Origin of the sequence: Streptomyces sp. NPDC002896 (assembly GCF_040295225.1) — a bacterium.
In the GTDB taxonomy this organism is placed as follows: Bacteria; Actinomycetota; Actinomycetes; order Streptomycetales; family Streptomycetaceae; genus Streptomyces.
On record NZ_JBEOVA010000012.1, the window covers coordinates 57,210 to 168,067 of the forward strand.

General features: G+C 71.4%; 106 protein-coding genes, 1 tRNA gene, 1 other RNA gene and 1 riboswitch (2 of these 109 cut by a window edge). Of the genes, 48 read left to right on the forward strand and 60 right to left on the reverse strand.

The genetic code is table 11. From position 1 onward, the window contains the following. The 4 genes from ABT009_RS23585 to ABT009_RS23600 all read left to right on the forward strand — a co-directional run. On the forward strand, window positions 1-332 hold the final stretch of the coding sequence (locus tag ABT009_RS23585; protein ID WP_351298200.1) for an HpcH/HpaI aldolase/citrate lyase family protein. It extends 862 nt beyond the left edge of the window; the window shows 332 of its 1,194 coding nt (coding positions 863-1,194); its start codon lies beyond the left edge, outside the window; it ends in the stop codon at window positions 330-332. A 25-nt stretch (window positions 333-357) separates the two neighbouring features. Beyond that, window positions 358-2,811 (forward strand): phosphoribosyltransferase, encoded by a 2,454-nt coding sequence (locus ABT009_RS23590; RefSeq protein ID WP_351298751.1) that lies wholly within the window; start codon window positions 358-360, stop codon window positions 2,809-2,811. Next, window positions 2,811-3,659, forward strand: coding sequence for an HAD family hydrolase (locus ABT009_RS23595; protein ID WP_351298203.1), 849 nt, complete (start codon window positions 2,811-2,813; stop codon window positions 3,657-3,659). The genes ABT009_RS23590 and ABT009_RS23595 overlap by 1 nt, the downstream gene beginning before the upstream one ends. Window positions 3,660-3,807: 148 nt before the next feature. After that, entirely contained in the window at window positions 3,808-4,419 is a 612-nt protein-coding gene (locus tag ABT009_RS23600) for an O-methyltransferase (protein WP_351298754.1), read from the forward strand. 66 nt (window positions 4,420-4,485) lie between these two features. Here ABT009_RS23600 and ABT009_RS23605 read toward each other — a convergent pair whose 3' ends face one another. The 3 genes from ABT009_RS23605 to ABT009_RS23615 all read right to left on the reverse strand — a co-directional run bounded on the left by ABT009_RS23605 (window position 4,486) and on the right by ABT009_RS23615 (window position 7,193). Then, the gene (locus ABT009_RS23605) at window positions 4,486-4,713 is read right to left on the reverse strand and encodes an FmdB family zinc ribbon protein (protein ID WP_351298206.1); all 228 of its coding nucleotides are present in this window, start codon (window positions 4,711-4,713) and stop codon (window positions 4,486-4,488) included. Window positions 4,714-4,830: 117 nt separating this feature from the next. Further along, a complete protein-coding gene (locus ABT009_RS23610; protein WP_351298208.1) occupies window positions 4,831-5,451 on the reverse strand; it encodes a DUF4383 domain-containing protein in 621 nt (206 codons plus the stop codon). A 293-nt stretch (window positions 5,452-5,744) separates the two neighbouring features. Then, entirely contained in the window at window positions 5,745-7,193 is a 1,449-nt protein-coding gene (locus tag ABT009_RS23615; protein WP_502989943.1) for a hypothetical protein, read from the reverse strand. A gap of 290 nt (window positions 7,194-7,483) precedes the next feature. Here ABT009_RS23615 and ABT009_RS23620 point away from each other — a divergent pair. Then, a tRNA-Val gene (locus tag ABT009_RS23620) sits at window positions 7,484-7,558 on the forward strand. 68 nt (window positions 7,559-7,626) lie between these two features. Here the strand turns inward: ABT009_RS23620 and ABT009_RS23625 are convergent. The 11 genes from ABT009_RS23625 to ABT009_RS23675 all read right to left on the reverse strand — a co-directional run bounded on the left by ABT009_RS23625 (window position 7,627) and on the right by ABT009_RS23675 (window position 14,050). Continuing rightward, entirely contained in the window at window positions 7,627-8,781 is a 1,155-nt protein-coding gene (locus tag ABT009_RS23625; protein WP_351298211.1) for a tyrosine-type recombinase/integrase, read from the reverse strand. Then, window positions 8,781-8,969, reverse strand: coding sequence for a helix-turn-helix domain-containing protein (locus tag ABT009_RS23630; RefSeq protein ID WP_351298214.1), 189 nt, complete (start codon window positions 8,967-8,969; stop codon window positions 8,781-8,783). The genes ABT009_RS23625 and ABT009_RS23630 overlap by 1 nt, the downstream gene beginning before the upstream one ends. Next, window positions 8,966-10,357, reverse strand: a complete 1,392-nt coding sequence (gene repSA, locus ABT009_RS23635; RefSeq protein WP_351298217.1) for a replication initiator protein RepSA — start codon at window positions 10,355-10,357, stop codon at window positions 8,966-8,968. Before repSA ends, ABT009_RS23630 begins: the two co-directional genes overlap by 4 nt. Then, a complete protein-coding gene (locus tag ABT009_RS23640) occupies window positions 10,354-10,593 on the reverse strand; it encodes a hypothetical protein (RefSeq protein WP_351298219.1) in 240 nt (79 codons plus the stop codon). Before ABT009_RS23640 ends, repSA begins: the two co-directional genes overlap by 4 nt. Then, window positions 10,590-10,778: a hypothetical protein gene (locus ABT009_RS23645; protein ID WP_351298222.1), complete on the reverse strand. Its 189-nt coding sequence runs from the start codon at window positions 10,776-10,778 to the stop codon at window positions 10,590-10,592. Before ABT009_RS23645 ends, ABT009_RS23640 begins: the two co-directional genes overlap by 4 nt. Before the next feature lie 87 nt (window positions 10,779-10,865). Further along, the gene (locus ABT009_RS23650) at window positions 10,866-11,183 is read right to left on the reverse strand and encodes a SpdD-like protein (RefSeq protein ID WP_351298225.1); all 318 of its coding nucleotides are present in this window, start codon (window positions 11,181-11,183) and stop codon (window positions 10,866-10,868) included. Between the two features lie 26 nt (window positions 11,184-11,209). Next, a complete protein-coding gene (locus ABT009_RS23655; RefSeq protein ID WP_351298227.1) occupies window positions 11,210-11,365 on the reverse strand; it encodes a hypothetical protein in 156 nt (51 codons plus the stop codon). A 13-nt stretch (window positions 11,366-11,378) separates the two neighbouring features. Further along, window positions 11,379-11,570, reverse strand: coding sequence for a mobile element transfer protein (locus ABT009_RS23660; RefSeq protein WP_351298230.1), 192 nt, complete (start codon window positions 11,568-11,570; stop codon window positions 11,379-11,381). An 18-nt stretch (window positions 11,571-11,588) separates the two neighbouring features. Then, window positions 11,589-12,257: a DUF2637 domain-containing protein gene (locus ABT009_RS23665; RefSeq protein WP_351298233.1), complete on the reverse strand. Its 669-nt coding sequence runs from the start codon at window positions 12,255-12,257 to the stop codon at window positions 11,589-11,591. 78 nt (window positions 12,258-12,335) lie between these two features. Continuing rightward, window positions 12,336-13,691, reverse strand: coding sequence for an FtsK/SpoIIIE domain-containing protein (locus ABT009_RS23670; protein ID WP_351298236.1), 1,356 nt, complete (start codon window positions 13,689-13,691; stop codon window positions 12,336-12,338). A gap of 2 nt (window positions 13,692-13,693) precedes the next feature. Continuing rightward, on the reverse strand, window positions 13,694-14,050 hold the full coding sequence (locus ABT009_RS23675; protein ID WP_351298239.1) for an SCO3933 family regulatory protein: 357 nt from the start codon (window positions 14,048-14,050) through the stop codon (window positions 13,694-13,696). Between the two features lie 147 nt (window positions 14,051-14,197). Between ABT009_RS23675 and ABT009_RS23680 the strand changes: the two genes are divergently transcribed. From ABT009_RS23680 to ABT009_RS23690, 3 genes are all read left to right on the forward strand, one after another. After that, complete coding sequence (locus tag ABT009_RS23680; protein ID WP_351298242.1) at window positions 14,198-14,566, forward strand: GntR family transcriptional regulator; 369 nt, start codon at window positions 14,198-14,200, stop codon at window positions 14,564-14,566. Window positions 14,567-14,800: 234 nt separating this feature from the next. Continuing rightward, entirely contained in the window at window positions 14,801-16,015 is a 1,215-nt protein-coding gene (locus tag ABT009_RS23685; RefSeq protein WP_351298245.1) for a helix-turn-helix domain-containing protein, read from the forward strand. 19 nt (window positions 16,016-16,034) lie between these two features. Further along, entirely contained in the window at window positions 16,035-16,520 is a 486-nt protein-coding gene (locus ABT009_RS23690; protein WP_351298248.1) for an NUDIX domain-containing protein, read from the forward strand. Window positions 16,521-17,037: 517 nt separating this feature from the next. On the opposite strand, the gene ABT009_RS23695 is transcribed toward ABT009_RS23690, so the two are convergent. After that, complete coding sequence (locus tag ABT009_RS23695) at window positions 17,038-17,682, reverse strand: LysE family translocator (RefSeq protein ID WP_351298251.1); 645 nt, start codon at window positions 17,680-17,682, stop codon at window positions 17,038-17,040. Between the two features lie 1,214 nt (window positions 17,683-18,896). On the opposite strand from ABT009_RS23695, the gene ABT009_RS23700 reads away from it, so the two are divergent. Continuing rightward, window positions 18,897-19,139 (forward strand): DUF6332 family protein, encoded by a 243-nt coding sequence (locus ABT009_RS23700; protein ID WP_351298254.1) that lies wholly within the window; start codon window positions 18,897-18,899, stop codon window positions 19,137-19,139. Between the two features lie 264 nt (window positions 19,140-19,403). Here ABT009_RS23700 and ABT009_RS23705 read toward each other — a convergent pair whose 3' ends face one another. After that, window positions 19,404-19,700, reverse strand: a complete 297-nt coding sequence (locus ABT009_RS23705; protein ID WP_351298257.1) for a GYD domain-containing protein — start codon at window positions 19,698-19,700, stop codon at window positions 19,404-19,406. Between the two features lie 321 nt (window positions 19,701-20,021). Between ABT009_RS23705 and ABT009_RS23710 the strand changes: the two genes are divergently transcribed. After that, a complete protein-coding gene (locus ABT009_RS23710; RefSeq protein ID WP_351298259.1) occupies window positions 20,022-20,252 on the forward strand; it encodes a response regulator transcription factor in 231 nt (76 codons plus the stop codon). A 126-nt stretch (window positions 20,253-20,378) separates the two neighbouring features. Here ABT009_RS23710 and ABT009_RS23715 read toward each other — a convergent pair whose 3' ends face one another. The 3 genes from ABT009_RS23715 to ABT009_RS23725 all read right to left on the reverse strand — a co-directional run bounded on the left by ABT009_RS23715 (window position 20,379) and on the right by ABT009_RS23725 (window position 21,959). Then, window positions 20,379-20,786, reverse strand: a complete 408-nt coding sequence (locus ABT009_RS23715; protein WP_351298261.1) for a hypothetical protein — start codon at window positions 20,784-20,786, stop codon at window positions 20,379-20,381. A 385-nt stretch (window positions 20,787-21,171) separates the two neighbouring features. Further along, a complete protein-coding gene (locus tag ABT009_RS23720) occupies window positions 21,172-21,348 on the reverse strand; it encodes a hypothetical protein (protein WP_351298264.1) in 177 nt (58 codons plus the stop codon). Window positions 21,349-21,614: 266 nt separating this feature from the next. Continuing rightward, a complete protein-coding gene (locus ABT009_RS23725) occupies window positions 21,615-21,959 on the reverse strand; it encodes a DUF8825 domain-containing protein (RefSeq protein WP_351298267.1) in 345 nt (114 codons plus the stop codon). Between the two features lie 325 nt (window positions 21,960-22,284). Between ABT009_RS23725 and ABT009_RS23730 the strand changes: the two genes are divergently transcribed. Both ABT009_RS23730 and ABT009_RS23735 read left to right on the forward strand, forming a co-directional pair. Then, window positions 22,285-22,785, forward strand: a complete 501-nt coding sequence (locus ABT009_RS23730; RefSeq protein ID WP_351298269.1) for an FBP domain-containing protein — start codon at window positions 22,285-22,287, stop codon at window positions 22,783-22,785. A 65-nt stretch (window positions 22,786-22,850) separates the two neighbouring features. Next, entirely contained in the window at window positions 22,851-23,114 is a 264-nt protein-coding gene (locus ABT009_RS23735; RefSeq protein WP_351298272.1) for a DUF2277 domain-containing protein, read from the forward strand. A gap of 37 nt (window positions 23,115-23,151) precedes the next feature. Here the strand turns inward: ABT009_RS23735 and ABT009_RS23740 are convergent, their stop codons facing one another. The 5 genes from ABT009_RS23740 to ABT009_RS23760 form a co-directional block, all read right to left on the reverse strand. Next, window positions 23,152-23,772: a DedA family protein gene (locus tag ABT009_RS23740; protein ID WP_351298274.1), complete on the reverse strand. Its 621-nt coding sequence runs from the start codon at window positions 23,770-23,772 to the stop codon at window positions 23,152-23,154. A 245-nt stretch (window positions 23,773-24,017) separates the two neighbouring features. Continuing rightward, on the reverse strand, window positions 24,018-24,476 hold the full coding sequence (locus ABT009_RS23745) for a DoxX family protein (protein ID WP_351298277.1): 459 nt from the start codon (window positions 24,474-24,476) through the stop codon (window positions 24,018-24,020). Window positions 24,477-24,534: 58 nt separating this feature from the next. Next, a complete protein-coding gene (locus ABT009_RS23750; RefSeq protein WP_351298760.1) occupies window positions 24,535-26,526 on the reverse strand; it encodes an FAD/NAD(P)-binding protein in 1,992 nt (663 codons plus the stop codon). A gap of 280 nt (window positions 26,527-26,806) precedes the next feature. After that, window positions 26,807-28,453 carry an alkaline phosphatase D family protein gene (locus tag ABT009_RS23755; protein ID WP_351298279.1) on the reverse strand — a complete coding sequence of 549 codons (1,647 nt, stop codon included), beginning with the start codon at window positions 28,451-28,453 and terminating at the stop codon, window positions 26,807-26,809. 132 nt (window positions 28,454-28,585) lie between these two features. Next, window positions 28,586-29,230, reverse strand: coding sequence for an HNH endonuclease family protein (locus ABT009_RS23760; RefSeq protein WP_351298282.1), 645 nt, complete (start codon window positions 29,228-29,230; stop codon window positions 28,586-28,588). 409 nt (window positions 29,231-29,639) lie between these two features. Between ABT009_RS23760 and ABT009_RS23765 the strand changes: the two genes are divergently transcribed. Next, a complete protein-coding gene (locus ABT009_RS23765; RefSeq protein WP_351298284.1) occupies window positions 29,640-30,224 on the forward strand; it encodes a TMEM165/GDT1 family protein in 585 nt (194 codons plus the stop codon). Between the two features lie 127 nt (window positions 30,225-30,351). Continuing rightward, window positions 30,352-31,020, forward strand: coding sequence for an HAD family hydrolase (locus ABT009_RS23770; RefSeq protein WP_351298287.1), 669 nt, complete (start codon window positions 30,352-30,354; stop codon window positions 31,018-31,020). Window positions 31,021-31,480: 460 nt separating this feature from the next. Here the strand turns inward: ABT009_RS23770 and ABT009_RS23775 are convergent, their stop codons facing one another. After that, complete coding sequence (locus ABT009_RS23775) at window positions 31,481-32,452, reverse strand: peptidoglycan-binding domain-containing protein (protein ID WP_351298290.1); 972 nt, start codon at window positions 32,450-32,452, stop codon at window positions 31,481-31,483. A gap of 362 nt (window positions 32,453-32,814) precedes the next feature. On the opposite strand from ABT009_RS23775, the gene ABT009_RS23780 reads away from it, so the two are divergent. Beyond that, window positions 32,815-34,884, forward strand: a complete 2,070-nt coding sequence (locus tag ABT009_RS23780) for a DHA2 family efflux MFS transporter permease subunit (protein ID WP_351298293.1) — start codon at window positions 32,815-32,817, stop codon at window positions 34,882-34,884. A 3-nt stretch (window positions 34,885-34,887) separates the two neighbouring features. Here the strand turns inward: ABT009_RS23780 and ABT009_RS23785 are convergent, their stop codons facing one another. After that, on the reverse strand, window positions 34,888-35,454 hold the full coding sequence (locus ABT009_RS23785; RefSeq protein ID WP_351298296.1) for a GNAT family N-acetyltransferase: 567 nt from the start codon (window positions 35,452-35,454) through the stop codon (window positions 34,888-34,890). Window positions 35,455-35,669: 215 nt separating this feature from the next. Here ABT009_RS23785 and ABT009_RS23790 point away from each other — a divergent pair, with 215 nt between their 5' ends. Both ABT009_RS23790 and ABT009_RS23795 read left to right on the forward strand, forming a co-directional pair. Beyond that, entirely contained in the window at window positions 35,670-36,371 is a 702-nt protein-coding gene (locus ABT009_RS23790) for a hypothetical protein (RefSeq protein WP_351298298.1), read from the forward strand. A gap of 5 nt (window positions 36,372-36,376) precedes the next feature. Further along, a complete protein-coding gene (locus ABT009_RS23795; RefSeq protein WP_351298301.1) occupies window positions 36,377-36,679 on the forward strand; it encodes a hypothetical protein in 303 nt (100 codons plus the stop codon). Window positions 36,680-36,858: 179 nt separating this feature from the next. On the opposite strand, the gene ABT009_RS23800 is transcribed toward ABT009_RS23795, so the two are convergent. After that, the gene (locus ABT009_RS23800; RefSeq protein ID WP_351298304.1) at window positions 36,859-37,263 is read right to left on the reverse strand and encodes a DnaJ family domain-containing protein; all 405 of its coding nucleotides are present in this window, start codon (window positions 37,261-37,263) and stop codon (window positions 36,859-36,861) included. Between the two features lie 155 nt (window positions 37,264-37,418). Here ABT009_RS23800 and ABT009_RS23805 point away from each other — a divergent pair, with 155 nt between their 5' ends. After that, window positions 37,419-37,811, forward strand: coding sequence for an FHA domain-containing protein (locus ABT009_RS23805; protein WP_351298307.1), 393 nt, complete (start codon window positions 37,419-37,421; stop codon window positions 37,809-37,811). A 15-nt stretch (window positions 37,812-37,826) separates the two neighbouring features. On the opposite strand, the gene proP is transcribed toward ABT009_RS23805, so the two are convergent. Continuing rightward, complete coding sequence (gene proP, locus ABT009_RS23810) at window positions 37,827-39,251, reverse strand: glycine betaine/L-proline transporter ProP (RefSeq protein WP_351298309.1); 1,425 nt, start codon at window positions 39,249-39,251, stop codon at window positions 37,827-37,829. A 450-nt stretch (window positions 39,252-39,701) separates the two neighbouring features. Between proP and ABT009_RS23815 the strand changes: the two genes are divergently transcribed. Together ABT009_RS23815 and ABT009_RS23820 are read left to right on the forward strand one after the other, a co-directional pair. Next, window positions 39,702-41,762, forward strand: a complete 2,061-nt coding sequence (locus tag ABT009_RS23815) for a bifunctional glycosyltransferase 87/phosphatase PAP2 family protein (RefSeq protein WP_502989944.1) — start codon at window positions 39,702-39,704, stop codon at window positions 41,760-41,762. Between the two features lie 54 nt (window positions 41,763-41,816). Then, window positions 41,817-43,367, forward strand: a complete 1,551-nt coding sequence (locus ABT009_RS23820; RefSeq protein ID WP_351298315.1) for a glycosyltransferase family 39 protein — start codon at window positions 41,817-41,819, stop codon at window positions 43,365-43,367. Window positions 43,368-43,478: 111 nt separating this feature from the next. On the opposite strand, the gene ABT009_RS23825 is transcribed toward ABT009_RS23820, so the two are convergent. Beyond that, the gene (locus ABT009_RS23825) at window positions 43,479-44,723 is read right to left on the reverse strand and encodes a cytochrome P450 (protein ID WP_351298318.1); all 1,245 of its coding nucleotides are present in this window, start codon (window positions 44,721-44,723) and stop codon (window positions 43,479-43,481) included. A gap of 298 nt (window positions 44,724-45,021) precedes the next feature. Between ABT009_RS23825 and ABT009_RS23830 the strand changes: the two genes are divergently transcribed. Then, window positions 45,022-46,191: a steroid 3-ketoacyl-CoA thiolase gene (locus tag ABT009_RS23830; protein WP_351298322.1), complete on the forward strand. Its 1,170-nt coding sequence runs from the start codon at window positions 45,022-45,024 to the stop codon at window positions 46,189-46,191. A 420-nt stretch (window positions 46,192-46,611) separates the two neighbouring features. Beyond that, entirely contained in the window at window positions 46,612-50,466 is a 3,855-nt protein-coding gene (locus tag ABT009_RS23835) for a S8 family peptidase (RefSeq protein ID WP_351298325.1), read from the forward strand. Between the two features lie 104 nt (window positions 50,467-50,570). On the opposite strand, the gene ABT009_RS23840 is transcribed toward ABT009_RS23835, so the two are convergent. The 7 genes from ABT009_RS23840 to ABT009_RS23870 form a co-directional block, all read right to left on the reverse strand. After that, on the reverse strand, window positions 50,571-50,975 hold the full coding sequence (locus ABT009_RS23840) for an aggregation-promoting factor C-terminal-like domain-containing protein (protein WP_351298328.1): 405 nt from the start codon (window positions 50,973-50,975) through the stop codon (window positions 50,571-50,573). Window positions 50,976-51,422: 447 nt separating this feature from the next. Next, a complete protein-coding gene (locus ABT009_RS23845; RefSeq protein ID WP_351298331.1) occupies window positions 51,423-52,247 on the reverse strand; it encodes an ECF transporter S component in 825 nt (274 codons plus the stop codon). Next, window positions 52,244-53,995: an ABC transporter ATP-binding protein gene (locus ABT009_RS23850; RefSeq protein ID WP_351298334.1), complete on the reverse strand. Its 1,752-nt coding sequence runs from the start codon at window positions 53,993-53,995 to the stop codon at window positions 52,244-52,246. The genes ABT009_RS23845 and ABT009_RS23850 overlap by 4 nt, the downstream gene beginning before the upstream one ends. After that, window positions 53,992-55,224, reverse strand: a complete 1,233-nt coding sequence (locus tag ABT009_RS23855; RefSeq protein WP_351298337.1) for an energy-coupling factor transporter transmembrane component T — start codon at window positions 55,222-55,224, stop codon at window positions 53,992-53,994. Before ABT009_RS23855 ends, ABT009_RS23850 begins: the two co-directional genes overlap by 4 nt. Before the next feature lie 19 nt (window positions 55,225-55,243). Next, complete coding sequence (locus ABT009_RS23860; RefSeq protein WP_351298339.1) at window positions 55,244-55,924, reverse strand: SCO2322 family protein; 681 nt, start codon at window positions 55,922-55,924, stop codon at window positions 55,244-55,246. Then, window positions 55,921-57,165 carry an SCO2321 family membrane protein gene (locus ABT009_RS23865; RefSeq protein WP_351298342.1) on the reverse strand — a complete coding sequence of 415 codons (1,245 nt, stop codon included), beginning with the start codon at window positions 57,163-57,165 and terminating at the stop codon, window positions 55,921-55,923. The genes ABT009_RS23860 and ABT009_RS23865 overlap by 4 nt, the downstream gene beginning before the upstream one ends. A 129-nt stretch (window positions 57,166-57,294) precedes the next feature. Beyond that, window positions 57,295-57,420, reverse strand: a riboswitch (cobalamin riboswitch). Between the two features lie 70 nt (window positions 57,421-57,490). Continuing rightward, window positions 57,491-58,528, reverse strand: a complete 1,038-nt coding sequence (locus ABT009_RS23870; RefSeq protein WP_351298345.1) for a Strvi_7410 family MBL fold metallo-hydrolase — start codon at window positions 58,526-58,528, stop codon at window positions 57,491-57,493. Window positions 58,529-58,846: 318 nt separating this feature from the next. Here ABT009_RS23870 and ABT009_RS23875 point away from each other — a divergent pair, with 318 nt between their 5' ends. Continuing rightward, the gene (locus ABT009_RS23875; protein ID WP_351298348.1) at window positions 58,847-60,349 is read left to right on the forward strand and encodes an aldehyde dehydrogenase; all 1,503 of its coding nucleotides are present in this window, start codon (window positions 58,847-58,849) and stop codon (window positions 60,347-60,349) included. After that, complete coding sequence (locus ABT009_RS23880; RefSeq protein WP_351298351.1) at window positions 60,349-60,582, forward strand: ferredoxin; 234 nt, start codon at window positions 60,349-60,351, stop codon at window positions 60,580-60,582. Before ABT009_RS23875 ends, ABT009_RS23880 begins: the two co-directional genes overlap by 1 nt. Window positions 60,583-60,604: 22 nt before the next feature. On the opposite strand, the gene ABT009_RS23885 is transcribed toward ABT009_RS23880, so the two are convergent. Continuing rightward, window positions 60,605-61,219 carry a TetR family transcriptional regulator gene (locus tag ABT009_RS23885; protein ID WP_351298353.1) on the reverse strand — a complete coding sequence of 205 codons (615 nt, stop codon included), beginning with the start codon at window positions 61,217-61,219 and terminating at the stop codon, window positions 60,605-60,607. A 242-nt stretch (window positions 61,220-61,461) separates the two neighbouring features. Between ABT009_RS23885 and ABT009_RS23890 the strand changes: the two genes are divergently transcribed. Genes ABT009_RS23890 through ABT009_RS23900 form a run of 3 tightly spaced genes read left to right on the forward strand, consistent with a single transcriptional unit; the run spans window position 61,462 to window position 64,735 of the window. Further along, window positions 61,462-62,901 carry a glycosyltransferase family 4 protein gene (locus tag ABT009_RS23890; protein WP_351298356.1) on the forward strand — a complete coding sequence of 480 codons (1,440 nt, stop codon included), beginning with the start codon at window positions 61,462-61,464 and terminating at the stop codon, window positions 62,899-62,901. Further along, the gene (locus tag ABT009_RS23895; protein WP_351298359.1) at window positions 62,895-63,665 is read left to right on the forward strand and encodes a class I SAM-dependent methyltransferase; all 771 of its coding nucleotides are present in this window, start codon (window positions 62,895-62,897) and stop codon (window positions 63,663-63,665) included. The genes ABT009_RS23890 and ABT009_RS23895 overlap by 7 nt, the downstream gene beginning before the upstream one ends. Further along, window positions 63,662-64,735 (forward strand): prenyltransferase/squalene oxidase repeat-containing protein, encoded by a 1,074-nt coding sequence (locus ABT009_RS23900; RefSeq protein WP_351298362.1) that lies wholly within the window; start codon window positions 63,662-63,664, stop codon window positions 64,733-64,735. The genes ABT009_RS23895 and ABT009_RS23900 overlap by 4 nt, the downstream gene beginning before the upstream one ends. 75 nt (window positions 64,736-64,810) lie before the next feature. On the opposite strand, the gene ABT009_RS23905 is transcribed toward ABT009_RS23900, so the two are convergent. From ABT009_RS23905 to ABT009_RS23925, 5 genes are all read right to left on the reverse strand, one after another. Continuing rightward, window positions 64,811-65,104 carry a hypothetical protein gene (locus tag ABT009_RS23905; protein ID WP_351298365.1) on the reverse strand — a complete coding sequence of 98 codons (294 nt, stop codon included), beginning with the start codon at window positions 65,102-65,104 and terminating at the stop codon, window positions 64,811-64,813. Window positions 65,105-65,157: 53 nt separating this feature from the next. Beyond that, window positions 65,158-66,168 carry an LLM class F420-dependent oxidoreductase gene (locus tag ABT009_RS23910; protein ID WP_351298368.1) on the reverse strand — a complete coding sequence of 337 codons (1,011 nt, stop codon included), beginning with the start codon at window positions 66,166-66,168 and terminating at the stop codon, window positions 65,158-65,160. A gap of 134 nt (window positions 66,169-66,302) precedes the next feature. Then, window positions 66,303-67,196, reverse strand: a complete 894-nt coding sequence (locus ABT009_RS23915; protein WP_351298371.1) for a hypothetical protein — start codon at window positions 67,194-67,196, stop codon at window positions 66,303-66,305. A 185-nt stretch (window positions 67,197-67,381) separates the two neighbouring features. Beyond that, window positions 67,382-68,389, reverse strand: a complete 1,008-nt coding sequence (locus ABT009_RS23920; protein ID WP_351298374.1) for an N-acetylmuramoyl-L-alanine amidase — start codon at window positions 68,387-68,389, stop codon at window positions 67,382-67,384. 21 nt (window positions 68,390-68,410) lie between these two features. Next, on the reverse strand, window positions 68,411-69,094 hold the full coding sequence (locus ABT009_RS23925) for a class I SAM-dependent methyltransferase (protein ID WP_351298377.1): 684 nt from the start codon (window positions 69,092-69,094) through the stop codon (window positions 68,411-68,413). Between the two features lie 201 nt (window positions 69,095-69,295). Here ABT009_RS23925 and ABT009_RS23930 point away from each other — a divergent pair, with 201 nt between their 5' ends. Then, the gene (locus tag ABT009_RS23930; RefSeq protein WP_351298380.1) at window positions 69,296-71,497 is read left to right on the forward strand and encodes an acyl-CoA dehydrogenase family protein; all 2,202 of its coding nucleotides are present in this window, start codon (window positions 69,296-69,298) and stop codon (window positions 71,495-71,497) included. Between the two features lie 88 nt (window positions 71,498-71,585). Further along, window positions 71,586-73,064, forward strand: coding sequence for an MFS transporter (locus ABT009_RS23935; RefSeq protein WP_502989945.1), 1,479 nt, complete (start codon window positions 71,586-71,588; stop codon window positions 73,062-73,064). Window positions 73,065-73,119: 55 nt separating this feature from the next. Here the strand turns inward: ABT009_RS23935 and ABT009_RS23940 are convergent, their stop codons facing one another. After that, the gene (locus ABT009_RS23940; RefSeq protein WP_351298386.1) at window positions 73,120-73,761 is read right to left on the reverse strand and encodes a response regulator; all 642 of its coding nucleotides are present in this window, start codon (window positions 73,759-73,761) and stop codon (window positions 73,120-73,122) included. A 325-nt stretch (window positions 73,762-74,086) separates the two neighbouring features. Between ABT009_RS23940 and ABT009_RS23945 the strand changes: the two genes are divergently transcribed. Then, entirely contained in the window at window positions 74,087-74,824 is a 738-nt protein-coding gene (locus ABT009_RS23945; protein ID WP_351298389.1) for a class I SAM-dependent methyltransferase, read from the forward strand. Between the two features lie 28 nt (window positions 74,825-74,852). Here ABT009_RS23945 and ABT009_RS23950 read toward each other — a convergent pair whose 3' ends face one another. The 3 genes from ABT009_RS23950 to ABT009_RS23960 are packed head-to-tail and all read right to left on the reverse strand — an operon-like array spanning window position 74,853 to window position 77,845. Next, window positions 74,853-76,130: a sensor histidine kinase gene (locus ABT009_RS23950; protein ID WP_351298763.1), complete on the reverse strand. Its 1,278-nt coding sequence runs from the start codon at window positions 76,128-76,130 to the stop codon at window positions 74,853-74,855. A gap of 24 nt (window positions 76,131-76,154) precedes the next feature. After that, window positions 76,155-76,871 carry an ABC transporter permease gene (locus tag ABT009_RS23955; RefSeq protein ID WP_351298392.1) on the reverse strand — a complete coding sequence of 239 codons (717 nt, stop codon included), beginning with the start codon at window positions 76,869-76,871 and terminating at the stop codon, window positions 76,155-76,157. Then, window positions 76,871-77,845: an ABC transporter ATP-binding protein gene (locus ABT009_RS23960; protein ID WP_351298395.1), complete on the reverse strand. Its 975-nt coding sequence runs from the start codon at window positions 77,843-77,845 to the stop codon at window positions 76,871-76,873. Before ABT009_RS23960 ends, ABT009_RS23955 begins: the two co-directional genes overlap by 1 nt. Window positions 77,846-78,158: 313 nt before the next feature. Between ABT009_RS23960 and chsH3 the strand changes: the two genes are divergently transcribed. The 3 genes from chsH3 (at window position 78,159) to ABT009_RS23975 (ending at window position 81,226) form a co-directional block, all read left to right on the forward strand. Beyond that, complete coding sequence (chsH3, locus tag ABT009_RS23965) at window positions 78,159-79,031, forward strand: enoyl-CoA hydratase ChsH3 (protein ID WP_351298398.1); 873 nt, start codon at window positions 78,159-78,161, stop codon at window positions 79,029-79,031. 55 nt (window positions 79,032-79,086) lie between these two features. Continuing rightward, window positions 79,087-80,163: a Zn-dependent alcohol dehydrogenase gene (locus ABT009_RS23970; protein WP_351298401.1), complete on the forward strand. Its 1,077-nt coding sequence runs from the start codon at window positions 79,087-79,089 to the stop codon at window positions 80,161-80,163. A 64-nt stretch (window positions 80,164-80,227) separates the two neighbouring features. Further along, window positions 80,228-81,226, forward strand: coding sequence for a 3-oxoacyl-ACP reductase (locus tag ABT009_RS23975; protein WP_351298404.1), 999 nt, complete (start codon window positions 80,228-80,230; stop codon window positions 81,224-81,226). A gap of 132 nt (window positions 81,227-81,358) precedes the next feature. Here ABT009_RS23975 and ABT009_RS23980 read toward each other — a convergent pair whose 3' ends face one another. Further along, a complete protein-coding gene (locus ABT009_RS23980; protein ID WP_351298407.1) occupies window positions 81,359-81,529 on the reverse strand; it encodes a hypothetical protein in 171 nt (56 codons plus the stop codon). 46 nt (window positions 81,530-81,575) lie between these two features. Beyond that, window positions 81,576-82,790 (reverse strand): hypothetical protein, encoded by a 1,215-nt coding sequence (locus ABT009_RS23985; protein ID WP_351298410.1) that lies wholly within the window; start codon window positions 82,788-82,790, stop codon window positions 81,576-81,578. Window positions 82,791-83,045: 255 nt separating this feature from the next. Here ABT009_RS23985 and ABT009_RS23990 point away from each other — a divergent pair, with 255 nt between their 5' ends. The 3 genes from ABT009_RS23990 to ABT009_RS24000 are packed head-to-tail and all read left to right on the forward strand — an operon-like array spanning window position 83,046 to window position 86,031. Beyond that, complete coding sequence (locus ABT009_RS23990) at window positions 83,046-83,900, forward strand: Nif3-like dinuclear metal center hexameric protein (RefSeq protein ID WP_351298413.1); 855 nt, start codon at window positions 83,046-83,048, stop codon at window positions 83,898-83,900. Next, a complete protein-coding gene (locus ABT009_RS23995; RefSeq protein WP_351298766.1) occupies window positions 83,897-84,640 on the forward strand; it encodes a zinc ribbon domain-containing protein in 744 nt (247 codons plus the stop codon). Before ABT009_RS23990 ends, ABT009_RS23995 begins: the two co-directional genes overlap by 4 nt. A 38-nt stretch (window positions 84,641-84,678) precedes the next feature. Continuing rightward, the gene (locus ABT009_RS24000) at window positions 84,679-86,031 is read left to right on the forward strand and encodes a bifunctional RNase H/acid phosphatase (RefSeq protein WP_351298415.1); all 1,353 of its coding nucleotides are present in this window, start codon (window positions 84,679-84,681) and stop codon (window positions 86,029-86,031) included. Window positions 86,032-86,151: 120 nt separating this feature from the next. On the opposite strand, the gene eda is transcribed toward ABT009_RS24000, so the two are convergent. Continuing rightward, window positions 86,152-86,781, reverse strand: a complete 630-nt coding sequence (eda, locus tag ABT009_RS24005) for a bifunctional 4-hydroxy-2-oxoglutarate aldolase/2-dehydro-3-deoxy-phosphogluconate aldolase (protein WP_351298418.1) — start codon at window positions 86,779-86,781, stop codon at window positions 86,152-86,154. Between the two features lie 75 nt (window positions 86,782-86,856). Beyond that, window positions 86,857-87,666, reverse strand: a complete 810-nt coding sequence (yaaA, locus tag ABT009_RS24010; protein ID WP_351298421.1) for a peroxide stress protein YaaA — start codon at window positions 87,664-87,666, stop codon at window positions 86,857-86,859. A 190-nt stretch (window positions 87,667-87,856) separates the two neighbouring features. On the opposite strand from yaaA, the gene ABT009_RS24015 reads away from it, so the two are divergent. Further along, window positions 87,857-89,317, forward strand: a complete 1,461-nt coding sequence (locus ABT009_RS24015; RefSeq protein ID WP_351298424.1) for an RNB domain-containing ribonuclease — start codon at window positions 87,857-87,859, stop codon at window positions 89,315-89,317. On the opposite strand, the gene ABT009_RS24020 is transcribed toward ABT009_RS24015, so the two are convergent. Continuing rightward, entirely contained in the window at window positions 89,304-89,933 is a 630-nt protein-coding gene (locus ABT009_RS24020; RefSeq protein ID WP_351298768.1) for a hypothetical protein, read from the reverse strand. The two genes, ABT009_RS24015 and ABT009_RS24020, sit on opposite strands and share 14 nt — an antisense overlap. Window positions 89,934-90,388: 455 nt before the next feature. On the opposite strand from ABT009_RS24020, the gene rnpB reads away from it, so the two are divergent. The 4 genes from rnpB to ABT009_RS24040 all read left to right on the forward strand — a co-directional run bounded on the left by rnpB (window position 90,389) and on the right by ABT009_RS24040 (window position 94,889). Continuing rightward, window positions 90,389-90,796: RNase P RNA component class A (gene rnpB / locus ABT009_RS24025), an RNA gene on the forward strand. A 260-nt stretch (window positions 90,797-91,056) separates the two neighbouring features. After that, on the forward strand, window positions 91,057-91,647 hold the full coding sequence (locus ABT009_RS24030; protein ID WP_351298427.1) for a DoxX family membrane protein: 591 nt from the start codon (window positions 91,057-91,059) through the stop codon (window positions 91,645-91,647). A gap of 72 nt (window positions 91,648-91,719) precedes the next feature. After that, the gene (locus ABT009_RS24035) at window positions 91,720-92,814 is read left to right on the forward strand and encodes an aldo/keto reductase (RefSeq protein ID WP_351298430.1); all 1,095 of its coding nucleotides are present in this window, start codon (window positions 91,720-91,722) and stop codon (window positions 92,812-92,814) included. Between the two features lie 428 nt (window positions 92,815-93,242). Further along, the gene (locus ABT009_RS24040) at window positions 93,243-94,889 is read left to right on the forward strand and encodes an alkaline phosphatase D family protein (protein WP_351298433.1); all 1,647 of its coding nucleotides are present in this window, start codon (window positions 93,243-93,245) and stop codon (window positions 94,887-94,889) included. A gap of 56 nt (window positions 94,890-94,945) precedes the next feature. Here the strand turns inward: ABT009_RS24040 and ABT009_RS24045 are convergent, their stop codons facing one another. After that, complete coding sequence (locus ABT009_RS24045) at window positions 94,946-95,968, reverse strand: Gfo/Idh/MocA family protein (RefSeq protein WP_351298436.1); 1,023 nt, start codon at window positions 95,966-95,968, stop codon at window positions 94,946-94,948. 90 nt (window positions 95,969-96,058) lie between these two features. On the opposite strand from ABT009_RS24045, the gene ABT009_RS24050 reads away from it, so the two are divergent. From ABT009_RS24050 to ABT009_RS24060, 3 genes are read left to right on the forward strand one after another with little or no spacing between them, the layout of a single operon-like run. Continuing rightward, window positions 96,059-97,480, forward strand: a complete 1,422-nt coding sequence (locus ABT009_RS24050; RefSeq protein WP_502989946.1) for a multidrug effflux MFS transporter — start codon at window positions 96,059-96,061, stop codon at window positions 97,478-97,480. Between the two features lie 56 nt (window positions 97,481-97,536). Beyond that, the gene (locus ABT009_RS24055; RefSeq protein ID WP_351298439.1) at window positions 97,537-98,691 is read left to right on the forward strand and encodes a serine hydrolase domain-containing protein; all 1,155 of its coding nucleotides are present in this window, start codon (window positions 97,537-97,539) and stop codon (window positions 98,689-98,691) included. A 9-nt stretch (window positions 98,692-98,700) separates the two neighbouring features. Further along, the gene (locus ABT009_RS24060; protein WP_351298442.1) at window positions 98,701-99,711 is read left to right on the forward strand and encodes a small ribosomal subunit Rsm22 family protein; all 1,011 of its coding nucleotides are present in this window, start codon (window positions 98,701-98,703) and stop codon (window positions 99,709-99,711) included. 5 nt (window positions 99,712-99,716) lie between these two features. Here ABT009_RS24060 and ABT009_RS24065 read toward each other — a convergent pair whose 3' ends face one another. Then, the gene (locus ABT009_RS24065; protein WP_351298445.1) at window positions 99,717-100,547 is read right to left on the reverse strand and encodes a glycerophosphodiester phosphodiesterase; all 831 of its coding nucleotides are present in this window, start codon (window positions 100,545-100,547) and stop codon (window positions 99,717-99,719) included. Between the two features lie 150 nt (window positions 100,548-100,697). Here ABT009_RS24065 and ABT009_RS24070 point away from each other — a divergent pair, with 150 nt between their 5' ends. After that, complete coding sequence (locus ABT009_RS24070; RefSeq protein WP_351298448.1) at window positions 100,698-101,426, forward strand: bifunctional DNA primase/polymerase; 729 nt, start codon at window positions 100,698-100,700, stop codon at window positions 101,424-101,426. A gap of 124 nt (window positions 101,427-101,550) precedes the next feature. On the opposite strand, the gene ABT009_RS24075 is transcribed toward ABT009_RS24070, so the two are convergent. Genes ABT009_RS24075 through efeO form a run of 4 tightly spaced genes read right to left on the reverse strand, consistent with a single transcriptional unit; the run spans window position 101,551 to window position 105,849 of the window. Then, a complete protein-coding gene (locus ABT009_RS24075) occupies window positions 101,551-102,465 on the reverse strand; it encodes an SCO2278 family lipoprotein (protein ID WP_502989947.1) in 915 nt (304 codons plus the stop codon). Then, window positions 102,416-103,378, reverse strand: coding sequence for an iron uptake transporter permease EfeU (gene efeU, locus ABT009_RS24080; RefSeq protein ID WP_351298454.1), 963 nt, complete (start codon window positions 103,376-103,378; stop codon window positions 102,416-102,418). Before efeU ends, ABT009_RS24075 begins: the two co-directional genes overlap by 50 nt. A gap of 2 nt (window positions 103,379-103,380) precedes the next feature. Then, window positions 103,381-104,652: an iron uptake transporter deferrochelatase/peroxidase subunit gene (gene efeB / locus ABT009_RS24085; RefSeq protein ID WP_351298457.1), complete on the reverse strand. Its 1,272-nt coding sequence runs from the start codon at window positions 104,650-104,652 to the stop codon at window positions 103,381-103,383. Window positions 104,653-104,694: 42 nt separating this feature from the next. After that, on the reverse strand, window positions 104,695-105,849 hold the full coding sequence (efeO, locus tag ABT009_RS24090) for an iron uptake system protein EfeO (protein WP_351298459.1): 1,155 nt from the start codon (window positions 105,847-105,849) through the stop codon (window positions 104,695-104,697). A 255-nt stretch (window positions 105,850-106,104) separates the two neighbouring features. On the opposite strand from efeO, the gene ABT009_RS24095 reads away from it, so the two are divergent. Continuing rightward, a complete protein-coding gene (locus ABT009_RS24095; RefSeq protein WP_351298462.1) occupies window positions 106,105-106,752 on the forward strand; it encodes a PhzF family phenazine biosynthesis protein in 648 nt (215 codons plus the stop codon). A gap of 126 nt (window positions 106,753-106,878) precedes the next feature. Here the strand turns inward: ABT009_RS24095 and ABT009_RS24100 are convergent, their stop codons facing one another. Both ABT009_RS24100 and map read right to left on the reverse strand, forming a co-directional pair. Then, window positions 106,879-107,529: a biliverdin-producing heme oxygenase gene (locus ABT009_RS24100; protein WP_351298465.1), complete on the reverse strand. Its 651-nt coding sequence runs from the start codon at window positions 107,527-107,529 to the stop codon at window positions 106,879-106,881. A gap of 232 nt (window positions 107,530-107,761) precedes the next feature. Further along, window positions 107,762-108,619 carry a type I methionyl aminopeptidase gene (gene map / locus ABT009_RS24105; protein ID WP_351298467.1) on the reverse strand — a complete coding sequence of 286 codons (858 nt, stop codon included), beginning with the start codon at window positions 108,617-108,619 and terminating at the stop codon, window positions 107,762-107,764. An 86-nt stretch (window positions 108,620-108,705) separates the two neighbouring features. Here map and ABT009_RS24110 point away from each other — a divergent pair, with 86 nt between their 5' ends. Continuing rightward, complete coding sequence (locus tag ABT009_RS24110) at window positions 108,706-108,936, forward strand: hypothetical protein (protein WP_351298470.1); 231 nt, start codon at window positions 108,706-108,708, stop codon at window positions 108,934-108,936. A gap of 113 nt (window positions 108,937-109,049) precedes the next feature. Here ABT009_RS24110 and ABT009_RS24115 read toward each other — a convergent pair whose 3' ends face one another. Then, a complete protein-coding gene (locus ABT009_RS24115; RefSeq protein ID WP_351298473.1) occupies window positions 109,050-109,652 on the reverse strand; it encodes a hypothetical protein in 603 nt (200 codons plus the stop codon). Between the two features lie 168 nt (window positions 109,653-109,820). On the opposite strand from ABT009_RS24115, the gene ABT009_RS24120 reads away from it, so the two are divergent. After that, window positions 109,821-110,858, forward strand: partial view of a sialidase family protein gene (locus ABT009_RS24120; RefSeq protein WP_351298476.1) — the 5' portion only. Its footprint extends 48 nt past the window's final position; the window shows 1,038 of its 1,086 coding nt (coding positions 1-1,038); the start codon lies at window positions 109,821-109,823; the stop codon falls past the right edge of the window.

Consider the following 110,858-nt stretch of genomic DNA (forward strand, 5'->3'; position numbering starts at 1 on the left):
TCATCGAGCACGACATGGACGGGCTGCTCCGCGAGATCGCCCTCGACCACGCCAACGGCCTGCTCGGCAAGACCTGCATCCACCCGTCGCACGTGGTGCCCGTGCACGCGCTCTCGGTCGTCAGCCACGAGGAGTACAGCGACGCCCAGGACATCCTGCGGCCCGAGCGGTGCGGCGGAGGCGTCCTGCGGTCGGCGTACACGAACAAGATGAACGAGGTGAAGCCGCACCGCGCCTGGGCGGAGCGCACCCTGATGCGTGCCGAGGTCTTCGGCGTCGCCCGGGAGGACGTCGGCTTCGTCGATCTGCTCACCGCAGGTCTGGCCGGCTGAGGAATTGCAGGGAACTGTGAACGACATGGTGTGGTCCGGGACGTGGGTCGCCCAGCGGCTCGGTGTCGAGCTCGAGGGCGACGAGAAGCTGCACAGCCTGCTGGGCCTCGCGCTGCGGCGCAACCCCAAGCGGGCGCATCTGCTCGTCTCGAACGTCTTGGGCAAGCATGTGCCGCAGTCGCCGGCCGTGGTGTACGGCCACGGGGTCGCGCTCGGCGAGCGGGTGCGGCAGCTGCTCGGAGACGACGAGGCCCGCCGTGCCGTGGTCCTCGGGTACGCCGAGACGGCCACCGGCCTCGGCCACTCCGTCGCGGACGGCGTGGGGCTCGCCCCGTATCTGCACTCGACGCGGCGCTCCGTGCCGGGAATGGCGCAGGCCGGCGGGTTCGAGGAGTCGCACTCGCACGCCACCTCGCATCTGCTGCTGCCCGAGGACCCCGGGCTCCTCGCGGGTGACGGCCCGCTGGTGCTGGTGGACGACGAGTTCTCCACCGGCAACACGGTCCTCAACACCATCCGCGCCCTCCACGGCCGCTACCCGCGCGAGCGGTACGTGATCGTGGCCCTGGTCGACATGCGCTCGGCCGCCGACCAGGGACGCCTCGACGAGTTCGCCCGCGAGATCGACGCGCGCGTGGACCTGGTGACGGCGGCGAGCGGGACGGTACGGCTCCCGGACGGGGTCCTGCAGAAGGGCCAGGAACTGGTCGCCGCGTACGAGCAGGGACAGCAGAGGAGCGGCCCGGCCACGAAAGCCGGGGCGGCGGCCACCCGCGTCGATCTGCACTGGCCGCAGGACGTGCCCGACGGCGGCCGCCACGGCTTCACGCCCGCGCACCGCGAGCGCCTGGAGCGCGCCCTGCCCGGCATGGCGGAACGTATTGCCGCCGCCCTGCCCGGCGACGCCCGCCGCGTCCTCGTCCTCGGCTTCGAGGAGCTGATGTACGCACCGCTCAGGCTGGCCGGGGAGCTGGAGCGCACGCTGGAGGCCGACGTCCGGTACTCCACGACCACCCGCTCACCCGTCTTGGCGGTCGACGATCCCGGCTATGCGATACGCAGCCGCATCGTCTTCCCCGCCCACGACGACCCGGACGACGGCCCCGGCGAGCGCTACGCCTACAACGTCGCCGGCGCGGGCTTCGACGCCGTCGTCGCCGTCGTCGACTCCTCAGCGCACACCCCCGAACTGAACGCCCCCGACGGCCTGCTGGCGCAGCTCGCCGCGCACACCCCGCACGTCGTCCTGGCCGTCGTCCCGTCCCACGTCCCGTCGTACGCGGCCGCGTACGACCCGTCGAGCGCCCCCGAAAGGCCCTACATGCTGCCAGAGCCCCTCCGTGGCCCCGCCTTCTCCTCGTACGCACCCGACGAGGTCGGCTGGCTGCTCCAGGATCTCTCGGACGCCCGGCTCGAGGCGCCGACGGAGGAGCGCGAGGAGGCGATCCAGAGCGGCGGCGCGCACTACGCCGAGTCGCTGCCCGTCGAGTACCAGCCGAGCCCCGAGTACCAGGAGCTCTTCCATACAGCGCTCGAGGAGTCAGCCGCCCGTATCGCACAGGCGGTCGGCGTCGTGACAGAGACCGTGCTCGCCGAGCGGTCGCCCCGCCCCGTGCTGGTCTCGCTCGCCCGCGCGGGCACGCCCGTCGGCGTGCTGATGCGCCGCTGGGCCCAGCACCGCCACGGCCTCGATCTGCACCACTACGCCGTGTCCATCGTGCGCGGCCGCGGTATCGACGCCAACGCGCTGCGCTGGCTGGCCGCCCACCACGACCCGGCCGACGTCGTCTTCGTGGACGGCTGGACCGGCAAGGGCGCCATCACGCGGGAACTCGCCCAGGCGCTGGTGGAGTTCGAGAAGGCGGAGGGGGTCAGCGGGTTCGACCCGGAGATCGCCGTGCTCGCCGACCCCGGCTCATGCGTGCGCACCTACGGCACCCGCGAGGACTTCCTCATCCCCTCCGCCTGCCTCAACTCCACCGTCTCCGGCCTGATATCGCGCACCGTGCTCCGCGCCGACCTGGTCGGCCCGGACGACTACCACGGCGCGAAGTTCTACCGGGAGCTCGCGGACGCGGACGTCTCGGGCGCCTTCCTGGACGCCGTCGCGGCCCGCTTCGACGAGGTCGCCGACGCCGTCGACACCAAGGTCAAGGAGCTGCTCTCCGCGGACCGGACCCCCACCTGGGAGGGCTGGGCCGCCGTCGAGCGGATCAGCGAGGAGTACGGCATCCACGACGTGAACCTCGTCAAGCCCGGGGTCGGCGAGGCGACCCGCGTGCTCCTGCGCCGCGTCCCGTGGAAGATCCTCGCCCACAGCGGTGCGGGCTCGGACCTGGACCACGTCAGGCTGCTGGCCGAACAACGCGGCGTACCCGTCGAGGAAGTAGCCGAACTCCCATACAGCTGCGTGGGGTTGATCCACCCCAAGTACACACGGGGTGCCACGGGCGCCGACGGCAAGGCGGTGAGCAACTGATGACGGTACTCGTCGCCAGCGACCTCGACCGCACGCTCATCTACTCCACCGCGGCGCTCGCCCTCGGCATGCCCGACGCCGAGGCACCGCGGCTGCTCTGCGTCGAGGTGCACGAGAGCAAGCCCCTGTCGTACATGACGGAGACGGCCGCCGGGCTCCTCGCCGAGCTGGGCCGCACCGCCGTCTTCGTCCCGACCACCACCCGCACCCGCAAGCAGTACCACCGCATCAGCCTCCCCGGCCCGCAGCCGAAATTCGCGATCTGCGCCAACGGCGGCCATCTGCTCGTCGACGGCGACTCCGACCGCGACTGGCGGCGCCAGGTCGCCGCCCGGCTCGATCACGAGTGCGCCTCGCTCGACGAGGTACGCGGCCACATGCTGGCCACCGCCGACCCGTCCTGGCTGCGCAAGGAGCGCGTCGCCGAGGATCTCTTCGCCTATCTCGTCGTCGAGCGCGACCTGCTCCCCGAGGGCTGGGTCAAGGAGCTCGCCGACTGGGCCGAAGGCAAGGGCTGGACCGTCTCCCTCCAGGGCCGCAAGATCTACGCCGTGCCGAAGCCGCTCACCAAGAGCGCGGCCGTACGCGAGATCGCCCGCCGCACGGACGCCGAACTCACCCTCGCGGCCGGCGACTCCCTGCTGGACGCCGACCTCCTCCTCGCCGTCGACCGGGCCTGGCGCCCCGGCCACGGCGAACTCGCGGACGCCGGCTGGACGGCGCCCGGGATCACCGCTCTCGCGGAGCGGGGTGTGGCCGCGGGCGAGGAGATTCTGCGGCGGTTCGCGGCGGCTGCGGGTGCGGCCGGGGCCGCGGGCGCGGCCGGGGGCGCAGGGGCCGAGGTCTGAGCAAGGCCCTCTCCGAGAGGCGGGGGAGGGCTACTCTCGCAGAAAACGGCGGTACTCCAGCCATCCGAACCCGTCCCAGGACCGGAACGAGGAGATCCACGTGGCCACGAGCAAGAGCACCCCGCTGACCGAGGAACTGTACGCGTACATGCTCGGGCACAACCCCCCGCTCGACCCGGTGCAGCGCATGCTCGTCGACGTCACCCACACGCAGTTCCCCCTGGTGGCGGGCAAACAGGTCGCTCAGGAGCAGGGGCCGCTGCTGGCGTTCCTCGTACGGCTGACGGGGGCCCGGCGGATCGTGGAGGTCGGTACCTTCACGGGGCTGTCGGCCCTCTCCATGGCACAGGCGCTGCCGCCCGACGGCACCCTGCTGACCTGCGACATCTCGGAGGAGTGGACGCAGCATGCGCGCGAGGCCTGGGCGAAGGCCGGTGTCGAGGACAAGATCGAACTGCGGATCGCACCCGCGCTGGAGACCCTGGCCGCGCTGCCGGCGGAGCCGAGCATCGACATGGCGTTCATCGACGCGGACAAGGAGAACTACATCGGGTACTGGGAGGCCCTGGTGCCGAGGATGCGCCAGGGTGGGCTGCTCGTCGTGGACAACGTATTCCTGCACGGTGGCGTGACCGATCCCGGGGCCACCGGGCCGGCGGCGGCGATCAAGGAGTTCAACGAGCGGGTGAAGGCCGACGGGCGGGTGGAGAGCGTGATGCTCGCGGTGGCGGACGGGCTGACGCTGGCCCGGAAGGTGTGAGTCCTACAGGTGAGCCGACGCCGCTGCCGGCGGCGTCGGCCCACACGTCGGAGGCAGGCGCTGCGGTCAGCCGCAGCAGCCTCCGCCGCAGCAACCGCCACCGCCGCCGCCGGGGCTGGTGCGGCCCGAGGCGGCCGAGGCTGACGCCGTACCGCCGACCGACACCGTCGAGAGCAGCTTGACGGTGTCGTCGTGCCCGGCGGGGCAGGCCGCGGGGTCGGACGACTCGGCCATCGGACGGCTCAGTTCAAAGGTGTCGCCGCAGGTCCGGCAGCGGTACTCGTAGCGAGGCATGCCGACAGATTATCGGTCGGGTGCGGAGATGGCACGGACTACCGCGGACGGTTGTGGAGCGCGCGCTGTGGTACCGCCTTGGTCACCGCGTCGCCTCGGCGTCGCCTCTGCGCTGGGTCACCGCTCCGGTGGCCTCCCTGGTGCGACGCCGCCGGTGCTGCTCGCGCTGTCGGCGCTGGGATCCAGCCTCAGGTGGCCGCGCCGGGGCAGCGACCGCTGGCGCTCCTCCTCGGCCGCCTGTTCCGGATGGCGCTGCCGCCAGTACGGGTTGTCGTGGGGTAGGGCCGATCCGACCCGGCCGTACATGCCGAAGAACATCAGCATCACGCCGACCACAAAGCTGAACAGCACGTTCTGGATGCGGAAGGCGAGGAAGTTGAAGCTGGTGTCCAGCAGGGCGAGGTTGACGAAGCCGCTGAGGATGAAGGCCACGCCGACGATCATGTTGACCGTCGAGGCGAAGTTCCCGCCGATCACCATTCCGACGAACAGCAGCAGCCCGATGCAGATCGACAGCACGCTCAGCGCGCCATTCGTGTTCAGCGCGGCGACCGTGTCGCCGCGGGTGTCGAAGAAGCCGACCTTGCCGATGAGCCCGAAGATCCCGAAAGCGACCAGTACCAGCCCCATCAGACCTGCGCCGACGCGGTAGAACTTGCTCAGGCGGTGGTCGACGGGCAGATGCTCGTCGAGGCTGAAGTGCCGCTTGGTCTCCGGGTGAAGTATGTGCGTTGCCATGTCCGCCCTCCTAGACGCTCGCGGAGGCCGCGTACGGGCTGTATCGCGGGGCGCCGCGCCGCGTACGTAACACAAGGATCCGCCTGCGCCCCGGACATCGCCAATGCTCGTGGCACCGGCCGGGGCGGATCCGGCACGGGCCGGGGCCTGGGGCGGCCTCACGGCCTTCGCCGTCCCCGGGATGGGGCCGTCCCGGGATAGGGCTGGTCCTGGGATGGGGCCGTCTGCGGAACGGGGCCGTCCGTGGGATGGGGCCGTCCCCGGAACGGGGCCGTCCGCGGAACGTACGGGCCTCAGGCCCCTGCGGTTCCCCGCTCCTCCCGGATCTGGCCGACCACCCGCGCCACCGTGCGCCGGACAGCCTCCGTCTCCGTCAGGAAGTGCCAGTAGTCGGGGTGGCGCCCCTCCAGCGTCACGATGGCGCGTTCGAGACGGGACACCGAATCGTCCAGCGGCCGCGCATGCCGGGGATCGGGCGTGTGGCGGCCCGCCATCGCCAGTCGCTGGGCGTCGCGGATCGCGAACCGGGTGCGCTCGATCTCCTGCTGCGGGTCCTTGGCCACCGCGTTGAGCCGCTGCAGCCGGTCCCCGGCGGCCGACACCGCCTCGTCCGTCGCGTTCAGCAGCGCCCGTACCGTGGAGAGGAGCGAGGTCGCGTCCGGCCAGCGCTGTGCGTCGCGCGCCTGCTGCGCCTCCCTCAGCTTCAGCTCGGCCTGCCGGACGTTCTCCTCGGCCTGCTCCGGCACCCGCTGCAGGTCCTGCCAGCACGCGGCCGTGAACCGGCGCCGCAGCTCGCTCAGCACCGGGTCGACCTGCCCTGCGCGGGTCGTCAGGGCCTGCGCGCGCGTCCGCAGCGAGACGAGCCGGCGGTCGATCTCGGCGGCCCGTTCCGGCAGCCGCTCGGCCTCGGCCCGCACGGCCTCCGCGTCGCGCGCCACTCGCTCGGCCCGCTGCAGGGTCTCCGGTACGCCGTGCCGCCCGGCGCCCTGGTTGAGTTTGGTCAGCTCCGGTCCGAGGACGGCCAGCCGGGCGGCGAGATCGTCGGCCGTCAGCCCCGATCCGCGTACCGCGTCGAGGGCGTTGCTGGCGGCGAGCAGTGACTGCCGCGCCCGCTCGACGGCCGGGGCGAGGCGCGCCAGCTGCGTCTCCGCCTTGTCGAGCAGCGGCCCGAGCCCCTCCGAGAAACGGTCGAGATCCTTCTTGACCTTGCCCAGCTCGTCCCTGGCCCGGGTCAGTTCGGTCCGGGCACGGGCCGCCACCGACGCCTCGAGATCGTCGCGGTCCAGGTCATGGGCGTCGACCGCGGTGATGTACTGCAGGCTGGCCTCGTCGATACGGCGGCCCAGCGCCTCGAAGTCGGACACCGCGCGCCGCGCCGCAGGCGAGTCGTCCACCGCGGTGATCGTCTCTATCGAGATCCGCAGATCGCGCTGGGCCGTGTCCAGCTCGTAGAACGCGGCCGCGGCGGCGTCCTTCGCGGCCTGCGCCTCGGCCCGCTGACTCTCCCCGCGCCCGCCGAACCACCGCCGCGTACCGCCACCGGCGAACGCGGTGGGGAGCACGGCCGCGAGCAGAGGGAGGGGCAGGAGGAGCAGGGTGGCCATGTCGCGGGCGGCGGCGCCGGGGCGAAGCGCCAAGCCCGGGCGGAGACGGAGATCGGGGCGGCGGAGACGCACGCGCGGAGTGCGCGGCACTGGTGTATACGGCTGTGGTGTGTACGGCTGCGAAGGTGTCGCCGTCACGTCCCTCTCCCGTGCTGTCATCCCGCCCTGCCCCGTGTCATTCTCCCACCCGTTAAGGACGAACACACGGGCCGGTTAGTTCGCGCTGCGCACGGTGACTTTGCCGTCCTCGGCGCGCGCGGACGCCACATTGAGCGCCCGAGCCTCGATACGGGCTCGAGCCTTGATACGGGTTTGAGCGTGGATACGGGTTTGAGCGTGGATACGGGTTTGAGCATGGATACGGGTTTGAGCGTGGATACGGGTTTGCAGGGCAGGGGCGCAGGCAAGGTAGGCTGTCGACTCGTCCCGGGCGCGTAGCTCAGCGGTAGAGCGCTGCCCTTACAAGGCAGATGTCGGCGGTTCGAAACCGTCCGCGCCCACCAGCGCAAAGACCCCCAGCCGATCAAGGCTGGGGGTCTTTGACATCCGGATCTGACATCAACGGCAACGGTCAGGAGCGGTTGAGCCGCCTCCTGAGCAGCCGATCCATGTGGCTGACTGCCTCACGCTGGGTGTCCTGGACGACGTGCGTGTAGATGTTCATGGTCACGGCAATCTGGCTGTGACCAAGGATCTCCATGACGACGCGGGGCGCGACACCGGCCGCGGTGAGCAGGGTCGCTGTGCCGTGCCGGGCGTCATGCAGCCGGATGACGCGAAGCCCGGCGTTGCTGGCGACTCGGGTGAACGAGCGGTAGACGTTGCGCGGCTCGATCGGCCGACCGGTGCGGGTGGTGAAGACGTAGTCCGTCTCCGTCCAGTGCTCCCCGGCACGCTCCCGCATGGCGGCCTGGCGCATTCGCTGCCAGCGGAGAGGGGCGATGCAAATGGCCGGCAGAGGCAGAGCCTGCTTACGGCGGCGTCCCTTCGGGTCGTCGTCGTAAGCCTCACCGCCGACGCGCTGCCGCTGCTTCCGAACCCGGATCACGCGCTTGTCCAGGTCCACGTCCTGCCAGCGAAGGCCGACGATCTCACCTCGGCGGAAGCCGAGCGCGATGGCGAGCATGAAGGCCGCGTACAGCGGGTCCTTCCGGGCTGCCGAGAGAAAGTCGAGCGTCTCGTCCAGGGACCAGGGCGAGAGGTCCCGCGACTCCACCTGAGGCGGCTCGACGAGCGTCACGACGTTGCGGGTGATCAGCTCTTCCCGGCAGGCGGCGGACAGGGCCGTACGCAGGACCTTGTGCGACTCCTTGGCGGTCGCGGCTGTGGTCTGGCGTTCAAGCCGGGCGAGGAAGCGGCGTACGTCGGCGACGCTTAGGGCCTCCAGCCGCTTACTGCCGAGCATCGGGATCAGGTAGCGCCGGACGTGCACCTCGTACTTCGCGTAGGTGGTCCGCTTCCGCCGGGGCTTGATCACGTTGTCCAACCAGTACGACAGCCACTCGGAGAGCCTTGCCGACCGGGTGGGCACCGGGACGCCGGAGGCGACCTTGTCGAGGAGTTCGCGCCGCTTGGCGTCGCACTCTTCCCAAGTCTTGCCGTAGGCGAACTTGCGGGCGCGGGTGCCGTCCGGCTGGAGCACGTAGACGGCGGCTTGGTAGCGGCCGTCCTTGCGCTTGGTGATGGTGCCTGCGCCGTTGGGGTTGCGCTTGCGCTGAGTGGCCATCAGGCGGCCTCCTCGATCTGGTCGAGGATGAAGTCCCGGACGGCGTCGGCGGGGATGCGGCGGGCACCATCGATCTTGATGGAGATCAGGCGGTGCGAGCGGATCAGGTCGTAGACCTTCGAGCGTCCGAGCTTGAGCCGCGCCATGACTTCCGGCACGGTCAGCAGCTCAGCGGTGGCGGTGGTCATGCTGCGGCTCCTTCCAGGGCGAGTTGGTCGCGTAGGGCTTCGCGGGCGGTTTCGCGGTTGAGCTGGATGTCGCGGGCGATGGTGGCGGCGAGGGCGGATTCGCCGGGGGTGTGGCCGTGTCCGGCGTACTGCCAGTCGGCGAGGACGAGGACGGTGTCCGGCTCGCGTTCGTCGAGGCCGAGGGCTTCGCGTTCTTGGGCTGCGCGGTAGTCGGCGCGGGCCTGGCGGAGTTCGCCGAGGGTGGTCGAGTAGCGGCGGGACTTGGAGCTGAAGTGGCCGCGGAAGCCGAGCATGTGAGCCCAGGCCCAGATACGCCGTTCCGGGTAGAGCGGGTCGAGCGTCTTGCATGCCTCGATGAGGCGCCGGGCGTGGTCGGGGACGCCGTGGCGGTCGAGTTCGGCGAGTTCGCCGATGCGACGGTCGAGGGTGCCGGTGTTCTCGGCTGCTTTGGTGGCGTACTTGGCGACGTAGGAGGCAACGGCCTGTTCGGTGATGTCGGAGCCGTCGCCGAAGGCTTTGACCGGGCGTACGTCGAGCTGGGTGCCCCAGCGGAAGGTGCGGGCGGGTTGGTCGTCGGCGGCCGGGACGGACACCGAGGTGTACGCGTGGCGAGCGGCGGCGCGGATGGCGTCGGTCAGCAGGTCGATGGTGGCCCAGGACGGGGGCGGGGTGTCGGGGCCGTCCGGGCCGTCGAGGCGGATGACGGCGTGGAAGTGGATCGCGCCGCGCTTTTGGAACTCGGCGACCTTGCCGTAGGAGAGGCGCAGGGCCTCTGCGAGGGCGCGTTGGGAAAGGCCGGCGCGGGCGGCAATCTCGCGGCGGAGCCGGTTGGTGAAGCGCTGCCAGAGCTGTCCGGCGTGGTTGTTGAACAGCACGGCCCCGGCGTAGTCGTACGTCGCCGGGTCGAGTGCCGTGCCGAGCGCCGGATCGTCCGGGGCGTGTCGGGCGCCGCAGCGGCAAGTGCCGCGGTCGGGCCGGTTGTGGACCGGGCCGAACGACGGGGCGGTGAGGGTGGCGAAGACCCGGGCGTGATCGCGGACTCTGGCCGGGATGTCGCGGCGGTCGTCTCCGGCCAGTCCGGCGCGGATCAGGTGGTACGTGTCGCCCGCGTAGGTCCAGGCGCAGGCCGGGCAGCGGGAGGCCCGGCGGTTGCCGCAGGCGACGCGGAGGCGTCCGCCTGGTTCGCCCTCGGTGCTGTAGTGGTGCAGGGGCTCGCCGGTCGTCTTGTCCTTGGCGAGCGTCCAGCCGGTGAGGTGAATGGGGTCGGCGCAACCGCCGGTGCGGCGGATCTGGTCTTGCCAGCGGTCGAAGCCCGGGGACCCGGCCACCCGGAGGAGGTCCCCCAGGGTGGTCGAGTCCAGGCCCGCGAAGGTCGCGGTGTCGGTCATGCGCTCACCTCGGCGGTCATGCCATCCAGTTCGCGGGCCGCTTCACCGGCAGCGACGGCGAGGGCGCGCAGCACGTCGGCAGAGCCCGGGGTGGCGATGAGCGCGATGTCGACGGGGCCGCCGCCGATCCGCAGGCTTACGAAGCAGCCTCCGCGGTCGGCGTTGGTGTCCGGGAAGGTGACGACGCGGGTGCGAGTGTCGGCGTTCAGGTGGGCAGTGATGGTGAGGTCGTTCATGCCCGGCCCCCGGTGAGAAAGACGACGCGGGCGGGCACGGTGCCGGTGCCGTGGCAGGCCGGGCAGCGCACGGTGATCGTCCGCAGGTGGCCGCGGTGGTCGCGGCCGCCGAGGGTGATCGCGGCGGTGGCGAAGCCGTCGCAGGCCGTGCAGATGCGGGACGTGGGGCGGGTGCGGTCGGCCATGATGGTGCTTCCTTCCGGATCTGTGGTTCGGACAGGGACGGCGCCCGGGCGGCGGAAACCTGGCAGTGGAGGCCGCCCGGGGGCCGGTCAGCGGCGCTTGGCCTCGGAGGCGAGCAGTGAGCGGACGACGAGCGCACACACGGCCACGGATGCGGCGGTGACGGCGACCGCGAGGAGCATGGAGACCAGAACGGCGCCGACGACCAGGACCACGGCCGTACCGCCGCCGACGACCGCGACCAGGGCGCCAGGGGTGAGCTGGACCGTGGGCCGGGACGGCGCAGGAGCGACCGGAACAGGCGCCGAGGCCGGGGTCTGCTGGACGACGGCAGTCGGCTTGACCAAGGTGGGCGGCGTGACCAGGCCGGTCGGCGTGGGGTTGGTCGGGATCTTCGGGCGGAGCATGGCGGTTCTCCCTTCCCGGGGGTGGGCTACTTGACGGCGGTGTCGATGACGGGGGCCAAGAGGCTGTCGGCGAGGAGGTAGCCGCCGAGGAGCAGCACCATCACGAGCCACCAGGGCGGGCGGATGAGCTTGACGCCGAGCCAGCCGACGACGATCAGGGCGAGCCAGAGCGGTACCTGCATGGCGGTGGCCTCCTCAGCGGACCTTGCAGCGGTGGGTGCGGGCGGCGAGCTGGGCGGCGGAGGACCTGGAGAAGTCGGCGGACCAGCCGCAGCGGTCAGCGGTGCAGACGGCGGCGTGTTTGGTCTGGCCGTGGCGGTTGCGGTGGGTGCCTATTTGCACGGGGCCGATCTGCATCACGGAGTGGAAGAAGTCGCGGGCGGGCATGGGCTGTTCTCCTCTCAGTCAGGTGAGCTGGGTGGCGATCTGTGCGGCCATGGGCGCCGGGACGCCGAGGCGGGCGCGCAAGGTGTCGGTGTCGATCGGGCTGCCGGTACGGCTCTCGTGGTCGGCGGCGACCTTGCGGGCGTGGTCGACCAGGGCGGCCGGGACCGGAACCATGGGAGTCGGGTCCGGGTCAGGCGCGGTCAGGGCCGGGGCCTCCTCGGCGGCGGGGACCGAGGTGGTCTCCCGTTCCGAGTCGGGGATGGACACAGGCTCGATGTCGGGTGCGGGGGCCGGGGCTGCAGGTGCCGGCGGAACCGGCACCCGGTCCCCTGCGGAGTGGGCGAGCAGCGTGCCGCCGAGGAAGGCAAGGGCGGGCCATCCGGCGACGCCGAACCGCAGCCAGGCCGGAGGGTGAGCGAGGTCGAGGAATCCGGCGGTGGCGACGTTGGCGCCGAGCGAGGCCACCAGGGCGATCAGGAACCAGCACCAGGCCAGCCGGGACGGGCCGTCGTTGCGCAGTCGTCGCCAGGCGGCGACCAACAGCAGGTCGACGCTGATCGGGTAAGCCCATGCCTTCCACCCGTCCTGTCCCGCGGCGGCGGCGAGATCGTGCAGGTGAGCGAAGGACAGAGCACCAGCGATGACGGCCTGGACGAGCACGGCGTCCACGCGGAGCGAGCGGGTCATGGCCATCTCCTGTTTTCGGCATGGAGCGGGTAGGGACCTGGCGCGAGACGGTCGCGCCGACCGGTGGAGCGAGGAGGGTCAGGCCGTGGCGGGCTCGGCCTTGGACAGCGGCGCGGGGGCCGGGATGACGCCTGCGATCGCGGGGCGGAAGGGCGCGAGTTCGGGCAGGTCCGGGGTGCGGTCGGCGTGCCGGTTGCAGATGTTCACGGCCTGCCGGAGCGTGGTGTGCGGGGCGCGGATACGGGCCCATCCGCCGGTGGAGTCACCGGCGACGGCGACGCCGCGAGCGTCGGCGGGGATCTGGATGGCGGCGAGGACGGCGTCCGGGGAGATGTCGCCGAAGGCCATGTTGGCTGAGGTTTCGTCGTTGACTCGGTGGGTGGTGCGGCCGGTGAGCTGGGCCCGCAGCATGGTGATGCCCTTGCCGAGTTCGGAGCCGAAGCGCTGTCCGCAGATCTCCAAGTAGATCCCGGCGGCGCGGCCGAGCTGGGCGAGGCGGACGAGGGCGGTGATGATCCGGTCGCGGCGCTTCTCCTCGTCCTTGGTGGCGAAGAGGGCGAGTTCGGCGACCTCGTCGACCAGGACGACGATCGGGGTCGGGCGGATGTCGTCGGGCAGGTCCCAGATGTCGGCGGCGATCTCCGCGTCCGGGACGCCCACGGTGATGCGCTGGTGGGCGCGGATGAGTTGGTAGACGTTCTCCATGTGCGCGACGAGCCCATCGAGGAGTTCGGCGGCGGTGTCGGGGTTGTCGGCCAGCGCGGAGAACCGGCGGGCCAACGGGAAGAGTTCAACGCCCTGCTTGCAGTCGATACCGACGAGGGCGACATCCATCGGGGCGAGCCCCGCGACCAGGTTCCGCTGGTAGACGGACTTGCCCGACTCGGTGGCGCCAAGCGTGAGCCCGTGCGGTATCGCCCGGTAATCGCGGTAGTGGACCGAGCCGTCCTCGCGCAGGGCGACCGGGACCCGCATCGAGGCGCGGTCGGTGTTGGCGGGCATCTGCACCCGCTTGAGCACGTCGTAGCCGGTCATGCGCAACTCGACGACGCCGGAGCGCAGTTCGCGGGAGGTGACGCCGTACATCCCGAACGAGTGGCGCAGTCGGTCAGTGGCGGCAGCGACGTCGAAGGCGTCCTGGCCGGGGCGGAGCTTGAGCCGTAAGACCAGGCCGGTACGAGTCGGGCGCATCCGCAGGATGCGAGGCGGGCGCGACTCGGGCGCCGGGCGGTTGGTCATCCGGGCGAGCGAGAGACGCCAGCGGGAGGGCGGGACCGTCAGCCCGCAGGCGTCCATGACCGAGGCGTACCGAACCAGGACCCGCAGCGCGGCGAAGGTGACCCCGAAGGTCATCCAGTACCAGGCGGGGCGCCGCCACCGCAGGATTCCCGCGGTGACGACGACCAGCAGCAGCGCGACCGTGGACCAGGTCATGGTCAGGCCGCCTTGGGCTTCGTGGCACCGGCGACGAGCGAGGTGACCGCGACGGCGCGGAAGGCGATGCCGTGCCGCTTCTGACCGTTGAACTCGTTCTCCCACGGCCGGGCGATCAGCCCGGTGATCGCGACCGGCGTGCCCATCGTCAGTTCGCCGGAGATGCCGGGCTCCGGGACGGTGACGGTCAGGATTTCGACCTCGCCGTTGGCCGCGAACATCACGTCCACGGTCGACAGCGGGGCGCCGGTCTCGGCGTCCATCGCGCGCTCGCCGGAGCGGCGGTCCTTGACCTTGGGCTGCGGGGGCTGGGCCACCATCACGGAGGCGGCGGAGGTGTCGACGGGGATCTGACGCATGAGTGCGCTCCTTGATTCGATCAACTTGACGTACTTAGTGCATCGACCTCTTCGAGGGTGCACTTGAAGTACTTAGTACGTCAAGTGCTTCTCGACTCTTGTCGTTCCGATGTGCTGCACTTAGTGCGACAACCACTGAGAGGGGCCATGGCCGATTTCACCGGGCGTGCGAAGTACTTGGAGATCGCCGACGACTTCAAGCGGCGAATCCGTGACGGGGAACTGCCCCCCGGTGAGAAGCTGCCGTCCGAGACGGAGCTGATGGCGGCGCACGGGGTCTCGCGAACCGTTGCCCGGCAGGCGATCTCACGACTCCGTGAGGACGGCTACGTGATCTCTCACCAGGGCAAGGGAAGCTTCGTCACTCTTCCCGGCGGGGACCGCCCGGTGAAGCACAGCCCGGAGTTCGAGCAGATCGCCGAGTACCTGTCGGAGGTTCGTCGGGACGTGCGTCGTCTCGCGGAGCGGATGGACCAGCTTGAACAACTGGTCCGGCAGCAGCCGCAAGATCGGTGACCATCATCTCGGCGCGGCTGGCAAGGTCGGCCAACTCATCGCCAAGCGCCTTGACTTCACTGAGCAGTTCCTTCACTTCGGCCGGGGTCAGCGCCATCGTGGCCCCTTCGTCGCGTGTTCGATCTGACAGTCCCTCGGGTTGTCAGCAACGCTAGGACCGGACCGCCGCAGTACCCCGGAAAATCCCTCCGGGGTCGCATGTAGAGACGGGGGGACGCTCTTCCCATGCGAGGAATGACGACGAACCTGACGATCGGCGAACGAGTCGCTTGGTACCGCCGCAGGCGTGGGATGTCCCAAGAGGTCCTGGCCGGACTCGTCGGCCGCACGGTCGACTGGCTGAGCAAAGCCGAGAACAACCGGCTGGAGCTGGACAGGCTCTCGGTCATTAAGTCTCTGGCTGACGCCCTGGACGTGACTCTTGGCGACCTGCTCGCCGAACCGACTCTCCTGGAGTGGACCGCCGACAGCGGTACCCGAACTGTGCCGGCGCTTCGCTCGGCCCTGATGAACTACCGACAGCTCACCCCGCTGTTGGGAGTCACCACCGAGGGCGAGCCGACCCCGCTGGGCGAGCTCCGCGGAAGCGTCGCCGAAGTCTGGGATGCCTATCAGGACTCGCGATACGGATTCGCGACCCGGCGTCTGCCGCTCCTGCTCGCGGATGCACTCATTGCCGCCCAGGCCTACGAAGGCCGGGAACGCGAGCAAGCCCACGAACTCATGGCGATGACCTACCAGGGCGCCGCAATGGTGCTGACCAAGCTTGGCGAAACCGACCTTGCTTGGATCGCCGCCGATCGGGGTTTGGCGGCAGCCCAGCAGTCCGGCGATCCTGTCGTGACCGGATCGCTCTTCCGGTCCGTGGCTCACTGCCTGCTGTCCAATGGCCGATTCGACGCCGCCGTGCAGCTCGTCGGCGACGCGGGAGAGTACCTCCGCCCTGGGCTAGACGACGCCAATCCCGAGTTCCTGTCGATCTATGGAACGCTGTTCCTCGCAGGATCTATGGCAGCGGCCCGAGCGGAGGACCGTTCCACGACTCAGACTTTCCTCGGAGAGGCCGACCGGGCAGCACGGCGACTCGGCATCGATGCCAACCACGTATGGACGGCCTTCGGTCCGACGAATGTCGCGATCCACCGGGTTGCCACCGCCGCCGAGCTGGGAGACATGCAAGTCGCCGTTGACCTCGGCCCGCAGATCGACACCAGCGGGCTCCCGACCGAGCGCCGGACACGACACAACCTCGAAGTCGCCCGAGCTCTCAGCGCCCACAACCGGATGGATGACGCGCTAGCGAAGATCCTCGAAGCGGAGAGCTGGGCCCCCGAGCAGGTGCGGAGCCACTACCTCGCGCGCGAGCTGGTGCTCACCTGGGTCCGGAACCAGCGCGGCCGACCGAGCCGCACTCTGGCGGACCTGGCCGACCGGCTGCGTGTCGTCTGAGCTGGGTACGCTCGGCTGCATGGCAGTGAACGCACAGGAAGCGAAGATGGCGCATCCGCGTATGGCCGCGGGTGCGCTTTTCGTTGATGCCGCCGGACGGGTCCTAATGGTGGAGCCCACCTACAAGAGCTACTGGGAGATCCCCGGCGGATACGTCGAGACCGGGGAGTCACCGCTGCACGCTGCCATCCGCGAGGTTCACGAGGAGCTAGGGATCACGCCGCCCCTTGGGCGCCTGCTGGCCGTCGACTGGGCCCCGAACGAGGCCGAGGGCGACAAGGTGCTGTACCTCTTCGACGGCGGCCAGCTCAGCCAGGATGACCTGGAAATGATCAGCTTGCAGCCTGACGAGCTGAGGAGCTTCGCCTTCCTCACGCCGGAGGAGATCACCGAGCGCACCATCCCACGGCTGGCCCGGCGCATCCTTGCGGCGGCAGAGGCCCGGAATGAGGCCGCCCCGGTGTACCTCGAGCACGGGCAAAAGCCTGGGAGCCGGGCTGCCTGATCGCAATGAGTACGAGCTGATCGCAGTGCGGTAAGACTTTCCCTACTTCATCAAGGCCCGCGCACGGCGCGGGCGCGCGCCGCCTCTGCGGCGCGGCCTGCCTCCTGTCTGCGCCCCGGCTGGCCGCGCCCGGCGGCGCGCTGCGTGCATGCGGGCGGAAGCGAGAACGTCATCCGCGGACCAAAGACATGCCTCCGGCGGGGGCGCTCAGACTCTGGGATGGGAGGGGCGCCGTGCGCGAGTGCCGGCCGGTTCGGGGCGAGCGTTGTGGGCTCCCATCCCGTCCGCCATCGACCCAGGCAGAGCCGAGCAGACGCGGCCCATGGCGTCCAGGTCGTTCGTACAGTGGCGCGCTCCACCTGGACGCCATGAACCACGCCCGCTCCACGGTGTGTGGGTCGACGGCGGACGGGATGGGAGCTGGGGTGAGTGGCGGGCTGGGCAGGGGTGAGTTCTCTGGCATCCACGGGCGCCATCAACCTCCCCGCATCAGCGCTCACAGGCACGCGGACCCTGCTCAGGTGGAGACAGGAGTGCGGGACAGGGCGGTACGCAGCGCGAAGGCGCCGAGCAGGCCGCCTGCCGTGAACCGCTGGGCGGTCATAGCGCGGGGCCGGGCGGCCAGAAATCCCGACACCCGTGCTGCGCCCAGCATGATCAGAGCGTTCACGGAGATCCCCACGATGATCTGCACACCACCGAGCTGGAGCAGTTGCCCCCAGGCCGGACCTGCCTGCGGGTCCAGGAACTGGGGCAGCAGGGCGGCATACATAAGAGCGATCTTGGGGTTGAGCAGGTTGGTCAGCAGCCCCATCGAGAACAGGCGGGCGTCGGAGACCGGAGGCAGGTCGTCAGCCGGGGCGAAGGGCGAGCGGCCGCCGGGCTTGAGCATGCCCCAGGCGAGGTAGGCCAGGTAAACGGCCCCGGCAAGCTTGACCACCGTGAACGCCACCGGCACAGCGGCGAACAACGCGGACAGGCCCGCAGCCGCAGCCAACAGGTAGCACACGAATCCCACGGCGGTCCCACTGAGACTGACCAGGCCCGCCCGGCGGCCTTGGGTGATCGCGCGGGAGGCGAGGTGGATCATGTTCGGTCCTGGAGTCAGGGCCATGCCCAGTTCGACCAGGGCCACCCCTCCGACTGCGGTCAGGGTGATCACCGGTCAACCTCCTGGTCGCTCATCGGGCACCTGATACGGAACGGGTAGCCCGGTTGCAACGGACGGCTACGACGCATCAGCCGCGCCTGTCTCGCCTGCTGCACTCTACGGCCCTGCCGCTCAGCATCTTCATGCACCCCGGCCCAGTTCCTGGCCCGCCGACGACATCAAGTGCTGAGCCCGCACCTGAAGCGACGCCGGTAGCCTGGACGCTGACAACGCAGTCTGAGGCGGTCGAACCGAGCCGCAACGCCCGAGGGGCCAACCCCCGCCGGAGAGCGCGGCAGGCGGGCGTCCGTGTCCCCTGCGTGCCCGATGGAGCGGCACGGAGCGGGGAACCACGGGGAGTCTCGGTGAGCGTCCCGAGAACACGCAGGTCAGCGTCTTGCCTGGTCAGGGCGGGTGCGCGTACGCGATCTTCCAAGCTGGTGCTCTACGACGCCGCCAGGCCACTGCCCAAAGCCGTTCCGCCCGTGCAGTAGCCTTCCCGCGGAGGGGTGCCATGTCCGCGTGGATCATGTTGGGTTCCGGCTGCTTTTTCGTAGTGCTGGGCGTGTTGACCTTGAACGGCCGGGGAACTGCGGCGTATGCGCGGTCACCTAGGGCCGGTTGGGGTTGGATGGCGGTAGGTGGCGGCTTCGTCTTGGACGGAGGACCCAAACTCCTCGGCTTCTCTTCCGGTGCGGCGATGGTTCTTTCCACGCTGGCTCTGGGGCTCGTCGTGCTTGGTGCGGTGCTTCAGGTCCGGGGTGGAGCGTTCGCTAAGGCCCGTCGCGTTGGCGACGGCGACTAGACGGTGGTCAGCGACCGTGCGGTACAGCACAGAAGTACAGCAACCGTGGCGACCGCAGGCGACCTGTCCGAGCCGCTACCACCTCTGTGACCAGCCCGGCAGACCTCAGCAACCGCCCCGCCTGTAGTTCGCATCGAGGGGCGCACGCCACAGCACCCCCGCTCGGGCCGTCTCTGGGCCGTGCGGGGGTGCTCAACGGCGACCAACGCTGACAACCGTTGACGGCTCAGCCACAGGTCACAGCGTTGATCGGTTAGGCGACCGCAGGTCAGAGACCCGGTGCGTCACTTCTTCGGCTACTGATCAGACTTCAGCGGGGCTTGACCTGCCCATTGAGTGGTTGATTTTCGAATCAGACTCCGCCGACCTCGCGCGTCGATCAGCCATACACTCAAGCGGCAGGCCAGGAGCAAGGGGGACCATGGCGACGCGCAGTCAAGCTGAGCGAGACGCGACCACGGTGGAGATCGTCTATGCCATCGTCTCTGCGGTGTTCCGTGCTTGTGTGACGGGACTTCTCTTGGCAAGTCCGATCCTCTTTCTCGGCCTCCGTGGCCCCGCCATGAAGATCGTTGGCGGCATCGCCGTCGTCCTCGCTATCGGCGTGCTGCTGTGGCGACTGATCAGCGTCCTGTGGCGCTTCGACAATCAGCGACGTCACTGAGGGCAACGCCGGGGCGATGCGTCTCTTGACATCACCGGCTGACATCAACAGCGGCGAACACCAGCCAACCAGCGCAGCTCGCGGGAGACCTCGCAGTCAGCCGACATGCTTAGTCTGGGCTGGCTGCGACACCGGCTGATCGAACTTACAAGGCAGATGTCGGCGGTTCGAAACCGTCCGCGCCCACCAGCCTCTCGGCATGGAAAAGGCCCAGGTCATCCGGTACGAATCCGGAAGCCTGGGCCTTGATCATTAGGCCTGTTCTCAGCCGGCGGCCTTGGCGATGATGCGATCCATCTCCTCTCGGCCAAAGGCCCGCAGGGTCGTGGTACGGACGTTGCCCACCCCGCCGAGCTGCAGGAGCGCAGCGGTGGCGGTTTCGTCGTCAGGGGCCTCGACAACGGCCATGAGGTCGTACGGACCGACGGTCCAGTAGATGGTCAGGAGCTTCGCCCCGAGCTTCTGTACCGCTGAGGAGAAGGCCTCGGCACGCTTTGCGGTGTCCTTGTAGTTTCGGATCCCTTGATCGGTCCAGTTCAGCAACGTGACATACGTCGGCATGATCTTTCACCTTCATGAGGGAACACATCACCAGGGCTAATTCTGGGCGTAATGCCTGAAACGTGCACAAGATGCGGGTCAGCGTGAAGGCCCCCCAGCCGATCAAGGCTGGGGGCCTTTCGCCGTCCAGTCCGGTCGTGCTGTGGCGTGGCTGCGGTCGGGCCCTGTGACGCGCCTGTGACAGTCGGCGGACAGCGTCGTGAAGTCGCCCGGTCAAGCTTTTGGAAACGGGACAAAAAGAAGTATTCGGACATATGTCTCCTGTTTCCGAGGGTGTGAGCAGTGATGGCAGGTCCGATCCGATCCGTCGGAGGAAATCCCATGGGCCTCACCCTCACCATGCCGAATGCCGAAGCCTCCGCACCTGCGCTGGCGCCGCGTGAGCGGGAGACGCTGCGACACATCGCCGCAGGGCGCACCTATCTGCAGACGGCCCGCCACATGGGGCTCTCCAAGCACACGGTCGACGCCTACCTCCGCCGTATCCGGGCCAAGCTCAACATCAACAGCACGGCCGAACTCACCCGGCTGGCCATCTCCCTGGGACTGTGACGGCCGGCCACGGCCTTGGTCTTTCGTGCTCGTGACGGGTGCCGTATCGCATGTGTGGCCCGGATGGTGGTGGACCATCCGGGCCGCCGGCTTCGGTTTTCAGAAAGGGACTGTCGCCGATTCGATTCACTCGGGCTCGGGGTATACCTCCTCGGGGCCGAAGGCGTCGCCGCCGTAACCGTCGTGGACGCTGTCATTGGTGGCGTCGCCAGGGTCGACGTGGTCTGGGCCGTAGAGGCTGTCGTCGTCGACACCGTCGTGGATGCTGTCATCGGTGTAGCCGCCGCCGTCCTGGCCGCAGCCGGAGCCGCAGCTGCCGGCGTCTCCGCCGGGGCCGAATTCGCCCTCGCCGCCCTCGCCGCCGCCGTCGTCGGTGACGGCGGTCGGCGCTGCCGTGGAGTGGCTCAGGGCCGGCGTCGCGGCGGATGCCGGGAGGATGACGCCTCCGGAGATCATCGCGGTCGCGGCGACGATCATCGCGATGTGGGAGGTCCGCCGCCTGGGCTTGGTATGCGTGTGGATGTTGTGGGTCATGGCTTTTTCCTTGGTCCTCTTCTGCCTGCTTAGCTGGTGTCGGGCGATGCCGGTGGATCCGGTGAGGCCCGCAGGACATCCAGTGGGCCTGCGAGGGCACAGCTGTGTCACGTTCCGAGAATTCGGGGCTTGACGAAGGGCTGACGCTCTTTGCCGGCAGGCGTGTCGCCGGCGTGGGCAGTCGCCGCGTACTCGGCCGCGTTTTCGGCCTCAGACGTCAATGCGGGCTCACGCAGTAAGCGTGAGCCCGCATCGGTGGTGTAGCCCTTCGGCGGTTCCGGTTGCCAGGGTCACCAGGGGCCAGGGACCAAGTACCGGTGGCGGCAGTTCCGTTGATTACGAGGCAGGACGCCGCGCTCCGGTCTGTGCAGTGTCGGCAGGGGTGTTAGTCCAGGTCCCGCTCGATCTGCTGCTCTCGGACCTGCTCCTGGCGCTGGGTCTCGAGGTTCTCCACGGTGTAGCGCGCCTGCTGCCCGCTGCCCTGGACGTCCTGGATCACGCCCGTCTGCTTCTGGTTCATCTCGTCCCGGTATTCCACCCGGTCTCCCTGGCGGTGCGGCATGCTTGCCTCCCAGTGTGATGTAGGTCGGAGAAGGCTGGCCCGGCTCGTCACGGCGGGCCACCCCCGTCCGTGCGCCTGCGGCTCCGAGGCGCCTTGACCAGCACACCTCCGCCCAGGGGGCGCGGCAACCGCTGTAGGCCGAACAGGGGAAATCCCGGGCGCGCCCCGCAATGCCTCGATGGCGCCGCCTCCGGGGGTCCTTGTGAGCCGCGCCGATCGCTGTCCGTCGTCTCCGCCAGTCGTCCCGCCCGTCACCTGACAGGCCATCAATTCCCGTCGGGCTGTGGCTCCTCGTGTGCATGCTTCAGCTCCATGCGTGCCTCCACCGCATCCGGGCCCGAGACTTCCGACCAGAAGCGGTGGCACGTCACGAACACCGCGAGTTCCCGCTCGCGTTGGCGGAGCTTCTCCACCTCGGCCTGTTCGTCCGCTGTCCAGCCGGGGGAGGCCGGACGCTCCACCTTGCGCCAGCCGGTGTCGTCGCTGAATCCGTCCAGGGGCTCGACCGACCAGGGCAGCCGCTTCAGCAGGGCCAGGAGTTCTGCCCGGACCTGATGTAGCTCCTCCTGACCGGCTAGGAGGTCGCTCGGAAAGTCATAGGTCGCAGCCACGCCGCAATGCTACGCCTGTTCGATTTTTGGATGCGAGTTCCTTGTGGGACTTCATGCGAACGTGTCGATCCGGACGTAAGCCGTACGCATACCGGGCGTAAGCCGTACGTACAGGAGAGGAGGTCATCCGGCCACGGAGCTCATCAAACGGCGACTCATCGAGGAGGACCGTCATGCCCCACTACCTGCTCAGCATCTACCAGCCCGGCGGGGAGCCGCCGCCTGAGGTCCTGGAGCCGTCGGTCCTTGCTCCGACGGAACAGCGGGAGAGCCGACGGAAAATCGGGAGACTTGTTCCGTCGTCCGCTGCTAGTTTTCCCTGATCATGGAACCGATCGACGAGAAGGCCATACGCGCATCCTTCGCCAATTGCTCGAAGGGCGAGGCGAAACGCATCAGCCTTCCTCGGGAGCTGCCGGAACTGCCCTGGGCGGACATGGACTTCCTCGGCTGGCGCGATCCGGGTGCGCCGGACCGCGGATATCTCGTCGCGGTACGCGACGACCGGCTCGTCGGTGTCACGCTCCGTGCGCCGCAGGGCATCCGGCGTGGCTTCACCAAGACGACCGTGTGCTCGCTGTGCCTGACCGGGCATCCCGGCACCGGGGTGTGCCTGCTGGTCGCGCCGCGGGCGGGGGCCGCCGGACGGCAGGGGAACACCGTCGGGGCGTACGTGTGCGCCGACCTGGCCTGCTCGCTCTATCTGCGGGGCAAGAAGCAGACGGGGCTGAGGGTGCCGTACGAGGAGACGCTGCCGCTCGAGGACAAGATCGAGCGGACTCTCGCCAACCTTGATGCCTTCCTCGACAAGGTTCTCGCCGGCTGACCCGGCGGCGGTCTGCTCTCCCGGGCGCCGGGCCGATTGTCAGTGGCCGGGGTGACACTGGACACATGTGCCGCAGCATCAAGACGCTCCGTCCGCCCGTACTCCCCGAAGAGGCCACCGAGGAGGAGATGCGGGCCGCCGCGCTTCAGTACGTGCGGAAGGTCTCCGGGTTCCGTGCCCCCGCCGCCCACAATCGGGAGGTGTTCGACCGCGCCGTCGACGTGATCGCCGAGGCGACGGCGGAGCTGCTTGCCGGGCTGGAGGTGCGGGGGCGGCGGGCCGACGGGACGGCCACGACGGCGGCTGCGGCCGTGGGCGAGACGGCCTGACGTATCCCTCAGCCGGCGAGGCCGGCCCGTCGCGGCCTCAGCTCGGCGCCGGCTCGCTCGGCTCAGTCGGCCGTCGCATCACATAGGCCGCCACCGCCCCTGCCCCGACCAGGGCGGCGAACGAGAGTGCCGTGGCGAGCCATGTGGTGCCGAGCCACTGGGCGCCGAGGTAGCCGAGGCCGACGCTGTAGGCGGCCCAGGCGATGCCGGCCAGGGCCGACCAGGGGAGGAACTCGCGGACCTTGCGGTGGGCCGCGCCCGCGCCCAGGGAGACGACCGAGCGGCCCGCAGGGGCGAAGCGGGCGAGGACGACCAGGGCGCCGCCGCCCCGGGAGAGGGCCGAGCCGAGTCGTTCCTGCGCGGTGGTGAGGCGGCGGGAGCGGGCGATGGCGCGCTCCAGGCGGTCGCCGGCGCGCCAGGCCAGCCGGTACGCGACCAGGTCACCGAGGACCGAGGCGGTCGCCGCGGACAGGATGAGGGCCAGGATGTCGGGGACCTGCCCCGTCGCGGCGCCGGAGCCGGCCGCGGCAGCGGTGCCGGCGGTGACCACCAGGACGCCGCTCGGCAGAACGGGGAGGAACACGTCGAAGAGGATGAACAGGGCCACCACGGCATAGATCCATGGACTGCCGGTCAGCGACCCCACACTCTCGAGCACCGAAACTCCCCGGTCGACGGAACAGCGCCGCGGCGTCGCGGGGGAGCGGCAGGGGCGGCATGACAACAGCTGTACAGCGTACGCCTGGCGGTGGGCCCCCGAGCCACCAGGGCTCAGTTGTCGCACTCGAACGGCGCTCGCTCCCGCGTACGTCTGCGGGAGCGAGCGCCGCGTGAGGCGATCAAGCCGTGCCGGAAGGCCGTTACGTCAGACCGTTACGTCAGACCGCTGCGCCGGGTCGTTCGTCACGCCGTGACCGGCGCGCGCTCCTCCGGGGCCTTCGCCGTGTCCCGCGTGCCCGCGTCGCGGGACGAGAAGAGGCGGTCGAGACCGAGCGCGCCCGAGCCGGTGAAGACGAGCAGGAACATCGTCCAGCAGTACAGCGCAGCCAGCTCGCCGCTGTTCTGCAGAGGCCACAGCGCCTCCGGCTGGTGGACCTTGAAGTACGCGTAGGCCATAGCGCCCGACGAGGCGAACGCCGCCGCGCGGGTGCCGAGGCCGATCGCCACCAGGGCACCGCCGACGAGTTCGATCACGGCCGCGTACCAGCCGGGCCAGGTGCCCGTCGGGACGGTGCCGCCGCCCATCGCGCCGCCGAGGACGCCGAAGAGCGACGCGGCGCCGTGGCAGGCGAAGAGCAGACCGACGACGAACCGGAACAGGCCGAGAGCGTAGGGCTGGGCGCTGTTGAGACGTCCAGTCATGGTTGGGGGACTCCTTCGGTTGGGGACGTAACCGAGCGAGCCCACAGGTTAGGCATGCCTAATCTATGCTTGCAAGTTCAACATCTGGCGACTGACCCGCCTCGGAGGCCACATCTGCCTCTCCTTCCGCTCCCGTGCCCCGGTCTCCTCCCGCTTCCGTGCCGTAGCGTCCGCCGACCGCCATACGCAGCACCTCGCGGGCCACGGCGTCGGCGTCCGACAGGGTGACCGAGTCGACTCCCGGCCTGGCCCCGGCAGCGGTCACCCAGTGCACCCCCTCCGTGGGGACCCCGTAGGCGAGCCGCCTGTGGTGGGGGCGGCCCTGGCGGTCGACCAGGCGGTACGGGCGCGGCGTCACGTCCAGCCCCCCGGTCTCGTAACCGCCGACGGAATGCGGCCGGCACTGGCCGGTCTTCAGCAGGCGCGCGAGCAACTCGTCGGCCGTCCGCCGCAGGTCCGGTTCCGGCAGCCGCGCCTCGACGAGCGTCGTGACGCGGGCGGCGGAGCCGGGCACATCGGGCGAGTGCGCGGCGAAGGCGCCTTCCACCGGGCGCACCTCCAGGCGCGGGCCCAGCACCGCGAGTACGCCCGCCTCGATCAGCGCGGTCATCTCCTCGATACGCCGGCGGGGTGGACCGATCGACAGGAAGGCGTTGAGCGGGGTGTACCAGCGGTCGAGGTGGTCGCGGCGCGAGGTGCCGGCCAGCCCCCCGTGGTCGACGATCTGACGCAGCTCGTTGCGCAGGTCGCGCAGCACGTCCAGGGCCGCCTTCAGTGGGCCGGCGACATTGCCGAGCGCGGCCTGCGCCGCGTCCTCGCGCAGATACGCCAGCAGCCAGTCGCGGAAGTCGCCGGGGCCCGAGAAGGAACGGTCGCGGTACGGGCGCGAAACCCGGTCCCACGACCAGCGGTCGGCCGCCGCGATACCGAACTCGCCGAGGACGAGCGCCTCTTGGGGGCTGCGGTGCGCCGTGGTGAGAAAACGATCCCGGAAGCCTCCCGGCGCCGCGACGGAACAGCCTCCCGGCGCAAGCAGCGCTTCGTAGTAGACGGTCTCCACTTCCTTGGCGACCAGGGGCCATATCTCCGTCAGGAAGTCCGGCGGATCGCCGGAGTCCGCGCGCTTGCGGAAGCCCGCTATCGCCTCGGGCGTCAGGACGGCCGGCTGGTGCCGCCCGTAGGGGCCTTTGGCGTTGTCGCCGCGGGCCTGGTACGGGATGCCGCGCCGCGATCCCGCGTACAGGCGGGGCTCGCGGCCGGACGGAAGATACCGCAGCCCGCGGTCGCCGGGCACGTAACGGCCGCCGCGCCCCTCGGTCAACAGGGCCATGTGGTCGAAGAAGTTGAGGCCCAGGCCGCGTAGCAGCACCGGCTCGCCCGGGGCTACGGCCGACAGGTCCACGTCGGCGGGGTTGGCGGGCGGGAAGTGGCGCAGGCCGTGCCGCCGCGCGTGCTCCGCGAGCCGCTCCTGCGCCGGATCGTCGACGACCGGCAGGTGTCCCTGGGCGAGCACCACGGCCGTGAGGTCGCGCAGCTCGACGCCGCTGTCCAGTACGAGGTACTGGAGGCCGTCCGGTTCATCGTCGAGCTTGACCGCCCGGGCCGTGTGCACCTCGACCCGTACCGCGGGCGGCGCGCCGCGCACCACCTCGTCGAAGACCCACTCCAGATAGCGCCCGTAGCAGGCTCGGGTCGGATAGTCGTCCGGCCCGAGCCCGTATGCCGGGCCCCTGCCGCCGACATCGCCGCCCCCGCCCCGAGCGTCGCGTTCGGCGGCCCACTCGTACAGGCTCGGACCCGGTCGTATCGGTCCTGAGCAGTCCACGCTGTCGTCGGTGAAGAGCGTCACCTGCGAGGCGACCGTGTTCATCAGCAGTTCGGGCGGCTGTGCTGTCCGCCAGACGCGGCCCGCGCCGGGCGGTGAGGGGTCGACGACGTGGACCGTCAGCCGGCTCCCGGGCGGGAGCAGTTCGGGTGCGGAGGCGCAGAGGCGCTCCAGCACGCTGGTGCCGCGCGGTCCCGCCCCGACGAGGGCGACGGCTGCGCGGATCCCTCGGGGACCGGGGCCGTCGGACGGTCCTGAGGGGTGGGGGGTCGCGGCAGTCAAAAGCGTGGCTCCCGGAGCATGTGCGGCCGCTCGTGTTGTGGCCGTGCTGCTTGTGTTGCGGTGGCTGCTGTCGGACAAGACGCCCGCTGGAAGCGGACGGTCCGGCTCATCATGCCGTCGGAACCGCGGACAGCCCTACCGATTGGCGGATGACCGGCCCCAGGTGTGGGCCGTGTCACGGGCAACACACAGCATCACAGGCATCACACCATCAACCCGGGCATCACGGGGTGAGTACGGACTCCTCCACCTCTTCCAGTCGTGGCCCGCCGCCCTGCCGCCCAGCACGGGCCTGCTCCAGTCGCAGCGCCGCCGAACGGCCGCGCATGGTCAAGGTCATCAACTGGTTTCCGAACCAAGGACCGCCTGTTTTCCGCCAGTTGACCGCTGGTTCTCCATTACGCCCGTGCAGGGCGAAGCGCCGCCCCAGAGCCTGGCCCATCCGGCTCCAGCCGAACCGGAAACCGATCCTGATCGACGCAGGGATGGAGTTGTGCACGGGCGAGCAGGTCAGCTGCAGCACCCGGGCATCCGGATCACGCCCCTCCGGCCAGGACGGCTCCGCGACATACGCATGGTGGACGTCCCCGGACAGTACACAGACCGTGGCCGGCGCTTCCGGACCCGTGCCCGCCTCGGCGATCAGCGCGGTCAGCGCATCGAAAGACGCGGGAAAGGCCGCCCAGTGCTCCAAGTCGGCGCGTCTGCGCAGGTCTTCGGCCATACGGGCCCAGCGCGCGCCTCGTTCGCCGCGGCAGAGCGCGGCGTTCCACGCCTCGGCGTCATGGACGAGCGGAGGCAGCAGCCATGGCAGCGACGTGCCGATCAGCAGGTGGTCGAAGGACCCGCGGTCGTCCAGAGCCTGTTCGCGCAGCCAGCGCGCCTCGTCCGGGTCGAGCATCGCCCGGTTGTCCTCGTCCAGGACGCGCGCCGCGCGTGTGTCGACCATCAGCAGGCGTACGCGGCCGAAGTCGCGGCGGTAGCTCCAGCGGACCGAGGAGGGATCGGCGTCGGCGCGGGCCGCGAAGGACCGCAGCGCCTCTGTGCCGTCGGGCGTCGCGCGGACCGCCGTATACAACTCGTCCCTCTCCAGCTCGTCCGGCGGGAGATTGCCGAGGTGCTGATGGACCCAGTACGACATGAGGCCGCTCAGCAGACGCTCGCGCCACCAGGGTGTGGCCCGCATCGCGGCGAGCCAGGACTCGCTGGTGTTCCAGTCGTCGATCACGTCGTGGTCGTCGAAGATCATGCAGCTGGGGACGGTGGAGAGCAGCCAGCGCATCTCGGGGTCGAGCCACGACTCGTAATAGAGGTGCGTGTACTCCTCGTAGTCCGCGACCTCGGCGCCCGGCGGTTCGCGCAGATCGCGGCGGGTGGCCAGCCAGCGGCGGGTGGCCTGGGACGTCTCGTCCGCGTACACCTGGTCGCCCAGGAGCAGCAGCACGTCGGGCCGCTCGGCGGCGGGGTGCGCGGCGAGACGGGCGGCCAGGGTGTCCAGTGCGTCCGGCCCCACCGGGTCCTTCTCGTCGGGAGGCGCGGCGGCCCACCGGCACGAGCCGAAGGCGACGCGGACCTGCGGGTTTTGCGCGTCGGGCGTACGGATCGTGCTCGGCGGGAACGGCGAGTCCGGCAGCGGCCACACTGGCGTGCCGTCCAGCGCCACCTCGTATGCCGTCTCGGTGCCGGGTGTGAGACCGGTCACCGGGACGAGTGCGTAGTGGTGCCCGGCGATCTGGAACGTGCGCGCCCGGCCCGACGACCCGTCGGCGCAGCGCACCTCGGCCGTGCACGGACGGCTCGCCTCGACCCACACGGTCGCCGACGAGCCGTCGACATATCTCAGCAGCGGTCCCAGGCGCAGCCGTGCCATGGCGATCACCCTCCTCCGTCGCCCCGTACGGTACGGAACGACGGAGGCCGGCGGGGAGGTTCCGGTGAACGGCGGCCGACGATCGGCGGCCGCTCAGGGTGATCGATTCAGCAGATGCTGAGAACGATCGATTCAGCAGCCGTTCAGGATGCTCGACAGCGCGCTTTTCTCTGCGGAGTCCACCGAGAGGTCGTAGTAGTACTTCACCTGCACCCAGGCGCGGGCGTAGGTGCAGCGGTACGCGGTGCGGGACGGCAGCCAGGTGGCCGGGTCCTGGTCGCCCTTCGCCTGGTTCACGTTGTCCGTGACGGCGATGAGCTGAGGGCGGGTCAGGTCGTTGGCGAAGGCCTGGCGCCGGGAGGTGGTCCAGCTGTCGGCGCCGGAGTCCCAGGCCTCGGCGAGCGGGACGAGGTGGTCGATGTCCAGGTCGGATGCGGCGGTCCAGGTCGCGCCGTCGTAGACGGAGTACCAACTGCCGCTGGTGGCGGCGCAGCTGGAGTCCTGCACGACGTTCGTGCCGTCGCGCTTGAGGACGACCTCACGGGTGTTGCAGGTCCCCGACTGGGTGATCCAGTGCGGGAACAGGTCCCGGTCGTAGCCGGTGCGGTCCTCGGTCGCGACGGTCAGCGAGGCGAGGTAGGTGCGGGCTGTGGCGGCGCTCACAGGGGTGGGCAGGGCGGCCTGGGCTGCCGGACCGTTGAAAAGTCCGGTCATGGCTATCAGCCCGGTGAGGCCGGCGAGTATGCTGAGTCGTCGACGCGCGTAGATCTTGGGCATACGAACTCCCTTGTGGTGGGGGGTAGTTGACCGTGCAGGCGCGTTCAGAGTGGCGGCACCGGGTTTCGAACGGGTGCGCGCCAGGTTAGAAGTTAATGACGCGAACATGACACAACAAGGGGTGTGACGGCCCCGGCTGTCGCCGTCTCGGGACCAATGGCCTGTACACGCGATGCGTCGGCGTCCCGTACGATGGATGGCGCAGAAGGGGAGTAGCCCGATGCCGGACCGTCGACATACTGCTCAGCTCGTCTGAGCCGGCGCCCGGAGGCAGGCCTTGTGGCCGGCCGGCGAGACCTTCGGCAAGCAGTGCCCGTGCACACGTCCGTGTGCGTCCGTGCGCGCTGCCATGCCGAGGTTTCGCATGTGAGCAAACTCTCGGCGGGCAGCCCCGACCGATTGAGAAACCTTGATCAGTATCAGCGTGATGGCGCTCGTCTTCGGCGTCGTCTTCCTCGCCGAACTGCCGGACAAGACCGCGCTGGCCGGGCTCGTGCTCGGCACGCGCTACCGCGCCTCATACGTCTTCGCCGGTGTCGCCGCCGCCTTCGCCGTCCATGTCGCGCTGGCCGTCGCGGCCGGCAGCGTCCTGACCCTGCTGCCGGACCAGATCCTCCACGCCCTCACCGGTGTGCTGTTCCTGGGCGGCGCCGCCATGCTGCTGATGCAGAAGGGCGGGGACGAGGACGAGGAGATCCGCAAGCCGGAGAACCAGGGCTTCTGGAAGGTCTCAGGTGCGGGCTTCATGCTCATCCTGATCGCGGAGTTCGGCGATCTCACGCAGATCATGACGGCCAACCTCGCCGCCCGCTATGACGACCCGCTCTCCGTCGGACTCGGTGCCGTGCTGGCGCTGTGGGCCGTGGCCGGCCTCGGCATTCTCGGCGGCAAGGCGCTCATGAAGCGGGTGCCGCTGGCGCTCATCACCAAGATCGCGGCGCTGCTGATGCTGGCGCTCGGCGTGTGGAGTTTGTACGAGGCGGTGGCGGGCTGACGGCATCGTTTTGTATCGTGAAGGAACAAAGTGGCTCCCGCCCGTTTTCCCTGACCGGCGGGCGGGGCCGCTTGACCTCCCGGAATACCTGGTCCGGAACCTCTCTCCCGCGCTTTGGAGCATGCCGATGACGGCACACGACCCCGCCACCGTTCTGACCGCCCGTGCCCTTCTCCTCGACATGGACGGGACCCTCGTCAACTCGGACGCGGTGGTCGAGCGGTGCTGGCGGCGCTGGGCGGACGGGCACGGGCTGGACTTCGACGAGGTCATCAAGGTCGTCCACGGGCGGCAGGGGTACGCGTCCATGGCGCTGCTGCTGCCGGACCGGCCCATGGAGGAGAACTACGCGGACAACGCCCGCGTGCTGGCCGAGGAGACCGCCGACGTCGAGGGCATCGTCGAGATCCCCGGCGCCGCCGCGTTCCTCGCGTCCCTTGCCGGGCTGCCGCATGCGCTCGTCACGTCGGCGGATGTGGCCCTCTCCACCGCGCGGATGGCTGCGGCCGGGCTGCCGCTGCCTCCCGTCCGGATCACCGCCGAGTCCGTCGGGGCGAGCAAGCCGGATCCCGAAGGGTTTCTGAAGGGCGCCGCCGAGCTGGGGATCGATCCGGCCGACTGCCTCGTCTTCGAGGACTCCGAGGCGGGGATACTGGCGGGGCGCTCCGCGGGGATGCGGGTTGTGGGGGTCGGGGCTCGGGCGGGCCAGTACGGGCCGACGGTTCATGTTCCCGACCTGTCCCGGGTGCGGGTTGAGTCCGGGGCGGACGGGGGGATCCGGGTGTACGTGGGCTGACGGCGGGGCTTACCGGGGCGTTGCCTCGGGTGCCCCGGGGGCGGCCCCCTCGTGGGGGCACAGGTATCACCGCACGTTGGCGTACGTCGTGGGTTGTGCCCACCCTCCCCCAAGCTCTCGGCTTCTCCCCCAGTGCCTTAAGGGCCTGGGGGGTACCCCCAGAGCAGGGGGGACCCCCATCGCCCTGCGGAACGCCTGCCCACAACGGGCGGGGCGCGCCTGCCCACCGGGACCGCCCGCAGGCGGCCCCGGACGACGAAGTCGTGCCGGGCGGGCGCGGCCCGAGGCGGGGGAGAGGCGAGCTCGAGGCTGGCGGGTGAGGCCCGAGACGCGTGGGTGCAGCCCGAGGTGGGGGAACCTTCCGAGGTGGGGAGGCTCTCGTGGGGACGGGAGCCCGGGACGGGCAGGGTGCTCCTCGTCAGAGGTGAGGGGCTTTGGGGGGCGAGCCCGGTGGGGTCCGTTACGGGGCCGTCGTCTCGCTTTCCAGGCTGCGCCGCGTCTGCGGCCCATACGTCCCGTTCTCACGGATCCCCCGAGCCCGCTGGTAGCGGCTCACCGCGTCCTCGACCGACCGGTCGTACACCCCGTCCGCATCCCCCGTGAACAGGCCCAACTGCTGCAGCCGCTGCTGCAGTTCGACGACCTCCGGCCCTTCGTCGCCCCGCCGCAACACCTGCGAACCGCCGCCCCGGTCCTCGGGTGCCGAGCTGACCGCGCCCGTCGCCAGGGTCGACGAGGGCGCCGGAGCCGACGAGCCCGCCGCCGACCGGGACGACGACGGCGACGCTGTCGACGTACTTCCGCTCTTCGACGCAGACGGCGACGAGTCCGCTGAGGCCGACCGGTCCGGCGACGGGCCCGCCGACGTGGACGAGGACCCGGACGCGCCCCGCGACGTCGGCGCGGGGCCGACCAGGTCGGGCACGCTGATGCGGGTGTCGTCAGGGAGTGCACTGCCCCGGTCCGGCTTCTCGTAGGAGAACAGGCCACTCGCGATGGCGCCGACGGCCAGTACGGCGACGACCGACCCCACCGCGCCGGCCAGAGCGAGCCGCCGACGCATCGGGGACGCGCCGATCCGTTCGTCGTACGGCTCATACGGCCCGGGAGCGGCGCCCGGCGGCTCTGCAGTCGGGCCGTCGGCCGGATCGTCCGCGAAGGCCGCGGCTGCCGAGAACAGGTGAACGTCCGCCGGTCTGGGCGCGGCAGCCGTTGCTCCGGGCGGGACCATTGCTCCCGGCGGGACCTGTGCTCCCGCCTCGACCAGCGCCCCCGCCCCGACCGCCGGCCCCGCATCCGGCCCCGTGCCCGATGAGTCCCCTTGCCCCGAGCCCGGCGGGGCGTCGTGCCCGGAGAGCGAGACGTAGGGCCGGATACGCAGTGGATGGAAATCCTCCGCCGCGGCCACGTCGGCGGACCTGGCGTCACGCACGGCTTCCGCCGATCTCTCGGCACATGTGCAGGCGGCCGCCCCTTCCGCGTCTCGTGCCATGCCGCATTCAGGACACTGCTGTCCGCTCGCGCTCACCCTTCGGACCCCTCCCTATGAGCTCCAGCGATTATGCAGATCCGGCATCGGACGGCGCACGCGCTTCGGAGTGCTCAACAGGACATCGGCGCGCTCAACAGGCCATCGACGTACTCACCAGGCCATCGTCGAACCAACGGAACCAACGGAACCAACGGGCCTTTGGAGGACTCGACAGGCCATAACGGGTGATACCTACCAGGATGGAGAGGAACAGGCCCCAGGCCGCCATTGCGGAACAGGCCCCCGGCCACCAGGAGGTGTCCATGTCCCAGGACGTGAGCGACATACACCCCGCCAGGCCCGGCACAGCCCGGGACGACCACGTCAAGGGCGGGGTGCTCGTCTCGATCGGCGCACTGCTGCTCGGCATGCTGCTCGCCGCGCTCGACCAGACCATCGTCTCGACGGCGCTGCCGACCATCGTCAGTGAACTCGGCGGGCTGGAGCACCTGTCGTGGGTCGTCACCGCCTATCTGCTCGCCTCGACGGCCGCGACCCCGCTCTGGGGCAAGCTCGGCGACCAGTACGGCCGCAAGAAGCTGTTCCAGGTCGCCATCGTGATCTTCCTGATCGGCTCGGCGCTGTGCGGCATGGCGCAGAACATGCCGCAGCTCATCGCGTTCCGCGCGCTCCAGGGCCTGGGCGGCGGCGGGCTGATGGTGCTGTCGATGGCGATCGTCGGCGACATCGTCCCGCCGCGCGACCGAGGCCGCTACCAGGGGCTGTTCGGCGCGGTCTTCGGCGCGACGAGCGTACTGGGACCGCTGCTCGGCGGGCTGTTCACGCAGCATCTGAGCTGGCGCTGGGTGTTCTACGTGAACCTGCCGGTCGGTGTCGTGGCGCTCATCGTGATCGCGACCGTGCTGCACATCCCGCGGCGCGCCACACCGCACACCATCGACTACCTGGGCACGTTCCTCATCGCCTCCGTCGCCACGTGCCTCGTCCTTGTCGCCTCGCTCGGCGGCACCACGTGGGCGTGGGACTCGGGCCAGATCATCGGTCTTGCGGTACTGGGCGTGCTGCTGGCCGTCGCGTTCGTGGCCGTGGAGCGCAGGGCCGCCGAGCCGGTGCTGCCGCTGAAGCTGTTCCGGATCAGGACGTTCACGCTCTCCGCGGTGATCAGCTTCGTCGTCGGGTTCGCGATGTTCGGCGCGATGACCTATCTGCCGACGTTCCTGCAGATCGTGCACGGCATCTCGCCGACCTTGTCGGGCGTGCACATGCTGCCCATGGTGTTCGGCCTGCTGCTGGCCTCCACGGCGTCCGGCCAGATCGTCAGCCGCACCGGCCGCTGGAAGGTCTTCCCGGTCGCCGGCACGGGCATCACGACGCTCGGGCTGCTTCTGCTGCACCAGCTCGACGAGAACAGCAGCACGGGTCTGATCAGCGTCTACTTCTTCGTGTTCGGCTGTGGACTCGGCCTGGTCATGCAGGTGCTGGTGCTGATCGTGCAGAACGCGGTGTCGTACGAGGACCTGGGCGTCGCCACCTCCGGAGCCACCTTCTTCCGCTCCATCGGCGCCGCGTTCGGTGTCGCCATCTTCGGCACGATCTTCGCGAGCCGGCTCGGCGACAAGTTGGCGAGTGCGTTCGCCGGTCTCCAACTGCCGCCCGGCATCACCCCGGAGACACTCGCCAGCGACCCCCGCGGCATCGCGCGGCTCCCCGCAGCCCTCCAGCCCGCCGCCATGCACGCGTATTCGTCGTCGATCACGGACGTCTTCCTCTACGCGGCGCCGGTGGCCCTGGTCGCCTTCGCACTGTCCTGGTTCCTGCACGAGGACAAGCTGCGCGGCTCGGTGACGGCGCCCGACGCGACCGAGACGCTCGCCAGCAACCCCGTCGAACGGTCGTCGTACGACGAGGTGGCACGGGCCCTGTCCGTGCTCGGCACCCGCGAGGGGCGCCGTGAGATCTACGAGAGGATCACGGCGAAGGCCGGCTACGACCTGCTGCCCGCGGCGAGTTGGCTGCTCCTGCGCATCAACCGCTACGGCTCCGCCGAGCCGGGCGTGCTCGCCGAGCGCAGCGCCGTACCGCTGAGCATCATCACGGCCGCGGCCCGCCAGGTCGAGGAGCGGCACCTCGCCGTACGCGAGGGCCTGACGCTCCACCTGACGGAACAGGGACGCCGGGTCGCCGAGAAACTGTCCAAGGCCCGTGAGGAGTCCCTCGCCGAGCTGCTCGGCGACTGGTGGACCCGCGACCGTCCCACTGATCTCGCCGATCTCGTCCGGGAGCTCAACGTGGAGCTGTGCGGCAGCGACGCGGAACGGCCGCACGACGGGCCGCCGCAGAAGCGGCCGCACGGCGTCGAGGCGGGCGTCTGAGTCTCAGCCCGCGGGCGCGAGGCTCTTGCTGAACCAGTGCTCGGCGTACTCGTTGCTGTTGTACGCCTCGATCTCCTCGTAGCCGTGACGGGCGTACAGCGCGCGGGCCTCCACCAGGTCGTGCCGGGTGTCCAGGACCATGCGGCCTGCGCCGAGCGCGCGCGCCGCGTCCTCGCCCGCCGCCAGCAGGAGGGCCGCACCGCCCCTGCCGCGCATCTCCTTGCGTACGAAGAACCGCTTGAGCTCGCCCGTCGAGGCGTCGAGCAGCCGCACACCGGCCATGCCCGCCGGCTCCCCGCCGTACCGCGCGACCATCAGCACCCCGCCGGGCGGGGTGAAATCCGCTCCCGGCTCCGCCGCGATCTCCCGCTCCAGCTCGTCGGGCGGTGTCGACCGCCCCTCGTGGAGCTCGTACCAGCGGTCGCTGACCTCCATGTAGTACGCACGCCAGAGGGCGGCCGCCACGGGAGAGCCGAAGGCCTCAGGGGCGACGGTCCACGTGCCCTGTGCGGTACCGGTCGTGCCGGTCGTACCGGAGGTGTGAGCCGTTGTGCCCGTCGCGTCGGTCATGGCGCTCATTCTCGGGGCGGGACGGGTGGTGGGCACAAGCGGATAACGGGCCGGGGTGGCCCGGAGCAGGGCGGGCGCCGTTTGAGCGCGGGGATCCGGGCAACCCGCCGCAGGGACAGGAGCTGCGAAAGCCCCAAGCGACAGACGTACGCAAGCGACAGACGTACCCAAGGGACAGACGCACCCGAGCGACAGACCCAGGAGGGCAGCCGGCCATGTCAGGCCTGACCATCACGCTGATCGTGATCGCGGTCGTGATCGTGTTCGCCGCCATCGGAGCCTTCGTCGCCAGCGCCGTGCTCGGAAGCTCGCGCGGGCTGAAGCGGCGCTTCGGACCGGAGTACGAACGGACGGTCGCCCGGCACGACGGCGACACCAAAGCAGCGGAACGCGACCTCTCGGACCGCGTGAAGCGGCACGGCTCACTCCGTACGCGCCCCCTGGAGCCCGCTGCGCGGGACGGGTACGTGGCCCGCTGGACCTATGCGCAGGAGCGTTTCGTCGACTCGCCGGGCGATGCGGTGGCAGAGGCGGACCGGCTGCTCGCGGAGGTGGCGGCGGCGCGCGGGTTCCCGGACGGCGTGCAGTACGAGGAGCAGGTGTCCGCCCTGTCCGTGCACCACGGCCCGCACGTCAACGGCTACCGCCGCGTGCACCGGGTGGCGCAGGCCGGGACCGGCGCACTGCAGGGCACCGGGGCCGGTACGGAGGAGATGCGCGCCGCCCTGCTCGACGCACGCGCACTCTTCGACGACCTGGTGGCGGAACACGGCACCCGCGCGGGCCGTTCCGAGAACCGTCACCGCGCCGGCCGCGGCGGCGCCGTGGACGGCGCGAGCCGTCCAAGCGAGGGCCACGGGGCCGGGCGCCTCCATGCCCTGTGGGCCTTCAACCGGCACCACCCCAAGAGGAGTTGAGCGGCATGACCGAGTACGAGGGCGTGGGCGGGCTGCTGCCGCCCGATGAACGCGAGAAGCTGACCGTGCGTCTGCAGCACGCCGTCAACGTGTTCGTCGACAGCCCCAGGGGCGCGGTCGAGGAGGCCGACGAGGTCCTGCACGAGACAGTCAACCGCGTGACGAAGACCCTCGCCCACCGCCGCCGTACGATCCGCACCGCCTGGCAGTCCATGGGCGAGGGCGAGGAGCGCACGGCGGACACCGAGCGACTGCGCCTGGCGCTGCGGGACTACCGGGAGACGGCGGAGCGGCTGCTGCGCCTGTGACGGGCGGGCGGCCCGCACCGAGCGGCTCGCGACGCTGGCCCGGCAGTCATCGGGACAGGTCCGCCGGTCGGTGGCGGCGGCCGGCGGACCGCCTGTGAGCGGCCTCTGCGTTCTGGCAGGGGCCGCTTTGCCGTACACCGTCATACAGGTCGTACGGGCGGCTCACGCCTGGGCCGAGCTCACCGCTGTCGGCCCTCGTGCCACTCGCTCACCACGGCCTCGACGTCGAACGGCGTCAGACCCAGCGGAGGGCCGGGCGGCGGCCTGCGCAGGGCCTCGCTGATCTTGTCGTTGATGTCGGCGATGATCTGCCGCACCACGCGCTCCGACGGGGCCGCGGCTGCCGCGGCGCGGGCGTCCTCCGCCTCCTTGCGCAGGGCGAGCGTGGGCGGAAGGTGCGAGAGGCCCTCGCGCGCCATCTTCCGCTTGATCCACCAGAGCTCGTCGTACGTGTTCTCCATGTCGCGCGGCAGCGGCTTGCCGGCGCCCTCGAGGCGGGCGAAGTCGCCGCGCTCCTCCGCCTCGCGGATCTGCTTGTCGATCCAGGACTCGAAGCTGACGCCGGGTGGCTTGCGCTCGGTCATGTGTTCATTGTCCCCAGAGGCGCGGCATTGTCCCAGAGGAGCGGCGAGGGCTGTGTCCTGTGTCACCCTCGAGGGTACGGGTGCTCGCCCGCGCCCTATCATGCGGCCCCGGCGCGGCAACCGCGTCCGGACTTCGGCGAATTGAAGGAGCGCACGTGCTCGAGCTCACCATGGCCTCGGTGTCGGAGGCGGACGCAGGTGTGACCGCGGGCATGACCATGGCCGAAGCGCCGAGCGCCCCGGGCGCCGTCCTGCGCGTGGGGCGGGACAAGAGCGTGTGCCGGCTCGTGACGCCCGACGACTGGCTGTTCGTCTCGCGCGTACACCTGGAGTTCGTCTGCGGACCGGACGGGACCTGGACGGTCACTTGGCTGCGGGGTTCGCACCCGGACCCCTCGTCCGAGGTCCGGCTGGTGACGGGCGGGGCGGTACAGCCCGTCGGGTACGGCGCGACGGTGCCGCTGCCGCGCGGCGGCTCCGGCGAGCTGGTCATCGCCGACCGGAGCCGGCCGCGCAGCGTGAACGTGGGCTTCTACCACGAGGGCTGAGGCATCGCGGTGGCGTTACGCCACCGCCTCCCGCAGCGTCCGCGCCTCCGCCTGGGTCTCCACGGCGGGAGGGGACCCCGGCAGCGGGCGGCCCGCCGACTCCGCCATGAACCACACCGCGGCGCCGCCGATGACCGCCGCGGCCATCATGTAGTACGCGGGCATCATGACGTTGCCCGTCGCGCCGATGAGAGCGGTGACCACCAGCGGGGTCGTGCCGCCGAAGAGCGAGACGGAGACGTTGAAGCCGATGGACAGCGAGCCGTAGCGGACGCGGGTGGGGAAGAGGGCGGGGAGTGCCGACGGCATGGCCGCCGTGAAGCAGACCAGGAGGAGGCCCAGCGCGCCCATGCCCAGGGCGATCGCGAGCAGGCTGCCCTCGCGGATCAGCAGCAGCGCGGGAACCGACAGGAACAGGAAGCCCGCGCAGCCCGCGGCGATCACCGGGCGGCGTCCGATGCGGTCCGTCAGCGCGCCCGCGAAGGGCTGCACGATCATCATCAGCACCATCACGCCGAGCACCACCAGCAGACCGTGGGTCTCGTCGTACTTGAGCTCACTGGTCAGATAGCTCGGCATGTACGACAACAGCATGTAGTCCGTGACGTTGTAGATCAGGACGAGGGCCATGCACAGCAGCATCGCCTTCCACTGGCGCGTGACCATGTCGCGCAGCGGCACCTTCGGCCGCTCACGCTCCTGCTGCGAGGCCTTCTCCAGCTCGGCGGCGAACGCCGGGGTCTCCTCCAGCTTCATCCGCAGATAGAGGCCGATGACGCCCATCGGGCCCGCGATGAGGAACGGGATGCGCCAGCCCCAGGACACCAGGTCATCGGAGGACAGGAACGCGGTCATCAAGGTGACCAGGCCCGCGCCGCCGACGTAGCCGACGAGCGTGCCGAACTCCAGCCAGCTGCTGAAGAAGCCGCGCCTCTTGTCGGGGGCGTACTCGGCGATGAACGTCGTCGCGCCCGCGTACTCACCGCCCGTCGAGAAGCCCTGCACCATCCGGGCCGCGAGCAGCAGGATCGGCGCACCGACGCCGATCGTCGCGTACGAGGGGATGAGTCCGATCGCGAAGGTGCCCGCCGCCATCATGATCATGGTGAGGGCGAGGACCTTCTGGCGGCCGATGCGGTCGCCGAGCGGGCCGAAGACCATGCCGCCGAGCGGACGGACGAGGAAGGCCGCGGCGAAGGCGCCGAAGGTGGACAGCAGCTGGGCGGTGGGGTTCCCGGAGGGGAAGAAGACCTTGCCCAGTGTCACGGCGATGTAGCTGTAGACACCGAAGTCGAACCACTCCATCGCGTTGCCGAGTGCGGCCGCCTTCACTGCACGCTTGACCAGCGCCGGGTCCGTGACGGTGACGTCTGCCGGTGCGCCCCCGGATGCGGTGGGCGCCTGACTTCGGGTGGGTGCGGTGGATGTGGCGGTCGGCAAGGTTCCGCTCGCCTGCCTTTCGGTCGACTGCAAGGACGAAGGCCGCCCATAACGGACGGCCCGGTTGTCGACGATAGGCAAGCCCTGGCTGCTACGGAGCGCGAAGGAGCGGCAGCGTTGTGCAGCAAAGGGACCTTTGTTCAGGCATAACGGACCAATTTCTCGCCGCTGGGGAGTCGCGGGTTTGTGACGCATGTCGCGGGTCTTGGGCGGAACCGCCTCCGCCGCGCATCATCGACATCCGGTCAAATGTCCGGAGGCAGCCAGGTGAATCGGGGGTGGCATGCGTCTCACCGAAAAGGTGATGCGAGGCTCCTCGGGGGCTGTGAGGCTCTCAGGGGCCGGACAGGTCCGGGACAGGGACCGGGCGCGGGGAGCGCCGGATCCCTGCGGCACGGCACGAGTGAACCGGGCACGAGTTGACGGACGGGGCGGGAGGGCCGACGCGGCGTGGCGAACGTGGAGCACGGTGGACCGGGGAATGCTTTGGGGGCGGGAGCGCCGGGCATGGCGGGTGCGCCCGGGGTGGCGACGGCGCGACTGGGAGTGGCCCGCGCCGCCCTGTGGGTGATCGCCGCGGTCCTGGCGATACGCCAGGTCGCTGCGGTTCTGCGGCTGCCTCCCGGGCAGCGGCTGACCGACCTGGAGACCTGGACCGGGCCGGGCGGCGTCCTTCATGTGGAGGGCTCGCTGTACGACACGGACCAGTTCACCGGCAGCCCCTTCGCCGGCCTCGCCCTCAAACCGCTCACCCGCGCCGCCGAGGAGGCGCTCGGCTGGGGCTGGACCTTCGGCACCCTGCTGCTCGTCGTGGTGCTCGGCCTGGTCGCGGCCCGCGCCCTGCCGCAGCCGGTGTCCCGGCGCACGTCGCTGCTGGCCGCGCCCGTGGCGATCTGCCTGCTGATGATCTCGCTGCCGGTACGCAACACGCTGTACCTGGGGCAGACGAGCATCCTGCCGGTCCTGCTGGTGCTGCTCGGCTGCTTCGCCGTCCGCGGTGAGCGCCTCAGCGGGGGCCTCATCGGCGTCGCGGCGGCCCTGCAGCCGACCGTGCTGCTGTTCGCGCCGCTGCTGTGGTTCACCGGACGCAGACGCGCCGCCGTCTCCACCGGCGTCACGTTCGCTGCCTGCACCGTGCTCGCCTGGGTCGCCCTTCCGCACGACTCCCGGACTTACTGGGTGCACCATCTCGCCGGCGCGGGCCTCGGCGAGCGCCCCGACAGCCTCGGCAACCAGTCCCTGCACGGCGCGCTGCTGCGGCTCGGCCTCCAGGGGCCGCTCGAAACCGGACTGTTCCTCGCGCTGGGCGCGGCCGTCGCCGTCGTCGGCCTGCGGCGCGCCGTGCGGTACGCGCGCGACGGGCAACTGCTGCTCGCGGTCGCGCTGACCGGCTGTGTCGCGGCCGCGGTGTCGCCGACGACCTGGCAGCACCAGCTGCTGTGGGTGCTGCTCGCCGTGGTCGGCCGCGTCGGCAGGCGCGCCTCGGACCGCTACGTCTGGCCGGTCGCCGTCGTCCTGGTGATGACGCTGCCCGCGAAGATGATGCTGCCGAACATGGCGGCGCTCGAGCCGCTGCGCGACAACGTGGTGCTGATCGCCGCGCTGGCCGCCGCCTGCGCCGTGCCGTTCCTGTCCCGCGCATCGCCGTACTACCGGACACCGATCCCCACGGACTACGCCGAACCCGTCCCGTCGCGGTGGACCCGCGTGCCGCTGCTGCCCTTCTGGCGCCGGGTCCTCAGCCGCCCGAACCTGCTGCTCGAACTGCTGCTGATACGCGTCGCCTACTCCGCGTACTCGCACGTCCGCCTCGCCGCGACCGGCGGCCGGGCCGCGGCCGAGGAGCACGGCGAGCAGATACACGCGATCGAGAAGGCCCTCTTCATCGACATCGAGCACTGGGCCAACCACACAGTCGTGAAGGTGCCCTGGCTCGAGAGCTTCCTCAGCTTCTACTACTCCTCGTTCCACTTCGTCGTACCGCTGACGATCCTCGGCGTCCTCTACGCCCGCCGCCCCGCCGACTACCGCTGGGCGCGCTCTGCGCTCGGCTTCGCCACGCTCCTCGCCCTGCTCGGCTTCTGGCTCTACCCGCTCGCGCCGCCGCGCCTCATGCCGGACCTGGGCTTCATCGACACGGTGCACGGCGTCCAGGACTTCTCGAAGCCGGACTACGGCGCGCTGACCGCGCTGACGAACCAGTACGCGGCCATGCCCTCGCTGCATTTCGGCTGGTCGCTGTGGTGCGGCATCGTCATCGCCGTCCTGGCGCCGAAGTGGTGGATGAAGGCGCTGGGGCTGCTGCACCCGCTGTTCACGGTCTCCGCGATCGTCGCGACCGCCAACCACTGGGTGCTGGACGCGGTGGGCGGCGCCGCCGTGGTCGGGGCGGGCTTCGGACTCGTCTACGCCCTGTCCGGCCCACGAGCCGTCAAAGCCGCCGCCGAGACACCCGCTGCACCCGGCACGGCCGGCAGTACACCGGCCACCACGGACAGTGCGAGGGCCTGAACGCCTGCGGGCCGCCCTGCCAGCAGTTCTCAGGAGGAGATCATCAGCCGGCACGTGGACCAACCGCAGACGTTCCCCGACCTCGCGGACGGGCCCGCTGTCCGGCCGACGGCGCGTACGGCAGGGCCGGCGGGTGGGAGGGGCCGGGCGGCGCCCTTGGCCGTTCCGGCGGCGGCCGCGCTGGCCCTGGGGCTCTGGGGGATCGACCGGCAGGGCAGCATGTGGCGCGACGAGTCGGTCACGTACCAGGTGGCCCATCGCTCCCTGGGCGAACTGTGGGCGCTGCTGGGTCACATCGACGCCGTGCACGGCCTGTACTACCTCCTCATGCACGCTGTCTTCGCCATCTGGGACGGCGGTCTCGTCGCCCTCCGCCTTCCTTCGGTGGCAGCGACCGCGGTGGCGGCCGCCGGGGTCGGGGCGATCGGGGCCCGGCTGTGCGGGAGACGTGCCGGTGTCCTGTCGGGACTCGTCTTCGCGGTTCTCCCCCTGGTGCAGCAGTACGCACAGGAAGGCCGCTCCTACGCGCTGGTCTGCGCGGCCGTCACCTGGGCGACGTACTTCCTCCTGCGCGCGACACGAGAGTCCCGCGGGCGGTGGTGGACGGCGTACGCCCTGGCGTTCGGACTCGCGTGCTGGCTGCACGAGTTCGCCGCGCTGGCCCTGGTCGCGCACGGTCTGACCCTGTGGCGGCTGCGCGTGTCACGCGGGGTGTGGCGGCGGTGGGGTACGGCCTCGGCCGGTGCGGTCGTGAGCGTGGCGCCCCTGGCCGTGGTGAGCGCGGGGCAGTCGGAGCAGCAACTGGGATGGCTCGGGCACCCGAGCCTGAGCGCGTGGCTGCAGTTCCTGGCGGTCTCGGCGGCCGGCGTGCTGCTCTGCCGGTTACGCCCGCGCGGGCCCGCGGGGGAGGACTCCCCGGAAGGCGCGACCCCGGCTTCCGGGAGCAGGGCTCTGGCCGCCATCGCCTTACCGCTCCTGATCACCCCGGCGGGTCTGCTGATGACGCTCTCCCTCATCAAGCCGTGGTACGTCGAGCGGTACGTCCTGTACGGCATGACAGGGCTGGCATTAGCGGCCGGGGCCGCCCTGGACCGGGCGATCCGGCACCGGCACAGGCTCGCACCCGCCGCGCGGACGCCGACCGCCTGCCTGCTGGCCGCGGCGGCGGTCGCGGTCCTCCTGCCGTGGTCGCTCCTGGTGCGGTCACCGCAGAGCAGGAAGGACGACGTGGTCGCGGTCGCCCACGCCGTCGAGAAGTACGCGCGTCCGGGGGACGGAGTCCTGTTCATGCCGGCCCGGCGCCGCGAGTGGCTGCTGTCGTACCCCTCCGTCTACGGGAAGCTGGACGATCTGGCGCTCGCCGAATCCCCTGCGGCGTCGCACACCCTGCAGGGCACCGAACTCCCCGCCGACACGATCCGCCGGCGCATCCTGGCCGCGGACCGGATCATCGCCCTGACCGATCCGCCCGATCAGCCGCTCGACCCCTTCGAGCAGGAGAGGGCCAAACGGCAGACGCTGAAGGCCCACTTCCAGGTCTGCGAACGCACCCGGGTGCGAGGCGCTCAGATCGTCGTGTACGCCCGGCCCGGCCACTGCACGTAGAGCCTTGCGGACGGGGGCGTACGGGGGCCACCGGAGGAGGCAGGGGCGGGGCGTAGGGGGATGGGCCCCTGCCTCCCTGGAGGCAGGTCAACAGGCCGGCCTTGAAACCGGTCAGGCCGCGCTGACCTGAAGCTCCTTGACGCCGTTGAGCCAGGCCGAGCGCAGTCGCCGCGGGTCGCCGGTCAGGCGCAGGTCCGGCATGGCGTCCGCGACGGCGTTGAAGATGAGGTCGATCTCGAGCGTGGCGAGGGACTTGCCGAGGCAGTAGTGCGGGCCGCCGCCCCCGAATCCGAGGTGCGGGTTCGGGTCGCGGGTGATGTCGAAGACGCCGGGGTCGGTGAAGACCTCGGGGTCGTGGTTCGCGGACGAGTAGAAGATCCCGACCCGGTCGCCCTTCTTGATCTGCCGCCCGCCGAGCTCGGTGTCCTGCGTGGCGGTGCGCTGGAAGGAGACCACGGGCGTGGCCCAGCGGACGATCTCCTCGGCGGTCGTCGCCGGACGCTCGTGCTTGTACAGCTCCCACTGGTCGGGGTGGGTCAGGAGGGCGTGCATGCCGTGGCTGATGGCGTTGCGGGTCGTCTCGTTGCCCGCGACCGCGAGCATCAGCACGAAGAAGCCGAACTCGTCGGAGGCGAGATTGCCCTGGTCCTCCGCGGCCACGAGCTGGCTGACGATGTCCTTGGCCGGGCACTCCTTGCGTGCGGCGGCCATGTTCATGGCGTACCCGATGAGCTCGGTGGCGGCCTCGGCGGCCACGTCCTCGGTGATGGCGAACTCGGGGTCGTCGTAGGCCACCATCTGGTTGGACCAGTCGAAGATCTTGGTTCGTTCCTCCTGGGGAATGCCGATGAGCTCGGCTATGGCCTGCAGGGGAAGCTCGCAGGCGACGTTGGTGACGAAGTCGAAGGAGCCGTCCGGGCCAGCGCTCGCCAGGGCCGTCTCGACGATCGAGCGGGCTCGGGAACGCAGGGCGTCCTCCAGCGAGCGGATGGCGCGCGGTGTGAAGCCGCGCTGCACGATCTGGCGGACCCGGGTGTGCTCGGGCGGGTCCATGTTGAGCATGATCAGCCGCTGGACCTCGATCTGGTCGCGGTTGATGTGCTCGTTGAACCGGATGATCGCGGTGTTGAGGTTCGAGGAGAAGAGGTCGGGGTGAGTGGAGACGTACTTGACGTCCGCGTGCCGGGTGACGGCCCAGTAGCCCTCGTCCTGGAAGCCGGCGATGCCGGGCTGCTGGGCGATCCAGCGCACCGGTTCGGTCTTACGCAGCTCGGCGAACTCCGGGAGGGGTACGCGGTGGTGGAGCAGATCGGGATCGGTGAAGTCGAACCCTTCGGGCAGCGCTGGACAGGGCATCGGCAACTCCAGGTTTCCTGTTCTGAAGGCTCTGACGGCCCAACCGTCCCCGGGTCTGACGGTCCATCAGAATATGAAGGTGTCGGCAAGGTAGTAACGGGTTCTATAAGTCGCAAGGGCCACGGCGGGGCGAATTGCGTGCAGGAGGGGTGCAAGGTGCGTGCACGACCCTTGCGGCCCGGGGGTTCGGCTCAGCAGACTGCAGGAAGAACTAGTACGCGTTCTAGTTCGGCGTCCGCCGGTGGGCCGGGACTCCTCTGTGCGGATGTGCGGATGTGCGAGGAGAGGACGAGCCCCCATGGCTGCGGAACCCGTCATCGTCGAAGCCGTACGCACCCCCATCGGCAAGCGCGGCGGCGCGCTCGCCAATCTCCACCCCGCCTATCTGCTGGGCGAGACCTACCGCGAACTCCTCGCCCGTACGGGCATCCAGGCCGACTGCGTCGAGCAGATCGTCGGCGGCACCGTCACGCACGCCGGCGAGCAGTCCATGAACCCGGCACGCACCGCATGGCTCACCGCGGGCCTGCCGTACGAGACCGCGGCCACCACCGTCGACTGCCAGTGCGGCTCCTCGCAGCAGGCCTCGCACATGACCGCCAACATGATCGCGGCGGGTGTCATCGACGTCGGCATCAGCTGCGGCGTCGAGGCGATGTCCCGGGTGCCGCTCGGGTCCGGCTCCAAGCACGGTCCTGGCAAGCCCTTCCCCGACGAGTGGAACGTCGACCTGCCCAACCAGTTCGAGGCGGCCGAGCGCATCGCCCGGCACCGCGGGCTGACCCGCGAGAACGTCGACTCGCTCGGTCTCATCTCGCAGGAACGGGCCGCGATCGCCTGGTCCGAGGAGCGCTTCAAGCGCGAGACCTTCGCCGTCCAGGTGCCGACGACCGAGGAGGAGCAGGCCGGGGGCCAGGGCATGTGGCGGCTCGTCGATCGCGACGAGGGGCTGCGCGACACCTCGATGGAGGCCCTGGGGCGGCTCAAGCCGATCATGCCGACGGCCGTGCACACCGCGGGCAACTCCTCGCAGATCTCCGACGGCGCCGCCGCGATCATGTGGGCGTCCAAGAGGATGGCGCGGGCGCTCAAGCTCAGGCCGCGCGCCCGCATCGTCGCCCAGGCCCTCGTGGGCGCCGACCCGCACTTCCACCTCGACGGCCCCATCGACGCCACACGGGCCGTGCTCGGCAAGGCCGGGATGTCCCTCAAGGACATCGACATCGTCGAGATCAACGAGGCCTTCGCGTCGGTGGTGCTGAGCTGGGCGCAGGTCTTCGAGCAGGACCTCGAGAAGGTCAACGTCAACGGCGGGGCGATCGCTCTGGGCCACCCGGTCGGGGCGACCGGGGCGCGCCTGATCACCACGGCACTGCATGAACTGGAGCGGCGGGACAAGGAGTTCGCGCTGATCGCGATGTGCGCGGGCGGGGCACTGGCCACGGGGACGATCATTCAGCGGCTTTAGGCGGTTGTCCGGCGCCTGGGGGCGGGCGGGACTTGGGGTCGGAGGCCGCGTTGTGGGCAGGCGTTCCGATGGGCGATGGGGGTCCCCCTGCTCTGGGGGTGCCTCCCAGGCCCTTAAGGCATTGGGGGAGAAGCCGAGAGCTAGGGGGAGGGTGGGCAGCAACCTCACGACGGCGGGCAACCCTCATCGCGGCCCAGCAGTGCACCTGCGGTGTGACCAGTCGTCATGTTCCGTGCGGTGGGGGCCTCGTGGCGGATCTGTGCCAGGGCACGATCCCGCCACCGGCACCCGTGGTCCCCGCCGGCGGCCCCGTGGAAGAGTCCCGATGATCTCCCACAGCGCCAACGTCCCGTCCGGGCGCCCCCGAACCCGGCCGCCTCTGGGAGATCCGCCGGGAGGCGGCCCCCGGGAGGACCGTTCATGCCCCACGTTCGCCGCAGACCCGTCCGGCCGCCTGGCCGCCGCCTGCTCGCCGCCGCACTGAGCGCCACCGTCATCGCCGCCGCGTCACCCGCTCTGGCCGACCCCGGCGACTCCACCTCCGCCGGCTCCGGTGCCACACCGACGGCCACGACTGCAGCGGCCACCACTCCGGGCTCCTCGACCGTCACGCTCGTGACCGGCGACCGCGTCGCCTTCACCGGTCGTGGCGCGGACCTCCAGGTCACGGGCGTCACCCCGGCGCCCGACCGGGAACGGATCGGTTTCACCCGCTACCGCCTGAACGGGCACGAGTACGTGCTGCCCACCGACGCCGAGGAACTCATCGGCGACGGCACGGTGGACGAAGCGCTGTTCGATGTCACGGGCCTCGTGTCACTCGGCTACGACGACGAACACCGCGACACCGTCCCGGTCCTCGCCACGGGGACCGCCGGCGAGCACGACGGCCTCGGGGGCAAGCCCCTGGCATCGGCGCCGACGGGAACCGAGCTCACCCGCTCGCTGCCCCGGCTCGGCGTCACCGCGCTGAAGGTCGACAAGGACCGTGCCGCGACCGCCTGGACCCGGCTCACCGGCCGCGGCACCGGAAAGGCCCGTAGCGAGAGCGCCGCCGCCGAACGCCTCTGGCTCAACGGCAAGGTCAAGGCGACCCTCGATGTCAGCGTCCCGCAGATCGGCGCGACCGCGGCGTGGAAGTCCGGCCTGACCGGCAAGGGCGTCAAGGTCGCGGTGCTGGACACCGGTTACGACACCGGGCATCCGGACCTGGCCGGCCGGGTCGTCGCGGAGAAGAACTTCGTCGCGTACGCGGACGGCGTCCAGGACGGCAACGGCCACGGCACCCATGTGTCGTCGACCATCGCCGGCTCCGGCGCCGCATCCGACGGCCGCCTGAAGGGCGTCGCCCCCGACGTCGAGCTGATCGAGGGCAAGGTCCTGGACGACAGCGGCCTCGGCGACTACGCCGAGATCCTGGCCGGCATGGAATGGGCCGTCGCCCAGGGGGCCGATGTCGTCAACATGAGCCTCGGCGGCGATGCGACCGACGGCACCGACGTCCTGTCGGCCGCCGTGAACCGCCTCTCGGCGGACTCCGACAGCCTGTTCGTGGTCGCCGCGGGCAACTCCGGCACCGCGTACACGGTGGGCGCGCCCGGCGCCGCCGACGCGGCCCTGACCGTCGGATCCGTCACCAAGAAGTCAGCCGTGTCCTCGTTCTCCTCGCGCGGGCCCAGGGTCGGCGACGACGCGGTCAAGCCCGAGATCGCCGCCCCCGGCTCCGGCATCGTCGCCGCCCGGGCGAAGGGGACACTCGCGGAGGAGGCCGTGGACAGCTCCTACGCCCGGCTGTCCGGTACGTCGATGGCCACTCCGCATGTCGCGGGTGCCGTCGCCCTCGTCAAGCAGGCGCATCCCGACTGGTCGGGGGAGCAGCTGAAGGCAGCCCTCGTGGGGGCAGCGGGTGAGGTCGAGCAGGCGGACGTCTTCGACGTCGGAGCGGGCATCGTCGACGTACCCGCCGCAGCCGACGCCCCGGTCACCGCGGAACCGGTCGTGCTGAGCACCGTCCAGGCCGCCCAGCCGGTCGCGGACAGCGAACCCGCGGTGCGCCGGATCACCTACACCAACACCTCGGACCGCACCCTGCGACTGGCGGTCGGGGCCGAGACCACCGGCCCCGACGGCTCCGCCGCGCCGGCCGCACTCGCCGCCCTCGACACCGACCACATAGCCGTCCCGGCGCACGGCAGCGCCACCGTGGAGCTGATGCTGGCCCCGGCCGCCGCCGCGAAGGCCGGTGCCTACAGCGGCATCGTCACGGCCTCCGCCAACGGACAGAGCATCCGCACGCCGTACGCCCTCACGGTCCGGCAGACCAGCCACACGCTCACCCTGGTCGGCGCCGCCAACCGCCCCGGCGTGGACAACAGCTACACGAACGCGGTGATCCAGAACACGGCGACCGGCGAAGCCGTACGGACGTCCGTCGCCGCGGGGAAGACCAAGAAGCTGGTCCTGGAAGAGGGCGCCTACCGTGTCTTCGGCCATGTCTGGGAGCAGCGGCTCAGCGGCACCACCGAGGTCGCCTCGGGCGCCGTGCACTACGCGCAGCAGGTTGCGCTGGACGGCGACCGCGAGCTGACCGTCGACATCGCCGACGCCAAGCCGGTGACCCTCGACATCGACCGCGACGACGCCGTCTCCTCCACGCACGCCGGCACCGGCCTGGTCTCCAGCGTCGGCAGCGCCCAGGACTCGTCAGGGACCACCGGCCTGATCGCCCCGCTGAACGCGTACGCCCACTCCGTCTATGCGGTCGCGAGCACCGGCCCCGAGATGCCCGGCCTGACCTTCTTCGGCGCGGGCAGCTTCCAGCAGCCCTGGATCACCGCCCGGGACACCTCCAGCGGCAAGCCGATCGACGTCGAGATCACGCCCTACTACTTCGCCGGCTGGTACGGCGACGTCACCGGCGCCGTCGTCGACGTGGGCAACGGAGCCGACATCAGCGGCCTAGACCTGGCCGGCAAGATCGTCCTGTTCGAGCCGGGCTACACGGCCCCCGCCGCCCAGCGCACCGCCCGCTACAAAGCCATCAAGAGCGCCGGTGCCGGGCTGATCCTCCTCAGCGGCTACATCAGCGGAACGGAGCCCACGGACCCGGTCCTGAGCATCAACGCCACCAACACCAAGCGGCTGCGCGCACTGCTCACCGCAGGGCCGCTGGAGCTGCGGGTCACCGGGACGAGGGCCAGCGAGTACCACTACCTGACCTTCCATCAGGTGGAGGGACGGGTCCCGGGCGGTATCCGATGGACGGACCGGGCCGCGGACCTCGCCAAGGTCCGTACCTCCGCCTGGGCGCCGGGGTATCCGAACGACGTGAAGGGGCTGTACGGCTGGATCAAGCACGACGGCCTGATCTGGGTGCAGCAGTACACCGTGCTGCGCTCGCCCTTCACCACAGACCTGTACGTGTCCGCGGACGTGCCGTGGACCACGGCGACGTTCCACATCCTGGATGCCGAGGACACGGTGGTGGGCGCGCAGTACACCGACGCCACCGAGTACGAGGCCGGGCGCACCTACTCCGACGAGTGGCTGAAGGCGCCGTTCAACCCGTCGCTCTCGGTGCGCGGTGGGGACGGTGAGCCCCAAGTGGCGCGTTCCGGCGACGACCTGTCGATCCAGCTGCCGATGTTCTCGGATGCCGCCGGGCACCTCTCCGAGTGGCTGCCGGGCAAGGACACCGGGAGCACCGTCCTGACCCGGGACGACGGCACCCTCGTCGCGGACAACGACGTACCGGGCAGGGGCGCGTTCAAGCTCCCGCAGAACGCGGCCTGGTACCGGCTGAAGGTGTCCGCGCACCGCGACGGCGGCCCGACCGAGGAGGGCAGCGACTGGCCGGTGTCCGACTCGGTCACCGACGAGTGGCGCTTCCGCTCCGGGCATGTGTCCGGCAGCAGGTCGCAGGCCGCGGAGCTGCTGGACATCCGCTACGACCTGCCGCTCAACGGGCGGGAGGAGATCGAGGCCGGGGAGCCGGCCGCCTTCCATGTCTCGGTCGCCCGGCAGACCGGCTCGACCGGCGACGCACCGGTGAAGGAGGTCGGTGTGGAGTACTCCGTGGACGGCGGCACGACCTGGACCGAGGCCCCGGTCCGGGCCGACGGTGACCGCTGGGCGGTGTCGCTCCCGGCCCTCGACCAGGGCAGGGTGGCCCTGCGTACCCATGCGGTCGCCGCCGACGGCAGCGAGGTGACGGAGACCGTCCTCAGGGCGTTCGAGGTCGGCTGCGTCGAGTGGTGGTGCGGGCTCGTCGGCTGACGGGCTCCGCCGAGCCGGGTACGGCGAAGGCGGCACCCCCGGAGAGGGGGTGCCGCCTTCGTGCTGAGTGGCGGGAGCGGTCCGCGACTCAGTATGTCCGCGGCTCAGTACCAGCCGTGCGACTGCCAGAAGTTCCACGCGCCGACCGGGCTGCCGTAACGCGAGTTCATGTAGTCGAGACCCCACTCGATCTGGGTCTCGGGGTTGGTCTTCCAGTCCGAGCCCGCGGAGGCCATCTTCGAGCCCGGCAGCGCCTGGACGAGACCGTAGGCACCGGAGGACGCGTTCGTCGCCTTGACGTTCCAGCCGCTCTCGTGCTCCACGATCTTGCTGAAGGCCTGGTACTGCGCCGCGTTCGGGATCATCTTGTGCGCGATCGACTGGGCCTTGGCGGCGGACGCCGACGCCGGGGCGGCCTGGGCGGGAGCGGCGGCGAACAGCATGCCGGTGGTGGCGGCGGCCACGGCGGCACCGGTGAGGGCCTTCTTCGGGGAAACGCGGCGGAACATGGAGACGATCACAGGGGGGAACCTCTTCGTCGGGAGCGGGACAGTCGCACGCAGGCCACGACCACACACGGGAGCCGTGCGGAAGGCGGGGGGAATGCGTCGGCGCCGCGGCCCGTGGTGGGCACGTCGGCGCCGTGCGACTCATCCAGAGAAACAGGCCTGTCAGGCCGCGGCAAGTACCCCTTTTACTAGTGGGAGTCGCATTTGAGAAGAAAGTCCTTTGTGTGACCCGGCTCTCAATCCGCAGGTCAGGGACTGGAATGCTGCGTTCATGTCATGGGATTGGCCTACGAATCTGCCTAGTAAGTGACCAAGGCCACGTGTCCCGCCTCACTGCCTCGGGACCTCTTGTGTGACGGATCGCGCGCGAAGTTGAACGCTCCGCATGTGGCGAATCAGGCGAAATGTGACAGACGACCCAAGTCGTATGTGACGCAGTTCCCATGGCTACGAGTGGCGAGGCGCCTCGAATGTGACCGACGCCTCGAAAGCGGCCCGCCGCGTGGCGCGGCGGAGCGCCTTGAGCAGGGCGGGGCCGAGGGTCAGGGTGAGCACCACGGTCACCGCGGCCCGGCCCAGGTCCCAGCCGAGCGACGTGGCCAGGCAATACGCGAGGAAGCGCGCCAGATTCCCGGCGAGTGTGCCGTCCGGGTCGAACGCGACGCTCGACGTGAGCGAGTCCATGAACGGCCAGCCCGCCAGATTCATGATCGTCCCGTAGCCGAAGGACGCCACGAACCCGTACGCGGCGAGCATCAGCAATTCGCCGCGCCCGCGCAGCCGGTCCGGGCCCGGCAGCAGACCGGCCCCCATCGTGAACCAGGCCATCGACAGCATCTGGAACGGCATCCACGGGCCGACGCCACCCGTCAGCAGGGCCGAGGCGAACATCGTCACGGCGCCCAGTACGAACCCGAAACCGGGCCCGAGCACCCGGCCGCTGAGCACCATGAGGAAGAACATGGGCTCGATCCCGGCCGTCCCCGCGCCGATCGGCCGCAGCGCCGCGCCGGTGGCGGCCAGTACACCCAGCATGGCCACCGCCTTCGGGCCGAGACCCGACTCCGAGACGGTCGCCGCGACGACCCCCACGAGCAGCACGAGCAGCGCCGCGAACAGCCAGGGTGCGTCCTGTGCGTGCGCGCTGAGGCCCGAGCCGGCCTCGGCGAACAGGGGCCATCCGAAGGCGGCGATGCCGACGGCACTGACGAGCGTGAGAGCGCCCACGGAACGGGGTCCCAGGCGGACGGCCCGGACCCGGCGCCCGGTCATGCCAGCACCTCCCTGACCTGGGACACCGTCAGCCACTGCTGCGGCGCGAGCACCTTGGTGACCTGGGGTGCGAAGGAAGGTGACGACACGACGACTTCGGCAGTCGGGCCGTCCGCCACGATCTCCCCGTCTGCCAGGATGACGACCCGGTCGGCCAGTTCGGCCGCGAGTTCCACATCGTGCGTGGCCAGCACGATGGCGTGGCCCTCGGCGGCCAGCCCCCGCAGGACGGAGACCAGCCGGGCCTTCGCCGCGTAGTCGAGACCGCGGGTCGGCTCGTCGAGGAGCAGCAGCGGCGGCCGGGCCGTGAGCACCACGGCCAGGGCGAGTGCGAGCCGCTGCCCCTCCGAGAGGTCCCGCGGATGCGTGTCGTCCGCGATGCCCGGCAGCAGCTCGGACACCAGTGCCCGGCACGTACCGGCCGCCGCGCCCGCGTCGCCGTCGGCGGCCGCGCACTCGGCGGCCACGGTGTCGGCGTACAGCAGATCGCGCGGCTCCTGCGGTACGAGACCGACGCGCCGGACCAGCTCACGCGGCCCCGCACGGTGCGGTACCAGGCCGCCGACCCGCACCGAGCCCGACGTGGGGGCGACCAGGCCGACGAGCGTGGACAGAAGGGTGGACTTCCCGGCGCCGTTGCGGCCCATCAGCGCCACCGTCTCACCGGGGACGGTGGAGAAGTCCACGCGGCGCAACGCCTCGATCCTGCCGCGCCGCACGCCGAGCCCCTCGACGACGGCGACGGGCTCGACGACGGCGAGGGGCTCGGCGCCCGGCATCGCGGGCACCTCCGGTACGTCGCGCTTGCCGTTCCGGCGCCGCCACAACGCGAGCCGTGGGCGAGCTCGGCGCGTCTCCGAGGCGGGCCGGGACGGCAGCGTGGGGTCGGGGTGGGCCCGGTCCGTACGGTCGCGGGACGGCGCCGGCGCGAGCCCCGACAGCCGTTCCCGCAGCGCCCCGGCCCGCCGCCGGGCGTCCCGCACCGTGAGCGGCAGGGGCGACCAGCCGGCGAGCCGCCCGAGGTCCACCACCGGCGGGTACACGGGCGAGACGGCCATCATCTCGGCGGGCGCACCGAGCACGGGCGCCGCACCCGGTTCGGCGAGCAGCAGGACCTGGTCCGCGTACTGCACGACCCGTTCCAGCCGGTGCTCGGCCATGAGCACGGTCGTACCGAGGTCGTGGACGAGCCGTTGCAGCACGGAGAGGACCTCCTCCGCCGCCGCGGGGTCGAGGGCGGACGTCGGCTCGTCGAGGACCAGCACCCGCGGATGCGGGGTGAGGACGGAGCCGATGGCCACGCGCTGCTGCTGCCCGCCGGACAGCGTGGCGATGGGCCGGTCGCGCAGATCGGCGAGGCCGAGCAGATCGAGCGTCTCCTCGACGCGCCGGCGCATCACGTCCGGCGACAGGCCCAGCGACTCCATGCCGTACGCGAGTTCGTCCTCGACCGTGTCCGTCACGAAGTGGGAGAGCGGGTCCTGGCCCACGGTCCCGACGACGTCGGCGAGTTCACGGGGCTTGTGGGTACGGGTGTCCCGGCCGGCCACGGTGACGCGGCCGCGCAGCGTGCCGCCCGTGAAGTGCGGCACCAGCCCGCTGACGGTCCCGAGCAACGTCGACTTCCCGACCCCGGACGGCCCGACGACCAGCACCAACTCGCCCTCGGGAACGGTGAGTTCGACCCCGCGTACGGTGGGCGCGGAGGCGCCTTCGTACGTCACGGAGACATCCTCGAAACGGATCATGAGGGTTCCTTGGAGAGGGCTGGCCGGGGTGCGGGGGAGGCTTCCGAAAGGGCCGAGGCGCGCGGCGCGGGCGCGGGTGCCACGAGCGCCGGAAGCAGCCCCAGCAGCACCGCCGCCGCGGGCAGCAGCGGCAGCGTGGGCGCGGACAGCGGTACGACGCCGGGACGGAGGGCCGCGGGGTCGTACGAGGCGGAGACGATCAGCACCGCCGCGACCGCCATCCCCGAAGCGGCGACCAGCCAGGCCCTGACACCCCAGGCGTCCGGCCGGTACCGGGTGCGCACGGACCGCCGGCCGCCCAGCCACAGTCCGGCCAGCGCGGCCACGAGCCCGGCGAACAGCACGGGCAGGCCGTAGGACGTGCCCTCCGCGGTGAGCAGTCCGTACGTTCCGGCGCACACCCCGATGAGTCCGCCCAGGGTGAGCACGGCGGTGGTGCGCCGGACGGCGTCCGGTACCTGGGCGGTCCGCCCGTACCCGCGCGCGTCCATCGCGGCCGCCAGCGCCACCGAGCGCTCCAACGCGCCCTCCAGAACCGGCAGTCCGACCTGCAACAGGCCCCGCAGGCCGCGGTCCGGCCGCCCGCGCAGCCGCCGCGCGGCCCGCAACCGCTGCACATCCGCGATGAGATGCGGCGCGAAGGTGAGCGCGACGACGACGGCGACGCCCGCCTCGTACAGGGCACCGGGCAGCGACTTGAGCAGCCGCGCCGGATTGGCGAGAGCGTTGGCGGCGCCCACGCAGATCAGCAGCGTGGCGAGCTTCAATCCGTCGTACAGCGCGAAGACCAGGGACTCGGCGGTCACTCGGCCGCCGATGCGTATGCCCTGCGCCCAGTCGGGAAGCGGGATTTCGGGCAGGCTGACGACGGTGTGCGTGCCGGGAATCGGCGATCCGAGGAACACGGCGAACACCAGCCGGATCCCGACCACCACCAGCCCGAGCCTGACGAACGCCCCGTAGGAGCGCGCCCAGGGCGCCTCCGTCCGCCGCGCCGCGACGACGTACCCCGCAACTCCGATGAGGAGTGCGAGCAGCAACGGGTTCGTGGTGCGCGACGCCGCGGTGCCGAGCCCGAGCGCCCAGATCCACCAGGCGCCGGGATGCAGGGCGTTGCCGCGGTTCGCCTGAGGGGCGAGCCCGCGGCGGGGCGCGGCCGCCTGCTGTGCCGTCGGCCGCCGCGGGTCGGGTGCTCCGCCGCCGCGTGGCGTGCGCTCGCCGGTGGTCATCGTCGTGGCCGCCCCGGTTTCAGCCGCGGCGACGGCGCGCCTGCCAGACGGCGGCGGCGCCGAGCAGGACGACGGCGGCGAGGCCGCCGACAAGGCCCACCGAGGGACCGCCGTCACCCTCCCCACCGTCCGAAGCGGACGTGGACGTGGAATCCGCTGCCGGAGAGGAGGCGGGACGCTCGCCGGAACCGGACGACACCTGCTCGCCGCACCCCGTCTCCGGGTAGCCCGCGATGGCGCACATCAGCGCGTTGCTGTCGTACCGCAGTGGCCGAGCGACGGCGGCGAGCGCGTCGGCGGTGGTCGCGTCCTCGGCGACCCGCGCACAGGCGGTACGCGGCTTCGGCGGCGTCTCGCCGTCGGGCGCGTCCTCGGCCGTGCCGAAGTCGAGGACGAGCGCGACCCGCTTGGTGCCGTCCTTCGCCGGGGTGTCCGCGCAGATCGCGGCGAACCCGGCGTCCACGCGCGGCTTCGAGGAGTCCTGCGAGTCCTCGCTCACCGCGAACCGGAAGCCCTGCACGGCCCCGTCCTCAGGCCGCACGAACGACGGCCCCTGCGTGGCGTACGCCCATGCGCCGCCGTCCCGCTCCCAGAACGACCAGTAGCGGTAACCGACGGCCTGCGCCTGCCCCGCACCGAGCAGGACGCTCAGCACGGTAAGCAGGCCGAGAGCCGGGGCGGCGAGCCGGCGCCGTGTCACAGCTGCTGCTTCTTGTTACGGCCGCTGAGCAGGAAGCCGATGCCGATACCGGCGACGAGCCCGACGCCGATGATCCACCAGACACCGAGACCGCTGTCGCCGTCGTCCTTCTTCTCGCCCTCGGTGGCCTTGTCCGCCTTGCCGCTGCTGTCAGTCGCCTGCGGGGCGGGTCCTGTGGCGTTCAGCTGCCGCACCAGGTCCTGCCCGCCGAACTCGCTCGGGTCCGCGCCGGCCGCGTGGGCCGCGAAGATCAGCTGGGCGTACGCCGCCGGCCCGCTCTGCGCGGCCCAGTCGGCGGAGTTCTTCTCCAGCCAGGCGAGCGGCTTCCTGGTGTCGGCGGTGCGGCCCGCGGCGGCGAGCGCGACGACCGCGTCGGCGGTGTTGGAGTAGTCGGGCTGGTCCTCGGCGCCGGCGAGGGACGACTTCAGGTAGCTGCCGTCGGTGAGGGCGCCGACGAGGTACGCGGCGCCGTTGCCGGCGGCCTGCCCGGCCGTGAGGGTGCCGCTGTCGCTGCAGTCGTCGCCGTCCTGCGTCTTTCCGGCCGTCGTTACGAGCCCCTTGCCGAGCCCGCCCAGCACACCCGCGGCCGTGGCGTCCGCATTGGCCGCCAGCTTGCCCTTCTTGTCGGGCTGGTACGCGAAGGCGCCGCCGCCCTTGTCGTCGCACGGGACGGCCAGCTTCACGAGCGCGTCGTACGGGGACTTGCCGCCCTTCGACGACGTGACCTCCGCCGGCTTCTCACCCGCGGCGGCCAGCGCGCCGACGACGATGCCCGTGGAGTTGGTGTCGCTCGCGCCGCCGGCCGCGTAGCCCCAGCCGCCGTCCTCGTTCTGCACGGACTTCAGCCACGTCACGGCCTTGCCGACCTGCCCATCGTGCCCACCGAGCGCGACGAGCGCCTGGACGGCGGCCGCGGTGGAGTTGCTGTCGAGCATCGTCTTGGCGTCGCAGGCCTTGTCGGCGTCGGCCCGGTACGCAGCGAAGCCGCCCTCCGTGCACTGCTGCCCCACAAGCCAGTCGACGGTTTTCGTGGCGGGCTTCACGCCCACGGTGTCCTGCGCGAGCAGCGCGAGCGACTGCCGCCACACGCCGTCGTACGTCGGGTCGGACGTGCCGTAGAGCCCGGAGGGGAGCGCGACGGACGGCGACGGGGACGCCTCGTCCGCGAGGGCGGCCGGAGCCGCTGCCGTGCTGATCACGGCGACGGCTGCCAGTACCGCGGCGCTGCGGCGAACGTTCATGATCGGCGGGTGCCTCTCTGCTGATTCTCGGTTCCCTGCGGGGAGCCGGGCAGCACGGCACACGCGGGCACCGGCGGCTCCGGCTCCGTATGCCTCGACGGTGCCGGTCACCGGCTGCGCCGGCGACAGGAGCCATGCACGTCGCACAGGGCATTCCGGCTCGCCACCCCGAAGGGGAGGCTTACGGCTGCGGGTCAGCGCCGGATTCCCACCGGCTTCCCCCTGTACGAGCATGATGACGACGGGCTACTTTACCGGCCCGCTCAGCCCCGCTTACCGGCTGGTAGGAATCTGGACCCTGCCCACCGAAGGCGGGCAGTGCCGCTCACACCGCCACATAAGCCACCGGATCACTCCCCGCCACAGCCTCCGCCCGCCCCAGCTTCACCAGGCGGCGCAGATGGGCCTCCGCCTCCGAGACCGCGATGTTCCGGGAGCCGTGGGGGATCTGGTCCCAGGGGCGGTTCCACTCCATGCGCTCGGCCAGCTGCCAGGGCGTGAGGGGCTGGGTGAGGTGGGTCAGGAGGTCGGTGAGGCGGGCCTCGTGGTGGGCCAGCAGCTCGCGTACGCGGGATGCGGCTCCCGTGAAGGCGTGCTGGTGGGCGGGGAGGATCTCTGCCGCACCCAGGCGACCGATCCGTTCCAGGGAGTCCAGGTAATCGCCCAGGGGGTCGGTGACTGTGGCGTCGTCCGGGTCCTCGTACAGGCCGATGTGCGGGGTGATCTCGGGGAGCAGGTGGTCGCCGGAGAAGAGGCGGCCGCGGCCGGGGAGGCCCGCCGGGTGGTTCTCCTCCAGGTGCAGGCAGACGTGGCCGGGGGTGTGGCCCGGGGTCCAGATCGCGCGGAGGCGGCGGCCGGGCAGGTCGAGGAGCTCGCCGGGGGTGATGTCGCGGTCGGGGACGGCCGCGTCGAAGCCCGGCAGGGCGGGCATCCGGCCGGAGGCGCGGACGGCGAGCAGCGGTGCCACATGCTCCTCGGGGGCGCCGGCGGCGATGAGTTTGCCGGTCATGTAGGCATACCAGCGGTCGGCGGGGTTCTCGCGGGTGCGGCGTACGACGGAGGCGTCCGCCGCGTGCATGGCGATCCAGGCGCCGGAGGCCTCGCGGACCCTGGCGGACAGGCCGTGGTGGTCGGGGTGGTGGTGGGTGATGACGACCCCGTGGATCTCCGCGGCCGAGGTGCCGCATGCCGTCAGGCCGCCCGCGAGGGTGTCCCAGGAGGCCGGGTCGTCCCAGCCGGTGTCGATCAGCACCGGTCCCCGGTCGGTGTCGATGAGGTACACCAGGGTGTGGCCGAGAGGGTTGTCCGGAATGGGGACCTGGATGGACTGCACGCCGGCGCCGTGGTCGGTCACCCTTGTCATCGGATCCCCTTACGCATCGTCAATTCCTCGTCGGCCGGGCTGCGTTGCCATGGACCATGTGTCATCTCGCTCTCACTGTAGTAGAACCCGTTCCATTGGTGGCCGCAGTTCCCGCCGGGTGCGGCTCCGGCGACGTCCGCCCGATGCCGGTGGATCCCATGGACTCCTCCCACTAGAACTGGTATCAGTTCTGAAACAGCGTCAGGAGATGTGATCGTCGACCGGGATCACCGGGAGAACCCGCGATCAACCGCGATCAGCCGGGACCAGCCGAGATCACCCAGGATCGTCGCCCAGCCCCCCAGGAGGCAGTCGGCCATGACCGAGCTCGTGGAACACGGACAGCTGTTCATCGGCGGGGAGTTGACCGACCCCCTCGGCAAGGACGTCATCGAGGTGGTCTCGCCGCACACCGAAGAGGTCATCGGCCGCGTGCCGCATGCCGCGCCCGCGGATGTCGACCGCGCGGTCGCCGCCGCGCGCAGGGCGTTCGACGAGGGGCCCTGGCCGAGGATGACGCTCGACGAGCGGATCGAGGTCGTCACCCGGATCAAGGACGCCGTGGCGGTACGCCACGAGGAGATCGCCCGCATCATCTCCTCCGAGAACGGCTCCCCGTACTCCTGGAGCGTCCTCGGGCAGGCGCTCGGCGCGATGATGGTGTGGGACGCCGCGATCACGGTCGCGCGCTCCTTCACATACGAGGAGGAGCGGGACGGCGTCCTCGGGAAGATCCTCGTCCGGCGGGAGCCCGTCGGCGTCGTGGCGGCCGTGGTGCCGTGGAACGTCCCGCAGTTCACGGCCGCCGCCAAGCTGGCGCCGGCGCTGCTCGCCGGCTGCACCGCGGTCCTGAAGCCGTCGCCCGAGTCGCCCCTCGACGCGTATGTCCTCGGTGAGATCGTCAAGGAGGCCGGGCTGCCGGATGGCGTCCTGTCGATCCTTCCGGCGGACCGCGAGGTGAGCGAGTACCTGGTCGGACACCCCGGTGTCGACAAGGTGTCCTTCACCGGGTCCGTCGGCGGCGGTAAACGCGTCATGGAGGTCGCATCGCGCAACCTCACGCGCGTGACGCTGGAGCTGGGCGGCAAGTCGGCAGCGGTGATCCTGCCGGACGCCGACCTGGAGGCGACCGTGCAGGGCATCGTCTCGGCCGCCTGGATGAACAACGGCCAGGCCTGCGTAGCCCAGACCCGCATCCTCGTGCCGCGCTCCCGCTACGACGAGTTCGCCGACGCCTTCGCCGCCGCGGCGAGCGCTCTCGTGGTCGGCGACCCGCTCGACCCGGCCACCCAGGTCGGCCCGCTCGTCGCCCGGCGGCAGCAGCAGCGCAACCTCGACTACATCCGCATCGGGCAGGAAGAGGGCGCCAAAGTCCTCACGGGAGGCGGGCGTCCGGCAGGCCTGGAGCGCGGTTGGTACGTCGAACCGACGCTCTTCGGCGATGTCGACAACTCCATGCGGATCGCCCGCGAGGAGATCTTCGGGCCGGTCGTCTGCCTCCTCCCGTACGGCGACGAGACCGAGGCCGTGAAGATCGCCAACGACTCCGACTACGGGCTGAGCGGCAGCGTCTGGACGGCCGACGTGGCCCACGGCATCGACATCGCCCGCCGGGTCCGCACGGGCACCTACTCCGTCAACACCTTCAGCCTCGACATGCTCGGCCCGTTCGGCGGCTACAAGAACTCCGGGCTCGGGCGGGAGTTCGGGCCCGAGGGGTACGGCGAGTACCTGGAGCACAAGATGATCCACTTGCCCGCCGGGTACGAGTCGCCTGCCACTGGCACTGCCGTCGCTGCGGACGAGGGAGCGGAGGCCTGATGGGCGACCGCTGGCACGTGGAGGTCGACCGTTCCCTCTGCATCGGCGCCGCGATGTGCCTGAACCACGCCCCGGACGGCTTCCGCCTCGACTCCGCCCGCCAGTCCCACCCCGTGGACCCGGACACGGACGCGAACGAGCGGGTGCTCGCGGCGGCGGAGGGCTGCCCGGTGGAGGCGATCACGATCACGCTCCTCGGGTCGGGGGAGCCGGTCTTCCCGCCCGAGGAGTAGCCCCGGTCACCCGGTCACTGGGTCACTTCGGTGGCGAGGTGATGTCGATCAGCCGGCACACCGTCTCGATGTCGATCTTGACCTGGGCGATCGAGGCGCGGCCGGAGAGCCAGGTGATGAGCGCCGAGTGCCAGGTATGGCCGATGACCCGGACCGCGGAGAGCTGCTCGGCGGTCGGGTCGTCGATGCCCATGGCGTCGAGGATGATCGCCGTCGTCTGGCGGGAGACCTGGTCGACCTCGGGGCTGACGCTGCGGTCGGCGAACGTCAGGGCGCGCACCATGGCGTCCGCGAGGTGCGGCTCGCGCTGGAGCGCGCGGAAGGCGCGCATCAGAGTCTCGGCGACCCGCTCGGCGGGCGACTGGCCGGACGGCGGGCGCTTGCGCAGCGTCGTGTGCATGTGCTGCAGCTGGTCCTGCATGGTGGCGACCAGCAGATGGATCTTCGACGGGAAGTAGCGGTAGAGCGTGCCCAGCGCGACCTGCGAGGACTCGGCCACCTCGCGCATCTGCACCGCGTCGAAGCCGCCCCTGCTCGCCAGTTGCGCGCTGGCATGCAGGATCCGGCGGCGGCGCGCCTCCTGACGTTCGGTGAGCGGAGGGGTCGCCGTTTGCGCGATCTTGACTTCCGCAGGCATAGGTCCCGTTCCATGACGTTCAGCTGCAAGAGCGAGGAAGAACACGGAAAAGCGATGACACAGCATGGCAGGGCGCGAGCACGGTGCGTTCGGGCCGTGGTGCGAATCACCTGATCCGCCGCTCACAGCGACGCTACCTGCCGGTAGATTCAGTGGTCCTTGAGCGATCAAGTCTGAAACTTGTTCTAGATTACCGCCCACGCGTAGTCTCGCGTGAAAGTGTCGTGAGAAGGGGGCCCGGAGTGACCGCTGAGGCCATGGGGGCAGGCTCTCGTGCGGGCTCCGCCGCCGACCTCGCCAGTGACCGGCCGCTGCGCATCGCACTTCTCACCTACAAGGGGAATCCGTTCTGCGGGGGCCAGGGCGTCTACGTTCGCCACCTCTCGCGCGAACTCGTCCGGCTCGGCCACCAGGTCGAGGTGATCGGCGCCCAGCCGTACCCCGTGCTCGACGAGGGAGAGGGGCTCGAGGGCCTCACGCTCACCGAGCTGCCCAGCCTCGACCTGTACCGGCAGCCGGACCCCTTCCGCACGCCGAAGCGCGACGAGTACCGCGACTGGATCGACGCCCTCGAGGTCGGCACGATGTGGACCGGCGGGTTCCCCGAGCCGCTGACCTTCTCGCTGCGCGCCCGGCGCCATCTGCGCGCGCGGCGCGGCGAGTTCGACGTCGTCCACGACAACCAGACGCTCGGATACGGGCTGTTGGGCGGCGTGTCGGCGCTGGGTGCGCCGCTCGTCACCACCATCCACCACCCCATCACCGTTGACCGGCAGCTGGAGCTGGACGCCGCCGAGGACTGGAAGCGGCGGGCGTCCGTCCGCCGCTGGTACGCGTTCACGCGCATGCAGAAGCGCGTCGCCCGGCGCCTGCCGTCGGTGCTCACCGTCTCCGGGACGTCGCGTCAGGAGATCGTCGACCACCTCGGCGTACGCGGGGACCGCATCCACGTCGTGCACATCGGCGCCGACACCGACCTGTTCTCGCCCGACCCCTCCGTGGCCGAGGTGCCGGGACGCATCGTGACGACCTCCAGCGCGGACGTACCGCTCAAGGGGCTCGTGTACCTGATCGAGGCGCTGGCGAAGCTGCGGACCGAGAACCCCGCGGCGCACCTCGTCGTCGTCGGCAAGCGCGCCGAGGACGGGCCGGTGGCCCAGGCCATCGAGCGGTACGGGCTCGAAGGCGCCGTCGAGTTCGTCAAGGGCATCTCCGACGCCGAGCTCGTCGACCTCGTGCGGTCCGCCCAGGTCGCCTGCGTTCCTTCCCTGTACGAGGGGTTCTCGCTGCCCGCCGCTGAGGCCATGGCGACGGGGACGCCCCTCGTTGCGACGACGGGCGGAGCCATCCCGGAGGTCGCCGGGGCCGACGGCGAGACGTGCCTCGCGGTGCCGCCCGGCGACGCGGGGGCGCTGGCCGCCGGGCTCAGCCGGCTCCTGGGCGACCCCGAGCTTCGGGTGCGGCTCGGCTCCGCCGGGCGGGAGCGGGTGCTGCGGCACTTCACTTGGGCGCGGGCGGCGGCGGGTACCGCGGAGCGGTACCGGGAGGCGATCGGCAGCTCCGCGACCGCCCCGGTCACCGGCCGCGCCGCGGCCACGGGCCTCGGCCGCTCCGCGACCCTCATGGACACCCACCCCACTCCGACCCCCACCCCCGACCGCGAAAGCAGGGCCACGTGCTGACCGTCGACTTCTCCCGGTTCCCGCTCGCCCCGGGTGACCGTGTGCTGGACCTCGGATGCGGTGCCGGACGGCACGCCTTCGAGTGCTACCGGCGCGGCGCGCAGGTCGTGGCGCTCGACCAGAACGGTGAGGAGATCCGCGAGGTCGCCAAGTGGTTCGCGGCGATGAAGGAGGCGGGGGAGGCCCCGGCGGGCGCGACGGCCACCGCGATGGAGGGGGACGCCCTCGCGCTGCCCTTCCCCGACGAGTCCTTCGATGTCGTGATCATCTCCGAGGTCATGGAGCACATCCCCGACGACAAGGGCGTGCTCGCCGAGATGGTGCGCGTACTCAAGCCCGGCGGGCGGATCGCCGTCACCGTCCCGCGCTACGGCCCCGAGAAGGTGTGCTGGGCCCTCAGCGACGCCTACCACGAGGTCGAGGGCGGCCACATCCGCATCTACAAGGCGGACGAGCTGCTGGCGAAGATGCGCGAGGCCGGGCTCAAGCCCTATGGCACCCACCACGCACACGCCCTCCACTCGCCGTACTGGTGGCTGAAGTGCGCGTTCGGTGTCGACAACGACAAGGCGCTGCCCGTGCGCGCGTACCACAAGCTGCTGGTCTGGGACATCATGAAGAAGCCGCTGGCCACCCGGCTCGCCGAGCAGCTGCTGAACCCGGTCGTCGGCAAGAGCTTCGTCGCGTACGCCACCAAGCCGCACCTCCCGAAGGCCGCGGCGGCCGAGGGCACCAGCGTGGCGGCCGGGGCGGCCCAGGCGTGACAAGCCCCGAGAGGACCGAACACCTCGTCCTGCCCGGCGTCCTCACTGCCCAGCAGGCCGCCGCCACCGTCCGGGCCCTTCTGGCGGTCCAGCGCGAGGACGGGGCCATTCCGTGGTTCCGCGGGCACCACCTCGACCCGTGGGACCACACCGAGGCGGCGATGGCGCTGGATGCCGCCGGTGAACACGAGGCGGCCGCCCGCGCGTACGAGTGGCTGGCGCGGCACCAGAACCCGGACGGCTCCTGGTACGCCGCCTACGCCGACGGCGACCCGCACAACGTCACGGACCGCGGCAGCGAGTCCAACTTCTGCGCATACGTGGCCGTGGGCGTCTGGCACCACTACCTCGCCACCGGCGACGACACCTTCCTCGACCGCATGTGGCCCACGGTCCTCGCGGCCGTCGAGTTCGTGCTGCAGCTGCAGCAGCCGGGCGGCCAGATCGGCTGGAAGCGGGAGGCCGACGGGGCGCCCGTAACGGACGCGCTGCTCACCGGCTCCTCCTCCGTACACCACGCGCTGCGCTGCGCGCTCGCCATCGCCGAGCAGCGCGAAGAGCCGCAACCCGACTGGGAGTTGGCCGTCGGGGCGCTCCGCCATGCGATACGCCGCCACCCGGAGCGGTTCCTCGACAAGGACCGCTACTCGATGGACTGGTACTACCCGGTCCTCGGCGGCGCGCTGACGGGCGCCGAGGCCAAGTCCCGTATCGAGGAGGGCTGGGAGCGCTTCGTCGTCCCCGGGCTCGGCGTACGCTGCGTCGTCCCCAACCCCTGGGTGACCGGCGGCGAGTCGGCCGAACTCGCCCTCGCGCTCTGGGCGACGGGCGAGTCCGACCGGGCCCTGGAGATCCTGCAGTCCATCCAGCATCTGCGCGACCCGGAGTCGGGCCTGTACTGGACCGGCTACGTCTTCGAGGACGGGGCGATCTGGCCCCAGGAGCTGACGACCTGGACGGCCGGTTCCGTGCTGCTCGCCGTCGCGGCCCTGGGCGGGGACGAGGCGACCTGCGCGGTGTTCGGCGGGGAGCGCCTGCCGGCCGGCCTGGACCCGGACTGCTGCGGCTAGGGTCTGCTGCTGCGGCTAGGGCCCGTCCGGCGTATCAGGCCGGACAGGCCCTTGTACGGCTGACGACCGCGGCCGTCAGTGTCGGTGTATCCGGTTGGCGATCGCGTGCCCGGCGAAGAGGTACACGACGGCCGCGAGGCCGTAGCCCGCGACGACCCGTGCCCAGGCCGCGTCGAAGGTGAACAGGTCGTGCGACCAGCCGGCCAGCCAGCGGGCCGCGTCATGGATGAACTGCACCAGGTCGTTGGCACGGTTCGCGTCCAGCAGGTACATCAGGATCCACAGGCCGAGGATGACGGCCATGATGTCCGCGACGATCGCGATGACCGTCCCCGCCTGATTGGCGCTGTTGCGATATCGAGGGGACATGCCCCACGGGTAGCCCGCCGAAGCCGGGCGAAACCCGACTGGGCGCAGGCTGGCTAGGAGTTGAGTTCCGCCAGCACCCGCAGCGTGTGCGGGTCCGGCGCGAGGACCAGGAGGTCCGTGACCGGGCCCTTGCGCCACAACTCCAGCCGCTCCGCGATGCGTTCACGCGGTCCGACCAGGGAGATCTCGTCCGCGAACGCGTCGGGCACGGCGAGTACGGCCTCCTCGCGACGCCCCGCGAGGAACAGTTCCTGGATGTGCCGCGCCTCCTCCGCGTATCCCATACGGGCCATCAGATCGGCGTGAAAGTTGCGCGATGCGTGCCCCATGCCGCCGATGTAGAAGCCGAGCATCGCCTTGACGGGCAGCAGGCCTTCGGCGACGTCGTCGCAGACCTTCACGCGGGCCATCGGCGCGATGATGAAGTCCTCGCGCAGGCCGGTCAGCGACGCCTCGTACACGTCCGTCCGCGTCGGCGACCAGTACAGCGGCAGCCAGCCGTCAGCGATCCGCGTCGTCTGCGCGATGTTCTTCGGGCCCTCGGCGCCGAGGAGGATCGGCAGATCGGCGCGCAGGGGGTGCGTGATCGGCTTGAGCGGCTTGCCGATCCCGGTGCCGTCGCCGCCGCGGTACGGGTGGGCGTGGAACCGTCCCTCGACTTCGACGGGTGCCTCGCGGCGGAGCACCTGGCGGATCACGTCCACGTACTCGCGGGTCGCGGTCAGCGGCGACTTCGGGAACGGGCGCCCGTACCACCCCTCCACGACCTGCGGCCCCGACAGGCCGAGGCCCAGCAGCATCCGGCCGCCCGAGAGATGATCGAGCGTGAGCGCGTGCATCGCCGTGGCGGTGGGGGAGCGGGCGGCCATCTGTGCGACGGCGGTGCCGAGCCGGATACGGGACGTGTGGGCCGCGATCCAGGTCAGCGGGGTGAAGGCGTCGGAGCCCCACGACTCGGCGGTCCACACCGAGTCGTAGCCGAGTCGTTCCGCCTCGCGGGCGAGTTCGAGGTGGCGGGGGTCCGGGCCGCGGCCCCAGTAGCCGAGTGCGAGTCCGAGGCGCATGCCGGGCCCCTTCCGGTCGCCGTTGCTCTTAACTGACGGCACGTCAGATAGTGTCGTTCGGCCGGTGACTGTACGGCAACGGCCCCCCGCCCGGAAGGGCGAGGGGCCGAGGAGCAGGGCTCGGCGGTACGGCGTCAGCCGCGCTGGATGCCCGTGGTGTCCTGCAGTACGCCGCGGCGGCCGTCCTGCGTCTGGGCCACCAGGGCCGGGCCGCGCTGGTCGACGGCCAGGTACCAGGTGCCGGGGGCGAGCTCGGCGATCGGCGTCTGCGAGCCGTCCTCCGCGAACAGCGGACGCGGCACCGGCACGGCGAACCAGAACGGCGAGAACTCCGCCGCCGGCTGCGCCTGCGCCTGCGGGGCCTGGGTCTGCTGCGGCTGACCCGGCTGCGCACCGTACGGCTGACCGGGCTGACCGGGCTGACCGGGCTGACCGGGCTGACCGGGCTGGCCGGGCTGACCGGGCTGGCCGGGCTGACCGGGCTGACCCTGACCGGGCTGACCTGGCTGGCCCGGCTGGGCGCCGTAGGGCTGCTGCTGGGCGCCCGGGTAGCCGTAGCCGGCCGGCTGCTGCGCGCCGTAGGGGCTCGGGGCCGCCGGGCGCGGGGCGGGGAGCAGGGCGCCCTTCAGGGCGGGCACGAGCGGGCTCGCGATCGCGCCGCCCGCGAGCGCCAGCGACGCGATGAGACCGAGGATGAGGCCGGGGCCGGCGTCGCCTGAGTCGACGATCCACCAGAACGTGCTCCATGCGGCGACGATGGTCAGCGCCACTCCGAGCTGCCCGAGCTCCAGACCCGCCACCTTGCGTTGCTGCGGCAGCCCGCGGGCGACCACGATGAGCGCGGCACCGATCACACCCGTCATGTACGTACCGAGCGAGAGCCCGAGGAAGTCCCAGGAGGTGGTGCTCGGGACCGAGTCACAGATGCTGCCGCTGCAGCCGGCTACGTCGAGGAACGAGGCGACGAAGAGCAACACCGCTGCTCCGATCACCACGCCGTCGCCTCTAGTGAGGGAGCGGATATTCACTTCAGATCCTTCGTCGTCGTCTCATCGGTCGTCGGTGGGCGTCGCTGTCGCCGTACCGGCGCGCTGTCGGCCGCCGTTGGCCGCGATGCTCGCGGTGCGAAGCGCGGGGATGGCCCCCCAGATCGTACGGACGACATTATCGTCCGGGTGCTCGGGGTGTCTGCCTGGACAGTGACTATCCGTGCCTACCCGCGCAGGAAACTCACGATTCCCTCAGAGATCCCCTGCGCCGCTTTCTGCCGCCATGCGCCGCTTGTCAGCAGGGCCGCGTCCTTGCTGTCGCGCATGTTGCCGCACTCGATGAAGACCTTGGGAACGGTGGAGAGGTTGAGCCCGCCCAGGTCCCGGCGGACGACGAGGCCCGTGCCGCCGCCGATGTAGTTGGAGGGGGCGCTGCCTGTGGCGCGTACGAAGTTGCCCGCGAGGCGTTCGCCCAGCTCGCGCGAGGGGCCGACGATCGCGCGGGTGTCGGCGATGCCCGCCTTCACGGACCCGGGAAGGATCACATGGAAACCGCGGTTGCCGGCCGCGGAGCCGTCGGCGTGCACGGAGACGACGGCATCGGCGTGCGCCTTGTTGCCGATACGGGCGCGCTCGTCGACGCACGGACCCCAGGAGCGGTCGCCGTCCTGCGTGAACTTCACGGTCGCGCCCTGCTTCTCGAGCAGCGCCTGCAGCCGGCGGGAGACGTCGAGGGTGAACCGGGCCTCCGTGTAGCCGCTGTTCGTGGACGTGCCGGTCGTATCGCACTCCTTGCGGTTGGTGCCGATGTCCACGAGGCGGCTGATCTCGGCCGTGTGCCGGAAGTTCCCCGGGTTGTGGCCCGGGTCGATCACGACGACCTTGCCCTTGAGGGGGCCGGTGGCGGCGGGGGCGGCGGACGGGCTCCCGGCGCCCTTGCCCTCGTCGTTCTTGTTCTCGTCGTTCTTGTTCTCGTCCGCGCTGCCCTCGGGCTTGCCCCGGCCCGAGGAGGTGGGTGAGGCGGACGCACCCGCGCCCGCCGCGGCGGACGACCGCTGCTGCGACGACGGCGCGGCGCCCGGACTCCTGCTGTCGCCGGAGTCGGCCACCGCCTGCCAGACGAGCCACCCCGCGAGTGCCGCCGCCACAGGGGCGACGATCGCCACGGTGAGCGGCCCGCGACGGGGCCGGCGCGGCGGAGGGGGATTGCTGTCCGGGAATGCGTACGACACGGGGCGACTCTAACCGCGAGGTCAGCTGCCGGGGCCGGTTCGGCGCAGGACGCGCAGCGAGTCGCTCACCGAGACCTCACTGAACGCACCCGACTCCAGTGCCCTGAGGTAGACGTGGTACGGGGCCTGGCCGGTGAACTCGTCGGCCGGATCGGGGAACACGTCGTGGATCACCAGCAGGCCGCCTTCGGCAACGTGCGGCGCCCAGCCCTCGTAGTCGCCGGTCGCGTGCTCGTCCGTATGGCCGCCGTCGATGAACACCAGCCCGAGCGGGCTGTTCCAGAGCCGCGCGACCTGCGGCGAGCGGCCCACGAGCGCGATGACGTGGTCCTCCAGGCCCGCCTTGTGGAGGGTCCGGCGGAAGAGGGGCAGCGTGTCCATCCGGCCGACCTCGGGGTCGACGGTCTCGGGGTCGTGGTACTCCCAGCCCGGCTGCTGCTCCTCGCTGCCGCGGTGGTGGTCGACCGTGACCGCGGTGACACCGGCCGCGCGGGCGGCGTCGGCGAGCAGGATGGTGGAGCGGCCGCAGTACGTGCCGACCTCGAGCAGCGGAAGCCCGAGCCGCCCCGCCTCGACCGCCGCCGCGTACAGCGCGAGCCCTTCGGACACCGGCATGAAGCCCTTGGCGGCCTCGAACGCGGCGAGGATGTCCGGCTTGGGCGCCGGTGCCTGGGCCGGGACCTGGGGGGTGGGCTCGGCTGCCATGCGGGTTCCTCCGGGTTCGGGCGGCAGGTACGTCTCGTACGTGCGTGTGGGTGCCCCCATGCTGCCGCACACCACCGTCACCTGGGACGACGGGGTCGAACTCGATGCCTGACCTTCCGTCAGATTGAAACGTGTTCTACCCTGTCGCCGGCTCGTTGTGAACAGTACGCAGTGGCCCGCGACCGGTGAGCGAGGATGCGCATGGGGATCGGAATCACGCAGGAGCAGCGGGAACTGGCCGGGGCCGTGCGCGGCTGGATCGCGCGCACCGTGCCGCCGGAGGAGGTGCGCAAGCTTCTCGACGCACCGCCGGGCGCCGGGGGCCGCCCGGCGTACTGGGACGCGCTGGCCGGGCAGGGGCTGCTCGGCGTGCACCTTCCCACGGAGTACGGCGGCGGGGGCGGCGATCTCGTCGATCTCGCCGTCGTCCTGGAGGAGGCCGCGCGTGCCGCGCTTCCGGGGCCGTATCTGTCCGGTGTGCTGGCGTCGGCCGTGCTGCACCAGGCTGGGGCCTCCGTGGGAGAGCTGGTGCGCGCGCTGGGGTGCGGGGAGCGCATCGGGGCCGTGGCGCTCGGTGCCGGCACGATGACGGCTGTCGGCGCCGAGTGCGGTTACGTGCTCGACGGCACCGCGCCGCCCGTGCTGTCCGGCGCCGATGCCGAGCTGCTCGTGCTGGCTGCCGGATCGGCGCAGGGCACCGTGTGGCTCGCCGTCGATGCCGCGGACCTCGTGGTGCGGCCCCACGACAGCGCCGACCCGACGCGGCCCACCGCCGAGGTCACGGCGGTGGGTGCACGGGTGCCCGCGGACCGGGTGCTCGCCGTGGACTCCGCGCTCGTACGCGACCTCGCGGACCTCGTCCTAGCCGCAGACGCCTGCGGCACGGCCGCATGGGCGCTGGACACGGCCGCGCAGTACGCCAAGGTCCGTGAGCAGTTCGGGCAGCCGATCGGGCGGTTCCAGGGCGTCAAGCACCTGTGCGCGGACATGCTGGTGCGGGTCGAGCAGGCACGGGCGCTGGTGTGGGACGCGGCACGGGCGGTGGAGGAGCAGGCGCCCGGCGGGGGAGACCTCACCGGCGGGCGCGAATCCCGCGGTCTGGTGGCCGCGCTCGCCGCCGGTGCCGCGCTGGACGCAGCGTGCTCCTGCGCCAAGGACTGCATCCAGATCCTCGGCGGCATCGGGTTCACCTGGGAGCACGACGCGCATCTGTATCTGCGCCGAGCGCTGGTCGCGCGGCAGCTCGCGGGGAACGGGGACGCGCACCGGCTGCGGGCCGTCCGGCTGGCCGAGGGCGGGGCGCGCCGGGAGCTGCGGCTGGAGCTTCCCGAGGAGGCGGAGCCGTACCGGGCGCGCGCCCGGGAGGTCATCGAGGGCGCACGCGGCCTGGACCCGGCCGCCGCCCGCCGCGCTCTCGCACTCACCGGCTACGCCGCGCCGCATCTGCCCGAGCCGTACGGTCTCGGCGCCGGACCCGTCGAGCAGCTCGCCGTACAGGCCGAGCTGAAGGCGGCCGGGGTGCGCCTGAGCGACCTGTCCATCGCCACGTGGGTCGTGCCCTCACTCGTCGCGTACGGGACGCAGGAGCAGAAGGAGCGCTATCTGCTGCCGACGCTGCGCGGCGACCTGCGCTGGTGCCAGCTGTTCTCCGAGCCCGGCGCGGGTTCCGACCTCGCCTCGCTGCGGACCAGCGCCGAGCGGACCGCGGACGGACGGTGGCGGATCAACGGGCAGAAGGTGTGGACGTCCGCGGCCCACCGCGCCGACCACGGCATCCTCCTCGCGCGTACGAACCCCGAGGCGCCCAAGCACAAGGGGCTCACCTACTTCGTCGTCGACATGAAGCACACCGACGGCGTCGACATCCGGCCGCTGAAGGAGATCACCGGCGAATCGATGTTCAACGAGGTCTGGTTCGACGACGTGCTGCTGCCCGCGGACGCCGTCGTCGGAGCGATCGACGAGGGCTGGAAGGTCGCCCGCAACACGCTCGGCAACGAACGCGTCCACATGGCCGACCAGTTGACGTTCGACACGGGTCTCGAGGCGCTCATCGCGCGCGCCGACGGCCTCGACGGAGCCGGCAGGGCCCGTATCGGCGCGCTCATGGCCGAGGCGCACGCACTGGCCTGCATCGGGCTGCGCACGACCCTCCAGCAGGTGTCGGGAGTGGAGCCGGGCGCGGGCGCGTCCGTGCGCAAGCTCGTCCAGACCGCCCACCAGCAGAAGGTGGCGGAACTGGCCCTGGAACTCCTCGGCCCGGCGGGCGCGGTACACGAGGGCGCGGGCGAGCGGGCCGTCCACGGCTTCCTGCTGTCACGCTGCCTGACCATCGCGGGCGGTACGACGCAGGTACAGCTGAACGTGGTCGCCGAACGGATTCTCGGCCTGCCGCGGGATTGACGCTCGGCAGTGAGGCGAGTCCTAGTCCCTGTGGCCTAGGTGGCGTGCAGCGAAATCCCGATGTACGGAGCGCCGGTCAGTTGAGAGCATGACACCCATGTCCCGAGCCGCCACAGACATCTCCCCGGCCGTCCGCCGTAGCGCCCCGCCGACCTGGCTGGTGGTCTCCGCTGCCTGCGCCGGACAGTTCCTCGTCGTCCTCGACGTGTCCGTCGTCAATGTGGCACTGCCGTCGATGCGGGCCGATCTGGGGTTGAGCGCCCCGGGGCTGCAGTGGGTCGTCAACGCGTACTCGATCGCCTTCGCCGGATTCATGCTGCTGGGTGGCCGGGCCGGGGACCTGTACGGACGCAAGCGCATGTTCCTGATAGGGCTCGGCCTGTTCACGCTCGCCTCGCTCGCGGGCGGACTCGCGCAGGCCGACTGGCAGCTGCTCGCCGCACGCGCCGCACAGGGCCTCGGCGCGGCCGTGCTCGCGCCGTCGACTCTGACGATCCTCACCTCGGCCGTACCGGAAGGAGCAGCACGCGCGCGTGCCATCGCGACATGGACCGCCGTGGGAGCGGGCGGCGGGGCGGCCGGCGGCCTCGTCGGCGGCGTCCTGGTGGACACGCTGTCCTGGCGGTGGGTGCTGCTGATCAATGTGCCTGTCGGTGCCCTCGTGCTGGCCGGGGCCGCGCTCTGGATCACCGAGAGCCGGGGCGGGGACGGACGGCGGCTCGATCTGCCGGGTGCCCTGCTGGTGACGGCCGGGCTCGCCACTCTCTCGTACGGCATCGTGCAGACGGAGGCCGAGGGCTGGGCGGCGGCCGCGACGCTGGTGCCGCTGTGCGCGGGGCTTGTACTGCTGGGCCTCTTCCTGCTGACAGAGGCGCGCAGCCGGACGCCTCTGATGCCGCTGAAGCTGTTCCGCCTGCGGTCGGTGTCGTCGGCGAACGCGGCGATCTTCCTCTCCGGCTCCGCCATGTTCTGCATGTGGTTCTTCATGACCCTGTACGCGCAGAACGTGCTGGGTTACACGCCGCTCGGTGCGGGGCTCGCGCTGGTTCCGAGCTCGCTCGCCGTCGTCCTCGGCTCGAAGCTCGCGCCGCGCTTCATGCGGCTCGTCGGCGCCCGGTACGTCGCGGTCGCCGGGACCCTGGTGGCCGCCGCCGGATTCGGCTGGCAGTCGACGATGGGCGCCCACGGCGCGTATCTCACCGCGATCATGCTGCCGGGCATCCTGATGATGGCCGGCGCGGGCCTCGCGGCGACCCCGCTCGCCTCCCTCGCCACGTCGGGGGCGCCCTCCGGTGACGCCGGGCTGGTCTCGGGCCTGGTCAACACCTCGCGCGTCATGGGCGGCTCGCTCGGTCTGGCCGTGATGTCGACACTCGCGGCGTCGCGTACCGCCGACGGCACGTCCGCGGAGGCGCTGGCCTCGGGCTATGCACTGGCGTTCCGGACGAGCGCGCTGGTCCTGCTCGGTGGCGCGGTGCTGATGCTGCTGTGGCTGCCGCGGGCCTCCGGCGGGGGGCGCCGCGCGGACGCGGCCTCGGCCGGTGGCCGCGTGCCGACGGCCCGTTGACCGCCCGGCGGCCACGCCGAGCAGGCCACCGCCCTGGGCCTTGTCGTCAAAGTGCCTAGAGCCACCCCTGCTGCCGCGCCTCCCGGACCGCCTCCATGCGGTTGCGCGTCCCCGTCTTCCCGATCGCCGATGACAGGTAGTTCCGCACGGTCGACTCCGACAGATGCAGCTTCGCGGCGATGTCGGCGACCGTCGCGCCGTCCACCGACGCTTTCAGTACGTCGCCTTCGCGGGAGGTCAGCGGATTCGGGCCCGCGCTCAGGGCGGCCGCGGCCAGCGCCGGGTCGATGACCGTCTCACCGGCCAGCACCCGGCGGATGGCCGCCGCGAGCTCCTCCACCGGGCCGTCCTTGACCAGGAAGCCCGCGGCCCCGGCCTCCATGGCACGGCGCAGGTAGCCGGGGCGGCCGAAGGTGGTGAGGATCAGCACCCGGCAGCCGGGGCACTGCTCGCGGAGGTCGGCCGCGGCGTCCAGACCGCTGCGGCCGGGCAGTTCGATGTCGAGCAGCGCCACATCCGGGCGGGACCCCAGCGCCGCGGGCACGATCGCGTCGCCCGCCGACACCTGCGCGACGACCTCGATGTCCTCCTCCATCCCGAGCAGGAGCGCCAGGGCGCCGCGCATCATCCCCTGGTCCTCGGCGAGCAGGACCCTCACGGACTTCGCCGGCCGGTGGTCACTCGGCGTCTCTTCCACGGGCCAAGGGTATGGCGCAGGCGCCAAGTGCGAGTTCTCCGCGGCACATTGAGCGTTGCGGCTGTGGCGTGAGGCGCCCGTCCGGCGAGTCACCCGGAAACTCCGGCGGATCCATCCAGAAACCCGGCCCGGCGCGACTCGGATCGGCCCCGTGACAGCCCCCCCGCGGGGGCGCGCGCGGCATGCGCCACCACCCGCGGACGGACGGCTCCCGCGCCCTCGGCCGGGCCCCTCACGCGGACGCTCACGGCATTCGCCAACACCCTCTGATCTGGGCTTTTATGCAGGTCAGTCCTACGATCGCCGTATCGCGAAAGGGGATCTCGTGGACAGGCACATACGCACGGTCGACGACGTACTCAGGCTCCTGGACGGCCTGTTCGCCCAGGAAGCCGATCGCTGGACGACCGGCGGGGCCTCCTGGTGGGACGGCTTCTACGCGGACCGCTCCAAGCCGGTTCCGTTCTTCGTGGCGAAGCCGGACGAGAACCTCGTCTCGTACGTCGACCGGGGCCTGATCACCGGGGGCCGTGCCCTCGATCTGGGGTGCGGTCCGGGACGCAACGCCGTCCACCTCGCCTCGCTGGGCTTCGAAGTGGACGCCGTCGACCTCTCGCCCGAGGCCATCGCGTGGGCCGAGGACCGCGCCTGCGAGTCGAGGGCCGCGGTCCGGTTCCACTGCGGGGACGCCTTCGCCCTGGCCGGCACCGAACTCACCGGTCCCTACGACCTGATCTACGACTCCGGCTGCTTCCACCATCTGCCGCCGCACCGCCGTATCAGCTATCTCGCACTCCTGGAGCGGCTCCTCGCGCCCGGCGGTCTGCTCGGCCTCACCTGCTTCGCGGCGGGCGCGATGGGGTCCGAACTCCCCGACGCCGACTTCTACCGCGATTCCCGCCTCCACGGCGGTCTGGCCTACACCCCGGAGTCCCTGCGCTGGATCTTCTCCGACCTCACCGAGGTCGAACTGCGCCGCATGCACGACGAACCGCCCGAGTCCCCGTTCTTTGGTGAACCGTTCCTCTGGACGGCCCTGTTCCGCCGCGACGCCCAGCCGTAGCCATCCCGAGGCCTCTCAGCTTCTCCGCCTACGCTGCCGTCTCCGGCAGGGGCGGGGCCGACTCGTGCATCAACTCACTTGTTTCTATGGGGAGTTCGGCGGTCACCAGGAAGCCCCCGCGCGGGCCAGGGCCCGAACCCAGCGAGCCGCCCGCGGCTGCAAGACGTTCGCCGAGGCCCTTCAGACCGGTCCCGCCGACGGAGTCGGGGGACGGTGACGGCTCGGCGGACACCCCGCGCCCGTCATCGGCGACCGTCAGCCGTACGCGTTCGCCGGTTCCCGTCACGGTGATCTCACACCTCCGGGCGCCGCTGTGGCGTATGGCGTTGGTGACGGCTTCCCGGACGACCCAGCCGAGAAGTGCCGCGGTCTGTGCGGCCAGGGGCGGGCCCGACTGGCGTACGACGGTTTCGATGCCCGCGGCCTCCAGGGCCGAGCGGGCGCGGTCGAGTTCCGTCGCGAGGCTGCCCTCGCGGTAGCCGGTGACCGCCTCGCGGATCTCGGTGAGCGCCTGGCGGCCGACGGACTCGATGTCGGAGACCTGGGTGAGCGCCGCATCGAGATCGCGGTGCGCGAGACGGCGGGCCGCCTCCGACTTCACCACGATCACCGAGAGCGTGTGGCCGAGCAGGTCGTGCAGATCGCGGGAGAAGCGGAGACGTTCCTTCTCGACCGCCTGGCGGGCCAGCTCCTCGCGGGCGGCGCGCAGTTCCCGTACCGCCTCCGACAGGGACAGGATCGCCGCCGTCACCATCGTCGACAGGAAGGTGCCGTACGCGATGTTGATGGCGTCCCAGCCGTCGCGGACGGCGGAGACGACCCCCGCGAGCGCGGTCAGGGCCAGTCCGGTCTTGCCGAGCCACGGGCCCCTCACCGTCGCCCCGGTCGCCAGCCCGAGCAGCGGGAAGAACAGCAGCCAGCTGCCGCCGTAGCCGATGGCGAGCGCGCAGGTCACCGCGGCCATCAGTACGAGCGCCAGCCGCGTGGAGGCCGCCTCGCGCTTCTCCTTCACGAAGGCGCGGAACACCACGTAGATGTACAGGGAGTTGAAGGTGAGCAGGCCCAAGCCGCCGATCAGCGGGTTCGGCGTCTCGCCCTGAAAGATGTTGGAGAACGCGCCCATGCCCATGAGCAGCCACGGCAGCAGGGCGAAGCCGGTGGGCGGCGGACCCGGGTTCTCCGGCACCTTCCCGGCCTTCCGGGCGGCAGCCTGGTCGGACTTGAACCGCGCCATGTCCTCCTTCCACTGCACCCGCGCCAACCGCCACGCGTCGAGCCGGCACGAGGCCTTTCGCATCCATCGCATCCCGGACATGTCCCTGCTCCCCGTTCAGAGGGTCCGCGCGGCACGGCGGTACGAGACGACAGCGTACGAACCGAACACCACCAGCCAGACCGTGATCACCACAAGTGCGGTGAGCGACGGGGCGTGGCCGTCGGCGACCGCCGTGCCGAGCTGGGCGAAGCGGTTCGTGGGCGTGTACGCGGAGAGGGAGCGCAGCCACTCGGGGAAGAGCGCGATGGGGAACCACAGTCCGCCCACCACCGAAAGGCCCAAGTTGCACACCATGTTCACCACGCCCGTGGCCTGCGCCGTCAGCCGGTAGCCGTTGCCGAGGCCCAGCAGCGTGAAGGGTATCGAGCCGAGCCACAGCAGCAGTGCGATCACCGCCCACTGCCAGGCGTCCAGCCGTACGCCGTTGACCAGCCCGCCCGCGACGAGCACGGCGATGATCGCGGGCAGCACCGTCACGGAGCCGGTCAGGGCCCGGCCGAGCACCACGTCGCGCGGCGCCATCGGCGTGATCCGCAGCTGCCGCAGCCAGCCGATCGTCTTGTCCTCGGCGACCCCGCCGCCGGTGTTCAGGGCCGAGCCCACCGCGCCGTACGCGGCCATGCCGACCATCGAGGCCGTCTTCCAGCTGCCGTCGTTCTCGCCGAGGTTGGTGAACAGCAGGTACATCATCACCGGCATGCCGATCCCGAAGATCACGAAGCCGGTGTCGCGGAGCGTCCGGCGCACTTCGAGCTTCAGATAGGCGAGCATCACGCTGTCTCCAGGGTCGAGTTGTCGGGACCGGTCGGGCCGGCGGGGTCGGTGAGATCGGCGGGCCCGGTCAGGTCGGTGGGCCCGGTCAGGGCGAGGAACGCGTCGTCGAGGGAGGCCGGAGCGACCTCCAGGTTGCGGATCGCGCCGAGTTCGGCGAGGGCGATCACGGTCGCGTCGGAGTCGTCCGTACGCAGCCGGGCCCGGTCCCCGCGCACCTCGACGGAGACCACACCGGGCAGCAGCGACAGACCCTCCGCGCCCCGGCCCGCCAGGTCGACGGAGACGAGGCTGCCGCCCGCGGCCCGCCTGAGCTGCTCGCCCGTGCCGTCGGCGACGATCCGGCCGCGGTCGATGACGACGAACCGGTCGGCGTTGTCGTCGGCCTCCTCCAGGTAGTGGGTGGAGAAGAGGACCGTGTGGCCGCGTCGTGCGTAGGCACGCATCGAGGCCCAGAATGCGTGCCGGGCCTCCACGTCCAGCGCGGCGGTCGGCTCGTCCAGCACGATCAGCGCGGGGTTCCCGGCCAGCGCCACCGCGAACCGCACCCGCTGCGCCTGGCCACCGGACAGCCTGTCCACGCGCCGGTCGGCGAGTTCGGCGATGCCCGCGAGCTCCAGCGCCTCGGCGACGGACATGGCCGCCGGATAGGTGCCGGCCACGAAGCCGACCAGTTCCCGGACGGTGACGCGCGGCACGGCGCGGCCCTCCTGGAGCATCGCGCCGACCATTCCGGCGCCCACGGCCCGCGCCGGGGTACCGCCGAACAGGCGCACCTCGCCCGCGTCCGGTTCGTTCAGGCCGAGCAGCAGCGACAGCGTGGTGGACTTGCCCGCGCCGTTGCGCCCCAGCAGCGCGACCGTCTCGCCGCGCCGTATCTCCAGGTCGATGCCGTCGACGGCGCGCACGTCGCCGAAGGCCTTGACCGCCCCCGTGAAGGACACGGCCCGGTCCGTGTCAGGTGTCTTCGTCATGGCTATGACGCTACGAATACGCGGTGGGGCGGGGGCAGATGCGCTTGTACGGACTCGGGCAGGACAAATGTCACGGTCGGCGGAACGCCGCCACGCGAAGGGGCGGCGCGCCTTCGTACGCATGCGGCGAAGAGCATCTGACATGACGTCAGGAGCCTTCACAAGTAGTGGCGGCTGGGCTATACATGGGCCTGCCGGACTGGAACGCGTTCTAGAACGGGCGGGTTCCACGGCCGGCCCAGTGACGACCTCGGTGCGACCGACGGTGCGGACGGCCGCACCGAGGTCTTTCCCCGCGAGGAGCAGGAGTTCCATGCCCATCGACGCCGCCAAGGCCATCGCGGCCGAGCCCCGGTCCGCCCGGATCGCCTGGGACCACAAGGACGTCCAGCTCTACCACCTCGGTGTCGGCGCGGGCGCGAACCCCGACCGTGACAACCCCGCCACCGACCCCGACGAGCTGCGCTACACCCTCGAGTCCAGGCTGCACGTCCTGCCCAGCTTCGCGACCGTCGCGGGCGCCGGCATGGGCGTGGTGGGCGGCCTCTCCACACCCGGCATCGACGTGAACCTCGCGAACGTCCTGCACGGCGGGCAGACCATCGAGCTGCACCGCCCGATCCCGGTCAAGGGCACGGCGGTGTCCACCTCGCGGGTCGCGGCCGTCTACGACAAGGGCAAGGCGGCCGTCCTCGTACTCCGTACCGAAGCGGCCGACGACGACGGGCCGCTGTGGACCAGCGACGCCCAGCTGTTCGTACGCGGAGAGGGCGGCTGGGGCGGGGACCGCGGCCCGTCCGCGCGCCTCGAACCGCCCTCGCGCGAGCCCGACCGGACCGTCGAGCGGGCCGTCCGTGCGGACCAGGCCCTGCTCTACCGGCTCTCCGGCGACTGGAACCCGCTGCACGCCGACCCCGAGTTCGCCAAACTCGCCGGCTTCGACCGGCCGATCCTGCACGGCCTTTGCACCTACGGCATCACGCTCAAGGCGGTTGTCGACACGGTCCTGGGCGGGGACGTGGCGCGCGTCCGCTCGTACGCCACGCGCTTCGCCGGGGTCGTCTTCCCGGGCGAGACCCTGCGCATCCGGATGTGGGAGCACGACGGCAGGGTGCAGGTGTCGGTCACCGCGGTCGAGCGGGACGGCGCTCCCGTGCTCGCGGACACCGTCGTCGAACACTCGTAATCGCCGAAACAATCGCCGAAACCTGATCGTCGGACCTCCTGAGGGGAGCCGCACCATGCGCGCAGCCGTACTGCACGAGATCGGCCAGGACAAGCTCGAGGTGCTCGACGACGTCGAGGCGGTGGGCTTCGGCCCCGGCAGGGTCAGGATCCGGGTCCGGGCCTGCGGGCTGTGCCACTCGGACCTCTCAGCGATGAACGGCGTGCTGCCGCAGCCCGCGCCGTTCGTCCCGGGGCACGAGGGTGCGGGCGAGATCGTGGAGGTCGGCGAGGGCGTCACGCACCTCAAGCCCGGTGACCGCGTGGTGGTGTGCTGGCTGCCCGCGTGCGGCCAGTGCCCCTCCTGTAGGCGCGGGCAGACCGAGCTGTGCCTCGCCGGGTTCATGAACGCGGGCACCCCCAACTTCAAACGCCCCGGCGGGGACGTCTTCGGCTTCGCGGGCACCGGCACCTTCGCCGAGGAGGTCGTCGTCGACGCCGCGTGCGCCGTGCCCGTCCCGGACGACGTGCCCTTCGACATCGCGGCGCTCATCGGCTGCGGTGTGACCACGGGGCTCGGCGCCGCGTTCAACACGGCGGACGTGGAAGCCGGTTCGTCGGTGGCCGTGATCGGCTGCGGCGGCGTCGGCATCTCCGCGATCCAGGGCGCGCGGCTCAAGGGCGCCGCCGAGATCGTGGCCGTCGACCCCGTGGCGTCGCGGCGCGAGGCCGCACTGAGGTTCGGCGCCACGCGGGCCGCCGCACCGGAGGAACTCGCCGACGCCAAGCAGGAGATCACCGGCGGTCAGGGCTTCGACTACGTCTTCGAGGTCGTCGGGAAGTCCGCGACCGCCCGTACCGCGTATGAGACGACCCGGCGCGGCGGCACGCTGGTCATCGTCGGCGCGGGCGCCATGGACGACTTCCTGCAGCTCAACATGTTCGAGCTGTTCTTCGACGAGAAGCGGATCCTGCCCTCCCTGTACGGCGGCGGCGACGTGCTGCGCTCGTACGAACGCGCCATCGCGCTCTGGCGCGCGGGCCGGATCGACCTGTCCGGGCTCATCACGCACCGCGTGCAGCTCGGCGAGATCAACGAGGCGCTGGACCAGATGCGCACGGGGGCGGCGCTGCGTACGTGCATCGAGATGTGACCTTTCCTGAGATCGAGATCTGACCGCTCCTGAACCCCCGACGTCCGTGATCGAAGGGACCGTGATGTCACTGCCACTCGAGGGCCTGTCCGCGATCGTGACGGGAGCGGGCCGCGGCCTGGGGCGGGCCGAGGCGCTGGAACTCGCCCGGCTCGGCGCGAGCGTCGTCGTCAACGACTACGGGCAGCCGGGCCGATGGGGGTCCCCCCTGCTCGAGCGAAGCCGAGAGCTTGGGGGAGGATCAGGGGCGGCGTCGGCCGGGCCCGCCGAGGACGTCGCCGCCGAGATCCGCGCGGCGGGCGGCGCGGCGGTCGCCCACCTCGGCGACGTCGCCGACTTCGACCAGGCAGGTACGCTGGTCGACCTCGCGATCGGCACGTTCGGCAAGCTGGACATCCTGGTCAACAACGCGGGCATCCTGCGCGACCGGATGATCTTCTCGATGACCGAGAGCGAGTGGGACTCGGTGATCAGGGTGCATCTCAAGGGCCACTTCAACACCACCCACTTCGCGTCCGTCCACTGGCGCGAGCGGTCCAAGGCGGCGGGCGGCCCGGTCCACGGGCGCATCATCAACACCTCGTCCGAGGCGTTCGTCGCCGGGTCCGCGGGACAGCCCAACTACGCGGCGGCCAAGGGCGGCATCGTCGGGCTGACGACGTCGACGGCGCTGGCGCTCGGCAAGTACGGCGTGACGGCCAACGTCATCTGCCCGCGAGCCCGGACCCGTATGACGCAGGACGTCTTCGCGGCCATTCCACCTGATTCAGGCAGCGGCCGGCCCGACGACGACCGGCTGGACCCGCTGGCGCCCGAGCACGTGGCCCCGCTCGTGGGCTATCTGGCCTCGCCTGCGGCGGCCAGGGTCAACGGCCAGCTGCTCGTCGTCCACGGCGGCATGGTCGCCATCGTCGAACGCCCCAAGGTGGCCGCCAAGTTCGACACAGCCAAGGAGCTCTTCTCCTACGAGGAGCTCGACGAGCTGCTGTCCCCGTACTACGAGGGGCGTCCGGTGAACGAGACCTTCGCGGCTGCTGAGGTGCTGGGCCTCAAGCGCGGGTAATTGACGGTGGTTACGGTCGCGGTCCCGGACGGACGCCGGCCCGGACGGCTCCTGTCGCCAGTACGAGATGTGCGAGGGGCCCGGCACCTGTGCGGCAGGTGCCGGGCCCCTCGCTTCTCCGTCTACGCGGACTCAGTCCTCGTCGGACGGCTTGCGGTGCCGGCCGCGCGGGCCCGGCGTCTCCGCCACCCCGTGCTCCTGGGCGGACACCGGCCCCCGGTGCCTGCCGTGGCCGTCGGGCTGCTGGGCGCCAGCCCACGGGTCGTTGGTCGTCGTGTCCGTACTGGTGCTGGTTTCCGACATCGGTAGGTCACCCCGTAACAAGATCTTTCGGTGCAGGCGGGCGAGTCTAACCGGCGGCCTCACGCCCGTTGAGAGGTGCCTGCTGCAAGGGGACAGGGCGTGGTCCCGACGCCGCGGCGGGGTTCGTCTCCACCCGCTCCCACCGCGGCTTCCGCACCCTCGCTCCGGACCCGTGGGGCGATCCCGCGGCCGGTCCCGAGCCGGTTTCCCCGTCGGCGGCCGGGGCGGCGGGCCGGGCCGACTCCGTCGGCGCGGGCACCATCGCAACCCCGCACGGCACGGCCCTCGTCGCATACGGCAGCCGGAGCACCCCGTCCCGCGTCCACAGCCCCGCCCCGGCCAACCAGCCGTCGGGCGCCTGGAGTTGGTGCACCCGCTTCGCGGCGGGCCGCCACACGCCGAGCCAGCTGCCCGCCGCGCCGTCGATCCGCAGCGCCACCGCGCTGCTCTCCGGCATCAGCGCCTGCCCCGGCTGGATCGCGAACGGCGTCACCGCACAGTCGGTCAGCCGCAGACACTCGGGGAAGCGGACCGGCAGCGTGCTCCCCAGCACCCCCCAGCCCAGCCGGTCGTGGCCCGCAGACGGGGCGTCGGAGCGGATCAGCAGCAGACCGCTGTCGGCGTCCGCGAGCAGCAGCCGGTCGTTGCTCTCCTCCGTGATCTGCAGGAGCGGCGACACCTCGCCGCCGCGCTCCAGGTCGACCGCGACCGTCTTGGTGCGCCCGTCCAGCTGCCGGTCCAGGGCGAGTATCCGTCCCGTACGGTCGAGCCAGACGCCGCCCGAGCAGCGGCCGGGGATCTCGGCGACATGCTCGGGCCCGAACGTGCCGCCCGCGACCAGCCAGATCGCCGTCGACCGCTCGCCCGCCGCGAGCGCGTACGCGCGCAGGCCCCCGGGCGCGGGCGGCAGGAGGCTCAACTCGCCGCACTGCACGGATCCGAGAGGCAGCTCGCCGGTCTCCGGACCCGTCGGATAGAGCAGCGAGAAGGTGTGTCGTCCGGTCGTGACGCGGTGGATCAGCACGCGCCCGTCGGCCAGGGGGAGCACCTCGGTGCCGGGCTCCTCCGGCTGGTGCGCGGGCAGTGGCACCGCGTAGGGCTCGGGCCCGTCCAGCGTCCACCGCTCGGGGAACCAGGACCGACCGTCGTACGCCAGCCGCGCGGCGTAGGAGCCGTCCGCGGCGATCGTGCATGCCGTCCGCCGCATGCTGAACGCTTTCTGCTCGTTCTCCGCAGCTGACTCGATGGCAAGGGCCGTCATCGTGGGTCACCTCCGGCGCCGAAGCTAGTTTTCGTACGCGTTCGCGTGGCACCAGCGGACACCCGCTTCACACCAAAGGGTGGCGATGTCCCGATTCGCCTGAGGAAGTGGGGGTGCTTGTGCTGCGCCGGGACGGGGGCCCTCGCCAGTGATCGGCCGGCGATCGGCCGGTGGTCGGCCGATGATCAGCCGTGAACAGCCGGGACCACGGGAGCGGCGGCGGCTCGGCCGCGAAGAGGAGCTAGCCTGTCACTCGTGCCCCGTCTGTCTGAAGTCACCGCCGCGCTCGACGCACTCTGGCCTCCCGAGCGGGCCGAGGGATGGGACGCGGTCGGCACCGTGTGCGGCGAACCGGACGCGCAGGTCACACGGGTGCTGTTCGCCGTCGACCCCGTCCAGGAGATCGCCCACGAGGCGGTGCAGCTCGGCGCCGACCTGCTGGTCACCCACCATCCGCTGTATCTGCGCGGTACGACGACGGTCGCGGCCTCCCACTTCAAGGGCCGCGTCGTGCACACCCTGATCAAGAACGACGTCGCGCTGCACGTCGCGCACACCAACGCTGACCGCGCCGACCCCGGCGTCTCGGACGCCCTCGCGGGCGCGCTGGACCTCCGGGTCGTGGGGCCCCTCGTGCCCGACCCGACGGATCCCGCGGGCCGCAGCGGCCTCGGCCGGGTCTGCGAGCTGGACCACCCGCTGACCGTGCGCGAGCTCGCCGAGCTCGCCGCCAAGCGGCTGCCCGCCACGGCGCAGGGCATCCGCGTCGCGGGCGATCCCGACATGCTGGTGCGCACCGTCGCGGTCAGCGGCGGCTCCGGCGACAGCCTCTTCGACGACGTGCGCGCCGCCGGCGTCGACGCCTTCCTCACCGCGGACCTGCGCCACCACCCGGTGTCCGAGGCCCGCGAACACAGTCCTCTCGCGCTGCTCGACGCGGCGCACTGGGCCACCGAGTGGCCCTGGTGCGAGCTGGCCGCAGCCCAGCTCGACGAGATCTCCGACCGGCACGGATGGGGACTTCGCGTCCACGTCTCGAAGACGGTCACCGACCCCTGGACCGCCCACGCGGCCTCGTCCGCGCCCACCCCTTCTGGAGCCCCCAACTGAACGCCGCGCCCGCCGACCAGATCCGACTCCTCGACGTCCAGACCCTCGACGTACGCCTGCAGCAGCTCGCGCACAAGCGGAAGTCGCTGGCCGAGCACGCCGAGATCGAGTCGCTGAACAAGGACCTGACGCAGCTGCGCGACCTGCTCGTCGCCGCGCAGACCGAGGAGAGCGACTGCGCCCGCGAGCAGGACAAGGCCGAGAAGGACGTCGACCAGGTCCGCCAGCGCGCCACCCGCGACCAGCAGCGCCTGGACTCGGGCGCCATCACCTCGCCGAAGGACCTGGAGAACCTCCAGCACGAGATCGCCTCGCTCGCCCGGCGCCAGGGCGACCTCGAGGACATCGTGCTCGAGGTCATGGAGCGCCGGGAGTCCGCGCAGGAGCGGGTCGCCGAGCTGACCGAGCGGGTCGCCTCCGTCCAGTCGAAGATCGACGACGCGACGGGCCGGCGCGGTGCCGCGTACGAGGAGATCGACGGCGAGACCGCGTCGGTCACCAAGGAGCGCGAGGTCGTGTCCGCCTCCGTGCCCGCGGACCTGCTGAAGCTCTACGACAAGCTGCGGGAGCAGCAGGGCGGCATCGGCGCCGCCCGGCTCTACCAGCGGCGCTGCGAGGGCTGCCGCCTGGAGCTCAACATCACCGAGCTGAACGAGGTGCGGGCCGCGGCGCCGGACGCCGTGGTGCGCTGCGAGAACTGCCGGCGCATCCTGGTCCGTACGTCCGAGTCCGGCCTGTAGAGCTCCTGGATTCCTGATTCCGGCAGGGGCTGCCGCGCATGCGTGAGTTCATCGTCGAGGCCGACGGCGGCTCCCGGGGCAACCCGGGGCCCGCGGGCTACGGCGCCGTCGTGAAGGACGCGGTCACAGGGGAGGCCCTGGCGGAGGTCGCCGAGTACATCGGGACCGCCACGAACAACGTGGCCGAGTACCGGGGCCTGCTCGCCGGCCTCAGGGCCGCGCACAAACTGGATCCGGCGGCGCGGGTGCGCGTACGGATGGACTCCAAGCTGGTCGTGGAGCAGATGTCCGGCCGCTGGCAGATCAAGCACCCGGGCATGAAGCCGCTCGCGGCCGAGGCGAAGACGGTGTTCCCGCCGTCGCAGATCACCTTCGAGTGGATCCCGCGAGAGCAGAACAAGCACGCGGACCGGCTGGCCAACGAGGCGATGGACGCGGGGCGGCGGGGGGAGCAGTGGGCTCCGGCCGGGCCTGCGGCGTCTGGTCCGGCTGCGGGTCCCACTGTGGGCCCCGCTGCGGGGCCCGCTGGGCTCGCGCCGTCGGGGCCGCCAGGGGACGCGGCCGCGGGAGCGGCGAGGGCGCGGGCGGCGATGGGGGGTTCGCGGGCCCGCACCGGCGTTGTGGAGGAGGTCGCGGCCGGCGCTGTCGCCGACGTCCACGGGGGCGCCGAGGCCGATGCGCGGGCGAAGGCCGGTGCGGATGTGCGGGCGGCGCGGAGCGTCGCTGTGGGTACGCCGCCCGTGGGCTGGGCCGCGCCGCCCGATCTCGGGGCGCCCGCCACCTTCGTACTGCTGCGGCACGGCGAGACCCCGCTGACCCCCGAGAAGCGGTTCTCCGGCAGCGGTGGCAGCGACCCGGCGCTGTCCGACGTGGGCCGCGCCCAGGCCGAGCGCGTCGCCGCGGCGCTAGCCGCCCGCGGCACGATCCAGGCCGTCGTCTCCTCACCGCTCCGGCGGTGCCGCGAGACGGCGGACATCGTCGCAACCCGGCTCGGACTCGACGTGAGCATCGAGGAGGGCCTGCGCGAGACGGACTTCGGCGCGTGGGAGGGCCTGACGTTCGCGGAGGTACGGGACCGCTACCCCGACGACCAGAACGCCTGGCTCGCCTCGGCCAAGGCGGCACCGACCGGCGGCGGCGAGAGCTTCGCGGCGGTCAGCCGCCGTGTCGCCGCGACCCGCGACAAGCTGATCACCGCGTACCGGGGCCGCACGGTCCTCCTGGTCACGCACGTCACCCCCGTCAAGACGCTGGTACGCCTCGCACTCGGAGCCCCGCCCGAGTCCCTGTTCCGCATGGAGCTCTCGGCGGCCTCGCTCTCCGCGATCGCGTACTACGCGGACGGGAACGCGAGCGTGCGGCTGCTGAACGATACGGGGCACCTCCGGTAGGCCAGGGCCTCCGCCCCTGGACCCCGCTGGGGCTCCGCCCCCAGACCCCCTGTCGCCCTGACGGGCTCGTCCTCAAACGCCCCCAGCTACCGCTGGGAGGTGCCCCCAGGCGGGCTGAAATCAGCGCAGCGCCGCCGCCTCGCGCGCCAGCGCCTCCACCCGGTCCCAGTCCCCCGCCGCGACCGCGTCCCGCGGCACGATCCAGCTGCCGCCCACACAGGCGACGTTCTGCAGGGCCAGATACGACGCGGCGTTCCCGAGGCCGACGCCCCCCGTCGGACAGAACCGGGCCTGGGGAAGCGGCCCGGCGAGTGACTTCAGATACGCGGTGCCGCCGGCCGCCTCCGCGGGGAAGAACTTCATCTCGTTCACGCCGCGCTCCAGCAGGGCCACGACCTCCGACGTCGTCGAGACACCCGGCAGGAACGGCACCCCGGACGCCTTCATCGCCTCCAGCAACCCGTCCGTCCAGCCCGGGCTGACCAGGAAGCGGGCCCCGGCGGTCAGCGAGTCGGCGACGTTCGCGGAGGAGATCACGGTGCCCGCGCCGACCACCGCGCCGGGCACCCCGTCCGCGATCGCCCGGATTGCGCCGAGCGCGGCGGGCGTGCGCAGAGTCACCTCGATCGCGGGCAACCCGCCCGCGACCAGCGCCCGAGCGAGCGGCACGGCATCGGCGGCGTCCTCCACGACGACGACGGGGAGAACGGGGGCGAGGTCCAGTACGGACGAGGGCAGCGGCGTAGTCATGCGCTCATCCTGCCGCGCTCCGTGCAGCATGCGCAAAGAGCGTTGCACATGCTGCAATGCCTACTCTCGGAAACCTCAGTGGATCTCCGTCACCACCACATCCAGCGCCCACGCCCGCCCGCCCTTCGCAGGCGGCTCCACCTCCACCACGTAGCCGAGGTCCCGCAGCGCCTCGACCAGCCCGGCCGGGTTCTCGGGGGCGGCGCCGGCCGACAGCAGTGCCCGTACGATCCGGCCCTTCGTCGCCTTGTTGAAGTGGCTGACGACGGACCGCTTCTCCACCCCGTCGACCAGCTGGGAGTGCAGCACCCGCACGGTCGCCGTGCGCTCCGCGATCTCGCCCTTCGGCTTCCACGCGGCCGCGTACGCCGACGACCGCAGGTCGAGGACGAGTCCGTCCCCGGCGGCCTCGGGCATGACCGAGGCCAGCGGCGCCCGCCAGTACGCCGCCAGCGCGCCGAGCGCCGGCAGCTTCACGCCCATCGAGCAGCGGTAGGACGGGATACGGTCTCCCACCCGGACCGCGCCCCAGAGCCCCGAGAACACCAGCAGCGAGCGCTTCGCCCGCCGCTTCGCGGCCGCGTCGAGGGACGCGAGGTCCAGCGCGTCGTAGAGGACGCCCGTGTAGATCTCCCCGGCGGGGCGCGCGCCCGCCGTCCGCAGCTCCGCGTTCTTGGCGATCTCGCCGCGCAGCCCCTCGCTCAGCCCGAGCACCTCGCGGGCCTTCTCGTTCTCGCCGGGGTCACCCGCACACAGCTCGACGAGCTCGTCCAGCACCCCCTGCCGCGCCTCGGTGAGCCCCGGCAGCGACAGCGAGTCCAGCTTCAGCGGTGCGCCGCGCCCGGACGGGGCCTTGCCTTCGGACGGCGGCAGCAGCACGAGCACAGCGGATCTCCTCCAGGGCGTGAGGGACGGAAGGGGCGGGCGGGGTGCGGCCCTCGCGTCAGGGTACGGGGTGACGTGGGGCCCACCCGCCGTGAGGCGGCCTCGCCCCGGCTGCCGCGGCCGCCGCCCCGCCCGCCCCACCTGCCGGTCACAGCATGCCGTCGGCCCGACCCCGGCCTACGCTCGGTCCATGCCCCGCCGTCATCTGAAGGTGACCGCCGCGGTCGACGCCCCGCTGCGGGCGGCGCTGCGCGGGCTGCGTGCGGAGCTTGCGGTGCCCGAGACGTTCCCGGCGGCCGTCCTCGACGAGGCGGAACAGGTCGCGCAGGCGCCGCGGCTGCCGGATCGCGACGCGACGGATCTACCGCTCTTCAGCATCGACCCGGCCGCGTCCCAGGACCTCGACCAGGCCATGCACCTGTCCCGGCGCCCCGGCGGAGGCTTCCGGGTCCGCTACGCGATCGCCGACGTCGCCGCGTTCGTCACCCCGGGACTGGCGCTCGACACCGAGGCCCACCGCCGGATCAACACCCTCTACTTCCCGGACAGAAAGGTTCCGCTGCACCCCGCGCTGCTCAGCGAGGGCGCCGCGAGCCTGCTTCCCGGCCAGGCCCGTCCCGCCGTGCTGTGGACCCTCGACCTCGACGCCGACGGCCGCACCGTCTCCACCGACGTACGCCGCGCCCTCGTCCGCAACCGCACCAGGTACGACTACGCGAGCGCCCAGCGGCACATCGACGCGGGCACCGCGGAGGAGCCCCTCGCCCTCCTCAAGGCCGTCGGCACACTGCGCGAACAACGGGAGGCCGAACGCGGCGGCATCTCCCTCGACGTCCCCGAGCAGCAGATCGTCGAGGCCCGGGCACCCGGGCGAGCCGCCGGAACCTACGAACTCACCTACCGAGTCCCGCTTCCCACCGACCGCTGGAACGCCCAGATCTCCCTGCTCACCGGCATGGCGGCCGCCGAACTGATGCTCGGCCAGGGCACCGGCGTCCTGCGCACGCTCCCGGCCGCGCCCGACGGCGCCGTCGGCCGCCTCCGCCGTACCGCGAAGGCCCTCGGCATCGACTGGCCGCACCACGTCCCGTACGCGGAACTGATCCGCTCACTCGACCCGCACCAGCCCCGGCACGCGGCGTTCCTGCAGGAGTGCACGACCCTTCTGCGCGGCGCCGGATACACGGTCTTCAGCGGCGGCAAGGTGCCCGAGCTCACCCTCCACGCCGCCGTCGCCGCGCCCTACACCCACTGCACCGCACCCCTGCGCCGCCTCGTCGACCGCTACACGTCCGAACTGTGTCTCGCGGCATCCGCGGACCGGGAGCCGCCCGAGTGGGTGCTCGCGGACCTCCACGCACTGCCCGCGGAGATGGCCGACGGGACGCGGCGCGCCGGCACGGTCGAGCGCGAGTGCCTCGACATCGTCGAGGCCGGGCTGCTCATGGACCGGATCGGCGATGTCTTCGACGCCTGTGTGGTGGACGTGAAGGAGCACGAACCGACCGTCGGAACCGTGCAGTTGACCGATCCTGCGGTCGTCGCCCGCATCGAGGGCGGCACGGAGCCGCTCCCGTTGGGGGAGCGGCTCCAAGTCCGGCTCACGCAGGCGGATCCGGGAAGGGCGAAGGCGCTGTTCACCCCTGCGTGACGGTGCGCGGTTCGCTCCGCGTGACGCGGCGCGCCATGATCTCGCGTACCAGCAGGTCGGGTTCGTCCGCGTGGAAGTGGACGGTACGCACGGTCCTGCTCCGGCCGAGCAGCGTCGTATGACGCACCGGCGCCGCCAGTTCCAGCGTGACGGAGGTCTGCGCGCCCATGTCCAGGCGCAGCTCTCCCTCACCGGGCTTGCCCGCCGCGGCACGCAGCTCACGGCGGACCACGGCGATGTCCGCCAGCGGTATCCGCAGGTCGACGAGGGCGCCCCGGCGCAACCGCAGCTCCGCGGGGCCCAGCACATGCGGCCGGGTCACCGAGGCGGCGTGCATCCCGATGACCAGCACCACGGTGTAGACGTCGAGGAACAGCACCGCGCGCTCGACGGCCGGCCAGTCCCGCAGCAGCACGGACATGGCGAAGGTCTCGACGACGCAGACGAAGGCGAACCCGTACATGACGGCTCCGTGCCCGCGCGCATATCCGTAACCCCGCTCGCCCGCCGCGACGCCGTGCGACCGCCGCGTGATCCACAGCCCCAGGCTCGCCAGTACGCGCACCTCGTGCCCGACCAGCCGCCGCACGGGAACGGGTACGGGTACGACAGCCAGGGCCCGCCGGACCAACGCCGCCCCGCGGCCATCCGTCTCCGGGAGACTCACCGTGCGCCCTGCCCTCCCGCGCCTCATCGGGTACCCCGCTGGGCGAGCAGCCGCATCGCACGGCGGACGGCCTCGGCCTGGGCAGGCGCGAAGTCGGCGAAGAAGGCGCTGAGGAAGGTGTCGCGGGGTGACGCCTCCGATGTGCCGCGGCCGCCCGAGGAACTTCCCGAGTTGCCGCGGCTGCCCGAGGAGCCCCCCGGGGCGTCCGCGACCGCGGCCAGCTGCGCCGCTCCCGAGGTGGTGGTAATGCCTGATGGTCCGCGTCGTCACCCCGACGACGGCGGCGATCTCTCCGATCCGCATGCAGCCAGTAGAAACGTTGACGTTGCGGCAGGGTCAAGCGGAGCGGACCTCCGCGCCGCCGGTCCGCCCCGCACGACCGGTACCATGGTCGACACGGCAGACGAGCCGGGCGGACGGCCGCGTGAAGACCCCTGCGGGGATCTTCCCGAGGAACGTCCGGGCTCCACAGGGCAGGGTGGTGGCTAACGGCCACCCGGGGTGACCCGCGGGACAGTGCCACAGAAAACAGACCGCCGGGGATCTCGGTCCTCGGTAAGGGTGAAACGGTGGTGTAAGAGACCACCAGCGTCTGGGGTGACCCAGGCGGCTAGGTAAACCCCACCCGGAGCAAGGTCAAGAGGGGCCGCTGTAACAGGCGGCTCTGCGCGGATGTTCGAGGGCGGCCCGCCCGAGTCCGCGGGTAGACCGCACGAGGCCGGCGGCAACGCCGGCCCTAGATGGATGGCCGTCGCCTCCAGGTCCGCGAGGACCCGGGGGAACAGAACCCGGCGTACAGCCCGACTCGTCTGCCCGCTAGGTCACTGACCTGTGGGAACGACGCCGGCCCCAGACCTCGTGCGCCTCCGGGGGGCTTCGTGCTGGTCCATGGGTGCAGCCTGCCATGACCCCGACCTCAGTCGCTGCCACTCCAACGGCCGTATGCGCCGGGTGCCCCGTCCGGTGTGATGCGACGGTGGAGAGGGCACTCGCCCGGGGCCCGTACGCCCCATTCCGTACTCCCCATACGGTGCGTCCCTATATCCCCGACCGCACGCTCCGAGGAGATGCCGTGACCTGTATCGACCGACGTGACCTGGGCCTTCTGCTGCTCCGCCTCGGAACCGGCGGGGTGCTCGCCGCCCATGGCACCCAGAAGCTCTTCGGCTGGTTCGGCGGCGGCGGAATCGAGGGCACCGGCGCCTTCATGGAGTCAGTCGGCTATAAGCCGGGCAAGGCGAGCGCCGTCGCCGCCGGGCTCGTCGAAGCGGGTGGCGGCGCGCTGCTCGCCCTCGGTCTTGCAACGCCCGCGGCGGGGGCGGCCGCGGCCGGCGGGATGGCGGGGGCGGCGGCCGTGCAGGCGCCCAGCGGTTTCTTCGCCCAGAGCGGCGGATACGAGTACGCGGCGTTCCTCGGCCTCGTGCCGGCCTGCCTCGCCGTCACCGGTCCGGGTCGCCTCTCTCTCGACCATGCCCTGGGCCACCTGGTCAACCGCGACTGGATGGTCCCGGTGGCGTTCGCGGCCACTGCGATCGGCACGATGGGCGTGATCGCGGCACGCAACAGGAACCTACGGCTGGCCCAGGCGGCGCCCTCCGAGCAGGAGGTGAAGGAGGGGCCGTTCGGTGCGGAGGCCCCGGGCGGTGCGGCGCGGGGGGCATGACCTTCCGGCTCACCGGTTCCGGACCCGTCCGGAGGATTGCCTTCGTGCCTCCAACGCCTAGCGTCCACCGGCATGGAGACCACCAACGCAACGACCGCGCCGACGGCTGACGACACGACGGCTGACGACACGACGACGGCCGGCGGTACGCACATCTCGTACACCCCGTACACAAGGACCCTCGGGCGCAGCGGAATCGAGGTGAGCGCCCTCGGGTTCGGCTGCTGGGCCATCGGCGGAGAGTGGCAGGCGGCGGACGGGAGCCCGCTCGGCTGGGGCAAGGTCGACGACGAGGAGTCGGTGCGCGCCGTCCGCCGTGCGCTGGACCTCGGCGTGACCTTCTTCGACACCGCCGACGCCTACGGGACCGGGCACAGCGAGCGCGTACTGGGACGGGCCCTCGGCAGGCGCAGGGCGGACGTCGTGGTGGCCACCAAGTGGGGCAACCTCTTCGACGAGGAGCGCAAGGTCCTCACAGGAAGCGACGACTCGCCGGCGTACGTACGGCGTGCGCTGACCGCCTCGCTCGCCCGGCTCGGCACCGACTACGTGGACCTCTACCAGCTCCATCTGTCCGACGCGGACCCCGAGCGGGCCGCCCTGTTGCGGGACGCCTGCGAGGACCTCGTACGAGAAGGGCTCATCCGCGCGTACGCATGGAGCACCGACGACCCGGCGCGCGCGGCCGTCTTCGCCGCGGGACCGCACTGCGCGGCCGTCCAGCACCGCTGCAACATCCTCCAGGACGCACCCGAACTCCTCGCACTGTGCGATGAGTCGGGCCTCGCGAGCATCAACCGGAGCCCGCTCGCGATGGGTCTGCTGACCGGGAAGTACGTGCCGAGGAGCACGCTCGCCGCCGGTGACATCCGCAGTGCGCCGCCCGCCTGGCTGCCGGGGTTCGCGGCGGGTGGCGGCGCGGACCCGGAGTGGCTGGCGCGCGTCGAGGCCGTACGGTCCGTCCTCACGAGCCGCGGACGCACCCTCACCCAGGGCGCGCTGGCCTGGCTGTGGGCGCGCAGCCCGCGGACGGTGCCGATCCCCGGCTTCCGGACGGTCGCGCAGGCCGAGGAGAACGCGGGGGCGCTGGCGTACGGGCCGCTGGCGGAGGAGGAGATGGCGGAGATCCGGCGCGTACTGGGGGCCCAGCCGCCCACGGAGGCGTGAAGCAGGGCAACCGCTCCGCGGCCCAGGGTCGTTCCCGCGGTCCCAATCGCGGGCCCCCCTTGGTCACCTGGCAGCCGCGGAGCGGTTGTCCACCCCCCTCAATGTGGTCTTGTGCGCCTACGCATGTCCGCTGGAGTGTGAGCAGCGTGCCCAGGCGGCGACTGCCTGGGCCTTGGAACGTATGCGCGAAATGTGCTCCAAGTGTGAAGGTCTGATGGAGAGAAGTTGAGCATAGGGGGGTTACCTGACCTAAAGGGTCGGTGGCTCATATTCCGTTTGTGCAAATTCTTCATGGGTGTGCGGACGGGGTGTGGGCGTCGGTCATGCGGAACTCATCCGTCCGACACGCTTTTGTTGTGTACGTGACAGCCCTTCGTCGTCCCCCGCAAATTCAATGCCCCTGACAACAACCGTCAGGGGAGGGCCAGATGACACCCGCACGTCCGACGCCACTTTCGCAGCACGCCCCCGAACTCCGCGCCGCCGCCCGCCACATCGGCCGCCGCCGCTTCCTCACCGTCACCGGCGCCGCCGCCGCGCTCGCCTTCGCCACCAACCTGCCCGCCGCGGGCACCGCGAGCGCCGCCGAACTCGACGCGGCCCAGATCACCGAGAACCCGTTCACGCTCGGCGTCGCCTCCGGCGACCCGCTTCCCGGCTCTGTGATCCTGTGGACGCGACTCGCCCCGGCGCCGTACGAGCCGGACAGCGGTCTTCCGCAGGAGCGCGTCACCGTCCACTGGGAGCTCGCCCACGACTCGCGGTTCCGCCGGATCGCCAGACGCGGCACCGCCACCGCGCACCCCGAGTTCCACCACTCCGTCCACGTCGAGGTCTCCCACCTCGACGCCGGGCGCGTCTACTACTACCGCTTCCGCGTCGGGAGTTGGGTCAGCGAGACGGGCCGCACCCGCACGGCGCCCGAAGCCGGCAGCCGGCCCGGGGCGTTCACGCTCGCCGCGGTCTCCTGCCAGGCGTACCACGACGGGTACTTCACCGCGTACCAGCACCTGGCCCAGGACGACGTCGACGTCGTCTTCCACCTCGGCGACTACCTCTACGAGTACGCCGTCAACTCGGTGGGCGGCGCCCGCAACTACACCGACCGCACCCTGCCCGCGATCTTCAACCGCGAGACGCTAACGCTGGAGGACTACCGCCTGCGGTACGCCCTCTACAAGTCCGACCCCGACCTGCGGGCCGCGCACGCCGCGCACCCCTTCGTCGTCACCTGGGACGACCACGAGACCGAGAACAACTACGCGGACGACACCCCCGAGAACTCCGTGCCTCCGGAGGAGTTCCTGCTGCGCCGGGCCGCCGCGTACCGCGCCTACTGGGAGAACCAGCCGCTGCGCCGCCCGCAGCTGCCCGAAGGCCCGGACATGCAGCTCTACCGCCGTCTCCACTGGGGCCGGCTCGCGCAGTTCGACATCCTCGACACCCGGCAGTACCGGTCCGACCAGGCGTACGGCGACGGCTCGGACATCCCCGGGCCGGAGTCCGAGGACCCGTCGCGCACCATCACCGGCGCCGAGCAGGAGCGGTGGCTCATCGACGGCTGGCGCGCGTCGCAGGCGCTGTGGAACGTCGTGCCGCAGCAGGTCACCTTCTCCCAGCGCAAGCTCGACCTGAACCCGGTGGCCAAGGTCAGCATGGACGCCTGGGACGGCTACCCGGCCTCCCGTGAACGCGTCCTAGCCGGGGCCGAGTCGGCCGGGGTCGACAACCTGATGGTGCTGACGGGCGACGTGCACGTCGGCTACGCCTTCGACATCAAGCGGGACTTCGACGACCAGGCATCGAAGACCGTCGGCACCGAGATCGTCGCGACGTCCATATCCAGCGGCAAGGACGGCGCGGACAAGCCCGCCAACTGGGACACATACACGCAGGCCAACCCGCATCTGAAGTTCTACAACGGGCGCCGCGGATATGTGACGGTCCAGCTGGGCGACGGGTCAGCGCGGGCCGACTTCAAGACGGTGAGCGCGGTGACGACGCCGGGGGCGCCGATCACCACGGCTGCGTCATTCGTGACGGAGGCGGGGAATCAGGGGCTGAAGCCCGCGTGACGGAGGCGCGGGATCCGGGGCTGAAGCCCGCGTGACGGTGCCCCGGAGGCCGGGGCTCAGGCCGGTGTGACCTGAGCCCGCTCCGCCTCGCGGGGGTAGCGGACGCCGATGCGGTCCCGCACCGCGTCGAGCGTCCGCATCACCGCGAGGGAGCCGTCGAGCGGCACGAGCGGGGACTCGGTCTCGCCCGCGCGCAGGCAGCGCATGACCTCCACGGCCTCGTGCTTGAGGCTGGCGACCGTGCCGGCGGCCGGGTCCGCCGCGAACTCCTCCGGGTCGCGACCGTCGCGGTGCAGCACGAAACGGTCGGGGTGGAAGAAGCCGTACGGGATGTCGATGCGGCCCTTGGAGCCGGTGACCGACGCCATGATGGGGGTGCCGCCGATGATGGAGCAGTGCACCAGAGCGTGAGCACCGCTCTCCCACGAGAGCAACATTCCCGTCTGGAGATCAACGCCCTCGTCCGAGATCACCGCTCTCGCCGTGATGTCCGACGGCTCACCCAGCAGCAGCTGCGCGAACGACACCGGGTAGACGCCCAAGTCCAGCAGCGCGCCGCCGCCCTGTGCCGGGTCCCGCAGCCGGTGGGAGGCGGGGAACGGGCCCGAGAGCCCGAAGTCGGCCTGCACGGTGCGCACTTCGCCGATCGCGCCGTCGTCCACCAAAGCCTTGAGCCGCCGTATGAGCGGGTTGCAGTACATCCACATGGCCTCCATCAGGAAGAGACCGCGCTCCCTGGCCAGGCCCACCAGCTCCTCGGCCTCGCGCACGTTGAGCGTGAACGCCTTCTCGCACAGCACCGGGCGGCCCGCCTCCAGGCACAGGCCCGCCGCCTCGCGGTGCGCCGAGTGCGGAGTCGCCACATAGACGACGTCCACCTCCGTGTCCTCGGCCAGGGCGCCCCAACTGCCGTACGCCCGCGGGATGCCGAAGCGCTCCGCGAACGCCTTCGCCGAGGCGTCCGTCCGCGAGGCCACCGCGACGACCTCCGCATCCGGCAGATCCAGCAGATCGGCCGTGAACGCGGCGGCGATCCCGCCGGTCGCCAGGATCCCCCACCGCACCGGTTGCGTCGTCACGATCTTCCCTCCCTGTTCGCCGTCCGGCGGTCTCGGCCGCCGCGTCGAGCTGAGAGCATATGTGGCGGAATCAAGGACCGGGAGGGGGCCATGCGCGAGCGCGGCCGAAGGAAGACAGCAGACGCTGGAGCGGAGGGCCACATAGCGGGGGAGGGCTGTATAGCCGGGGTGGGCCCCATAGCGGACGGGCAGCGGGGTTCCAGAGGGGCCGGCGGAGAGGTCGAGGCCGCCGGGCCCGTCGCCGCTCGCCGTACCGGACTCCTCGTCACCTTCGTGCTCGCCGGGCTCACCGCCGTACCGCCGCTGTCCATGGACATGTACCTCCCGGCGCTCCCGGAGGTCACCGACGCGCTCCACGCCCCGGCGGCGACCGTGCAGCTGACGCTGACCGCCTGCCTCGCGGGCATGGCGCTCGGGCAGCTCGTCGTCGGTCCCATGAGCGACAAGTGGGGCCGCAGGCGCCCGCTGCTCGCCGGGATGCTCGTGTACATCGTCGCCACCGCCGTGTGCGCCTTCGCACCGACCGTGGAACTGCTCATCGCGTTCCGGCTGGCCCAGGGCCTGGCGGGCGCCGCGGGCATCGTGATCGCCCGCGCGATCGTCCGCGACCTGTACGACGGCGTGGCGATGGCCCGGTTCTTCTCCACCCTCATGCTGATCTCGGGCGTGGCCCCGATCGTCGCCCCGCTCATCGGCGGGCAGGTGCTGCGGATCACCGACTGGCGAGGCGTCTTCGTCGTCCTCACCGTGATCGGCGCCGCCCTCACCGCACTCGTCTGGCGCGTGCTCCCTGAGACGCTCGCGCCCGCAAGGCGGCACGGCGGCGGCACCGCCGAGGCGCTGCGCACCATGCGCGGCCTGCTCGCAGACCGCGTCTTCACCGGCTACATGCTCGCGGGCGGCTTCGCCTTCGCCGCGCTCTTCGCCTACGTGTCCGCGTCGCCGTTCGTCATCCAGGAGATCTACGGCGCGTCCCCGCAGACCTTCAGCCTCCTGTTCGGCATCAACTCCGTCGGCCTGATCGCCACCGGTCAGATCAACGGCAAGCTGCTCGTCGACCGGATCAGCCTCGACAAGACCCTCGGCTTCGGCCTCGCCGTCATCACAGCCGCCGCCGCGGCACTGCTGCTCCTGACGACCGGCGTCTTCGGCGACCCTGGGCTCGTCCCGGTCGCCGCCGGACTGTTCGTACTGATGTCCGCGATGGGTCTCGCCCTGCCCAATACCAACGCGCTCGCCCTCATGCGCACCCCGCACGCCGCGGGCTCCGCCTCCGCGCTGATCGGCACGTCCTCCTTCCTCATCGGCGCCATCGCCTCGCCGCTCGTCGGCATCGCGGGCGAGACCACGGCCGTCCCGATGGCCGTCGTCCAACTGGCCTGCGCACTGGTGGCCGTGGCCTGCTTCGTGGCACTGTGCCGTCCCTGGCAGCCGCGCGCACAGGAGAGCAGTCTGCGCGCCGGGAACATGACCCCGCAGCTGAAGGGCGCCCGGGAGGAGGCGGAGCACTGACCGCACCACGACTGCGCACCGGCACCCCGGAGCGCGCCGGGCTCGACCCCGGCGAGATGCGGCGGCTCCTCGCCGGGGTGCGGGCGCTGCCGCAGGGGCCGCGGCCCTGGTGCGCGGGCGTGGTCGTGGTCGCCGGGCGCGGCCCGGTGATCGCCGTCGAGGAGGCGTACGGCTGGGCGCTGCGCTACGCGGCATACGACCCGGAGGCCGACGCGGCCGTCGAGCTGCCGCGCGAGAGGTGGGTGCCGATGCGCACCGACACCCCCTTCGACCTGGCGTCCCTCACCAAACTCTTCACCGCCGTCACCGCGGTGCAGCAGCTGGAGCGCGGCACGCTCGGCATCGACGCGCGCGTGGCGGCGTACCTCCCGGAGTTCCGGGCGGCCGCCGAGCACGGCATCACCGTGCGGCAGCTGCTCACCCACACCTCCGGGCTGCGGCCCGAACTCCCGCTGTACGACTGCCCGGACCAGGCGGCACGCCTCGCCGCGTTGCAGGCCGAGGCCCCGGTCACCGAGCCCGGCACGTACTGCTACTCCGACCTCAACATGCTGCTGCTCCAGCACGTCCTCGAGCGCATCACACGCCGCCCGCTGGACCTCCTCGTACGCGACGGGATCACGCGGCCGCTCGGCATGACGGCCACCGGTTTCGGACCGTGCCCCGGCGCCGCCGCCACCGAGTACCAGCGCAGGCCCTGGGCGAAGGCGGACCGCGGGATGCTGCGGGGCGTCGTGCACGACGAGAACGCCTGGGCGCTCGGCGGTGTCGCGGGCCACGCCGGGCTCTTCTCGACCGCGCGCGATCTCGCAGTGTTCTGCCGGACCCTGCTGGCGGGCGGCTCGTACGGTACGGCGCGCATCCTCGGCCCCGACTTCGTGGAGCTGATGCTGACGCCTCCGGGGCTGGGCTTCGGCATCGACCAGCCGTGGTTCATGGGGGAGCTGGCGGGGCGGGGGGACGGCGGTCACGGCGGCCCGGGCGGCGACGGCGGCCGGGGCGCGGCCGGGCACACCGGGTTCACGGGCACCTCGCTGGTCCTGGACCCGGTCACGGACACGTTTCTCGTGCTGCTGGCCAATACCGTGCACCCGCGGAGGCAGGACGCGGCGAGCGAAGCGAGATGGGGGTCCCCCCGGACGGAGTCTGGGGGAGGGCCCCGGGCTGCGGCGGGCACACGGCTCGCCCGTGCCGCGCGAAGGCGCCCGTAGAATCGCTGGGTGAACGTCCCCGTTACCCCGATCGCCCCAGCCGAGACCCTGCGGGCGGCCCTCGCCGGGCTGCTGGACGGCCTGCCGCCGACCCAGGCCGCGCAGGCCGTGGACCGGCTGATCGCCAACTACCGGGGGCGCACGCCCACCGACGCCCCGGTCCTGCGCGACCGCTCGGACGTCGCCGCGTACGCCGCGTACCGGATGCCCGCGACCTTCGAGGCGGTCCGCTCCGCGCTGGCCGCGCTCGCGGCGGCCGCGCCCGCCGACTGGGCGCCGGACAGCCATGTGGACGTGGGCGGCGGGACGGGCGCGGCGACGTGGGCCGTGGCAGCGACCTGGGACGGCGAGCGGCCGGTCACGGTGCTGGACTGGGCGGAGCCGGCGCTGGCACTGGGCCGCGAACTGGCCGCCTCGTACGAGCCGCTGAAATCCGTGGTGTGGCAGCGCTCTCGTATCGGATCGGCGCTCACCATCGAGAGCACTGATCTCGTCACGGTGTCGTATGTGCTGGGCGAGCTGACCGAGAGCGACCGGCGCGCGGTGGTGGACGCGGCGGCGGGTGCCGCCCGGTCGGCCGTCGTGATCGTCGAGCCGGGCACGCCGGACGGCTACGCGCGGGTGATCGAGGCCCGCGATCGGCTGATCGCGGCCGGGTTCCGGATCGCGGCGCCGTGCCCCCACAGCGCCGCGTGCCCCATCGTCCCCGGCACGGACTGGTGCCACTTCTCGGCCCGTGTGAGCCGGTCGTCCCTGCATCGCCAGGTGAAGGGCGGCTCACTGGCGTACGAGGACGAGAAATTCAGCTACGTGGCGGCGGTGCGGTTTCCGGTCGACACGGCCCCGGCCCGGGTCGTCCGGCGCCCTCAGATCCGCAAGGGGCAGGTCCTGCTCGACCTGTGTGGGGCGGATGAGGCGCTGCGGCGGGAGACGGTGACGAAGCGGCACGGGGTGCTTTACCGGGCGGCGCGGGACGCCGACTGGGGGGACTCGTGGCCACCCCCGTCGGCGGCGGACTGACGCCTTTAGCGGGCTTGCGCGTCGCTCCGCGTCATCAGCGTCGGTGCGTCGGTGATCACGCCGTTGCAGCCGAGCCGCAGTACGCGGTCGCGCTGCTTTCGGGTGTTCACCGTGTGTGCCCAGACCCGGGGAATGCCCGAGTTCACGGCCCGTACGAGATCGGAGTCGCGCGCCCGGTAGTCGACGTCCAGTACGTCCACGAAGGACGCCCAGCGCTCCGGACGGTCCGTGCGCATCTGCTTCGCCGAGCGCCACAGCTGGGAGATCAGCCCCAAGCGGTGGGCGCGCCGGGCGACTTCGGGATGGTTGGAGTTGACCACCACCGAGCGCGTCAGGCCGCGGCTGCGGATCATCCCGGCGAGCGTGTCGAGGCTGTCCGGGTCCTTGGCCTCCAGCATCAGTACGACGCGGCCGCCGAGACGGTCGAGCACCTCGGCGATGGTCGGCGGCCGCTCGGTGCGCCAGTGGCCGGGCAGCTTCCGGTCCGGACGCAGCCGTACGTTCTCCCAGTCCGCGAGGGCGAGGTCGCGTACCGGGCCCTTCTCGCGGGTCGTGCGGTCCAGCGTCGCGTCGTGCATCGCCACGATGGTGCCGTCGCGCAGTATCCGTGTGTCGACGTCGAGGGCGTTGGCCGTGCCCCGCCGGTACGTCGTCATCAGCCCCGACATGCTGTTCTCCGGCACCTCCAGGGCGCCCCCGCGGTGTGCGGTGTAGACGACGCGGGGGAGCGCGTCGATCGTCAGGGGGCTGCCGCCCCATTCCAGGGGGGCGAGGCCCGCGGCCGTTCCCGCGACGGTCAGCGTCGCCAGGCCGGCCAGCACCGTCCTTGTGACCATGGCGACCACCGTACGGGCAGATATGTACTGAATGTCCGTAATGACACCCGGGGGTTGGCATCGCCCCACGTACCCCGGATGTGGACTGCGGTCACCCGGGGCGCAGGATGGTGGCACCATGGACGGTACGACGGCGAGATGAGGGGATACATGGGCGCAGAGTTCGGCCGCCGGTCCGGCGGACAGGGCAGGATTTCCCAGTGGCTGCGCGGTCGTCGTCCCAAGGACGTGACCGATGACGGCGGTCGCGAGGCCCTGTTGCTGGCCGTTGCCGCGGCGGGACTGCCGCTTGCGCCTGCCGCCCATCCCTCTGGCTACGGGTGTTCCTGCGACCGGATCGGCTGTCCGACGCCCGGCCGGCACCCCGTCTCCTTCGCCTGGCAGACCCAGTCCACGACCGACCGCGCGCAGATCGAGCGGTGGGCGCGGCATCAGCCGCAGGCCAACTTCATCACCGCCACCGGCATGGTCCACGACGTGCTCGACGTGCCCCGCGAGGCGGGACTCGAGGCGCTGGAGCGGCTTCTCGCGGACGGGATCGACGTCGGGCCAGTCGCCGAGTCCGGCGATGACCGCGTGCTCTTCTTCACCGCGACGCGCGGTACGCCCGAGGACGAGGACGAGTGGTGGCCCTGCGAGCTGGACTGCCACCCCGAGACGATGGACGAGCACCCGGGGCTGCGGTGGCACTGCCGCGGGTCGTACGCCCTGGTCCCGCCGGCCCAGTTGCCCGGCGGGGCGAGCGTGAACTGGCTGCGCGGGCCTGAGCATGCGCTTCCGGATCCGTTGACGCTGCTTGAGGCGCTCACCGATGCGTGTGCCCGCTTCGCGGGCAGCGGGGCGGAGTATGAGGGTTCCGCCTGGCCTCTCCGTCGCTGACGTAACTCGTTGGGGCACCCGCCGTCGTGGGGCTGTGCCCACCCTCCCCCAGCTACCGCTGGGAGGTGCCCCCAGCCCTGCGGAACGATTGCCCACAGCGGCAGGGGGCAGAGCGGCCCCCGGGCTACTCGCCCTTCGCCCCAGTAAGCCCTTGGATCCGGTTCAAGAACTCCACACGCTCGGTGGAGCCCTTCGCCGGGTCCAGGACCGCCTGGTTCGAGACGCGTTCCAGGGTGATCGACTGTTTGGCCTCGCCTGTCATCAAGGCCTTGACCTCCTCGCTGACCTGGAGGTTGAGGCCCTTGGCCGCGGTCTGCTTCTCGTAGTGGTGCGTCGCGAAGAAGACGAGCGCGCCGCCGTCCTTCGTGCGCAGGCCGACCGGGGCGTACGGGCCGGACGTCAGCGGCTCGTCGATGTACTGCGTGGACAGCCCGGGCCGGGTGGTGTTCTTCTTGCGCAGCGCGCGCCACTCGGACGTGTGGGTGCCGGGGGCGAAGGCGTCCCCGCCGTCCTGGAGGTATGTGGCGTACTCCTGGCTCAGGTTCTTCGGTGCGACGGCGAGCGACTTGGAATCCGCCGGGACCGGTTGGGCCCAGCCGTCCTTGTCCGTCGTGAACTCGGGGATCTCGTCGGGCGAGACGACCGTCAGGAACGCGGCCTTCCAGGCGTCGTCGACCCCGGTCCGCAGGAAGACCAGCAGCCAGCGGTTGTCCCGCTGCGGGTCGTCGTCCCGGTCCCGGTTGCTGTCGGCGTCGGCCAGGAAGAACTTCGGCCACCCCGCCTGCTCGGGAATCGTGAACTGAGTATCCGTCAGTTTCAGCGGCACATGGTCGGGGTTGCCGTCCGGCTCACTCGCGCCCTTCGCCTTCAACCCGGCCTGGTTGATGGCCCCGAGCGCGCCGGTGACCCGGTCCTCGTCGAGGGCCGGGTCGTACGCCTTGTCGGCCTTGTTGTACGCGGAGGTGAACTCCTCGAGTGCGCGGGCGGCTTCAGCCTTCGTCGCCGACGGGATGATCTCCCGCTCCCCGTGCACCGTCACGCACCCGCTCGCCGTCACGGAGAGCGCCGCCGTCGCCGTCGCTGCCGTGGCGAACCGGCTCAGCCTGCGAAGCCTGTTCATCGGGTCCCTTCACCTTCCCCTTCCCGGGAGCGAACCCTACCGGGGAGAGGAACAGTGCGAGCGTCGGGATCAAGTACAGCGCCCACACCGTGACCTGAACGACAGTCGGGTCGGGCTGGAAGTTGAACACGCCCTTCAGCAGCGTCCCGTACCAGCTGTCCGGCGGGATGGTGTCGCTGATGTCGAAGGCCTTGTTCGTCAGGCCCGGCAGGATGTTGGCCTCCTGCAGGTCGTGGAAGCCGTACGCGAGCACGCCCGCGGCCACGACGACCAGCATGCCGCCCGTCCAGGTGAAGAACTTCGCCAGGTTGATGCGCACCGCACCGCGGTAGAAGAGCCAGCCGAGCAGGACCGCCGTGGCAAGGCCCAGCAGGACGCCGATCAGCGGGCCGTACGTGCCGTCGTTCGAGGCGCGGACCGACGCCCACACGAACAGCGCGGTCTCCAGACCCTCGCGGCCGACCGCCAGGAAGGCGGTGGCGACCAGCGCGCCCGTGCCCATCTGCAGTGCCGCGTCCAGCTTGCCGTGCAGCTCCGACTTCAGATGGCGCGCGGTGCGGCGCATCCAGAAGACCATCCACGTCACCAGGCCCACGGCGACGATCGACAGCGAACCGCCGAGCGCCTCCTGCGCCTCGAATGTCAGCTCCTGGGAGCCGAACTCCAGCGCGCAGCCGAAGCCGAGCGCCAGCGCGACGGCGACCCCGATGCCGATCCAGATGGGCCGCAGCGCGTCGCGCCGCTCGGTCTTCACCAGGTACGCGATGAGGATGCAGACGACGAGGCTCGCCTCGAGCCCCTCGCGCAGGCCGATCAGATAGTTGCCGAGCATGCTCACGCCTTCCCGGAGAACAGGGTCCGGCCCCACCAGTCGTCCTTGTCGCGGACGCCGGGCGGGATTGCGAAGATCGCGGAACCCACGTGCTGGATGTACTCGTTGAGGGCGTCGGCGCGCGCCAGGTTCTGCTGCACCGGGATGAAGCCCTTGCGGACGTCGCGCTGGTACGCGAGGAAGAACAGCCCGGCCTCCAGGCGGCCGAGGCCGTCCGTGCCGTCCGTGAAGGAGTAGCCGCGGCGCAGGATCCTCGCCCCGTCGTTGGAGTCCGGGTGCGCGAGCCGCACGTGCGCGTCCGGCTTCATCGCCTTCAGGAACGGCTCGTCGTGCTCCTTCGCCTTGCCGACCGGCGCGCCCTCGCCCTTGTCGCGGCCGAAGATGTCCTCCTGCTCCTGCAGCGAGGTCCGGTCCCACGTCTCGATGTTCATGCGGATGCGGCGCGCGACGAGGTAGGAGCCGCCGGCGATCCACGCCGGACCGTCGGACTCGGACACCCACACGTGCTTGGCCAGTTCGGCCGTGTCCGTGCCCGCGATGTTCCGCGTGCCGTCCTTGAACCCCATCAGATTCCGCGGGGTCTGCTCATCGGGCGTCGTCGACGACGTTTTGCCGAAGCCCAGCTGCGACCAGCGGATCGCGACCTTGCCGAAGCCGATGCGGGCGAGGTTGCGGATCGCGTGCACCGCGACCTGCGGGTCGTCCGCGCAGGCCTGAATGCACAGATCGCCGTCGCTGCGCGCCTTGTCGAGATTGTCGCCGGCGAACTTCGGCAGGTCGAGCAGGGCCTCGGGCCGCTGCTCCCGCAGCCCGAACTTGTCGAACAGGGACGGCCCGAAGCCGATCGTGAGCGTCAGCCGCGAGGGCTTGAGTCCTAGCGCCTCGCCGGTGTCGTCCGGCGGCGCCTCCGCGAGACCGCCGTACGCACCCTCGCCCACCGTCCGCCCGGCGGTCATCCGGGCCGCGGCGTTCGTCCAGTCCTTGAGTAGCTGCACGAACTCGGCACGGTCGTCGGTCTTCACATCGAACGCCGCGAAGTGCAGCCGGTCCTGCACCGGAGTCGCGATGCCCGCCTGGTGGGCGCCGTGGAACACCACGGCGGCGCCGGACTCGGCCGCGGGCGCTGCGTCGTCCCCGGTGCGCGCCACCGCGACGGCGCCGCCCGCCGCGGCGGCACCGAGCGCGAGCCCGGCACCGCCCCAGCCGAGCAGCGAACGCCGCGAGGGCGCCGTGGACTTGGCGTCGTGAGTCACTTCAGTCGTCTCTTCCGGCATGCGATGTCCCACCTGACGTCCCTGGTCCCTGGACCGACCCGACTACTTGACGACCGCGGCGGCGAGCTTGGACAGGGGCTCGGCGAGCGCGTTCACCGCGTCCTGGAGCTCCTTGCGGTCGTCCTCGCCGACCTTGTCGTAGGAGGTGAAGTCGTAGGAGTTCTTGTCCGTGCGGTACTTGTCGAGCAGCGTGTCGATCGCCGCGAACTGCTTGTCGAGCTCCTTCGTCAGCGCGGCGTCGTTCTCGGACGCGACCGGCTTGAGCAGCTCGTACGACTTCTCGGCGCCCTCGACGTTGGCCTTGAAGTCGACCAGGTCGGTGTGCGAGTAGCGCTCCTCCTCGCCGGTGACCTTGCCGGTGGCGACCTCGTCGAGGAGCTCCTTGGCGCCGTTGGCCATCGACGTCGGGGTGATCTCGGCCTTGCCGACGCGCCCCTGCCAGTCGGTGAGGTCCTTCACGAGCTGGTCGGCCAGCTCCTTCTCCCGGTCGCCGATCTTCTTGTCCTGCCAGAGGGCCTTCTCCAGGCGGTGCCAGCCGGTCCAGTCCTTCTCGGGGTCCTGGCCGTCCTCCAGGCCGTCCTCGCGGACGTCGACCTTCGGGTCGATGTCGCCGAAGGACTCGGCGACCGGCTCGGTGCGCTCCCAGCCGATCCGCGAGTCGGCGTACGCCTTCTTCGCGGCCTCGATGTCGCCGTCCTTGACCGCGTCCGTGAAGACCTTCACCTTCGGCAGCGTCTCGTCGGCCTGCTCCTGCACGTACTTGCGGTACGCGGCGACGGCCGCGTCGAGGCGCGGGTCGCGCTTGGCGGTCGTGCCGCCGCCGCTGGCCTTCACGTTCTGGCGGATGCCGTCGCCCTTCATGCCGGGCTTGCAGGCGATCCGGTATTCGCCCGCCTTCACCTCGGCGGTCACCTTCTGCTTGGTGCCCGGGCCGATGTTCTCGCGCTCGGTGACGATGCGGTCGTCCGGGAAGAGGAGGTAGACCTCGGTGACCTTGGAGCCCTTGTTCTCGATGGCGAGCTCGATGTGCCCCGCCGGGAACTCCTTCTTGGAGACCTCGCACTTGGTGTCCGTGGCGGTCACCGCGATGACGTGGTCGTCGCTCGTCGCGCTGCTCTTCTCGGTGCAGCCCGTGACGGTGGTCAGAGCGGCCGCGGTGGCGGCGGCGGTGACAACAGAGAGTCGGACGGCTCGCATACGGGCTCCAAAACGAAGGGCTGTCGGCTCACAGGTTCCAGTGAGGCGGGCCTAACTTATCTGAGGCTTACCTCAGTCAACCCGGGTCGTCTAGTGATTCACATCTCAAATGCATGTCCGCGTACCGGTCGATAACGGACGAGTTGCGGCAGCCTCATGACGGAGAAACGGAATGGTCAAGTAATGGTCAAATGCCGCTGCGCCGTCCGGCTCGGGCCGCACCCGGCTGTCGGCGGCTGATGCTTCAATGCCGGGGTGACTGACTACGACGTGCTCCGCGTCTTCTGCGGCCCCGGCGGCCGGTACGGCAACGAACTCGGCGTCGTACGCGACGGGTCGGCCATGCCCGCCGAGGAGGACCGCCAGGCCTTCGCCGCGAAGCTCGGGTTCAGCGAAACGGTGTTCGTCGACGACCCGGAGCGGGGGGTCATCGACATCTACACGCCGACGCTGCGGCTGCCCTTCGCCGGGCATCCCTGCGTCGGCACGGCCTGGCTCCTCGACGTGCCCGAACTGGTCACGCCCGCCGGGGTGGTGGGCACACGGCTCGACGGCGAGTTCACCTGGATCGAGGCCCGCGCCGAGTGGGCACCGCCGCGGACGCTGCGGCGGTACGGCTCGGCGGCCGAGGTGGATGCGCTGGCGGTGCCGCCGCCGGGGGAGTGGATCTACGCGTGGGCGTGGGAGGACGAGGCCGCGGGGCGCGTTCGGGCCCGCGCCTTCCCCGGGCGGGGCGACGGGATCGACGAGGACGAGGCGACGGGGGCGGCGGCGTTGCTGCTCACGCATGAGCTGGGCCGTGCGCTGAACATCGTCCAGGGGGAGGGGTCCCAGATCCTTACGGCACCGGGCCCGGAGGGGTTGATCGAGGTGGGTGGGATGGTGCGGCTCCTGCGGGGCTAGGCGCCAGGTCCTCAAGCGCCGGACGGGCTGAAAATTCAGCCCGTCCGGCGCTTGAGGACGAGCCCGAAAGGCGATCCGGGGTCTGGGACGGAGCCCCAGTTACGGGAAGGGGCGGGGTGGGGGAGATCAAGCGCTCAGCGGGAACTCCTCCCCAAGCGCCCTGAACACCTCCGTGTTGAGGGCGAACGCCCGTCGGCACTCGCCCACGATCCGCTGCTTCTCCAGCTCGTCCGCCCGCACCCCGTCCAACAGCTCCCGATAACCCCGCTTGAACGCCGCCGGATTCCCGATCCCCTCGAAGACGTAGAACCGCACGCCGTCGCCCTTGCGTGCGAAGCCCCAGGTCTTCTCCGCCTTGTCGCGGATGATCTGGCCGCCGGAGAGGTCGCCGAGGTAGCGCGTGTAGTGGTGGGCGACGTACCCGCCGGGCCAGGTGCGGGCGCACTCCTCGACGCGCGCGGCGTACGCGGCAGTGGCGGGCAGGGCCGTCAGGCCCGACCGCCAGCCGGGTCCCCGCAGATGCGCCAGGTCGCGCTCCAGCTCGGCGACACGCATCAGCTCGGGCCGGATGAACGGCCCGGCGACGGGGTCGTCCCGCAGGGCGCGCGCACCGTCCTCCAGTGCCCGGTAGACGAACCAGAGCTGCTCGGTGTAGCGCGCGAACGCGTCGACCCCCAGCCGGCCGCCGAGCAGATCGCTCATGAACGTCGAGGTCTCCGCCTCGGTGTGCGCGTCGTGCGACGCGGTGCGGATGAGCGTCGAGAACGGCGTGTCCATGGGGACCTCCGAGGGGCCGAGCGGACGGAACGGAAAAGCGGGGCCTTCGACGATCATTCCAACTTAGGTTCGCCTAAGTCAATGGGTTTCCCGACACCCTGTCGGTAAAACACTACCCCGGATCCGCCTCAGGGCCACTCGGACGGCGGACGGAGACGGCGGAGGCGACGGAAACAGAAGACCCCCGCCACGGGGCGGGGGTCTCGGTCTCAGGCCAGGGCAGGCGCCACGGTCACGGCAGGGTGAGAATCTCGGCCCCGCTGTCCGTGACGACGAGCGTGTGCTCGAACTGCGCGGTGCGCCGCCGGTCCTTCGTCACGACGGTCCACCCGTCGTCCCACATGTCGTACTCGTGCGTGCCGAGCGTCAGCATCGGCTCGATCGTGAACGTCATGCCGGGCTGCATCACGGTCGTCGCGCGCGGGCTGTCGTAGTGCGGGATGATCAGGCCGGAATGGAACGACGAGTTGATCCCGTGGCCGGTGAAGTCCCGGACCACGCCATAGCCGAACCGCTTGGCGTACGACTCGATGACGCGGCCGATGACGTTGATCTGGCGGCCTGGCCGGACCGCCTTGATGGCGCGGTTCAGCGACTCGCGGGTCCGCTCGACGAGCAGCCGCGACTCCTCGTCCACGTCCCCGACCAGGTACGTCGCGTTGTTGTCGCCGTGCACGCCGCCGATGTACGCCGTGACGTCCAGGTTGATGATGTCGCCGTCGTGCATGACCGTGGAGTCGGGGATGCCGTGGCAGATGACCTCGTTGACCGAGGTGCACAGCGACTTCGGGAAGCCGCGGTAGCCGAGCGTGGACGGGTAGGCGCCGTGGTCGCACAGGTAATCGTGCGCGACCCGGTCCAGTTCGTCCGTGGTCACGCCGGGCGCGATGATCTTCGCGGCCTCCTCCATCGCCTGCGCCGCGAGGCGCCCCGCGATCCGCATCAGCTCGATCGTCTCGGCGCTCTGCACCTCGGGGCCGGTGTACGGCGTGGGGCCGGGCTTGCCCACGTACTCCGGGCGCCTGATGTTTCCCGGGACGGAGCGGGTGGGAGAGAGCTCCCCTGGTACGAGCAGTGACTGGCCAGACATATCAAGGAGTGTATCCAGCGGCCGTGGGGCACCATGGCGGCGTACTCGAGGATCCACGAGGACTCAGGCGATGAGGAGCCGGTGCGATGGCCCTGTTCAAGAAGCGGACGGTCGGGAAGCCGGGCGAGTGGTACTACTGCCTGGAGCACAAGAAGGTCGAGGAGGGGCCGGAGTGTCCGGCGAAGGACCGCTTCGGGCCGTACGCCACCCGGGCGGAGGCACAGAGGGCCCTGGAGATCGCGGCCGAGCGGAATCTCCAGTGGGAGAACGATCCGCGGTGGCATGACGCCACGGCGCGGGGCGAGGACGACGACTGAGCCGCGTCGTCCTCAAGCGCCGGACGGGCTGAAAGTTCAGCCCGTCCGGCGCTTGAGGACGAGCCCGAAGGGCGATGCGGGGTCCGGGGCGGAGCCCAGGCGGCACCGATACGTCACCACTGTGACGGCGGCGGTGCCGTCAGCTGGTCCGCCAACCGGGACAGGCGGTCGCGAAAGCGGCTCCGGCCCCGCGTCTGCGGCAGCGTGTTCTCGCCCGCCGCCGCACTGACCAGGTGCTGGACGGTGTCCAGGTCGAGCTCGGGGTTCTCCGGTACGGACAGGGCCTCGTGCGCCACGGCCTGCAGGTCGCGGTCGCCGGAGTCCAGCGCGAACACCGTGGCCCCGGCCCGGCGTGCGTCGTGCACCCGCTCGAGCAGCGGCGCCTCCGGTGCGTCCGGCGCCACCACGAGCAGGGTCTCGCCGCGCTTCGCCGCCTCGATCCTGCCGAGCCCGACCGAGAGGTGCGCGGGGTCGCCGGGGCGCACCCGGTGCCGTACGAGCGTCGGGGACAGCGCGGGCGTGCCCGACCACGCGGCCTCGTCCACGAGGTGCGCGGCCAGGTGCCACGGCTCGTAGCTGTCCGTGCCCACCAGCAGCAGACCGCCGCCGTGCGGCACGACGGAGGACCGCAGCGCGGCCGCGAAGTGGCGTGTGGTGCCGAGCCACTCGGTTCCGGCGAGCACTTCGCGCAGCAGCGCGACCCGTACGGCGTCCATGCGTCCGCATCCTGCCGCAACCGGCCAGTCGTCAGGCCGAGTTCACCTTGAATTCGCTCAACGTGGGCAGCGGGCGGCGAGACTGGGCGGCTGATCGTTTTGTGCTGCGTGGGTTCAGCGTGATTTCAGTGCGGGCGACCGGGTGGTCGCCGAGATGGGGGAGCTGTCATGGCAGTCGAGGTGTCCGTACCGTTCCGGGCCGGGGGTGAGGGGTATGCGAGCTTCCGTATCCCGGCAGTGGTCCTCACCAAGAAGGGCACGGTCCTCGCGTTCTGCGAAGGGCGCGTCGGTTCCCGCGAGGACCACGGGAACATCGACATCGTCCTGAAGCGGTCCACGGACGGCGGCCGCACCTGGGGCCCGCTGCAGGTGGCCGCCAAGAACGGCGACGATCTCGCCGGCAACCCGGCACCCGTCGTCCTCGACACCGGCCGGATCCTCCTGGTGCACGTGCGGGCCGCCGCCTCGGCGACCGAGGAGGCCATCCGGCGCGGCAAGGTGACCGCCGCGGACGGGCGCCGCGTATGGCTCCAGCACAGCGACGACGACGGGGTCACCTGGTCGAGCCCGCGGGAGATCACCGGCCAGACGAAGAAGGCGGCCTGGCGGTGGTACGCCACCGGGCCGGGACATGCGATCCAGCTGACGGGCGGCACGGCGAAAGGACGCGTGGTCGTCCCCGCCAACTACTCCCTTCCGCCCACCGGCACCGACAACGGCACCGAGGGCAAGTACAACGGCGGTCACTGCATCCTCAGCGACGACCGGGGCGAAACCTGGCGGATCGGCTACCTCGACGGCAAACCCGACGGCTACATCAACGCCAACGAGACGACCGCCGCCGAACTGCCCGACGGGCAGGTCTACTTCAACACCCGCAACGACTCGCCCGCTCCGGGCACCCGCGCGGACGCGCACTCGCGCGACGGCGGCCAGACCCTCGTCAGGCCGTTCCGTCCGCAGGCGGGCCTCACCGGGCCCGTCGTCGAGGGCAGCGTGCTCCAGCTCCGCGACCCCGACCTGCTGCTCTTCTCCGGCCCCGCCGACCCCGGCTTCCGGGCCCTGATGACGATCCGCAGCAGCACGGACGGCGGCACCACCTGGCGGACCGCCCACACGGTCGACGGACTGTCCGCCGCGTACTCCGATCTCGTACGCGTCGACGCGACGACCGTCGGACTCCTCTACGAGACGGGCGACTTCAGC

Coding starts and splice junctions, on each gene's coding strand:
- ABT009_RS24100 (WP_351298465.1), bottom strand. CDS start 107,529: ATGGACACGCCGTTCTCGACGCTCATCCGCACCGCGTCGCACGACGCG.
- ABT009_RS23845 (WP_351298331.1), bottom strand. CDS start 52,247: ATGACCGGGCGCCGGGTCCGGGCCGTCCGCCTGGGACCCCGTTCCGTG.
- ABT009_RS23865 (WP_351298342.1), bottom strand. CDS start 57,165: ATGAACGTTCGCCGCAGCGCCGCGGTACTGGCAGCCGTCGCCGTGATC.
- ABT009_RS23755 (WP_351298279.1), bottom strand. CDS start 28,453: ATGGCACGGCTGCGCCTGGGACCGCTGCTGAGATATGTCGACGGCTCG.
- ABT009_RS23685 (WP_351298245.1), top strand. CDS start 14,801: ATGACGACGAACCTGACGATCGGCGAACGAGTCGCTTGGTACCGCCGC.
- ABT009_RS23595 (WP_351298203.1), top strand. CDS start 2,811: ATGACGGTACTCGTCGCCAGCGACCTCGACCGCACGCTCATCTACTCC.
- ABT009_RS23590 (WP_351298751.1), top strand. CDS start 358: ATGGTGTGGTCCGGGACGTGGGTCGCCCAGCGGCTCGGTGTCGAGCTC.
- ABT009_RS24050 (WP_502989946.1), top strand. CDS start 96,059: ATGCGCGAGCGCGGCCGAAGGAAGACAGCAGACGCTGGAGCGGAGGGC.
- ABT009_RS23960 (WP_351298395.1), bottom strand. CDS start 77,845: ATGACGAAGACACCTGACACGGACCGGGCCGTGTCCTTCACGGGGGCG.
- ABT009_RS23970 (WP_351298401.1), top strand. CDS start 79,087: ATGCGCGCAGCCGTACTGCACGAGATCGGCCAGGACAAGCTCGAGGTG.
- ABT009_RS23645 (WP_351298222.1), bottom strand. CDS start 10,778: ATGGCCGACCGCACCCGCCCCACGTCCCGCATCTGCACGGCCTGCGAC.
- ABT009_RS23735 (WP_351298272.1), top strand. CDS start 22,851: ATGTGCCGCAGCATCAAGACGCTCCGTCCGCCCGTACTCCCCGAAGAG.
- chsH3 (WP_351298398.1), top strand. CDS start 78,159: ATGCCCATCGACGCCGCCAAGGCCATCGCGGCCGAGCCCCGGTCCGCC.
- ABT009_RS24000 (WP_351298415.1), top strand. CDS start 84,679: ATGCGTGAGTTCATCGTCGAGGCCGACGGCGGCTCCCGGGGCAACCCG.
- map (WP_351298467.1), bottom strand. CDS start 108,619: ATGTCTGGCCAGTCACTGCTCGTACCAGGGGAGCTCTCTCCCACCCGC.
- ABT009_RS23950 (WP_351298763.1), bottom strand. CDS start 76,130: ATGCGATGGATGCGAAAGGCCTCGTGCCGGCTCGACGCGTGGCGGTTG.
- ABT009_RS23875 (WP_351298348.1), top strand. CDS start 58,847: ATGACCGAGCTCGTGGAACACGGACAGCTGTTCATCGGCGGGGAGTTG.
- ABT009_RS23630 (WP_351298214.1), bottom strand. CDS start 8,969: ATGACCACCGCCACCGCTGAGCTGCTGACCGTGCCGGAAGTCATGGCG.
- ABT009_RS23675 (WP_351298239.1), bottom strand. CDS start 14,050: ATGCGTCAGATCCCCGTCGACACCTCCGCCGCCTCCGTGATGGTGGCC.
- eda (WP_351298418.1), bottom strand. CDS start 86,781: ATGACTACGCCGCTGCCCTCGTCCGTACTGGACCTCGCCCCCGTTCTC.
- ABT009_RS23700 (WP_351298254.1), top strand. CDS start 18,897: ATGGCGACGCGCAGTCAAGCTGAGCGAGACGCGACCACGGTGGAGATC.
- ABT009_RS24070 (WP_351298448.1), top strand. CDS start 100,698: ATGGGCGCAGAGTTCGGCCGCCGGTCCGGCGGACAGGGCAGGATTTCC.
- efeO (WP_351298459.1), bottom strand. CDS start 105,849: ATGCGAGCCGTCCGACTCTCTGTTGTCACCGCCGCCGCCACCGCGGCC.
- ABT009_RS23660 (WP_351298230.1), bottom strand. CDS start 11,570: ATGCCCGCCCGCGACTTCTTCCACTCCGTGATGCAGATCGGCCCCGTG.
- ABT009_RS23650 (WP_351298225.1), bottom strand. CDS start 11,183: ATGCTCCGCCCGAAGATCCCGACCAACCCCACGCCGACCGGCCTGGTC.
- ABT009_RS23985 (WP_351298410.1), bottom strand. CDS start 82,790: ATGACGGCCCTTGCCATCGAGTCAGCTGCGGAGAACGAGCAGAAAGCG.
- ABT009_RS23880 (WP_351298351.1), top strand. CDS start 60,349: ATGGGCGACCGCTGGCACGTGGAGGTCGACCGTTCCCTCTGCATCGGC.
- ABT009_RS23605 (WP_351298206.1), bottom strand. CDS start 4,713: ATGCCTCGCTACGAGTACCGCTGCCGGACCTGCGGCGACACCTTTGAA.
- ABT009_RS23705 (WP_351298257.1), bottom strand. CDS start 19,700: ATGCCGACGTATGTCACGTTGCTGAACTGGACCGATCAAGGGATCCGA.
- ABT009_RS23600 (WP_351298754.1), top strand. CDS start 3,808: ATGCTCGGGCACAACCCCCCGCTCGACCCGGTGCAGCGCATGCTCGTC.
- ABT009_RS23790 (WP_351298298.1), top strand. CDS start 35,670: ATGTCAGGCCTGACCATCACGCTGATCGTGATCGCGGTCGTGATCGTG.
- ABT009_RS23840 (WP_351298328.1), bottom strand. CDS start 50,975: ATGTTCCGCCGCGTTTCCCCGAAGAAGGCCCTCACCGGTGCCGCCGTG.
- ABT009_RS23625 (WP_351298211.1), bottom strand. CDS start 8,781: ATGGCCACTCAGCGCAAGCGCAACCCCAACGGCGCAGGCACCATCACC.
- ABT009_RS23975 (WP_351298404.1), top strand. CDS start 80,228: ATGTCACTGCCACTCGAGGGCCTGTCCGCGATCGTGACGGGAGCGGGC.
- ABT009_RS23670 (WP_351298236.1), bottom strand. CDS start 13,691: ATGACCTGGTCCACGGTCGCGCTGCTGCTGGTCGTCGTCACCGCGGGA.
- efeB (WP_351298457.1), bottom strand. CDS start 104,652: ATGCCGGAAGAGACGACTGAAGTGACTCACGACGCCAAGTCCACGGCG.
- ABT009_RS23910 (WP_351298368.1), bottom strand. CDS start 66,168: ATGCGCCTCGGACTCGCACTCGGCTACTGGGGCCGCGGCCCGGACCCC.
- ABT009_RS23885 (WP_351298353.1), bottom strand. CDS start 61,219: ATGCCTGCGGAAGTCAAGATCGCGCAAACGGCGACCCCTCCGCTCACC.
- ABT009_RS23610 (WP_351298208.1), bottom strand. CDS start 5,451: ATGGCAACGCACATACTTCACCCGGAGACCAAGCGGCACTTCAGCCTC.
- repSA (WP_351298217.1), bottom strand. CDS start 10,357: ATGACCGACACCGCGACCTTCGCGGGCCTGGACTCGACCACCCTGGGG.
- ABT009_RS23955 (WP_351298392.1), bottom strand. CDS start 76,871: ATGCTCGCCTATCTGAAGCTCGAAGTGCGCCGGACGCTCCGCGACACC.
- ABT009_RS24015 (WP_351298424.1), top strand. CDS start 87,857: ATGCCCCGCCGTCATCTGAAGGTGACCGCCGCGGTCGACGCCCCGCTG.
- ABT009_RS24040 (WP_351298433.1), top strand. CDS start 93,243: ATGACACCCGCACGTCCGACGCCACTTTCGCAGCACGCCCCCGAACTC.
- efeU (WP_351298454.1), bottom strand. CDS start 103,378: ATGCTCGGCAACTATCTGATCGGCCTGCGCGAGGGGCTCGAGGCGAGC.
- ABT009_RS23800 (WP_351298304.1), bottom strand. CDS start 37,263: ATGACCGAGCGCAAGCCACCCGGCGTCAGCTTCGAGTCCTGGATCGAC.
- ABT009_RS23680 (WP_351298242.1), top strand. CDS start 14,198: ATGGCCGATTTCACCGGGCGTGCGAAGTACTTGGAGATCGCCGACGAC.
- ABT009_RS23780 (WP_351298293.1), top strand. CDS start 32,815: ATGTCCCAGGACGTGAGCGACATACACCCCGCCAGGCCCGGCACAGCC.
- ABT009_RS23980 (WP_351298407.1), bottom strand. CDS start 81,529: ATGTCGGAAACCAGCACCAGTACGGACACGACGACCAACGACCCGTGG.
- ABT009_RS23665 (WP_351298233.1), bottom strand. CDS start 12,257: ATGACCCGCTCGCTCCGCGTGGACGCCGTGCTCGTCCAGGCCGTCATC.
- ABT009_RS23855 (WP_351298337.1), bottom strand. CDS start 55,224: ATGACCACCGGCGAGCGCACGCCACGCGGCGGCGGAGCACCCGACCCG.
- ABT009_RS23935 (WP_502989945.1), top strand. CDS start 71,586: ATGACACCCATGTCCCGAGCCGCCACAGACATCTCCCCGGCCGTCCGC.
- ABT009_RS23770 (WP_351298287.1), top strand. CDS start 30,352: ATGACGGCACACGACCCCGCCACCGTTCTGACCGCCCGTGCCCTTCTC.
- ABT009_RS23745 (WP_351298277.1), bottom strand. CDS start 24,476: ATGACTGGACGTCTCAACAGCGCCCAGCCCTACGCTCTCGGCCTGTTC.
- ABT009_RS24110 (WP_351298470.1), top strand. CDS start 108,706: ATGGCCCTGTTCAAGAAGCGGACGGTCGGGAAGCCGGGCGAGTGGTAC.
- ABT009_RS23835 (WP_351298325.1), top strand. CDS start 46,612: ATGCCCCACGTTCGCCGCAGACCCGTCCGGCCGCCTGGCCGCCGCCTG.
- ABT009_RS23785 (WP_351298296.1), bottom strand. CDS start 35,454: ATGACCGACGCGACGGGCACAACGGCTCACACCTCCGGTACGACCGGC.
- ABT009_RS24035 (WP_351298430.1), top strand. CDS start 91,720: ATGGAGACCACCAACGCAACGACCGCGCCGACGGCTGACGACACGACG.
- ABT009_RS23830 (WP_351298322.1), top strand. CDS start 45,022: ATGGCTGCGGAACCCGTCATCGTCGAAGCCGTACGCACCCCCATCGGC.
- ABT009_RS24065 (WP_351298445.1), bottom strand. CDS start 100,547: ATGGTCACAAGGACGGTGCTGGCCGGCCTGGCGACGCTGACCGTCGCG.
- ABT009_RS23655 (WP_351298227.1), bottom strand. CDS start 11,365: ATGCAGGTACCGCTCTGGCTCGCCCTGATCGTCGTCGGCTGGCTCGGC.
- ABT009_RS23930 (WP_351298380.1), top strand. CDS start 69,296: ATGGGGATCGGAATCACGCAGGAGCAGCGGGAACTGGCCGGGGCCGTG.
- ABT009_RS23905 (WP_351298365.1), bottom strand. CDS start 65,104: ATGTCCCCTCGATATCGCAACAGCGCCAATCAGGCGGGGACGGTCATC.
- ABT009_RS23690 (WP_351298248.1), top strand. CDS start 16,035: ATGGCAGTGAACGCACAGGAAGCGAAGATGGCGCATCCGCGTATGGCC.
- ABT009_RS24055 (WP_351298439.1), top strand. CDS start 97,537: ATGCGGCGGCTCCTCGCCGGGGTGCGGGCGCTGCCGCAGGGGCCGCGG.
- ABT009_RS23925 (WP_351298377.1), bottom strand. CDS start 69,094: ATGGCAGCCGAGCCCACCCCCCAGGTCCCGGCCCAGGCACCGGCGCCC.
- ABT009_RS23870 (WP_351298345.1), bottom strand. CDS start 58,528: ATGACAAGGGTGACCGACCACGGCGCCGGCGTGCAGTCCATCCAGGTC.
- ABT009_RS23850 (WP_351298334.1), bottom strand. CDS start 53,995: ATGATCCGTTTCGAGGATGTCTCCGTGACGTACGAAGGCGCCTCCGCG.
- ABT009_RS24115 (WP_351298473.1), bottom strand. CDS start 109,652: ATGGACGCCGTACGGGTCGCGCTGCTGCGCGAAGTGCTCGCCGGAACC.
- ABT009_RS23720 (WP_351298264.1), bottom strand. CDS start 21,348: ATGCCGCACCGCCAGGGAGACCGGGTGGAATACCGGGACGAGATGAAC.
- ABT009_RS23825 (WP_351298318.1), bottom strand. CDS start 44,723: ATGCCCTGTCCAGCGCTGCCCGAAGGGTTCGACTTCACCGATCCCGAT.
- ABT009_RS23710 (WP_351298259.1), top strand. CDS start 20,022: ATGGGCCTCACCCTCACCATGCCGAATGCCGAAGCCTCCGCACCTGCG.
- ABT009_RS23715 (WP_351298261.1), bottom strand. CDS start 20,786: ATGACCCACAACATCCACACGCATACCAAGCCCAGGCGGCGGACCTCC.
- ABT009_RS23730 (WP_351298269.1), top strand. CDS start 22,285: ATGGAACCGATCGACGAGAAGGCCATACGCGCATCCTTCGCCAATTGC.
- ABT009_RS23795 (WP_351298301.1), top strand. CDS start 36,377: ATGACCGAGTACGAGGGCGTGGGCGGGCTGCTGCCGCCCGATGAACGC.
- ABT009_RS23640 (WP_351298219.1), bottom strand. CDS start 10,593: ATGAACGACCTCACCATCACTGCCCACCTGAACGCCGACACTCGCACC.
- ABT009_RS23760 (WP_351298282.1), bottom strand. CDS start 29,230: ATGCCCAAGATCTACGCGCGTCGACGACTCAGCATACTCGCCGGCCTC.